Origin of the sequence: Burkholderia cenocepacia (assembly GCF_900446215.1) — a bacterium.
GTDB lineage: Bacteria > Pseudomonadota > Gammaproteobacteria > Burkholderiales > Burkholderiaceae > Burkholderia > Burkholderia cenocepacia.
Map to the genome: position 1 here is coordinate 226,508 of NZ_UAQZ01000013.1, position 114,667 is coordinate 341,174.

The window sequence follows — 114,667 nt, forward strand, 5'->3', positions numbered from 1 at the left end:
AATCTGCTGCTGCCGGCGATCAGCGCGGGTTTGACGGGCGCGCTGATCACCAAGTGAGTCCGCGTGTCGGCCTCGGGCAAGCCAGCGTGCGAGCCGGACCTACGCCACCCGGTGATGCACGCCGCTTCATTCATCCGGGCGGGAATACGCCGCGATCTCGCGTGAGCGACACGATGCGTGTCGCCATACGATGCACGATCAACGAGACGACTCCCCCTCCGGACTTTCAGCGCCCGAACGGCGTGACGTAAGCGGGAGGCCGCTACGTTGTCAATAGGCCGTCACGCCCTCGGATTGCTAACCACCACACCACTTGTTCAGCGTCGCGTCGAACGTAAAGGTCAGGACCTGCCCGCTCGCCATGACGACGTTTCCCCCCGTCGTCGTCTGGATGTTCGCGTTGTTCGCGATCGTGCAGTTGCCGTTGGTCGCGATGATCCTGACCGACTGGCCGTCGATCCCGCCGACCAGGTTGGTCAGCATCGTCGGCGACGCATAGTTCGCCGTCAGTTTGCTGATGCCGGTCACGCCGGGCGTCGAACTGGTGCCGACGAAGCCGTTGGACCAAACCGCCAGCGCATTGCCCGCGCTGTCGGCCGTCGGCACCCCGTAGCTGTAACGGACCAGCCCGGTCGCATTTTCGACGTGGAATTGCCACGGCCACATCTGCAGCAGGCGCCCGCTGGCCCACGCGCTGTTGACGGCGCGTCCGTAGCGGTCCTCGGGAATATATTTGTAGCGCCCGGAAACCCCGTTGCCTTGAGACGCATCGACACATATCTTCGAAAAGTATTCGCCGGCAGGAATGTACGCCGTACTGGATGAAGACGGCGTAAACGTATAGGTATCGGTTCCGGCCGTGACGCTTCCGGAACGCGCGATCGTGCCCGTGATGCCGAAAATGGTCGCCAGCGTCGTGTCGCCGGTCCCGTTGACTGCGTTGACCGGCATGAAGATCGACAGGTTCGGCGTCGTACCGAACGACCAGCCCGGAATCGCGACGGCGCCCGTCCCCGTCAACACCAGCGGCGAGGTGACCTGCTGAAACACGCTGTCGGTCTCGCAATCGATTCTCAGGTTGTACGGACTCTCGGTGGAAATGAATACCGCCTCGGCGCATCCGAAATATTCCTGAACCTGATCGTGTTGTAGCCGATGTTCCCGATCGTCACCCCCTTCACCGTCTTCGGAAATGCGAAGGTAAATTCATTGTCCGTGGGATAGACATTGAAATTCGGGTTCGGCAGAATCTCCGCCGCGTAGTCGTTACGTGCGCTCAACGGGAAGTTGATGTCGAACAGGCAGTTGGTGACTTGCCCGATGACGCTGAACATCCGCCCGCCGCTCAGCCCCATCGTGGTCATCCGGTCGTGCAGCACGATGTTTCTCGCTTGGATTCCGTACAGCGAAACACCGGAACTGGATGATCGAGGTGCGCGCCGAATGCCCGAACACGGCGATCGGCTTCGTGATCGGGGGAAGCGCGAGGCTGGAATAGTAGACCCCGGCAGGCAGGTCGCCTTTGACCGGCCAGATGGTCATCAGGTAGTTCAACCAGGCCGTCAGGGCCGGGCCGTCGTCATTGCCATAGACCACATTCGCCCCTGTCGCCGACGCATTGGCCGCTTTCGCGAGCGTGACCTGCGTTGCGCTGACGAACGCCGCGATCGTGGTGGAAACGACCAGCGTTGCAACGCCGCTGGCGTTCGTCGTCGCAATGTCGATACGCTTGCCGACGTCCGCCGCGGTGAACGCCGCCGAGGCCGACGAAAACGCGGTGGACCCCGATGTCGTGACGCCATCGTTGACGATCCTGGTGTTCCCCTTCGCACCAAAATATTTGGCGCTGACCGGCAGATTGGCCGGAAGCGCTGCCGGTAAATCCATCCATACCTGGGTGGTACCTGCGGCAAGATTGACGACCGCACCGCCATTGCTCGACGCCAGCACGGTGGTGCGCGACAGCGTGTTCGCGCTGGCGTTGTATGTGCCGATGCCGATCTCCCAGTTTCCGCTCGGGACACCGGTACCCGTTACGGCTTGCAGCCCGTAATAGAACGTATCGGCGTTGGCGCACACGGACGAAAATGTGCGGAATCCCGTCATTGCACCGGCAAGGGACAACGCCCCCGTGCCGGTGGACGTGGTCGTTTCCTGAACGCGATCCTTGAGCTGGAATGCCATATCGATCCTGAGAGTATGGTTGACAGACTCGTTTGATACCTGCTGGTGGCCTGAATGCCGGAACGGCGCCGTGCGTTACTGCCCCAGCCGCGGAATCATCGTGATAGCGGGCGCAACGCTATAGGTGACCGTCATCGCGTCGCCGGGCTTGAGATCGATCATCCCGTTCGTCAGTCCGCACGCATAGGCAGCCTGCCCGTTTCGGGACACGCCGATCGACGACACGGTGCCTCCGGCGACCGACAGGCTGACCGCGCTCGGGTAGGTGTTCGCGAACGTCCATGGCGAAGCCCCCACCGCCTGCACAACCGGCGTCAGTTGCACACCGAAGCCGACGAAACCGTTTTGCGCGATGTTGTCTTCGCTCCACGACGTGTAGGCCCATGAGCTCGACGAGATCAGCGCATCGATCGCGCGTGGATAGTTGACCGGCTGGGCCATGTAGTTTCCGCGCAACTTGAGCGATGCGCCGGCCGCGAGCGCGCCGACCGTGACGAGGCGGGCGAAGCCGTTGCAGCAGCCGATGTTTTCACCGGTATTGCCGCTGACTTCGGTGAACGACGTACAGGATCCGTCCACGTAGATTGCGTCCTTTGCGATGCCGGAGAATTGATTCTTCGAGACGATGCACCCTCGCGTGTTGTACAGCGCGATGCCGGAAACGGCGCTCAGTCCGCCAGTGCCGGTGAACGTGATCGATGTGCCGCTGGCGATTCCGCTGCCCGTGACATTGTTCGACAGCGTCACGGTCGGACCATTTCCGTTACCGGAAACCGACGTCACGTACGTGCCGACCGGGATATTCGTTGCGGTGACACCTTGTCCCACCGCGCAGCCGCGTGCCGACGGATACGGCGTGAACGTCAGCGTGTTGGTTCCCGCCGCGGCAGCAGCCGATGTCGTGATCGTTTGGGACGTCATGCAAACCATCGGGGTAAAGACGATCGAAGCACCGCTCGCCACGGTGCCGGTCGTCGCCTTGCTCAGCGTGACCACACTCCCCGTCACGCCGGTCACGAAGGTGCCGGCCGCGATGTTGGTCCCGCTGACGCCCTGTCCGATCGACACGCCTGTCGTTTCGTCTCCGGGCGCGCCGAAACCGTAGTTGTCGTTGTAGGGCACCCCCGTCGTCGTGGCAAACGTCAACGATGTCGCGCCGCTCGCGGCCGACGCGGTAGTCTTGATCGTCGCGCCGAACAACCCGACCCCGGCGAAGATCACGGTTCCGCCGCTCGGCACTGTCGCATTCTGCTCGAGCGTGACCGTCGACGCGCCCGCCGCCATGACGGTACCGATCGGCACGCTGGTCGACCCGTTGAAATACCAGGCCGCCATGCCGACCGCGACGCCCGGGGTATTGGCAAAGTTCAGCGTCGCGGCGCCCGACGTCGCGGCGATCGTCGTCAACGGGAATCCGTTCTTGTTGTTCGGATCCCATGCATTGGTGATCGTGTTCTGCGAGATGTTGACGTGGATGTTGCTTCCGCTCGGCTGCCACAGCCCGATCGGCGCCCCCGCGGCATTCTTGATCGTGTTGTTGACGATCGTGATGTTCGAATTGTTGAAGCCTGCCGTCGCGGTCACGACCAATGCGCCATAGCCGAGCGGTCCATTGGGCGCATTGACTATCGCGCCGATGTTGGATTGAACGCCGCACGTATCCAGGAGGTTGTTCGCGACCGTCACATTGTCGTTGCCGTACGACTGATACACGCTCGTCAGTTCCGACGCGACATAAATACCGGCCGCCATCGGGTTGTAGATCTGGTTGTCGGCCACGGTGATGTCCTGAGCCCCGACGATCGCGATGCCGCGTGCGTATTTGGTGCCTACCACCCGGTTATTGGCGATCGTGATCCGGCGAGGCCGGACGCCCTCATTGAAGTAACCGACCACCGCGAATGCGTCGTCGCCGCCGTTGATCACTTCATTGTTCGTAATCGTGATATCCGCGCTGGCCTTGGTTACATGAATGCCGTCATGCCAGATGTCGAGCAGCGTATTGCCGAACACCTTGCCGTTGACGCAACTGCGCATCAGCGCGCCGCCACCGGCCGCATTGTTGAACTTGCACCCCGAGATTTCGAACTGGCTGCAGTCCCGCAAGTTGATCGAGCCGGCGTTCTCGTCCGGGTAATACGCGGTCGCATTCGCTGAAAAGAATTGCAGATTGCGGATGTTGAAATGACTGGCGCCGCTCCAGTAAATCGCCGAATTCTGGCCTTGCGATGTCGTGCATTGCAGAATCGAGTCCCACCCTGCGCCGACGATCGACGCCGTTGCCTTCAGCGTATTGCTGTACAGGTAAGTCCCCGGCGGGAAATACAGCGGAATCCCCGCGTTGAGCGCCACCTGAAGCGCCACCGTGTCGTCGGTCACGCCGTCACCCTTGACGCCGAACCGCCTCACGCTCATCGGAAGATCGACCAGTTCCTGCAGAAGCGGGCGGGCCGTGAGGCCGGCCGAGGTACCCACAACGTATGTAGCCGGAAATTCTGCTGTCATTCAAACGCTCCATATCGTCGCAATTCAATCGCGATCCGAACAAGTCGGCAATCAACGGGAATGAGCGCGCACGGTCGTTCATACACGCCCGCGCCAGAATAAAAGCGGCGAATTCGACGCACAGTGCGTGAAATGACCCAAGTCTCCGTTCGATGCGCATGCAACGAATCGATCTGCGCCCCGCCGACTTACCCGCAAAACCGCTTTCCGCCCAGTACTTCTTACCCGATCACACACCCTCGATCGGGAACGATGACCGCCTCCCCACGCCACCTCGCGTGACTACGAAATAAAGATCGCACGTATCGGTAGAAACACCGATGCTGTAGTCAAACTACATTCATACCATTAGTCGCAGCAGAGAATCGCTACATCCGATTCGACAATGCCGGGCGGCCTGCGCGTCGCCGCCCGCATTGACCGGTCGAGCCCAACCGGCCGTAACGATTCCCCGCCTGGCCTGGCATGCCGACGCGCAACCACCCTGCATCGCCAGCCGAATGCGTCCGGTGCGAATCCACCGGACGTGCGCAGCTCCAGACATCATCCGAACAACCGGCAATACGATCATGGAGAGCAACATGCGGGACACCCTCTGGCCGGCCGTCGTGCTGGCAGCGACCCTCTGCACCACCGCCTACGCCGGCGACGCCGATTTCAATGCGCAGGGCGACGCCACCGACGCGTTCGCATCGGTGGCCGCGCAACGGCGCGCCGATCTGCTCGTGCGCAAGATGACGCTCGACGAGAAACTCCAGTTCATTCATTCGCAATACGAAATGTCTAAGGTGCCGGGCGGCGGCGCCGGGTACATCCAGGGCGTGCCGCGCCTCGGCATTCCCGATCTGAACATGGTCGATTCGGCCACCGGCTCCGGCAGCACGTCGCAGGCCAGCACGACGTTCCCCGCGACGATCGCGGTTGCCGCCAGCTGGGATCGGCGACTGTCGTACGACTTCGGCAAGCAGGTCGCGATCCAGTTGCGCGCGCAAGGATTCGGCATGGGGCTCGGCGGCGGCACCAATCTCGCGCGCGAGCCGCGCGGCGGCCGCCTGTTCGAGTATCTCGGCGAGGATCCGTTGCTCGCCGGCGATCTGCTCGCCGAACGCACGCTCGCCACGCAGCGGCAGAAAGTCATTGCGACGATCAAGCACTACGCGGGCAACGAGCAGGAGCACGGCCGGATGGGCGGCAATACGCAGATCGACGAACGCACGCTGCGCGAGCTGTACCTGCTGCCGTTCGAGATCGCCGCGAAGCGCGGCCGGCCCGGCAGCGTGATGTGCAGCTACAACCGCCTGAACGGCGCCTATGCGTGCGAGAACCCTCACCTGCTGAACGACGTGCTGAAGAACGAATGGGGCTTCCAGGGCCAGGTACAGTCCGACTGGGGCGCCACGCACAGCACCGCCGCCGCGATCAACGCCGGGCTCGACGAGGAAGAAGACGTCGGGCCGAGCGTGTACCTGACGCCGGCAGCCGTCAAGCAGGCGATCGCGAACGGCTCGGTGTCGACCGCGCGCCTCGACGACATGGTGCGCCGCAAGCTCGCGGTGATGATCCGCGTCGGCGTGATGGACGATCCGGCCAAAGGCGGCGGCACGATCGATTTCGCGGCCGGCAACCGGTTCGCGCAGGCGGCTTCCGAGCAGTCGATCGTGCTGCTGAAGAACGACGGCAACCAGTTGCCGCTCGTCGCGTCGGCGCTGTCGCGTATCGCCGTGATCGGCGGCCATGCGGATGCGGCCGTGCTGTCCGGCGGCGGCTCGGGCAACACGCGCGATCCCGTAACGGGTTCGTTCGCAGGCTGCGGCGGCCTGACGTTCGGGTCGTCGACCGGGTGCAGCTGGTGGCGCAATCCGTGGCTCAAGGTCGACGTGCCGATCGTCGCGGCGATCCGCGCGCTGGCGCCGGCCGCGCAGGTCACGTATGCGGGCAACAGCGACCAGCAGTCGCCGTTCCGCGCGTACACGCAGCAGGAGATCGACCAGGCCGCGGCGCTCGCCGGCCGCTCGGACGTCGCGATCGTCGTGGTCGCGCAGCCGGCTGGCGAGGATTTCGGCGACCTGCAAAGCCTGAGCCTCGCGAACCCGTCGAACCAGGATGCGCTCGTCGAAGCCGTCGCGCGTGCGAATCCGCATACGATCGTCGTCGTCCAGAGCGGCAATCCGGTACTGATGCCGTGGAAGGACAACGTGTCGGCCATCGTCGAGGCATGGTATCCGGGCGAAGCCGGCGGCAAGGCGATCGCGAACGTGCTGTTCGGCGCGGTCAACCCGTCCGGCAAGCTGCCCGTGACCTTCCCGGCGCGCGATCAGGATTCGCCGACGTGGGGGCAAAACGGCGCGTTCGAGACCGACCCGGTGTACGCGGAAAAGCTGAACATGGGCTACCGCTGGTATGACGCGCGCAACATCAAGCCGATGTTCGAGTTCGGCTACGGCCTGTCGTATACGCACTTCGCGTATTCGGGACTGTCGGTGTCGAAGCAATGGGATGGCTCGCTGAGCGTCGCGTTTACCGTGCGCAACGACGGGCGCGTGGCCGGCGCGGAAATACCGCAGGTCTATCTCGGCGTGCCGTACAAGGACGAGCCGCCCAAGCGGCTGGTCGGCTGGGAGAAGATCCGGCTGAATCCGGGCGAGGCACGGCGTGTGCACATAACCGTGTCGCCGCGGATGCAAAGCGTCTGGGATACGTCGCGCAACGGCTGGCGGGTCGTGTCGGGCGGAACCGTGTATGTCGGCGCGTCGTCGCGCGATATCCGCTTGCAAAGCCACTGAGCGAGCGACGAAGAAGCGGCCGGGGGCGCCGTGCATCGCATGCGCGGCGCCCCCGCATCAACCGTCTCTGCACTGCAACGCGTTACCTGAACAGCAGCGCCAGCACCGTCGCGAGCGCCGCGATCGCGACGATGCCCGCCACCACGCCCGCCAGATGCGCGGCAATCACCACCCCTGCCGGCAGTCGCGACGCGATGCCGGCCATCACGCGCCGCCCGCTTCCAGCGTGTCGAGCAACGGTCTCGCCAGATGCAGGACCTGGTACATCGTGCCCGCGCCGCCGTCGTCCGGTTCATGTTCGGTCACGAGCGCACGCGTCAGCCGCCAGCGCAGCGGATCGAGACTGACGGCCGCCGCGACCACGCCCGGCCGTGCCGCCGCTTCGCGATTGCGTGCGATCTCTCGCGCCAGGACCGCATCGAGATCGGCGTCCGCCGGAATCTCGATCGTCTCCAGACGCGCGAAACGTCCCGTCGACGCACTGCCCTTGCGCGCGTCGAGCGCAATCTGCGTGTCGATCGGCGCGCGGCCGAAGCTGTCCGTGACGACCCGATAGCGGCCGTCCGTCACGAACCGCGCGAACGCCTGCTCGTTGCGCCACAGGTAAAACGACGCGTAGCCGTTTTCCGTCGCGCCATGGCGGCCGGCCTCACGCAGCAGGAAGCCCTTGAACAGCAGGTCGGGCGTGTCGTCCCATAGCCGGCCGCGCTCGCGCACGCGATCGCGGATGATGTCGAGATCGTAGTCCGCCGGCAGGCGGTGCACGTAGTACGCGGTCAACATGATCGACTCCTGGCGAAAGAAACGGACGGCATTCCGGACGGCATGAACGCAGCGTAGAAGACCTTGAATCATTTGAAAAGGAGATGGCAGAATATTTCAATGATTCGATTCTGAAATGGACGAGGGTGTGATGAAAACGCTCGACATCGAAGCCGTGCAGGCATTCGTGCTGACCGCCGACCTCAAGAGCTTCACGCGGGCCGCGGAAGTGCTGGACACGACGCAGTCCGCGGTGAGCCTGAAGATCAAGCGGCTGGAAGACGGGCTCGGCCGCCGCCTGCTGGAACGCACGCCGCGGCAGGTTCGCCTGTCGGCCGACGGCACCGCGTTCCTGGAGCCGGCGCGCGAACTGGTGGCCGCTCACCACGGAGCAATCAGCGCGTTCGGCACGAGCCAGCGGCGGCTGGTGATCGGTGTCAGCCACCATGTCGTCGGCGCCGACCTGCCGATGCTGCTGCGGCGGATGAGCGAAGCGGAGCCGGCGCTCGTGCTGGAGATTCGCGTCGCCGCATCGCGCGACGTGCTCGACGCGTTCGACCGCGGCCAGCTCGACGCGGCCGTCGCGCTGCAACACGACAGCCGGCGGCTCGACGGCGAAACCATCCTGTCGGAGTCGTTCGGCTGGATGGCGGCGGCCGATTTCGAGTACCGTCCGCCGCAACCGCTGCGGCTCGCGACGCAGGCCGAACCGTGCAGCGTGCGCCGCATGGCGGTCGACGCGCTGGATCAGGCCGGGGTCGCGTGGACGGAGGTCTTTGTCGGCGGCGGCGTGGCGACGATCGGCGCGGCGGTGTCCGCGGGGCTGGCCGTCGCGGCGCTCGGGCATCGCGTGGCGCCCGCCGGCACCGTGGACGTGGGGATGCGTTACGGGCTGCCGCCGTTGCCGACGCGCGACGTGGTGCTCTACTCGAGCCTGACCGATGCGCGCGCCCGGCAGGCGCTACGCACGCTGGGCGCGGCGCTCCGGTCGTCGGTCGGCGTGCGCTGATGCGATGCCTGCCCTGCATGGTCTTCGGTGACGAATCCCGTACCGGCCAACGCGTCCATCGACGCCGCGTATGCCTGGCACGGTAAAATCGTGCCTTCGCCCTCCGTTCATGCAGACGATATCCATCCGTCCGCGGGCCAACGCCAAAAGCATCGACACATCATCATCGCCTTGATTTCCCACCATTTTCCGCGTCGCGACGCATGAGTTACTCGCTCGCCACCACCTACATCCGCGAACTCGAAATCCGCAAGAGCCGTTTCATCGCGTACGCGGTTCCCGTCGAGGATCGCGATGCCGCGATGCAGGTACTGCAACGCCTGCGCGACGAACATCCGGCGGCCACCCACGTGTGCTGGGCGCTGCTGGCGGGCGGCCAGTCGGGTATGTCGGACGACGGCGAGCCGTCGGGCACGGCGGGCCGGCCGATCCTCGAAGTGCTGCGCCATCACGACCTCGACGGCGTGCTCGGCGCGGTCGTGCGTTACTACGGCGGCGTGAAACTCGGCGCGGGCGGGCTGGTGCGTGCGTACACGGATGCGATCGCGTCGGCGCTGCTCGATGCCGAGCGCGTCGAGCGCATTCGGTACACGCGGCTCGCGATCGAGATCGGCTACCCGGAAGAGGCGCGCGTGCGCCGCTGGATCGAACAGGCGGGCTACGCGCTGGTGGACAGCGCGTACGGAATGACGGTGAAGCTCGTGATCAAGCTGCCCGAAACCGCCGAAGCCGCGGCAAGAGTCGAACTGTTCGACCTGACGCAGGGGCGCTCGGGCTTTCCGGAGATGTGAGCCGCTGCGGCGACAAGCCCGCGCGGCGCACGCTCCACTTTTTACAAGGTCTCTCAGGTTCCGGCTACCGCTTGGGACCCTCGGCGCGACTGGTTTTTCCTCAGTGCGCCGGAATCGCACCGTTTCAACGGTGTCGACGCATATCGACGCGAACATGACGGTACGCCTTCGCGACCGTCAATCCGACATCTTGAAAGACTGTCAAACCTGTCGCACCGCATCGCCCGCCATCGACCGGAACGCCTCAAAAAAACGCGCCGCATCATGCGGCGCGCTTCGTCACATCGCGTGTAGACCGGCTAGAACGGTCAATAAACGTCCGGCACGATCATGTTGTCCGGCACCGGCCGGCGAATGTAATCCTCGTGATGTTCGCGCTGCGGCAGATCGATCGTCGGACGCGGCACCTCGTGATACGGCACCTGGCCGAGCAGATGGTGAATGCAGTTCAGCCGCGCGCGCTTCTTGTCGACCGCCTGCACGACCCACCACGGCGCCTCGGGAATATGCGTGCGCTGCAGCATCTCTTCCTTCGCGGCCGTATAAGCCTCCCAGCGGCGGCGGCTTTCGAGATCCATCGGGCTCAGCTTCCACTGCTTCAGCGGATCCTCGATGCGGCTCTGGAAGCGCAGCTCCTGCTCGTGATCGGTGATCGAGAACCAGTACTTGACGATCTGGATCCCGCTGCGCACCAGCATCTTCTCGAACTCGGGCACCGACCGGAAAAATTCCTCGTACTCGTCGTCGGTGCAGAAATTCATCACGCGCTCGACGCCCGCGCGGTTGTACCAGCTGCGGTCGAACAGCACGATCTCGCCGCCGGCCGGCAGATGCGCGACATAGCGCTGGAAGTACCACTGCGTACGCTCGCGGTTGTTCGGCGCGGGCAGCGCGGCGACCCGGCACACGCGCGGGTTCAGGCGCTGCGTGATGCGCTTGATCGCACCGCCCTTGCCGGCCGCGTCGCGCCCTTCGAAAATGACGACGAGCCGATGCCCGGTGTGCACGACCCAGTCCTGCAGCTTCACGAGCTCGCCCTGCAAGCGGAACAGCTCGCGGAAATATTCCTTGCGCGCTTCGCGGCGCTCGGGCGAGAACAGCAGGTCCTCACCGTCGTCGAAGCGGCGGTCGTCGAGCTCCATCTCGAGCTCTTCATCGTAGGCGTCGACGAGATCCTCCTCGAAACGGCGCTGGCGCGCTTCCATCGAGCTCGTATCGGTGCGGTTGTCGGTCTCGGTGCGGGTATCGTTGTCGCCCATGGGGCCTCCTTCCATCATTGACGCAGCCAAACCCCACCATTATCCCAGCGTCGCGCGTCAAATTCATGAAAATGGGCGGCCATGCCCGTCAGAAGCGGAAGTTCAGCAGCACGGTGGCCAGCACCGGATTCGCCGAAATATCGAACGTATTCGACGCAAGCGTGCGATTCGGCTGGCTGATGTCGAGCGTGATCCTGGTGCGCAGCGGGATGTAGGTCACCATCCCGGTGATCCAGAACCGGCGCGTGATCTGGTAGCTGGCGCCGACGGTGAACACCGGCTCCCACACGCTCTTCACCTTCGCCGATACGTTGGTCCGCCCCGACAGCAGCAGGTCGCCGCCGGCATCCCAGATCCGCTGGAACAACGCCGGATCGAGCAGCAGCGACTGCAGGCTGCCGATGTCCGCGCCCGCCGCGAGCAGGCCGCCGAGCGACGCCAGCTTGCGCTGGAACACCGGGTTCAGGTTGGTGTTCGTGAAGCGCGTGTAGCTGATGCCGAGGCCCGCGAACGGGCGGAACCGATCGTCGCGCTCGCCGAGGTAGTACTTGAACACGACCGAGCCGAGCCAGGCCCGCGTGGTCGCGAGCGGGTTGCTTTGCGTGTTCGCGAGATCGATCAGCGGAAAGCGGCCGTGCACGCCGGCAAAGATGCGGTCGAGCGGCAGCGCGATGCTGCCGTGCCCGCGCAGCGTCAGCACCGGCGGAATGCCGGCGCCGAGTTCGGCCGCCCAGTGCTCGGAGACGAAATGCGTGAACGTGAACGCCAGCGTGTTCGTATTGCTGAGCGACAGGCTCGAACCCGCGTTCTGGAAACTGTTCAGCCCGAGCGCGTCGGTGTGCGTCGTCACGGGCGTCGAGCGGCCGGTCGTCCCGACGAAATGCCAGCCGAGACCGACCATGTTGCGGTCGTCGCCCATCAGTTGCTCGAGCAAGGGCGGCGCCTGCGCGGCCGGCAGATCGGGCAGCCGCGATGGATCGACCGGATGCAGTTCGTACGGCATCCGGTCGGCATGGACGACGCCGCGCGCCGCTGCATCGTCGGCCGGCGCATCGTGCGTGGCGGCCGGATCGCAGCCGCCGCCGGCACCGGTGTCGTCGAAACCGATGCCGTCCGCGCCGTCGTCGCCCGCGGCCGCGCAGGCGCGCGCGGCTGCGCCGGTTCGCTGCCCGAGCGTGATCTTGCGGGCGGTCAGCGGGACGGTATCGGGTTGCCGTCCGTCGCTCGACGATGGGTTGCGTGCGCCGCGCGCCGGCTCCGCATCGGTCGTCCATGCGTGCGCATCGAAGCCGTCCGCATCGCCGCCCGGCCAGAAGCCGATCCCGTCGGCGCCGGCCTGCCAGCGCGATGCAGTGTCGCCGTCGGGCTGCGGTGCGGCGTGCGCGGCGGTCGCGCACGCGACCAGCGTCGCACCGAGCCAGCGCGACAGCGGACGCACGGTGCCCGGCCGCGCGCGGCGGCGGCGTGTGTCGCGATTCCCCATCGGCTCAGGCCGGCACGCCGAACAGGCGCTGGCGAATCCGGTACAGCGGCTCGAACAGCCATTCGAGCAGGCTGCGCCGCTCCAGCACGATGTCCGCCTTCAGCATCATCCCGGCCCGCAACGACAGCGGCCGCCCGTCGAACGACGGCGTGCGCTCGGCGAGTTCGACCCAGGTCTTGAAGTAGGTCTGCGGCGCGGCCGCATCGCCCGGCAGGTTCAGCTCCTTCGCCGAGAACGCGACGGGCGAGATCGACAGCACCTTGCCGCGATACGTACCGAACTTCTCGACCGGATAGCTTGCGTACGCAACCTTCACCGCCTGCCCCTTCTTCACGAAGCCGGCCTTCGACGACGGAATGTAGACCTCGGCGATCAGCCCGTCGGCCTTTGCCGGCAGGATCTCGACGACGCGCGTGCCGGGCGGGTCGATCACGCCGCCCTGCACGACGTCGAGCCGCACGATCTGCCCGTCGGCCGGCGCGTACAGCACCTGGTTCACGTTCTCGTCGATGTTGTATTCCTTCGCGTTCAGCTCCTCCTGCTTGATCTTCAGCTCCGCGTTCGCGCCGTCGTACTTGCTCTGCATCGTGTCGAGGTCGCCGCGCAGCTTCATCGCGTTCTTCGCGAGTTCGGCGCGGCGCAGCAGCAGGTCCTGGTACGCCTGCCCGGCCTGCAGGTATTGCGTGTTGACCTGGTTGTACTGTTCGAGCGTCACCACCTGTTCGTCGAGCAGCTGCTTCACGCGTGCGCGCCGTTCGCCGTATTCGTCGACGATGCGCTTCTGGTCCTGGATCTGCCGGTCGACCAGCCCGCGGCTCTCGCCCTGCGCGGCGATCTGCTGGTTGATCTGCTGCACCGACGACCGGTATTCGAGCCGCGCCGCGTCGATCTGCTGCGTCACCTCGATGCGCTGCCGGTCGAGCGCCGCGCGCATCCCCTGCACGTTGTTCGCCTGGCTGACGAAGCTCGTGTCGCGCGTCACCGCGAGCAGCCGCTGGCCGGCCTTCACGTGCTGATCCTTGCCGACGTAGACCTCGCGTACCGCCCAGCCCGGCGGCGCACCGACGCCGATCAGCCCGGAGCGCGGCGTCAGCATCCCCGACACGCTCTCGGTGTTCGCGTAGCTCAACTCGACCAGCGCGGTCACGAACATCGCGAACATCGCCAGCGACAGGTAGCAGAAGAACCGCATCGACACCGGCACGTCGACGACGCCGTGAATCACGGTGCCGAAGGTCGTGCCGCGCGCGAGCTTGCGCGACGGCTTCTGTTCTCGGAGGGCGGAATTCCAGGTCGGCATGGGGCGGGCTCGTCAGGAGCGACGCCGCGCGGCCGCATCGAGTAGCGGCGCCGGCATCAGGTAAGGCGTGAAGTGTTCCCAGAAATGCCATTGCTCGGGCTGGCGCACGAGCGCCTGCTCGAGACGGTCGACGATGCGCTGGTGCGTCGCGCGCACCGGTGACGCGTCGTCGTCGGTGCCGAGCATCGGCGCGAGCGGGCTGGCCGCGAGCGCGGTGAAATGCACCGCGCAGCGATCGCGGAACGGCACGCCGGTCGCATACGCGACCAGCAGCGGAATGCCCTGCTCGACCGCGAGCTTCACGCCGCCGCCGGCCATCCGCACCCAACGCCCGCCGAGCCGGCAGCGATTGGTCTTGCCGAATTTGCCGTGCAGGTCGGAGAACAGCAGGAACACCGGCGCCTCGCGTCGCAGGCTCGTGATCAGCCGCCGCAGGTGTACGCGCTCCTCGATGTCGATGAATTCGACTTCGCCGGCGCCGTACTCGGCGACGAGCCGCAGCGCATCGTCGAAGAACGCGCCCGGCGCATCGCGGTGCAGGATCACCATCAGCTTGCGATCGTCGGGAATCATGAAGCGCAGCTTCGTGACGAACAGCATCAGGTTGCCGAAGTGCAGCCCCGCGAGCATCAGCGGGCCGCCGCGTGCGAGTGCGGCGCGCAACTGGTCGTCGCCCTCGCACGCCATGCCGTCGATCATCGTCTTCATCGATGCGAGGCTGTGCGTGCGCAGCTTGAGCCCCGCGAACTCGGCCTCGAACAGCTCGCGCACGATCGCGGCCGACACTTCCCGCACGCGCCGCGGATCGTCGTTCAGGTGCGCGCCCAGCATGTAAGCGACCGCGCGCTCGATCGACTCGCGAATGCACGGAAAGCAGCGCAGGCACGCGCCCGAGCACCAGCGCATCAGCCGCAGCCCGCGCGCGGGCGACGTGCGCAGCGCGACCGCGCGCACCGCGCGGCGCACCAGGAACGCATAGGAGAACGGATTGAGCAGGAACAGTCTCCCGAGCATCACCGCGCCTCCTCGTTCGCACGCCACGCGTCGGTCGCGTCGGTCAGCACGCCGTCGTGCATCCGGTAGATCCGGTCGACCATCGACAGGATCGACGCATCGTGCGTGACGAGCACGATCGTGCACGGCAGCGTCAGCACGTTGCGGCAGATTTCGTGCGTGGTCGTCTGGTCGAGATTCGACGAAAACTCGTCGAGGATCAGCAGGCGCGGCTCGCAATACAGCGCCCGCGCGATCAGCAGCCGCTGCATCTGGCCGGCCGACAGGAATTTCTGCGTATCGCCGAGCGGCGTGTCGTAGCGGTGGTCGAGCCGCTCGATCTCGTCGTGGATGCATGCGAGCTTCGCCGCGTCGAACATCGCGCCGATTCGCGGCGCGGGCGCGAAATTCGTGATGTTGTCGCGGATCGTCCCGCGAAACAGCTGGTCGGACTGCGTGACGGCCGCGAGATGCTTGCGGTATTGCCGCAGGTTCACTTCCGCGAGATCGACGCCGCCGATGAACAGCGTACCGGGCGCGGGCCGCACGAGCCCGCAGATCAGGTTCAGCAGCGTCGTCTTGCCGCTGCCGGTGCGCCCGACGATCGCGATCTTGCTGCCGGCCGGCACGTCGAGCGTCACGTCGCTCAGGATCGGCCGCTGGCCGCCCTTCGGCGTGTACGACAGCGCGCGGATCGACAGCGCGCCGTCGAACCCGTCGACCGGCCGCACGACCGCGTCCGGCGCCGGCTCCTCGGTCTCGGTCTGCAGCACGTCCGCGACGCGATCCATGTGCACCTGCAGCACCTTGCGCCGCACGTAGAGCTGGATCGAATCGATGAACTTGTCCGCGAACAGGTTCTTGTACTGGATGAACGCGTAGATCACGCCGATCGTGCTCTGGCCGTGCATCACGAGCCACGCGCCGTATGTGACGATCACCAGTTGCTCGACGTGCACGATCCCCTTCGAGATCGCATCGAACAGCAATTGCAACCGCTCCTGCTGGCGCATCGCCTGCAGCTTCTGCGTGAACGCATTGACCCACAGGCTGCTGCGCGCGGTTTCGGCCGACAGCAGCTTGATCGAATGCGCGGACCGGATGTTCTCGATCAGCAGCGCGTCGGCCTCGGCGCCGCGGGTGAGGATCTGCGACATCGCGTCCTGCAGCTGCGGCTGGATCGCGAGCCGGCTCAATGCGAACAGCACCATCCCGGCGAGGCTGATGCCGGCCAGCACGGGGCTGTAGTACAGCATCAGCACGAGCGTCAGCGTGCAGGTGACGATGTTCAGCAGCCCGCCGACCAGCCCGTCGACGAGAAACCGCCCGACCTCCGACACCGACGACACGCGCGAGATCGAATCGCCGGTGTTGTGAAACAGGAAATAGCCGATCGGCAGCCGCGCGAGATGGCCGACCAGGTTCGCCGACAATTGCTGCGACACGATGTTGCGCAGATAGCTCTTGATGTTGCCGACCAGGTTCGCGTAGAGCGTGTCGAACAGGAACACGATCGCGAACAGGATCGTCAGCAGGTACAGGATGTCGACGTCGGTCTTCTTCAGCGCCTCGTCGATCGTCAGTTGCACGTACGACGGGCCGAGCAGCAGCAGGAGCTGCGCGGCGACGCCGCCCGCGATGCCGATCGCGAGGCTCTTGCGGATGCCGGTCAGCCCTTCGAGGTAGTCGCGCAGCCGGATCCGGTCGGCCTGCCCGGCCCGCGTGAACCCGATGTCCGGATTCAGTTCGAGCGCATAGCCGGTGATGTGCGTGAGCGCCTGCGCGAGCGGCAGCTTCGTCTCGCCGAGCGCGGGGTCGACGATATGCACGCTGCCGTAGCCGACCTTCGTCAGCACGACATAGTGGTTCATCCCCCAGTGCAGGATGCACGGCGTCTTCAGCGCGTCGAGCTCGCCCGCGTCGAACTGCAGCCCGCGGGCGCGCAGGCCGAGATCGTTGGCGATCTCCATCAGGTCGAAGAACGACAGGCCGGAGTCGATCCGCACCGGATAGCGGTTGCGCAGCGTGCGCAACGTCGTTTCGCGCCCGTGCCACGACGCGATCATCGCGAGGCAGGCCAGGCCGCACTCCGTCACTTCGTCCTGCAGGACCGGACGGACTTTACGCGTATTGAAGAGCATGGTCGGGCACCCGGGGCGCGACGACGCGCCGCCCGGGCCAGCCAGTGCGGGCCCGTGGCGGGTCGTGCGCGATACGCATGAGGCGCAGCCGGCGCTACCGGCCGCGACGGAAGATCGGCGTTACCGGCCGCTCGGCGGGCCGCTCAGCGCGACGAGCCGAGCGACATCCGGAACTGTTCGACGGCGTGGGCCTGGTACTGGGTCATCAGTCCTTGCAGCGTGGTCCCGATCGACTGATTGACGAGATCGACCGTATAGGCGGCCGAGTTGGAGTAAAGCGACGCGCCGCCCCGAATCTGGCGGGCCTGTTCTTCCGTGATGTCTCGCATTTGTTGTGGCCTTTATATTGTCGGAATGCCAACAGCCGTCGGCCAATTGCAAGCTCAATGGCCGTTCACTTTATTACGGCGATAATCCGGCACTCCCGCCTCCTGACAATCGCCCGATTTCGAAATAATGCATTTCGAAGTCACTTTATATCCACTGCGGCGATCGATTCTTTTCCTTCTGTTTCGCAGCATCTGACGCGGGGGGCGCCTCCCCGCGCACGGCGGTTACTTGCCGGTGTTATTGAACGTCTTCGGGTTCTGCAGGTAATTGCCGAGGCTCGGCAGGAATTGGCCGAGCGCGGTCACCACCGGCGCGGCGTCAACGGCGAGGCTACCCAGCGAGCTGATCGCACCGCCGCCATGCACATTCCTGACCTGTTCCGTCGTCATGACCTTCATCATTCTCTCCTCGTAAAAAATAAAGATGATGCAAAGAACCTTCATTGAAAGACCAACGGCTTTTAATCCCGAGCGACTTGTTAATCTAATAATCACTGCGATTACCAGCCGAAATCAGGCTATCATGCGGGCGCGTCGGAATTCAATGGAGGACACACTCTTACAGCCGTATTTTCCGATGCACGGCGAGTAGCAGGCATTCACGCTGTTTGTATTTCAATTTCAAAACGTTTAAATCCCGCCGCAATGCATTGCGGCACGGACAGGAGACGGAGACGGCCATGTTTGAAACGAGGCGCACGAATCGCGGGTCGGCGACACCGGATGCGGGTATTTCCCTATCAAGATTTTCGACTAGGTGGAATCCCCGACTTGCAACCATGACATTGTTCGCTGTAACGATAGTCGGCGTGCCGGCACACGCTCGTGCGTTCTGCCTCGATACCGCCTACCAGTACGCGTCCGTGCACGATCCGCGCTACCTGCAAGCCCGCAGCGAATACGACGCGGCCCGCCAGAAATTCCCCGAGGCGCGCGCGCAGATGCTGCCGCAGGCTGCCGCGCAGCTCGAATGGGGGCGCTACGGCACGCACGCGAACCTGTTCGGCATCGACGTCAGCGGATCGAGCAACGCGGCATACGGTTCCGCGCAGGTGACGCAAGCGCTGTTCAACGTGCCCTACCTGTACGACATGCGGCGCGCGACCGAGTACGAGGAATCGGCGAAGCAGAAACTGGAAGTCGCGAAGCAGGACCTGATCCTGCGAGTCGCGAATGCGTGCTTCGATCTGCTGAGCGCGCGCGAGAAACTGCAATCGGCCGACGACGAAGTCAGCGCGCTCACGCGGCTCGAAAGCGACACGCGGCGCATGGCGCAGCTCGGGATGAAGACGATCGGCGACACCGCCGAGATCGAGGCGCGCCGCAGCCTCGCGCAATCCGACGAAGCGCTCGCGCAGACCGACGTCGACGCGCGGCGCGCGCGTTACGAGACGTTGCTCGGCTCGACGATCGATTTCGCGCGCTGGCCGCGGCTCGCGATGCGCGGGTCGTCGCCGCGCATTCCGTCCGGCGACTACGCGCCGCAGGACAACCCCGCGTACCGGCAGGCCTATCGCGACGTCCAGGTCGCGCGCCTTGCCGCGAAGCGCGTCAGCGCCGAGCACTTGCCGACCGTCGACCTGTTCGCGTCGTATTCGCGCGGACTCAACCCGAACCTGCGCGGGCTCACCGATCGCTCGGACTTCCATCAAAGCGCGGTCGGCGTGCAGGTGACGATCCCGATCTTCTCCGGCGGTAGCGTGTACTACCGGCAGGTCGAGGCCGAGCACGTGACCGAGCAGTATCGCAACCGGCTGCGCGAGGTCGAGGAGCAACTGAGCACCGATCATCGCGAGGCGTTGTCCGCGCTCGAATCGGTCGGCAAGCGCATTCGCGCGCTGCAGCAGTCGCTGCAGGCCGCGCGGCTCGCGTACGATTCGTCGATGAAGGCGCACCAGGTCGGCTACAGCACGACGTACGAAACGCTGAACCTGCGGCGCGACATCTCGGGCATCCGGCAGAAGCTGTTCGACAGCTATCTCGATGCGCTGAAGTTGCAGTTGAAGCTGAAAAGCGTGCTCGGCACGCTCGACGAACAATCGCTGATCGCGGTGGACACTTTCCTCGAAAGCAACGCGGCGAACGATCGGAGCTGAACGCGTCTCGGCGTATATCGCGGGGATCGAATAAAGTTGCGTACACAACTTTATAGCGGTGCGCCGATGCACCGGCCGATTGCTTCGGCGACACCGTTGCATCGCGATTGCCGCGCGTCGCTCCCGGCAAACTTGCGTCCGACCCCGCACGAGCGCGCCACGCAATGCGCGGTCCCGGCCGCACGTCGGGCCGCTCGCCCCGCCTTCACGACGTGCAGGGGTATACGCGATGTTGCGTCCGAAAAAAACTTTGCATAGAGTGCATCCCATCGATCCGGCGGACAAAGACGTCCCACGATCGTGCGCAGCGCGAGCCCGATAGCCCGCGCTTCGCCGGCCGCGCATCCGGCCACTCATCCGCATTCCCGTTATCCGACAGCGTTGTCGGATGAACGGACCGGCAAAGAAGCCCTTGCCTCGCTCGTCGAGGCAAGGGCTTTTTTTTGCCTTTCGAAAACGCACGTCTTCACCCGAACCAGGAGCACACCATGCGTCATGGCGATATTTCCAGCAGCAACGACGCCGTCGGCGTCGCCGTCGTCCAGTACAAGATGCCGCGCCTGCACACCCGCGCCGAGGTGATCGCGAACGCCCGCGAAATCGCGGAGCGCGTGGTCGGCATCAAGCGCGGCCTGCCCGGCATGGATCTCATCGTGTTTCCCGAGTATTCGACCCACGGGATCATGTACGACGCGAAGGAGATGTACGACACGGCATCGACGATCCCCGGCGAGGAAACCGACATCTTCGCGGCCGCGTGCCGCAAGGCCAACGTGTGGGGCGTGTTCTCGCTGACCGGCGAACGCCACGAGGAGCACCCGAACAAGGCGCCGTACAACACGCTCGTGCTGATCGACAACCGGGGCGAGATCGTGCAGAAGTACCGCAAGATCATGCCGTGGGTGCCCGTCGAAGGCTGGTATCCGGGCAACTGCACGTACGTCGCCGACGGGCCGAAGGGGCTCAAGATCAGCCTGATCATCTGCGACGACGGCAACTATCCGGAGATCTGGCGCGATTGCGCGATGCGCGGCGCCGAGCTGGTCGTGCGCTGCCAGGGCTACATGTACCCGGCAAAGGATCAGCAGGTGCTCGTGTCGAAGGCGATGGCGTTCATGAACAACTGCTATGTCGCGGTCGCGAACGCATCCGGGTTCGACGGCGTGTATTCGTATTTCGGGCACTCGGCGATCGTCGGCTTCGACGGCCGCACGCTCGGCGAATGCGGCGAGGAAGAAAACGGCGTGCAGTATGCGGAACTGTCGGTGAGCCTGATCCGCGACGCGCGCCGCAACATGCAGTCGCAGAACCACCTGTACAAGCTGCTGCACCGCGGCTACACCGGCAAGATCGGCTCCGGCGAATCGCCGAACGGCGTCGCGCAATGCCCGTTCGAGTTCTACGCGAACTGGGTGAACGATCCGGACGGCACGCGCCAGGCCGTCGAGCGCCTGACGCGCGCGACACCCGGCACGCCCGAATGCCCGATCGAAGGCATTCCGTCCGAAGCGCCCGCGCACCGCTGAGCCCGCGCATTGCCCGGCCGTTCGCGCCGCCCGCGCGAACGGCTCCGCCCCACTCTGGAGCCTTCATCATGCTCGGTGTCGCTCTCTTCTTCATCGGCGCGGTGCTGGTCGTCAACGGCGTCGCGCTCACCGGCCGCATCGAACCGCGCGACGCGGCCGGCCTGAACCTGCTCGTCGGCTTGCTCGCGCTGCTGATCAACCTCGCCGGACTCGTGCAGGCATCGACGCCCCCGCAGTATTTCTCGAGCGCGGGCGGCCTGCTGTTCGCGTTCACGTACCTGTATCTGGCGGCCGTCCAGTGGCGCGGGCTGCAAGGCGCGGGGCTCGGCTGGTACTGCCTGTTCGTCGCGATCAGCGCGCTCGTCTATGCGGGCACGTCGCACGACGTGCGCTTCGGTGCGATGTGGCTGCTGTGGTCGAGCCTGTGGTTCCTGTTCTTCGTCGCGCTCGGGCTGAAGCGGCGCGTACGCTTCCTGCCCGGCTACACGATCGCGATCGGTGTCGGCACCTGCTGGTTGCCCGGCATGCTGATGATGACGGGGAGGTGGTGATGAGCGCACGCGATACGCCGCTGGCCGCCGATCCGCTCGCCGGACACCGCATCGTCGACGCGCCGTTCTACCAGCCGGCCGGCGCCGAAGCCGACTGGTTCGAGACGGCCTGCCGCCAGCGCCTGCCGGTCCTGCTGAAAGGGCCGACCGGTTGCGGCAAGACGCGTTTCGTCGAGTACATGGCGTGGCGCATGGGCCTGCCGCTGATCCAGGTCGCGTGCAACGACGATACGTCCGCGGCCGACCTGACGGGCCGGCACCTGCTCGACGCCGACGGCACCTACTGGGCCGACGGGCCGCTCACGCTCGCCGCGCGGCATGGCGCGATCTGCTATCTCGACGAGATCGTCGAGGCGCGCCCCGACGCGACGGTCGTGATCCACCCGCTGACCGACTCGCGGCGCGTGCTGCCGCTCGACCGGCTCGGCGAAGTCGTGCATGCGCATCCGGATTTCCATCTGGTGATCTCGTACAACCCCGGCTATCACGGCGAACACCGGCGACTGAAGCCGTCGACGCGGCAACGCTTCGTCGCGATCGACTTCGGCTATCCGGACGCCGCGCACGAGGCCGAGGTCGTCGTGCGCGAAAGCGGCGTCGATCGCGACACCGCGCGCCGGCTCGTCGATCTCGCGCAGCGCACGCGTGCGCTGGCCGGCGACGGGCTCGACGAAGGCGCCTCGACGCGCCTGCTCGTGCACGCGGCCCGGCTGATCGTCGCGGGGCTCGCGCCGCTCGACGCGTGCCGGATCGCGATCAGCGACGCGGCGACCGACGACGCCGACACGCGGGCCGCGCTGCAGACGATGGCCGCCGCGCACTTCGCGACATGAGCGCGCTGCACCTCGCCCGCTTCCTGCACGGGATGACCGCGCACGAGACCGACGTGCGGCTCGACGATGCGGCGCTGCGTGCGACGCTCGGCCATGCGGCGCTGCGCGTGCCGGGTACGCTGCCGCCCGCCGCGCGCATCGCGGCGGCCGCGCACGCGCTCGCGCACTGGCTGCATTCGCCGGCGGGCGAACCGGCCGACACACTGACGCCGATCGGTATCGCGGTCGCCGGGTTGATCGAGGATGCGCGTGTGGAGGCGCTGCTCGTCCGCACGTGGCCGGGGCTGGCGACGTTCTGGGCGCCGGCTTTCGCACCGATCGACCGCGAAGGGCTCACGTTCGGCCGCCTGTGCGCCCGGCTCGCGAAGGCGCTGTTCGATCCGTCGTATCGCGACGGCAACCCGTGGGTCGACAAGGGCGCGCAGTGGTTCGCGGAACGGCGCGACCGGCTCGACGACTACCGCGCATTCCGCACGATCGCGTCGCGGCTCGCGAACGATCTCGGCCAGATGCGCGTGCGCTTCGAGCCCGACGACGGCGCGTGGCTGCCGTATCGCGACGACAACGCGTGGCTGTGGGCGCAACCCGCCACCGCGGCCGAACAGGCGGGCCACGCAGGCATCGAGATGTCGGCGGCGACCGGCGGCCAAAGCGACGAACCCGACGACGAGCCTCGATCGGCACCCGATGCGCCGCGCTATCCCGAATGGAATTGCCACACGCAGCGCGAGCGCCGCGACTGGACGACCATCGTCGAGCGCGCGCCCGTCACGTCGGCTCCGCCGCGCTCGCTGGCCGCGCTGATCGAGGCCGACCGGCGCACGGCGAAGCGGCTACCGTCGCCGCGTGCGTCGGAACCGATGCGGCGCGTCGGCCGCCAGCTCGATGGCGACGCGCTCGACGTCGACGCGGCGATTGCCGCCCGCATCGCGCGCCGCGCCAGGCAAGCGCCCGATCCGCGCGTGTTCCGTCGCCGCGTGCCCCACGACGCGCGCGGGCCCGTGCTGATCCTGCTCGACCTGTCCGCATCGACGGCCGCACAGGTCGCCGCGCTCGAAAAACGCGCCGCGTTCGTGCTCGGCGACCTGTTCGACCGGCAGCGACGGCGCTGGGCCGTGCACGGCTACACGTCCGACGGCCGGCATCGCGTGTACTACGCGCGCTTCAAGGATTTCGGCGACGCGTTCGACACCGGCCGTCGCGCGGCGCTGCTCGCGGCCGACGCCGGGATGAGCACGCGCACCGGCGCGGCACTGCGTCATGCGCTTGCGCTGCTGCGTCGCGAAGCGGCAAGCGCGCGCGCCGCCGTGCTGATGATCGGCGACGGCGAAGCCGCCGACATCGACGTGTTCGACCCGCGCTATCTCGTCGAGGATGCGCGCCACGCGGTGCGCCAGGCCCGGCAGCGCGGCGTCGCGATCGCGGGTTTGTCGTTCGGCGCGCCGCCGGGGTTGTCTACAATACTCGGCGTCGGCCCCGGCTGCGTGCATGCGGCGACCGGCGACGCCCTGCCCGCCGTCGTCGCGCACGCGGCCGGGCGGTTGAGCGCATGACGGCCCTCCCCGGAACAGACAGGACAGACCGAATGAACAGTGTGAAGGTTGGCGTATTGTTCTCGCAGAGCGGATGCACGTCGCACCTCGGCCAGAGCCAGTTGCGCGGCACGCTGCAGGCGATCGCCGAGATCAACGAAGCGGGCGGCGCGAACGGCTGCGAGATCGTGCCCGTCGTGCGCGATGCGTGCTCGGACCCGGCCGTCTACGCACGGCTCGCCGACGAGCTGATCGCCACCGAACGCGTGAACGTGCTGTTCGGCGGCTACATGTCGAGCAGCCGCAAGGCGCTGATTCCGATCGTCGAGAAGTGGGACAAGCTGCTGTTCTACCCGACGCTCTACGAAGGCTTCGAGTTCTCGCCGAACGTGATCTACACCGGCGCCGCGCCGAACCAGAACAGCGTGCAGCTCGCCGCGTTCATGACCGCGCAGTTCGGCGCGCGCGTGTACCTGGTCGGCTCCGACTACATCTATCCGTACGAGTCGAACCGCATCATGATCGACCTCGTCACGCAGCATCCGGAAGGTCAGATCCTCGGCGAGGTATACATGCCGCTCGTCGCGTCCGAGCAGGATTTCGCGGCGGTGGTCGAGGACATTCGCGCGAAGGCGCCCGACTTCGTGTTCAGCACGCTGGTCGGCGACAGCACGGCCGCGTTCTACCGCGCGTATGCGCAAGCCGGCCTCGACGCACGCAAGATGCCGATCGCGAGCCTGACGACGTCCGAAATCGAGCTCGGCCAGATGGGCGCGGCCGCGGCCGGCCACTACACGTCGTCACCCTATTTCCAGACCATCGATTCCGACGTGAACCGGCGCTGCATCGCGCAACTCAAGGCGCGCTTCGGCGACGACGCGAGCGCGTCCGCGCCGTGGGAAGCCGCGTATTTTCAGGTCCATCTGTTCGCCAATGCGCTCGCACGCGCCGGCACCGACCAGCGCGACCGGCTCGTCGAGCATCTCGCGGATGCGGAATTCGATGCGCCGCAGGGCCGCGTGAAGATCGACCGGCTCACGCAGCACACGTGCCTGTACCCGCGCATCGGCTGCGCGACGGCCGACGGCAATTTCACGATCGTGCGCGAAGCGACGCGCCGCGTGCATCCCGACCCGTACCTCGTCACGCACTCGCTCGGCGACCGCGTGCACGCGCCCGACGAACTGAAGGCGTAACCGACGATGCGCGCCCGCACCCCGATCCGCTCGACGCCCCGCCTGCTCGCCGAACTGCGTTCGCTGCGCGTGATGGTGTACTACCCGGACGACGACAACGGCCTGCTGCTCGTCGAGCAACTGTCGCGCATCGGCTGCCCGAGCGAGCAGCGCTGGCCGCCGCCCGCGACGCTGCCGGAAAGCGTCGATCTCGTGATTCTCGCGGTACGGCCCGACCTGCTGCACCTGTCGATCCCGTGGCTCGAGGACGACGCACGGCCGCCGCTCATCGCCGTCACGACCTACGAGAGCCCGACCATCCTCGAACTGATGCTGCGCATCGATGCGCAGAGCGCGGTCACGACGCCGGTGCGCTCGTTCGGCCTGTTGAGCGCGATGGCGCTCGCGTGTCATCAAAGCCGCCGGCACGACGAATACCGGCGCCGTATCGCGCAACTCGAACAGCGCGCGATGTCCGTGCGCACGCTGCAGGAAGCGAAGGCGCTGCTGATGCAGCACAACGCGATCAGCGAGGAAGAGGCGTATCAACAGATCCGCACGCAGGCGATGGAGCGGCGCATCTCGATCAATCAGCTCGCCGAGCAGATCGTGCAGGCGCATGCGTTGCTGAAGCGGTGATGCATTCGGCAAATGCTCCTACACGATTGAATTTCAAACATACACACCCTGCCAATAATTCAGGCAATAAAAAAGCCGCCTGATATTCCGGCGGCTTCTGCTCCAGTCGGCACGATCACTGCAACGGATCGTACACGAGTCAACGAATGATCCGCGTCACGCCCCGTCCGCGCGGATCGGCCATCGCCTCCGGCGTCTTGCCGTCGATCTTGATGACCTGGATGTCGCCGCTGAAATCCTGCCCCTTCAGCGTATAGCCGCGTGCCTCGATCTGCTTCGCGAGTTCGCCTTCGATCGGATGGTACGGCTCCCAGAAGATCGTGTTCGGCGGCAGCAGCTGGTGATGGAACCGCATCGCGCCGACCGCTTCCTTCAACGGCATCTTGAAGTCGTAGATGTTGTTGATCACCTGGAAGATCGACGTGAAGATGCGCGAGCCGCCCGGCGTGCCGATCACCAGCGACACCTTGCCGTCCTTCGTCATGATCGTCGGCGACATCGACGACAGCGGGCGCTTCTTCGGTTCGATCGCGTTCGCGTCGCTGCCGACCACGCCGAACATGTTCGCGACGCCCGGCTTCGCGGAGAAGTCGTCCATCTCGTCGTTCAGCACGATGCCCGTGCCGTCGGCGATCACGCCCGAGCCGAAATAGCCGTTGATCGTGTACGTGTTCGACACCGCGTTGCCCCACTTGTCGACCACCGAGAAGTGCGTCGTTTCGGCCTTCTCCGGCATCGTCGTGCCGAGGCCCGGCTGCACGCTCTTCGTGTCCGACGGCTCCTTCGGGTTGACCTCGGCCGCGCGCTTCGCGATGTACGCGTCGTCGGTCAGCTGCGCGATCGGCACCTTGTAGAAGTCGGGGTCGCCGAGATACTGCGCGCGATCGGCGAACACGCGCTTCTCGATTTCCGCGACGAGGTGGATGTACTGCGGCGAGTTGAGCTTCACGCCCTCGAAGTCCTGCTTCAGGTCGGCCTTCATCTTCAGCAACTGCACGAGACCGATGCCGCCCGAGCTCGGCGGCGGCGCGGTGATCACGTCATAGCCGTTCCACTTTGCCTGCACCGGCTGGCGCCACACCGCGCGGTACTGCGCGAGATCCTCGGTCGTGATCAGCCCGTTGCCGTCGCCCGTCTTCATCGATGCGGCGATCAGTTCGGCCGTCTTGCCCTTGTAGAAACCTTCGGCGCCGCCGTCCGCGATGCGCGTCAGCACGTCGGCGAGATCGGGCTGCTTGAAGTTCGCGCCGGCCTTCAGCCCGGAAAAGTACTTGTCGAAGTTGGTCTTGCCGCCGAACTCCTTCGACGCGTCGACGCCGCGCTGCGCCAGTTGCTCGTCGACGACGAAGCCGTCGCGCGCATAGTGGATCGCCGGCGCGAGCACCTGCTTCCACTTCAGCTTGCCGAAGCGCTTCTGCGCTTCCCACATGCCCGCCACCGTGCCCGGCACGCCAACCGCGCGCGGGCCGTACAGGCTCATGCCCTTGACGACGTTGCCGTCCTTGTCGAGGTACATGTCCTTCGTCGCGGCGAGCGGCGCGCGCTCGCGGTAATCGATGAAGTACGGCTTGCCGTCCTTGTAGATCGTCATGAAGCCGCCGCCGCCGATGTTGCCGGCTTCCGGGTACGTGACGGCGAGCGTGAACGCGATCGCGACGGCCGCGTCGATCGCATTGCCGCCCTCCTTGAAGATCCGCTCCGCGGCATCCGCGCTGTACTTGTCGGCCACCGCCACCGCGGAACTCGTCAGGACCGCGGGCTGCGGCCCCTTCGCGTAAGCGGGCGCGTTCGGCAGGAAGCCGATGCCGGCCACCGTCGCCAGCACGGCAGCGGATGATTTGAAGCGATTCAGCGTAGTCATTGCATGTCCCCCATGTGGATCTCCTTCAGGCACGACGAGCACCTGATCCGTGGATGGCCGCTGGCGCGCCGACGACCATCTGCCGGCTTCGTAGTATAGGGGGACAAAAAGGGTCGAACACGCGACGGGCGACGAAAGCGTGGCGATTGTGTGCGCCCGGTCACGTTGCGGCGCCGCGACACGCACGCGGCTCGTTCGGTATCGCCCGCGGCGCGCGCCTTCGCGCACCGCACAAAAACCGAAAGTTGCGAACCGCGCGACGCGCCTCGCCGCCCGTGCAAAAAAATCTGCGAACGCCTCGCCCGCGGCATGGCCCGATCTGCGAAGATAGCGCCCCGCTTGCGCGCCGCATCATCGTTTCGTGCACGCGCCGCTTCACGTTTCTTCGTCTCGCTCCGTATGGCATCACACAACGCGCATCACGCATCCGGCTTCGCCGCCGGCGTCGCCGCCGCCGTCCTCGTCGCGCAAACCGGCGCCACCGGCCCGTGGCACTCGGGCATGCTCGCCGCGTTCGCGGCGGGCATCGCGGGCGGCACCGCGCCCGACTGGCTCGAAGTCGCATGGTGGAGCCGCAAGCGCCGCCTGTGGATCACGCATCGCACCATCACGCACTGGGGCGTCGGCTGGGTCGCGCTGCTCGCGCTCGGGTGGCACGGGCTCACTCATCATCCGCATCCGCTGTGGGCCGCGCCGCTGTTCGGCTTCGCCTGCGGCGGCGTGATGCACCTGCTCGCCGACTGGCCGAATCCGCTCGGCGTACCGTGGATCTGGCGGCGCCACTCGCTGAACCTGTGGAACAGCGGGCATTGCGACCTGATCGTCGTGGCCGCCGCCTGGGGCGGCACGCTGTGGCTCGCGCAATCGCTGTGGTCGCGTGCGCCGCTGATCGAACAGTGGCTCGGCTGGCTGCATCGCGTCTAGTTGCAATTCGACGCAATTCCGTGCGCGATCGGCGTGCCGACGCGCACGCAACTTTCGGTCCATTGAAAGCGCGCGGCGAGCCCCCACCTGAGCGTAAATCGTCGGCACGCATGCCCGGCACGCACCCGCGACGTCTGGCACACTGACGATTCGATTCGCGTGCGATGCGTCCGCGCGCTCGCATCCCGCTCGCACCCTATTTCAACGCTCCGATGGACGTCACAGCTACCCGCCCTGCCGCCCGTGCGCTCGACGTGTTCCACCCGGCCGTCGCCGCGTGGTTCACGCGCACGTTTGCCGCGCCGACCGGCGCGCAGGCACTCGCGTGGCCGCACATCAAGGCCGGCCGCTCGACGCTCGTCGCCGCGCCGACCGGCTCCGGCAAGACGCTCACCGCGTTCCTGTGCGCGCTCGACGATCTGGTGCGCGATGCGCTCGCGCACGACGGCACGCTGCCCGACGCGACGCTGGTCGTCTACGTGTCGCCGCTGAAGGCGCTGTCGAACGACATCCACGTGAACCTCGACGCGCCGCTCGCCGGCATCGCCGAATCGCTCGCGCAACTCGGCCTGCCGGTGCCGGCGATCCGCACCGCGGTGCGCACCGGCGACACGACGCAGGCCGAACGCGCCGCGCTGCGCAAGCGCGCGCCGCATATCCTCGTCACGACTCCCGAATCGCTGTACGTGCTGCTGTCGTCCACGTCGGGTCGCCAGATGCTGTCGAACGTGCGCTCGGTCATCGTCGACGAAATCCATGCGCTGGCGTCGTCCAAGCGCGGCAGCCATCTCGCGCTGTCGCTCGAACGCCTCGACGCATTGACCGGGCGCGCGCTGCCGCGCATCGGGCTGTCCGCCACGCAAAAGCCGATCGACGCGGTCGCGCGCTTCCTGGTCGGCGGGCCGGCCGACGCGCCGCGCGACTGCGCGATCGTCGACACCGGCCACACACGCGAGCGCGACCTCGCGCTGGAGCTGCCGAACGTGCCGCTCGAACCGGTGATGGCGACCGATGTGTGGGAACAGGTGTACGACCGCATCGCCGGGCTCGCGGCCGCGCATCGCACGACGCTGGTGTTCGTCAACACGCGCCGCACCGCCGAGCGCATGGCGCGCCATCTCGCCGACCGGCTCGGCAAGGACGCGATCGCCGCGCATCACGGCAGCCTGGCGAAGGAGCACCGCTTCGACGCCGAGCAGCGCCTGAAGCGCGGCGAACTGAAGCTGCTCGTCGCGACCGCGTCGCTCGAACTCGGCATCGACATCGGCGACGTCGATCTCGTCTGCCAGGTCGGCTCGCCGCGCGGCATCGCGCCGTTCCTGCAGCGCGTCGGCCGCTCGGGGCACCACGTCGGCGGCGTGCCGAAGGGGCGACTGTTTCCGCTGTCGCGCGACGAGCTGGTCGAATGCGCGGCGCTGCTCGATTGCGTGCAGCGTGGCGAACTCGATGCGCTGCGGATTCCCGAAGCGCCGCTCGACGTGCTCGCGCAGCAGATCGTCGCCGAAGTCGCGTGCACGGAATGGCAGGAGGACGCGCTGTATGCAAGCTTCACGCGGGCCGCGCCGTACGCCCGGCTGACGCGCGAGCGCTTCGACGAAGTGATGAAGATGCTCGCCGAGGGGTTCACGAGCCGTCGCGGCGTGCGCGGCGCGTACCTGCACCGCGACGTGGTCGGCGGCACGGTGCGCGGCCGCCGCAACGCGATGATGACCGCCACCACGTCCGGCGGCACGATCCCCGACATGGCCGACTACGCGGTGCTGCTCGAACCGCAGGGTATCCAGGTCGGCACCGTCAACGAGGATTTCGCGATCGAGAGCCTGGCCGGCGACGTGTTCCAGCTCGGCAACCAGTCGTACCGGATCATTCGTGTCGAAACGGGCCGCGTGCGGGTCGAGGATGCGCAGGGGCAATCGCCGAGCATTCCGTTCTGGCTCGGCGAGGGGCTCGGGCGCAGCGACGAGCTGTCGGCGGCGGTCGGCCGGCTGCGCGCGCGGCTCGACGCGCTGTTCGCGGAAGGCGACCGGCAGGTCGACAGCGGCGGGCGCAAGCGTGGCGGCGGCAACGCGGTAAGCAATGCGGCAACGGAAGCCGACGCACCAGCCGCAACGGGTACCGCGCTCGCCCCCGCCGACAGCCGCCTCGCGCCCGCGTTGCGCTGGCTCGTCGACGATCTCCACCTGTCGCCCGACGCCGCGCGCCAGATCGCCGACTACCTCGCGCGCACCCGCGCTGCGCTCGGCGCGTTGCCGACGCAGGACACGCTCGTGATGGAGCGTTTCTTCGACGAATCGGGCGGCACGCAGCTCGTGATCCATTCGCCGTTCGGCAGCCGGATCAATCGCGCATGGGGGCTCGCGCTGCGCAAGCGCTTCTGTCGCAACTTCAACTTCGAACTGCAGGCCGCCGCGACCGACGACGCGATCATCCTGTCGCTGTCGCTCGCGCACAGCTTCGCGCTCGACGAAGTGTGGCGCTACCTGCGTTCGGCCAGCGCCGAGCACGTGCTGATCCAGGCGCTGCTCGACGCGCCGATGTTCGGCGTGCGCTGGCGCTGGAACGCGACCACCGCGCTCGCGCTGCCGCGTTTCACCGGCGGCCGGCGCACCGCGCCGCAACTGCAGCGGATGAAAAGCGACGATCTGCTCGCGACGGTGTTCCCCGATCAGGTCGCGTGCCTCGAGAACATCGTCGGCGAACGCGAGATTCCGCATCATCCGCTCGTCGACCAGACGCTCGACGATTGCCTGCACGACGCGATGGACACCGACGGCTGGCTCGCGCTGCTGCGCCGGATCGAAAGCGGCGCGATCGAGCTCATCGCGCGCGACTTGCCCGCGCCGTCGCCGCTCGCGGCCGAGATCCTCAACGCGAAGCCCTACGCGTTCCTCGACGACGCGCCGCTCGAGGAGCGCCGCACGCAGGCCGTGCAGTCGCGCCGCTGGAGCGATCCCGAATCGGCCGACGATCTCGGCGCGCTCGACGTCGACGCGATCGACGCGGTGCGCGACGAAGCGTGGCCGCTCGTGCGCGACGCCGACGAAATGCACGATGCGCTGCTCACCCTCGCCTGCGTCGCCGACAGCGAGACGCATGCGCACGCAGGCTGGCCCGAGCGACTCGCGGAACTCGCGGAACGCCGCCGCGCGACGAAACTCGCGACGCCGGGCGGCGCCGCGCTGTGGGTACCGGTCGAACGGCTCGTCTGCCTGCGCGCGCTGCATCCCGACGCCCGCATGACACCCGCGCTCAAGGTGCCGGCCGCATGCGCGCAGCCGTGGGAAGCCGATGCCGCACTCGTCGACGTGATCCGCGCGCGGCTCACCGGCTTCGGGCCGCTCACGCTCGATGCGATCGCCGCGCCGCTCGGCCTGCCGCCCGCGTCGATCGCGACGGCGCTCGCGGCGCTGGAGCGCGAAGGCTACGTGATGCGCGGTCGCTTCACGCCGGGCGCGGCCACGGACGAATGGTGCGAACGCCACCTGCTCGCACGCATTCATCGCTATACGGTGAAGCGGCTGCGCCGCGAGATCGAGCCGGTCGAACGCGCCGATTTCATGCGCTTCCTGTTCCACTGGCAGCACCTGACACCCGACACGCGCGGCACCGGCCGCGACGCGCTGGCCGCCGTGGTCGAACAGCTCGAAGGCTACGAGGCGGCGGCAAGCGCATGGGAAGACGCGCTGCTGCCCGCACGGCTCACCGACTACACGGCGGGTGGCCTCGACGAGCTGTGCCGCTCGGGCAAGCTGGTGTGGACCCGCATCGGCGCACCGGCCCGCGCGGCCGGCACGCCCGTGAAGACGACGCCGATCGTGCTGCTGCCGCGCCGCCATCTTTCCGCGTGGCACGCGCTGCGCGACCCCGATGCGCAACCGGCGCTGTCCGCACGCGCCACGCAAGTGCGCGACGCGCTCGCCGCGCACGGCGCGATGTTCTTCGATGCCCTGCTCGACGAGCTACACATGCTGCCCGTCGAGCTCGAACAGGCGCTCGGCGAACTCGTGTCGGCCGGCCTCGTGAATGCGGACAGCTACGCGGGCCTGCGCGCGCTGCTGAAGCCGGCCGTCAAGCGCAGCGCGACCTATGCGCCCCGCACGCGACGCGGCGGCGCGCTGATCGGCGGGATGGACGATGCCGGCCGCTGGGCGCTCGTGCAGCGTCAGGCACCGTCGGACGACGACGCGCCCGCGCCGAAACGCGGCCTCGCCACGACCGATTCCGACGCGCTCGAACATATCGTGTGGACGCTGCTGCGCCGCTACGGCGTCGTGTTCTGGCGGTTGCTCGAACGCGAAGCCGACTGGCTGCCGAGCTGGCGCGAACTCGTGCGCGTGCTGCAGCGCCTCGAAGCACGCGGCGAGATTCGCGGCGGCCGCTTCGTCGCCGGGCTCGCGGGCGAGCAGTTCGCGCTGCCCGAGGCCATTCCGATCCTGCGTGAACTGCGACGGCAACCGGGCGATGGACAATACGTGTGCGTGACGGGCGCCGACCCGCTGAATCTCGCCGGCACGCTGCTGCCCGGCGACAAGGTGCCGGCGCTGGCCGGCAATCGCGTGCTGTTTCGCGATGGCGTGCCCGTCGCGTCGCTGGTATCGGGTACGTTCCACTACGCAGCCGACCTGTCGCCCGCCGCGCGCGAGGACGCACGGCTGCGGCTCGCGCGTTCCTGCTGACATCGGCTGACAGCCACGCGGCACCAGACTACTGAACGCGGGGCCGCGCGGTCGTCATCGTTCGGGTAGCATCGAACGATCGACCGCGCGGGCTTGCGCGCGTCGTCCATACAGAACAAGTTTTCCGGAGACTGCCGCTCATGCCTTCGCATGCCGATTCGCCCGCTGCTCACCACGCGGGTTCGCTGACCATTTTCCAGGGCGCCGCGCTTTATATCGGCGCGGTGCTCGGCACCGGCGTGATCGCGTTGCCCGCGCTCGCTGCCGAAGTCGCGGGGCCGGCGTCGCTGCTCGCGTGGGCGGCGCTCGTCGTGCTGTCCGGGCCGCTCGCGGCCACCTTCGCCGCACTCGGCGCCCGCTATCCCGATGCGGGCGGTGTGTCGACCTACGCGCGGCGCGCATTCGGCCCGAAGGCCGCGGCCATCGTCGGCTGGTGCTTCTATTTCGCGGTGCCGGCCGGCGCGCCGGCTGCCGCGATGTTCGGCGGCGCATACGTCGCGGCCGTCACGGGCGGCGGACACACGACGATCATTGTCACGGCCGCCGCGCTGATCGCGACCGTGTCGGCCGCGAATGCATTCGGCGTCACTGTGTCGGGCCGCATGCAGCTCGTGTTGTCGGTGCTGCTCGTCGCGCTGCTGCTCGCCGCGGTGCTTGCGTCGGCCCCGCATGCGCGCACCGCGAACCTGCATCCGTTCGCCCCGCACGGCTGGCTCGCGGTCGGCCAGGCCGCCGCGCTGCTCGTGTGGAGCTTCGCCGGCTGGGAAGCGATCACACATCTCGCCGCCGAATTCCGCCGGCCCGCACACGACATGCCGCGTTCGGCCGGCATCGCGGTCGTGGTCGTCGGGTTCCTGTATCTGTCGGTCGCCGCCGCGAGCGTGACGGTGCTCGGGCCTTCCGCGGGCGCATCGGGCGCGCCGCTCGCCGAACTGATCGCGGGCGGCATCGGCGGCCATGCGCAGGTGTTGGCGGCGGCTGCCGCGCTGCTGCTCACGCTCGGCACGATGAACGCGTATTTCGCGGGCGCGGCCAAACTCGGCGCGGCGCTTGGCCGCGATGGCGCGTTGCCTGCGTGGCTCGCGCAAGGCAGCCAGGTGGGCGGCGTGCCGCGCCGCAGCCTCGGCGTGATCGCCGTGCTCGCGGCCGTCGCGCTGGCCGCCACGGCGCTGTCGGACGTCGGGCCGAAGCCGCTCGTGCTCGTCACGTCCGGCTGTTTCGTGATGGTGTACGGGCTGGGCGCGGCGGCCGCGCTGAAGCTGCTGCCGCGCGGCGGCATCGCGTACCGCTGCGCATGGATTTCGCTCATTGCGGTGGCCGGGCTGTTCGTGACGACCGGCTGGTATTTCCTGTGCCCGCTGCTGCTCGCGGGCGGCGCGTTGCTTTACCTGCAGGTCACCGGCGCGCGTCGATGACCCGGCATGCGCACGCGGGCCGGCACCGGCCCGCTCGCCGCCCCGCCGCGTGAACAATCACGTCGCTCCGTCCGCGCGCCATTCGTTCGCGCCGGTCAGGCCGGCACCAGCTCGAAACTGAGCCGCTTGCCGAGCGCGGCGGCCGCGCTCGCGAGCGTCGCCAGCGTGAGGCTCGTGTCGGTTTCGTCGAGCAGACGGTTGAGCGCGGCGCGGCTGGTTTTCATCCGCGCGGCCATCGCCGTTTTCGTGATCTGCTGCGCCTTCATTTCCTGCCCGATCTGCCACGCGATCACGCGCTTGATCGCGGTGGCGGTGGCTGCTTCGAGATTGCCGTCCGCTTCGAGGAAGGCGTCGAAATCGCTGCCGATATACGGATTGTTCGTGGTCGTCATGTCGTACTCCAGGTGCATGGCGTTGCCGGCTGCCCGACCGTCGAAGACGGTATGCTCCAGCGTAACCGGGGAATTCAGATGGCGCGCGTCAGCGTTTTCAGGCGCGCGACGGTGACGTCGAGATCGTCCGACGGCGTGGCCCGCGACTGCTTGAAGAAGCCGTGCAGCAGCACCATCGTGTCGCCGACGACCGTGAACAGCACGCGTGCGCTTCGCCCCGGCACCGTCACGCGGATCTCCCACAGATCCTTCGCCATCTTCCGGACCAGCGGCATGCCGAGCGGCCAGCCGAGTTGAACGGTCTTGATCTCTTCGCCGATCGCCCTTCGCTCCACTCGCCCGAGCGCGTTGAGCCATTCGCGCACCGGCTCGTGGCCGCGGGCCGTCCGGAAGAACCGCACGCCGAGCGTGACCTGAATCTGCTGTCTCGCCATCGTCTTGTCGCCAATCGTATCAAAAACGGTACGATATGCCAAGCACCCGATGACGGCTACTGACCGGATGGCCAGTCCCGCAGCAAGAAAGAGAAACGAGATCGGGTCCGGCGCATCGCCAGGCCCGATGGATCAACGCTTGCCGCGAGCAGGCTTGCGCGCCGTGCGTGGTGCCCGGTGCGGGCGCGCATCGCCGAACCGCGACCGGGCGATGTCGCGCACCGCGTCGATCAGCGTCCGCGCGACCGGCGACGGCTGCGCATCGGTACGCAGCACGAGCCCGACCGGCTCGTCGGTGCCCGCCGACGGCAGCGGCAGGCGCGCCAGCGCACCGGCCGACAGATCGTATTCGGCGGCATAGAGCGGCACGAACCAGACCGCATCGTTCTCGAGCGCCAGCGCGCGCGCAACCGATACCGACAGCACCTCGATGAACGAATCCAGCGGCGGCGCGCCGCATGCGCCGAGCAGTTGCTCGGCCGACTGGCGGATCAACGTGCCGAACGGCGGCAGCACGACCGGATAGCGCGCCAGCTCGGCGGCCGGCGCCACGCTCGCGAGCAGCGGATGCCCGGCGCGCACGACCGCGACGAGCGGCTCGTTGTACAACTGCTCGAACGCGAGCCCGATCATTCGCTCCGGCTCCGACAGCCGGCCGATCGCGCATTCGATCGCGCCGGATTTCAGACGCTCGAGCAACTCGGCGTTCGCGGCCGTCGCGATCCGCACGACGATACGCGGCCAGCGCGCGGTCAACGCCTTCATCAAGGCCGGCGCAAGCGAGGCCGCGACGGTCGGCAGTATGCCGATTTCCAGCGTCGCGGCGGCGGCCCCGCCCTCGCGCGCCAGCAGCCCGACGCCCTGACGCAGCGCCAGCACGCACGCATTCGCGTGCGGCATGAACAGTTGCGCTTCGCGGGTCGGCTGCGCGCCGTGCCGGCCGCGCTCGAACAGCTTCACGCCGAGGATCGCCTCCAGCTCGGCGATCGTCTTCGACACGGCCGGTTGCGTGATCGACAGGCTTTCGGCCGCCTTCTGCACGCCGCCCAGCTGCGCGACCGCGAGAAAACACTGCAGGTGCCGAAATTTGACACGGCCGTCGGCGATACGGTTATTCATAACGGGTGGTTATGTTAATGACGATGAATCGCCATTTTGCATAACTTTCCGGAAAGGCCCAAGCGTTCGGGACGACGTCACCCGTGGCGCCGCAGCGCGTGGAATCCGGTCGGCTCCCAGATCCGTTTCGCGATCAGCAGGGCCGTGCCGTGCTTCTGCCCGAGCGGCGCGGACGACGACTCGGCATGCAGCGCCGCGGCCTTGCTGGCGAGCCGCCGCAGTTCCTGTTCGAGCTCGGCGGCGGCCGCGTCGGTCAGCATTCCCTGCAGGAACGTCATCGTCTCGCCCGGGCCGTCGAAGCGGCTGCCGAGAAAGTCGTCGAGCACGTGCGCATGGAAGTAGCGGCGAATCGGGCCACCCGGCAGCCAGTCGAAATCGCGCGCGACGCGCACGCGAATCCGGTCGCCGGGCAACAGCGCGATCACGTTCATCCGGTCGAGCATCAGCAGATATTTCACGCACTCGGCCTGCGTGAGCCGATAGGCCGACACGATGTCCTGCACGGTCCAGTAGTTGATCGCGCAGACGGCGACGAGCAGCAGTTTCTCGTCCGACACGAGCAACGCCTCCTGCGCCTCGGTCAGCACGCGCAGGCGCGGCGCGGACGCCGACGCCTCCTGCACGAGCTCGGCGAGCGTATAGCCGAGCAGTTGCGCGATCTCCGCGACGCGCTCCAGCGTGAAGCGGCCGCTCGCGAACAGCCGCTTCACGCTCGTCTCGGAGACGTCGAGCGCACGCGCGACGTCCCGGTAAGTCATTCCCTGCGCCTTCAGCTGGCGCTTCAGCGTTTCGATGAGTTGGGCAGTCTCGGTCATGTTGGTATCGAAAAATGATGCTCGTGGTCGGATATTAGGCTACTCGCGTATCCGCATCAGCACTTTTGGATACTTGTCTGCATAATCCGCTCCGTCCTGTCATGCAACGACGGAGCCGAAATGACCGCCCGAATCGACACAGCCGCCTGCGAATCGCACCACGCCGCCCCGCGCGGTGCACGCGCCACCGATCGCACGATGCCGCTCGCCACCGTACGCACGCTGGCGGCCGGCGCCCACGTCGGCGATCTCGTGTTCATCCGCGAGCGAGCCGGTGCACCGGATGCCGCGACGGGCGTGGCCGGCGCGTGGGCCAACCGCTTCGGCATCGTCGTCGATACGTCGGGCGACGAACCGGCGATCGCGGAGTCGACGGCGTTCGGATGGACGACGCTCACGCCGCTGTCGCGTTTCGTCGCCCGGACCGGCGGCGGACGCATCGCCCTGGCGCGCCGCGTCGCGGCGGCATCGGCCGACGCGCAACGCCACGTCCACGCGCTGGCCGAACGGCGAATCGATGCGCTGCTCGGCAGTCGCTTCAACCTGCGCGCGCGGCGCGGTTTCTGCGCGCAGTACGTGGCCGAGGTGCTCGGCGCCGGCCACGCGGCGACACCGTCGGCCCTGCTGCGCAGCGGCACGCTGGCGCTCGAATTCGACGGGATCGTGTTCGACGCCCGTCAGCCATGACGACGGGCACGCTCGGGGAGACCGGATAACAACGAGAACAAAAGAAAAAACAGCGACGGGCTGGCTGGAGGGCCGTGCACGGGGTCGTCACCGACGACGCGAAGCCCGATCGTTTTTTCCGCCGGACAGGCTTCCTGTCCGGCGGAATTTTCATTGCCGGGACGAACATAACGAATGGTTATGCGATTCGCGAAAAAAGGTCATTTTGCATAACTTTCCGGATTGGCTAAAGTCGTGGCCATCCACTTCGCGAAATACCTATCAGGAGACGCCCGATGGATTCCCCCACGATCCTCACGCCGCGCGACTGGCCGTCGCATCCGGCCTATGTCCATCCCGAGTACCGTTCGTCCGTGAAACGCGGCCCGACCCGCCCGCTGATCCCGCTGAAGGAGAAGTTGCGCGACCAGTACGCGCCCGTCTACGGCGCGGAAGATCTCGGCGCGCTCGACCACGATCTGACGAAGAACGCCGTGAAGAACGGCGAGCCGCTCGGCGAGCGGATGGTCGTCACCGGCCGCGTGCTCGACGAAGGCGGCAAGCCTGTGCGCAACACGCTCGTCGAGGTGTGGCAGGCCAATGCGGCCGGCCGCTACGTGCACAAGGTCGACCAGCACGACGCGCCGCTCGACCCGAATTTCCTCGGCGCCGGCCGTTGCCTGACCGACGACGAAGGCCGCTACCGCTTCCTGACGATCAAGCCCGGCGCGTATCCGTGGGGCAACCATCCGAACGCGTGGCGCCCGAATCACATCCATTTCTCGCTGTTCGGCGATTACTTCGGCTCGCGTCTCGTCACGCAGATGTATTTCCCCGGCGATCCGCTGCTCGCGTACGACCCGATCTTCCAGGGCACGCCGGAAGCCGCGCGCGATCGGCTGATCTCGCGCTTCTCGATGGACATCACCGAAGAAGGCTATGCGCTCGGCTACGAATTCGACATCGTGCTGCGCGGCCGCGACGCCACCCCGATGGAGCGCTGAACCATGACGACGCTGAAGCAAACCCCTTCGCAGACGGTCGGCCCGTACTTCGCGTACGGCCTGTGCCCGCAGCAATACGACTACGACCTGAAAAGCCTGTTCACGCCGACGATCGCCGCGGCGCACGCCGAAGGCGAGCATGTGCTGCTGGTCGGGCAGGTGTTCGACGGCGACAACAACGTGGTCGGTGACGCGGTGCTCGAATTCACGCAGGTGGACGGCGCGGGCCGCTACCCCGCGTCGCGCGACGACATCGCGACATCCGGCTTCACGGGCTTCGCGCGGGTCGGCACGGGCACCGACCCGCAGCAGCGCTTCGTTGTCCAGACGGTGAAGCCGGGCCGCGTCGCCGCCGACGAGGCGCCGCACATCAACGTGACCGTGATGATGCGCGGCATCCTCACCCATGCGTTCACCCGCGTGTACTTCGACGACGAAGCCGCCGCGAACGCGGTCGACCCCGTGCTCAACGCGGTGCCGGCCGAGCGCCGCGCGACGCTCGTCGCGAAACGCGATGCGCAGCCGGGCCGCCCGGTCGTCTACCGCTTCGACATCCGCATGCAGGGGCCGGAAGAAACCGTGTTCTTCGACGTTTGACGCACGCGCCGGCGCTTGCCGGCCCTGTGCGCCGGGTACAACCGCATCGCCGTGTGGCGCGATCCCGACAGGCATCGCGCCACACGGCGTTTTTGATGCGCCGTCGCGATCATTCGATGGTGCGCCGCATCGTGACCGACGGGGCTGCGGATGATTGCCCCATCGGCTTTCCGCCCCGATATCGAACGCGCGATCGAAACACATGCTGCGACAGCACATCAATCGTGGGGCCGACACGATATCGTTTGCGCGTTATGCGGCGTATGCTTCGTTATCCGCAAAGCACCGGCAGGATTGAATCGGAAGAAGCAACAATGACAGGCATCATGCGCGACGCTGCCCAGCCGGCGGCCCGCGCATTTTTTTCAGACAGAGTGCCTTTAAACGCGTCTGGCCGAAGGTGGCGGACGCGTATTTTTTTGGCGCGGCGGCCCGCGTACCAGCAGAGCCTGCGCCGGGTCGCGGCGCCTAGCGACGCATCTCCAGATAGCGGCTCGGCGTATCGCCCAGGATGCGGCGAAACGCCGACGTGAACGCACTCGCACTCGCGTAGCCAAGATCGAGCGCGACGCGCGTCACCGGCTGCCCGTCGGTCAGGCGGGCAATCGCCGCGAGCATGCACACCTGCTGGCGCCATGCGGCGAAACTCACGCCCGTCTGCGCGCGGAACTGCCGCGTGAACGTGCGGCGGCTCACGCCCGCGTCGGCCGCGACCCGGTCGAGATCGGCGTCGATCGACGGCGCCGCGAACAGGTGGCGGCACACCTTCGCCAGCCGTGCGTCGGCCGGCAGCGGCGCATGCAGCGAGAGGCGCGGCATCGTCGCGATTTCCGCGACCAGCAGATCCATCAGCTTGCCTGCGCGGCCGTCGACGTCGTACATCGCCGGCAGGTCGACCGCATCGTCGAGCAGTTGCCGCAGCAGCGGCGACACGCCATATACGCCGCACTGGGCCGGCAGGCCGGCCGCCTGCGCGGCATCGATGGACACGAACGCGTTGAGCATCGTGACCGGCCCGGCCATCGTCATTTCGTGCCGCACGCCGGCCGGCACCCAGCACGCGCGCTGCGGCGGCACCAGCCAGCGCCCGTGCGGCGTCGACACGCTGATCGTGCCGCGCGACGCGAACGCGAATTGCCCGCGCACGTGCGCGTGATCCGGAAACGTCGTGCCCGCCGCGAAGTCGTTGGCGAGCACGACCACGCTCCGGGGAATGTGTTCGTAGGGATCTAGCAGCGTATTTCTCACGGCTCGAATTCCATCATCAATGATCCGATATCAAAGGCCGGTCGCCTTCGAATGATCCACGATCCGCTCCACGTCCGGTCAACGCAACCCCGCTCGCGCTGGCCGCGACGATGGAAGCATTCCCGCTCGCCGCGACGGCCCGCCCGACCGCGTCGCGCTCGGCCGCGCGCCGGCGCACATCGTCACGGCACGCGTCAACGCAGCATGAACGACATCGCCGACAGGCTGTTCAGCGTGCGCACCACATGCTCGACCGACGGCCCGTCGAAACGCAGCGTCACCGCATCGACGCGCTCGAGCGACGGCAGCACGCAGAACAGGTCGGCGAGCGCGGCCGTCTGCACGCGCAGCGTGCACGCCGCCGGCGCCGGTCGATGCGCGCCGGCGCGCACGCCGGCCGACAGCGCCCGCGCGACCGTTTCGCGCGCGGCGGTCGCGATCCGCGCACACGAGGCGGCGGGCGTCAGCGTCTCGCCGCTCGACGCGCCGCCGGCCGTCTTGACCGTCTCGAAACGCGCGTCCGGAAACAGCGGCTGCGTTTCGTCGGCGAATACGTCGTCGCCGGTCGCGAGCGCGACATGCGCGCCGTATTCGCGCGCCAGCGCGCCGTACAGGCCGGCCTCGCCGAGCTCGACGCCATTCAGCCACACCTGTGTGAACGCAAAGCTGTTGATCGTGTGCGCGAGCACGCCACGCGTCTGCGATTTCGCGTGATAGCCGATCATGAACACGAGATCGGGCTGCTGTTCGAGGCCCGCCATCATCCCGAGCAGGCGCGGCTTGCCGAGCACGACGCGTGCGCGCGCATCGAGTCCGTCGGGCAGCAGGTTGCGAAAGCCGCCATGCGAATCGTTGACCCAGACGGCCTGCGCACCGCCCGCGAACGCGCCTTCGATCGCCGCGTTCGCCTCGGCGGTCATCCAGCGGCGCGCGCGTTCGTATTCCGGATTGCCGGCGCGCGTCTGCTCGACGGCGAATACGCCGGCGACACCCTCGATGTCGGTCGAGATCAGGATCTTCATGACTGGGTCGAACGTCCTTCGTTGTCTTCGTTGAACAGCCGGTCGAGATCGGGCACCGCGTCGCGCAGCGCTTGCCGCACGTGGCCGTCGCGCCCGGCGACCGTCACCGCCTGCAGCAAGGCGTCGGCGATCGCGTGTTCGACGCTTTCGGCCGCGGCCATGAACAGCGGATCGAGCGCCGCATCCGCGACGAGGGCCGGCAGCGCGATCGTCGACGCATCGTGCGCGATCGTGTAGGCGGTCGAGAACGCGAGCGCGATGTCGCCGCTGCCATGCCCGTAGACGGAGCCCGTACGGGCCAGCCCCGCCCCCGCGCGACGCGCGAGCCGCGACAGCTGCCGCGCGTCGAGCGGCGCATCGGTGGCCAGCAGCAGGATGATCGAGCCCTGCTCGGGCGGCGCAGCGTGCGCCGCTTCGGCCGCGCGCCGTTGCGCGACGATGCGCCCGAGCGGCACGCCGCCGAGCGTCAGCATCGGCAGCCGGCCGAAATTCGCGAGCACGAGCGCGCCGACCGTATAGGGGCGGCCGGCCGCGACGGCCACGCGCGACGCCGAACCGATCCCGCCTTTCAGGTCGAAGCACGACATCCCGCGCCCGGCGCCCACCGCGCCGCGGGCGACGTCGCGCGACGCCGCGCGGCACGCGTCGTCGTAATGCGCGGCGGTGACCGCGAACGCCTGGATGTCGTTGAGGTAACCGTCGTTGCACTCGAACACGAGCGGATTGACGGTCGACCAGTCGCGGCCGATCCGCGGATTCGCCGCGATCGCCGCGCGGATCTGCGCCTGGGCGACCGCGCCGACGCCGAACGTGTTGGTCAGCGCGATCGGCGTGTCGAGCGTGCCGAGTTCGTCGACCTGCACGAGCCCGACGCTCTTGCCGAAACCGTTGATCACGGCGGCCCCCGCCGGCACCTTGCTGCGGTACACGTCGCCCGGATGCGGCTTCACGACGGTCACGCCCGTCTGCACGTTGCCGGCATCCAGCGTGCAATGGCCGACCGTCACCCCCGGCACGTCGGCGATCGTGCCGCGCGGCCCGGCCGGCAGCGTCGCCGTCCACATCGGTGCAGCCCGCATCAACGGCGCTCCAGCTTCGGGTCGAGCGCGTCGCGCAGCCCGTCGCCGAGCAGGTTGAACGCGAGCACGGTCAGGAAGATCGCCAGGCTCGGGAACACCGCGATGTGCGGCGCCGTCACCATGTCCGCGCGCGCCTCGTTGAGCATCGCGCCCCACTCCGGCGTCGGCGGCTGCGCGCCGAGCCCGAGGAACGACAGGCTCGCGGCGGTGATGATCGACGTGCCGATCCGCATCGTGAAGTAGACGACGACCGACGACACGGTGCCCGGCAGGATGTGCCGCATGATGATCGTCCAGTCGGACGCGCCGATGCTGCGCGCGGCCTCGACGTAGGTCATGTGCTTGAGCATCAGCGTGTTGCCGCGCACGAGCCGCGCGAACGCCGGGATGCTGAAGATCGCGACCGCGCAGATCACGTTGACCATCCCGTTGCCGAGGATCGCGACCACGCCGATTGCGAGCAGGATGCCCGGGAACGCGAACAGCACGTCGGCGATGCGCATCGTGATGCGGTCCCACCAGCCTTCGTAGTAGCCGGCGAGCAGCCCGAAGAACGTGCCGATCACCGCGCCGAGCGCCACCGAGAAGAAGCCGGCCGCGAGCGAGATGCGCGTGCCCGCGACGATCCGGCTGAAGATGTCGCGGCCGAGCGAATCGACGCCGAACCAGTGCACGGCCGACGGCCCCGCGTTCAGCGCGTCGTAGTCGAAATAGTTCTCCGGATCGAACGGCACGATGTGCGGGCCGACGAACGCCAGCACGACGAGCGCCAGCACGAAGCCGCCCGCGACGAGCGCGACGGTCTGCTTGCGGAACTTGCGCCAGAATTCGCGCCACGGCGTGCGGATCGCGGTCGGTGCGGCCGGCGCCGCGGTCTGGACAGTCGCGTTCATGCGCGCCTCACTTGAACCGGATGGTCGGGTTGATGACCGCGTACAGCACGTCGACGGTCAGGTTGATCAGGATGAATTCCAGCGAGAACAGCAGCACGATCGCCTGGATCACCGGGTAGTCGCGCATCGTCACCGCGTCGACGAGCAGACGGCCGAGCCCCGGCCAGTTGAACACGACCTCGACGACGATCGAGCCGCCGAGCAGGAAGCCGAACTGCAGCCCCATCATCGTGACGACCGGGATCATCGCGTTGCGCAGGCAGTGCTTGAGCACGACCATCGGCTCGTGCACGCCCTTCGCGCGTGCGGTGCGCACGAAGTCCTCGTTCAGCACCTCGACGAACGATGCGCGCGTGAAACGCGCCATCACGGCCGCGACCGCCGCGCCGAGCGTCAGCGACGGCAGCACGTAGCTCTTCCACGAGCCGTCCGGCACGACCGGCAGCCAGCCGAGCTTCACCGAGAACACTTCCATCAGCAGCATGCCGAGCGCGAACGCGGGAAACGAGATGCCCGACACCGCGATCGTCATCCCGAGGCGATCGGGCCAGCGATTGCGCCAGACCGCCGACGCGATCCCGATCGCCATGCCGAGCAGCGTCGACCACACCATGCTGACGAGCGTCAGCATCAGCGTCGGCATGAAGCGTTCGCCGATCTCGGTCGAGACCGGCCGCTTGCTGCGCGTCGACATGCCGAAATCGCCGTGCGCGATCTTCGTGAAGAAATTCGCGAACTGCGCGGGCAGCGGCCGGTCGAGCCCGAGATCGGCGCGCACCAGCGCGACCGTCGCGTCGTCGGCTTCGGGGCCGGCCGCGAGCCGCGCCGGGTCGCCCGGCAGCAGGTGCACGAACAGGAACACCAGCACCGCGACGATCGCGAGCGTGGGCAGCAGGCCGAACAGGCGTTTGACGAGGAAATTCAGCATGGGACACCGATCGAATCAGCGCACCGGCGGCTCGCGCCGCCGGCACTGCGTGGCGGGCAAACCGCCGTCATTTCAGCGAGATCTCGTCGAAGTTGAACGAGCCGTCCGGCATCACGTACGCGCCCTGCAACCGCTTGCTGCGCGCATACACGATCTTCTCCTGCACGAGGAATATCCACGGCGCATCGGCCCAGATCTGCTTCTGCGCGTCGGCGTAGAGCTCGGCTTTCTTCGTGCGGTCGACCGTCTCGAGCGCCTTCGTCAGGTCGCCGTCGACCGTGTCGTTCTTGTAGTACGCGGTGTTGACGAGCTTCGGCGGCGCCGACGCGCCGGCCAGCAGCGGCGTGATCGCCCAGTTCGCCTCGCCCGTCGACGACGACCAGCCGATGTAGTACATCCGCACCGGCGCCTTCGCCGGATCCGGAGCGCTCTCGACCTTCGCGACGCGCTCGCCGGCTTCCAGCGCCTGCACCTGCACCTTCACGCCGACCTGCGCGAGCTGCTGCTGCACGAACTGGATCGCCTTCTGCGACGTCGAGTTGTTATAGGCGGACCACAGCGTCGTCTCGAAACCGTTCGGATAGCCGGCTTCCTTCAGCAGCGCACGCGCCTTCGCCGGATCGTACGGCCAGGGGCCGAGCTTCGTCGCGTAATCGACGCCCTGCGGCACCACGCCGGTCGATGGCGTCGCGAAGCCGGAGAACGCGACCTTCGCGAGCGCTTCCTTGTTCACCGCGTAGTTCAGCGCCTGGCGCACCTTCGGGTTGTCGAACGGCTTCTGCAGCATGTTCAGCGAGACGTAGCGCTGCACGATCGACGGCCGCTCGACGACGTCGACCTTCGCGTTGCCCTTCAGGTCGGCCGCCTGCTCGAACGGAATGCGAAACGCGAAATCGGCTTCGCCCGTCTTCATCAGCGCCGCGCGCGTGTTGTTGTCGACCACCGGCTTCCAGTCGATCGCGTCGATCTTCGGATAGCCCTTCTTCCAGTAGCCGGCGAACTTCTTCACCTTCAGGTCGTCGGTCTGCTTCCATTCGACGAACTCGAACGGCCCGGTGCCGACCGGATGCAGCGCGATGTCGCGGCCCCACTTCTTCAGCGCGGCCGGCGAGATCATCACGGCCGACGGGTGCGCGAGCGTGTTGATGAACGCCGAGAACGGCTCGCGCAACGTGACCTTCACCGTGGTCGGATCGACGACCTCGGTCTTCTCGATCACGCGGAACATGTTGTAGCGCTTCAGGTGGTTCGCGGGATCGGTCACGCGGTCGAAGTTGGCCTTCACGGCCGCCGCGTTGAAATCGGTGCCGTCGTGGAACTTCACGCCCGGGCGCAGCTTGATCGTGTACGTCTTCGCGTCGGGGCTGGCCTCGTAGCCGGTCGCGAGCACGTTGACGAGCTTCATGTCCTTGTCGAAGCCGAACAGCCCCTGGTAGAACGACTTGACGACGGCCTGCGACACGGTGTCGTTCGCGTCGTACGGGTCCATCGTCGTGAAGGTCGAATCCACCGCCATCACCGCGGTCTGCTGCGCGAACGCGGGCAGCGCGGCCGACAGCGCGAACGCGCCGGCGAGCGCGACGAAGCAGGCGCGCGGACGAAACATCGGAAACGGATGCTGCTGGGTCATTTTGCTGGGCTCCTATCGGTGAATCGGTGACGCCTCACGGGCGTTTCGGTTTCGACTGCCTGCTGACTCGCGCGCCGTCATCGCGGCGCACGACTCCACCACTCAATACGCGCCGCCGACGCGATGCGTCGCGACGTAATGATCGGGACCGACCGCGACGAGCGGCGCGACGACCGGCTCGTCGCCGACCGCGCGGATCGGGCTCGGAATCTCGTCCGCCGCGAGCTGGCGCGGCGCATGCCGGCGCGCGGGATCGGCGACCGGCACCGCGCTCATCAGCTTCTTCGTGTACGGATGCTGCGGCGCCTCGAACACCGCGCGACGCGGGCCGATCTCGACGATCTGGCCCAGATACATCACCGCGACGCGATGGCTGACGCGCTCGACCACCGCCATGTCGTGCGAGATGAACAGGTACGCGACGCCGAGCTCGCGCTGCAGGTCGAGCATCAGGTTGACGATCTGCGCCTGCACCGACACGTCGAGCGCCGACACCGACTCGTCGGCGATCACGACCTTCGGGTTCAGCGCGAGCGCACGCGCGATCGCGATCCGCTGGCGCTGGCCGCCCGAGAATTCGTGCGGATAGCGGCGCGCGGCTTCCGGCGGCAGGCCGACCTTGTCGAGCAGCCAGTCGACGCGCGCCTGCGCCTCGGCGCCGCTCGCGACGCCGTGCACGAGCAGCGGCTCCATGATCGAGAAGCCGACGGTCAGGCGCGGGTTCAGCGAGGCGAACGGGTCCTGGAAGATGAACTGGATGTTGCGGCGCAGCGCCTGCAGGTCCGGGCCCTTCAGCGCGCTGATGTCGCGGCCGTCGAATTCGATCGAGCCGCTTTGCGATTCGACGAGGCGCAACAGCGAACGACCGGTGGTCGACTTGCCGCAGCCCGATTCGCCGACGAGCGCGAGCGTCTCGCCCGCGCGCAACTCGAAGCTCACGCGCTCGACCGCATGCACGTATTGCGACACGCGGCCGAACACGCCGCTCTTCACCGGAAAGCGCGTGACGAGATCGCGCACGCGCAGGATCGGCGGCGCGGCATGATCGACGGGCGGCTGCGTGTCGTTCGCGGCGGACGCCGTGGTCGGGGCCGGCGCCGTCGCGCTGGTGCCGTCCACCTTCAGCAGCGGGAATTTCTCGGGGGCGTCGGTGCCCTCCATCGAGCCGAGCCGCGGCACGGCCGCGAGCAGCGCGCGCGTGTAGCGATGCGCGGGCGTCGCGAAGATGCGGTCCGACTCGCCCTCCTCGACCTTCTCGCCGCGGTACATCACGAGCACGCGGTCGGCGACTTCGGCCACCACGCCCATGTCGTGCGTGATGAAGATCACGCCCATGTTCATTTCGTCCTGCAGCCCGCGCACCAGTTGCAGGATCTGCGCCTGGATCGTCACGTCGAGCGCGGTCGTCGGCTCGTCGGCGATCAGCAGCGCGGGCCGGCACGACAGCGCCATCGCGATCATCACGCGCTGCCGCATCCCGCCCGACAACTGGTGCGGATAGCGCGCGAACACGCGGCGCGCTTCCGGGATGCGCACCAGATCGAGCAGCCGCAGCGCTTCCGCGCGCGCTTCGGCCGTGCCCTTCGACTGGTGCAGCGCGATCGCCTCGCTGATCTGGTCGCCGACGGTGAACACCGGGTTCAGCGACGTCATCGGCTCCTGGAAGATCATCGCGATGTCCGCGCCGCGGATGCCGCGCATCGTCGCGGCACTCGCCTGCGCGAGATCGACCAGCGCGCCGCCACGGCGCCGGAACGCGATCCGTCCGCTCGTGATCTCGCCGCCGCCGTGCTCGACGAGGCGCATCAGCGCGAGCGACGTGACCGACTTGCCCGAGCCCGATTCGCCGACGATCGCGAGCGTCTCGCCGCGATCGACGTGAAACGACACGTTGCGCACCGCGTCGAACGTCGCGCCTTCGCGGCGGAACGTGACCGACAGGTCGTCGACGGCCACCACGCGCTGCTCGGGCAGCGCCAGCGGCGACGGGTTACGGCTCGAAGTCATGCGTGTCTCCTCGTGCGATCCGGAATCAGGCCGCGTCGTCGCGGTAGATGCCGACGACCGGCGCTTCACCGACGCGCGCGTAGCCGCGGTACATCCCTTCGGTGTTGAACGGCATCGCGACGTTGCCCTGTGCGTCGACCGCGATGATCCCGCCGCGGCCCGCGAGACGCGGCAGCTTGTTCATCACGACGTCGTGCGCGGCGTCGGCGAGCGACGCGCCGCGATACGCGATCTGCGCGGCGACGTCGTAGGCCGTCGCGAGCCGCATGAACATCTCGCCGGTGCCCGTCGACGAGACCGCGCAGGTCGCGTCGTCCGCGTAGCAGCCGGCGCCGATGATCGGCGAATCGCCGACGCGCCCCGGCTGCTTGTTCGTGATGCCGCCCGTCGACGTCGCCGCCGCGATGTGGCCGTTCAGGTCGCACGCGACCGCGCCGACCGTGCCGTGCTTGCGGTCCGGATCGAGCGGCTCGGCCGGTTGCGGCTGTTGCTGCGACTGGCCGAACACGAACGTCGCCGCATCGTGATCGAGCATCGCGCCGGCCGCCGCGCGCGCCTTCACCCACTGCGCATGCCGCGATTCGGTGTCGAAGTAGCCGGGTTCCGCGAGTTCGAGCCCCTGCGCGGCGGCGAACGCATCGGCGCCCGCGCCGGCGAACAGCACGTGCTCGCTCGCCTCCATCACGCGCCGCGCGGCGAGCACCGGGTTGCGCACGCGGGTCGCGCAGCAGATCGCACCGGCGCCGAGCGTCGCGCCGTCCATGACCGCCGCGTCGAGTTCGTGCTTGCCTTCGGCCGTATACACGGCGCCGCGCCCGGCGTTGAACAGCGGGCAGTCCTCGAGCATCCGCACCGCGACGGTGACGGCGTCGAGCGCGCTGCCGCCATCGGCCAGCACGCGCTGCGCGGCCTGCAGGATTGCGGTGAGTTCGGCGCGGTACCGACGTTCGGTGTCGGTATCCATCGCTTCGCGCAGGATCGTGCCTGCGCCGCCGTGAATCGCGACGATCGCGGGTGAAGTCATGATTTTTTCGGACGTGGGGAAGAAGGGTTGGTGGCCGGCAGCGCCGCTTGCGGCTGCACGAGCCACGGCAGCAGGAATTCGGTCATCTCGGCGGCGGATTTCGCGGACCGGTGCGTGCGCAGCGCGACCGCATCGATCAGCGCCTCGATCATCGTCAGCACGGCGGCTTCCGACGTGGCCGCGAAACGCCGTTCGGCCTTGACGTACAGGTTCAGCGACGCGATCGGCGCGAGCGGCGATTGCGGGCCGTCGGAGATGCCGAGCACGCGCGCCCCGCGCGCCGCCGCGCGACGGGCCAGCTCGATCGTGTCCTTCACGTAGCGCGGAAACGCGAGCGCGATCACGAGATCGCGCGAATCGGCCGTGTACAGGCGCCGCGCCGCGTGCGACGGGCCGCCGAGCAGCGCGAGCGACTGCACGCTGTCATGGCAGACGGACAGTCCGTGCTCCATCAGGCCGGTGAGAAACGCGCTCGACCCGGCGCCGAGAATCAGCACGCGCCGCGCGCCGACGATCGCCTCGACCGCCGCCTCGACATCGGCCGCGTCCAGTTGCGCACGCGTGTTCTCGATGTTGGCGGCAGCCTGGTCGAATACCGCGTCGATCCACGCGGCGCCGCGCACGCCGGACTCCTGCTCCTGCGCGGAACGCAGCCGTTCGACCGGTCCGAGCGTGGCCTCGAAGCCGCGCACGAGCGCCGCGCGCATCGCCGGATAGCCGTCGAAACCGAGCGCCTTCGCGAAGCGGTTCGCGGTCGCGATCGATGCATTCACGGCCTGCGCGAGCTCATCGATCCGCATCGTCGCCGCGCGAAACGGGTTCGCGAGCACGAACTCGCCCATGCGCCGGTGAATCGGCGTCATCAACGGCATCGCCGACGCGATCCGCTCGGCGATCGCGGGTTCGTCGTGACTGACATCGTGCGGAACGAGAGGCGTCATGCGAAGGGTCGTTGCAAGGTGGATGAAAATCAATTTACACAATCTATCTCGAAAAAAGAAATAAATTTTCATCAGGGTTGTCACGCCCCGCCGGGTGTCCATCGACCGTCCGGAAGATCGCCCGGCCCCGCCGCACCGGCCTCTGGCGGCCGAGCGCCGGGTGTCGCCGCTCATCGGCTTGCCGTCCGCCATCGGGAAAACCCCGAGCAGGTTCGTTCGAATGCAGATTCACGTTGACCGGATTCGCATTCGAACATAGGATGTTCGAAAATGATCAGTCGTCAGATAACATTGCAGTTTGATGACGGCGGAATGTTCGCTCGAACACCGTGATTTCGATATAAACCGGGTAAAACCGGCGCGCATCAAGATCGGACATCGTACGAATAAACGAAACGAGCCATCTCGAATGGATGGCCCTCACGGACCGGGCAGGCGCCGCGCGCCCGCCCTGCCTGACAGGAGACAGCAGTGAAGACAGTCAAGGCGTTGCGCTGGTGGATCATCGTGCTCGTGTGTCTCGGCACGATCCTCAACTACCTCGCACGGAATTCCCTCGCGGTGCTCGCGCCCGAACTCAAGCAGGTGTTCGCGATCTCGACGCAGCAGTACTCGTACATCGTCGGCGCGTTCCAGATCGGCTACACGATCATGCAGCCGGTATGCGGGTTCATCGTCGATCTGATCGGGCTGCGGCTCGGGTTCGCGCTGTTCGCGATGCTGTGGTCGGTGGTCGGCGTCGCGCACGGCTTCGCGTCGGGCTGGCTGTCGCTCGGCATCCTGCGCGGCTTGCTGGGCCTGTTCGAGGCCGCCGCGATTCCATCGGGGATGAAGGCCGTCGCCGAGTGGTTTCCCGATCGCGAGAAATCCGTCGCGGTCGGCTACTTCAACGCGGGCACGTCGCTCGGCGCCGCGATCGCGCCGCCGCTCGTCGTGTTCCTGTCGATGCGGTTCGGCTGGCAGGCCGCGTTCATGGCCACCGGCGCGCTCGGGTTCGTGTGGGCCGCGCTGTGGTACACGCAGTACCGTTCGCCGGCCGCTCATCCGCGCATCACGCCGCAGGAACGCACGCTGATCCGCGACGGCCAGGCCACGATGCCGCCCGTGTCGACGCGCCGCATCCGCGACGTCGTCACCGCCCGGCGCTTCTGGGCCATCGCGCTGCCGCGCTTCTTCGCGGAACCCGCGTGGCAAACTTTCAGCTTCTGGATTCCGCTGTACCTCGCGACCGAGCGCCACATGCCACTCACGCAGATCGCGGTGTTCGCGTGGATGCCGTTTCTCGCGGCCGACCTGGGCGGCATCGCGGGCGGCTACCTGTCGCCCTACCTCGCGAATCGCTTCAAGCTGCCGCTCGTGTGGTCGCGCGTCGCGGGCGTCGCGCTCGGCGCGCTGCTGATGCTCGGGCCGGCGATGATCGGGCTCGCGTCGTCGCCGTACACCGCGATCGCACTCTTCTGCGTCGGCGGCTTCGCGCACCAGATGATCTCCGCGCTCGTCAACACGCTGTCGGCCGACGTGTTCGACCCCGAGGAAGTCGGCACCGCGAGCGGCTTCGCCGGGATGGCCGCGTGGATCGGCGGCCTCGGCTTCTCGCTGCTGGTCGGCGCGCTCGCCGACAAGATCGGCTATGCGCCGCTGTTCGCGTGCCTCGGCCTGTTCGACATCATCGGCGTCACGCTGCTCGCGGTGCTGATCCGCGGCCAGTCGAAGCAGGAACGCCTGCTCGCGCAGCACGCCTGATCTCCGCCTTTACCAGGAATCGCATTCATGACTTCGCTTCTTCATCCGCCCGTGTTCCGCGTCGACAGCCACCACGCGAACCGTGTGCTGCTCGCGTCCGATACGGGCGCCACCGTCGAAATCTTCGTGCTCGAGGACGACATCGTGCGGGTGCGCGTGCTGCCCGACGCGACCGCGCGCAACCCGCGCACGTGGACCATCGCGCCCGGTCTCGACGACGTGCCGCTCGACGGCCGCGACCGCCTCGACCTGAGCGACTTCACGCTGCCCGGGTACGAACTGACCGAGGACGACGACGGCGTGCGCATCGAAACCGCGCGGATCCGGCTCGCGGTGCGCCGTCAAGGCGGCCATTGCACGTGGTCGATGCGCGGCGCGGATGGCGCATGGCGCGTCGCACTCGCCGACCGCGCGACGCAGGCGTACAACTTCGGCTGGTGGGACGACCGCGTGTATCACTACGTCGCCCGCGAGCGCGGCGACCAGGTCTTCGGCCTCGGCGAACGCGCGGGCGAACTCGACCGCACGGGCACACGCTTCGAGATGCGCAACATCGACGCGATGGGCTACAGCGCGAAACACACGGATCCGCTGTACAAGCACATCCCGTTCTACATCACGTGGTCGCCCGATGCATGCCAGGGCTTCGGGCTGTTCTACGACACGCTGTCGGACTGCTCGTTCGACATGGGCCGCGAACTCGACAACTATCACGGCCCGTACCGCTATTTCGTCGCCGAGCACGGCGATCTCGACTACTACTTCATCGCGTCGCCCGATACGCCGCTCGCGGCCACGCGGCGCTTCACGTGGCTGACCGGGCGCCCCGCGCGCACGCCGAAATGGGGGCTCGGCTATTCGGGCTCGACGATGAGCTACACCGATGCGCCGGACGCGCAGCAGCAGATGAACCAGTTCGTCGAGCAGTGCGACGCGCACGACATCCTGTGCGATTCGTTCCACCTGTCGTCGGGCTATACGTCGATCGGCGCGAAGCGCTACGTGTTCAACTGGAACCGCGACAAGTTTCCCGATGCGAAAGGTTTCGTGCAGCACTATCGCGACCATGGCATCCGCCTGTGCGCGAACATCAAGCCGTGCCTGCTGCGCGACCATCCGGCCTTCGACGACGCCGCGCAGCGCGGGCTGCTGATCCGCTCGGCGTCCGGCGAGCCCGCGTGGGTGCAGTTCTGGGACGAAGTCGGCGCGTACCTCGACTTCACGCAGCCGGACGCATACCGCTGGTGGCGCGAGCAGGTCACGTCGGCGCTGCTGGAATACGGGATCGAATCGACCTGGAACGACAACAACGAATACGAGATCTGGTCGCCCGACGCGATCGCGCACGGCTTCGGCCAGCCGTTCCCGGCGCGCGAGGCGAAGGTGCTGCAGACGATGCTGATGATGCGTGCGTCGCGCGACGCGCAGCGCGCGCATGCGCCGGCGCGGCGGCCGTTCCTCGTGTCGCGCTCCGGCGGCGCCGGCATGCAGCGCTACGTACAGACGTGGTCCGGCGACAACTACACGTCGTGGGAAACGCTGCGCTACAACCTGAAGATGGGCCTCGGGCTCGCGCTGTCGGGCGTGTCGAACATCGGCCACGACATCGGCGGCTTCTCCGGCCCCGCGCCGTCGCCCGAATTGCTGCTGCGCTGGGTGCAGTTCGGCATCTTCATGCCGCGTTTCAGCATCCATTCGTGGAACGACGACGGCACCGTCAACGAACCGTGGATGTACCCGGAGATCACCGCGCAGATCGCGTCGCTGATCAAGCAGCGCTACCGGCTGCTGCCCTACCTCTATCACCTGCTGTGGCTGTCGACGACGCGCTACGAGCCCGTGCTGCGGCCGACGCTCGCCGATTTCCCCGGCGATGCGCGCTGCTACGACGCGTGCGACGACATGATGCTCGGCGACGCGCTGCTGGTCGCGCCGGTCGTCGATCCCGGCCAGACCGAGCGCACGGTGTATCTGCCGTCGGGCGCACGCTGGACTTGCTGCGCGAGTGCGCAGTCGTTCGACGGCGGCGCGAGCGTGACGCTGCCCGCACCGCTCGACACGCCGGTGATGCTGCTGCGCGAAGGCCGCGTGCTGCCGCTGAACGTCGCGGAACAGCATTTCGGGGCACGCGCCGACACGCGCGGCTTCCTCGTCGCACCACGGATCGAGGATGGCGTCGCGTATGGCGAATGCGTCGAGGACGACGGCGAGACGGAAGCATGGCGCGACGGCGAATACGGACTGTGGCGCATCGAGACCGGCCGCGAGGCGTCCGGCGTGCTCGGCGTGTCGGTCCGCTGGGACGGCCGCCCGGCGCGCCCGGCCGAGCGCGTCGAAATCCTGCTGCCCGCGTCGCTGCAAGGCCCGATGGCCGTACGCGGCGCACGTGTCGAGCAGGATGCGCGGGACGGCGCATGGCGCCGCCTCGTCGTCGCGTTCGACCACTGAACCACTGAATCGCAAGCAGCCCCGATCAGGTGGGCCGTTCGCGCGGTCCGCCGCCTGCCACAGAGGAGGCATTCAACCTCCCCTTGAAAAGATGAAGCACCCCGGAGATCGACAATGAAAGCACCCGTCAACCGTTATGCAATCCTCATTTTATCGGCCGCGTCGCTCGGTACGACCGCCGCTCACGCGCAGAGCAGCGTGACGCTGTACGGCGTCGTCGACGATTCGCTCGCGTACGTGAACAACCAGCAGGGACATTCGAACGTCTACATGCGCGACGGCAACCTGTACGCGTCGAAGTTCGGGCTGCGCGGCGACGAGGATCTCGGCGGCGGCACGCACGCGATCTTCGACCTGCAGGCCGGCTTCAACCTGAATACGGGCGCGCAGGCCGCCGCCGGCACGATCTTCAATCGCCAGGCCTTCGTCGGCCTGCGCAACGCCAGCTATGGCACGGTCACGGCCGGCCGCCAGTACACCCCCTACTTCCTGTTGGTCGGCCCGTACGCGTCGAGCAGCTGGCTGACCGGCGCCACCGGGGCCCATCCGGGCGACATCGACGGCCTCGACACGACGATCCGCGTCAACAATTCGGTTACCTATACGTCCCCGACCTTCGCCGGGCTGACCGCGAGCGCGATGTACGCGTTCGGCGGCATTGCCGGCGCGACCGGCAAGGGCAACACGTTCAGCGCCGCGCTGCGCTACGCGAACGGGCCGGTCGGCATCGCGGCCGGCTACCTGCGGATCAACAGCTCGGGCTCGTCCGCCGGCTTCCTGAACCCGGCCACCGCGTCGTCGGGCAGCTTCGCCGTGTCCGTGCTGAACCAGGGCTACCTGACCGCGAAGGCCGTCGAGCAGGTCGCGGCGGCCGGCAACTACACGCTCGGCGACCTGACGCTGGGGCTCAACTATTCGAACGTGAAGTACCTGCCCGGCAACGGCTCGGCGTTCACCGACACGGCCGTGTTCAACACCTACGGCGCGCTTGCCGCATACCGCTTCACGCCGACGTTCTCGGTGGCCGGCGCATTCGCGTACACGCTCGCATCGAAGGCAAACGGTGTCGCGAGCGCGGCCCGTTATCAACAATATTCGCTGAAGGAGTCGTACAGCCTGTCGAAACGCACGACGCTCTACGCGCTGCAGGCGTACACGCATTCGAGCGGGCAGACGCTCGGCGCGCAAGGCGCCGGCCACATCGTCGACGCGGCGCCGATCGTCGGCGATTCGCAGCAGCTCACGCCGTCGACCACGCACGGCCAGTTCGTCGGCATGGCCGGGATCGCCGTCACGTTCTGAAACCCGCCCGGCGGCGCCTTCGGCGCGCCGCCTGTGCCCGGACGATACGCATGCCGTGCGTGCCCGTCCGGGCGCCCGATCCGCGTTCGCCGCTGCCTTCGCGCCGCTGTTTTCCCCGCCCCGTCGGCCCGCCACGCACACCGCGCGGGTTTTCTCGATCGCCGCGATACCTTACAATTCGTCAGGTTTACCCCTTCTGCATGCCCCCTTCTTGCAGTCCTGACACCGCGGTACACTCGACGCACGCCGTATCAGGGTCCGACGCGCCACAGGCGCGCCGGGCGGCGTCGCGCCTCGTTGCGCCCACAACTGGATGCCCGCCATGCCGGATTCCCGTCCCATGCCCCGCACGACATTCAAGCCGCAGGTCGTCCTGCTGGCGCTCGCCGTCATCGGCGCACTACTCGTCGTATGCGCACTGCACCCGAGCGAAGCCGGTGCGCTGTTCTCCGCCGGCCAGCAATGGGTCATCGCACGTTTCGACTGGTTCTACGTGCTCGCCGTCACCGGCTTCCTCGTGTTTCTCGTGCTGATCGCCGCCAGCGACTTCGGCAATATCCGGCTCGGCCCCGACGATGCCGAACCCGAATTCAGCTTCGTGTCGTGGACGGCCATGCTGTTCGCGGCCGGCATGGGCATCGGCCTGATGTACTTCGGCGTCGGCGAGCCGATGCAGCACTTCCTGAAGCCGCCGACGGTCGACCCCGGCACGCCTGCCGCCGCGCGCGAGGCGATGCTGATGACCTTCTTCCACTGGGGCTTCCATGCGTGGGCGATCTACGGGCTGATGGGGCTCGTGCTCGCGTACTTCGGCTTCCGCTACAACCTGCCGCTGACGCTGCGCTCGGGGCTGTATCCGGTGCTGCGCGAGCGCATCAACGGCTGGATCGGCCACACCGTCGATGCGTTCGCGCTGGTCGGCACGGTCGCCGGGATCGCGACGACGCTCGGCTACGGCGTGATGCAGCTGAGCGCGGGCCTGCATACGGTCGCCGGGTGGGACACGGGCAGCAACCTGTTCCGCATCGGGCTCGTCGCGGTGGTCGTGATCCTCGCGGGCGTGTCGGCCGCGACCGGCCTCGACAAGGGCGTGCGCCGGCTGTCCGAGCTGAACCTGCTGCTCGCGTTCCTGCTGCTCGCCTTCGTGGTCGTCGCGGGCCCGACGGCCTTCCTGCTGCGCGCGCTCGGCGACAACATCGGCCAGTACCTGTCGAGCCTCGTCGACCTGTCGTTCCGCACCTATGCGTATGCGCCGCCGCGCGAGGAAGGCTGGTTCGGCGGCTGGACGATCCTCTACTGGGCATGGTGGGTGTCGTGGTCGCCGTTCGTCGGCATGTTCATCGCGCGCATCTCGCGCGGCCGCACGATCCGCCAGTTCGTGATCGGCGTGCTGCTCGTGCCGACCGCGTTCAACCTCGTGTGGATGACCGTGTTCGGCAACAGCGCGATCTGGCTCGATACGCACGGCGCGGCCGGCGCGCTCGCGCAGACGGCCACCAACGTCGATGCGCTGCTGTTCCGCTTCTTCGATTTCCTGCCGTTGCCGCAACTGCTGTCGATCGTCGCGATCGTGCTGATCGCGGTGTTCTTCGTCACGTCCGCCGATTCGGGCGCGTTCGTGATCGACCAGATCGCGACGCGCGGCAGCGCGCAGTCGCCGGTCTGGCAGCGGCTGTTCTGGGCCGCGCTGCTCGGCGTGACGGCCGCGGTCCTGCTCGTCGCGGGCGGGCTCGGCGCGCTGCAGGCGATGACGCTGATCGCCGCGCTGCCGGTGGCCATCATCATGCTCGCGCTCTGCTACGGGCTGTGGCGCGGGCTCGCGGCCGATCGCGCGCACTATTCGCAGGACGTCGCGCCTGCAACGAGCTTCTGGACCGGCCAGCACTGGCGCCATCGCCTGACGCACATCCTGCGGCAGACGACCGAGGCCGAGGCGCGCCAGTTCGTCGCGGAAACGGTCGAACCCGCGCTGCGCAAGGTCGCCGCCGAGTTGCGCGCGAGCGGGGTCGATGCGCACGTGCAGCGCGACGGCGACGATGCGGTGCGGCTCACCGTGCCGACCGCCGAACACCGCGATTTCGTGTACGGCGTGCGCGTCACCGCGAAATCCGCGGCCGCGTTCCTGGTGCGCGAGGCGGCCGAACCCGACGAAGCGCGTGCGCACGTGTATGGCATCGTCACGTTCTTCGAGGACGGCCGGCTCGGCTACGACGTCGAATACCTGCGCGGCGACGAAGTGATCGCCGACGTGCTGCGCCAATATGAACGCTACGTGTCGCTGGCCGCGGACAAGCGCACGCACCTGCTCAGCCGGGCTCCGGGACACGCGACGGAGGCCGAATGAGCGGGCTGCTGCACAGCCGCGCGGCCGACGTCATCGCGCTCGGCACCCTCGCCGTGCTGTACCTCGGCGGCGCGGGCCTCGCGCTGTGGCGAATCCGCGCCGCGGCGCCGCTCGGCAAGGTCTACTGGAGCGTCTGCGCGGCGCTGCTCGCCGGCGGCGCCGTCGCGATGGGCGGCAACCTGTCGCCGGTGCCGAACAGCGGCGAAATGCCGCCCGGTTTCGCGCTCGGCGCCGAGGCCGTGCTGCTCGGCCTCGCGCTGGTGGCCGGTGGTTGCGCGTGGCTGATGCTGCGCGCGCGCAAACGCTGATACCCGCAGGCCCCGCTTCGTCACGCGCACACCGCAGCATGTGGGGCGAACGGGCCGTCGCCCCTTCCCTGATCCGCTGCTTTCACGCGACGCGTCATGCGGACGGCGCACGCGCCGTCACGAGCCAACACGCCGCATCGAAGCGCACCTCGGCGCCGTGCACGTACGGCTCGAACGCCGCGCGCATCGTATCGATCACGCGCCGCCGCGTCGCTTCGTCCGTCTCCAGCAACGCCAGGCCGACCGGGCCCAGCCGCGCAATGTAGTCGTCCAGCGCGGATTCCGGCAGCACACATGACCGCTCGACCGGCTCGATCGCAACGTCGGCCCAGCCGCTGTCCGCCAGCACCGACGCGATCCGCTGGCGGTCGCCGAACGCGAACTGCCCCGGCGCGCCGGGCTGCCGCGCGGGCAGGTTCGGCAGCAGCGGCGCGGCCGCCCGCTCGGCCGTCGTCATGAACGGGTTGTCGGCCGCGCCGCGCCACGCGACGAACCGCATCTGCGCGGCGGGCCGCGCCGCCTGCCGCAGGTTCGCGAACGCCCGCACCGGATCGTCGAAGAACATCACGCCGAGACGCGACACGATCAGGTCGACGCTCGCCGGCTCGAATGCATGCGTCTGCACGTCCGCGCACACGAACCGGGCAGGCAGGCCGCTGCGGTCGGCACGCGCCCGCGCGGCGTCGATCATCCGCGCCGAAATGTCGATGCCCGTGCACTGCGTGCTCGCACCGAGCCGCCTCGCGATCGCGAGCGTAACGGCGCCGGTGCCGCAACCGACATCGAGCACGCGCGTGGCGGACGACGCAGCCGCAGCCGCCGCCAGCAGCGTTTCGAACGGCTCGAACATCCGGTCCAGCAGCGCCTGCGCATCGACCCACGCGCGCCCCGACGGACCATTCCAGAGCGCGGCTTGCGCTTCGTTGGGCCGGTTGGTTTCCATCGTCGATCCCCTTCCGATTCATTGATGACGAACCGGACTGTGCTGCTTCAAGCCGGCTTGAAGTCAAGGCCGGCCCGTGCGCGCCTGCGTCGCGCCCCGTTTTTCACATTTCTTACATTCGCGCTGCGTATCGTTGACGACTTTCCTACGGTGCCTCCCCTCCCATGCGACGATTCCTCACGCGCGCGCTGCTCGTACGTTGCGCCCCTCTGGTTGCCCTCGCCACGCTGTCCGCGTGCTCGAATCACATCGATACGCCGGACGATCCGGCCAGCGTGTCGGCCAACGTCCAGGCCGCATGGGTCGAGATCGGCGATGCGAACCAGGCGATCGCGCGCGTCATCACGAACTACACGCCCGCGTCGGCCAGCGATCCGCTGTGCCCGCAGTTGACCGTCGACGGCAAGCTGTCGCGCATGACGCTGCGCGCAGCCGCGGCGACCGTCGCCCAGCGGACGACCGCCAGCGACCCGGCCGATTCGAAACCATCGAGCTTCCCGGTGTCCGTCTGCGAGGCGACGCTGCCGGCCGGCGCGCAGGCGGCGAGCGTCGCGGGCCGCACGCTGCCGCTGCCGAAAGCGCAGCCGCAGCGCATCGCGATCATCGCCGACACGGGTTGCCGGATGAAGAAGGCCGACAACGCCTGGCAGGCGTGCAACGATGCCGCGGTCTGGCCGCTCGACACCATCGCGGCCAGCGTCGCGAAGCTGTCGCCGGATCTCGTGCTGCACGTCGGCGACTACCACTATCGCGAAAACGCATGCCCGCCGGACATCGCCGGCTGCAAGGACAGCCCGTGGGGCTACGGCTGGGATACGTGGCAGGCCGACCTGTTCCGCCCGGCCGCGCCGTTGCTCGCGAAGGCGCCGTGGGTCGTCGTGCGCGGCAATCACGAGGAATGCGCGCGGGCCGGCCAGGGCTGGTTCCGCTTCCTCGACCCGCGCCCGTATTCGGCCGCACGCTCGTGCGACGATCCGGCCAACGACAACAACGCGAACTATTCGGAACCCTATGCGGTGTCGCTCGGCGGCGGCTCGCAGGTGATCGTGTTCGATACCGCGAAGGTCGGCCGCACGCCGCTCAAGACGACCGACGCACAGTTCGGCATCTACCAGAAACAATTCCAGACGGTCGCATCGCTCGCGTCGAAGGCCGGCATGACGACGACGATCTTCACGAACCATCATCCGATCCTCGCGTTCGCGCCGATCGCCGGCAGCACGCCCGCGCCGGGCAACCTCGCGCTGCAATCGGTGATGTCGAGCCTCAACGCGCAGGCGTACTACCCGCCGGGCGTGCACGTCGCGCTGCATGGCCACGTGCATGATTTCCAGGCGATCAACTTCTCGTCCGGGCACCCGGCGACGATCGTGTCCGGCAACGGCGGCGACAACCTCGACGTCGCGCTGCCCGACCCGTTCCCGGCCGGCCTGACGCCCGCGCCGGGCGCCGTGATCGAGCGGCTGTCGCACAACAACAGCTTCGGTTTCCTGATCATGGAGCGCAACGCGGCACCGGCGACGGGCTGGGTGTTCCATGCGTATTCGGCGGCCGGCAAGCTACTCGCGTCGTGCAACCAGTCGGGCACGACGCTCGCCTGCGACAAGACGGGATTCATCGCGCCGTGAGTAAAGCAGTTCGATGTGAAGGCCACGGCGTACGCGGCCGGCGGACGCTGCACGCGCTTGCCGCCACCCTGTTCGCCGGCCTGACGCTCACGGCCCACGCCGCGCCTGCGGAAACGGTCCTGCTTCCGGGCGCACCGCCGTCGCGCGTCGTCGACACGATCGGCAACGGCACGCCGCAGGTGACCGGCAAGATCGACGCGGCCACCGCGCGCTTCGCGCCGGACCCGATGCTCGTCGCGCTCGGCCGCCGAATCTTCTTCGACCCGCGGCTGTCCGAGCCGCGCGGTATGTCCTGCGCGGGTTGCCACGATCCGGGCCGCGCGTTCGCGCCGACGCTGTCGGCCGCATCGCTCGCGGGGCCCGGCGTGCCGGAAGGCAGCCGGCCCGGGCGCTTCAGCCAGCGCAATGCGCCGTCGCTGCTGTATGTGCGCTACGTGCCGCGCCGCCACTTCTACCAGGACGACGATGCGCCCGCGCCGTCGCCGTTCGGCGGCCTGTTCAGCGACGGCCGCGCGGATACGCTCGCCGAGCAGATCCGCGGGCCGCTGTTCGATCCGAACGAGATGAACAACCGGTCGCCGGCCGCGCTGCTGCGCAAGGTCAACGCGACCGAACTCGCGCCCGATCTCGCCGCACGCTTCGGCGCGCCGGTGCGGCGCGATCCCGAACAATTGGTGCGTGCGCTGGGCTCGGCCGTCGAAGCCTACCTGCAGAGCGACGAGATGGCGCCGTTCACGTCGCGCTTCGATGCGTTCCTGCGCACGCGCAAGCCGCTCGCGCCGGCCGAGATGCGCGGCCTCGCGCTGTTCAGGAATCCGGACAAGGGCAATTGCATGACCTGCCACACGCTGTCGGACACGTCGAGCCGCCCGGAACGCTCGCTGTTCACCGATTTCGGCTACGACGCGATCGCGGTGCCGCGCAACCGCGCGCTGCCGGCGAACCGCGACCCGCGCCATTTCGACAACGGGCTATGCGACACCGCGCGGCGGCTGCGCTGGCCCGAACCGACGCAATGGTGCGGCTACCTGCGCACGCCCGGGCTGCGCAACGTCGCGGTCAAGCAGACGTTCATGCACAACGGCGTGTTCACGACGCTGCGCGACGCGGTCGCGTTCTACAACACGCGCTCGACCGATCCCGGCTTCTGGTATCACGGCGCCAAGACGTTCGACGACGTGCCGGCCGCCTATCGCGGCAACATCAACGTCAACTCGACGCCGATGAACCGCCGGCCCGGCACGCCACCCGCGCTGACCGACGCGGAAATCGACGACATCGTCGCGTTCCTCGGCACGCTGACCGACGCGCGCTATACGGGCCGCGCCGCCCCGACCGCCCCCGCCGCCCGGATCACGCGCGCCGCCGCGCCGGTGCGCTGACCCTGGCCGAACGGCCAGCCGACGCGCGCCCGCTTGCGGTTACCGCAAACACTGGTTATATTTACAGTACTGTATTTATGAACAGTGAGGTGCGCGATGGAACATCTGGTCCGTATCGTCAACGACACCGATCGCCAAGTGCTGGCGTGGCTGCGTGCCCAGGTCGGCGATGCCCGCGTCGAGCGCGCGGCACGTCAGCTCGGGCATACGCGCAAGCCCTTTCCGTCGGCCGTGTGCCGATATCTGGGCATGAGCGCGCCGGCAACGCTGCGGCCTGCCGCCGCCCGGCCGCGCGCGGCACGCGATTTCTCGGTGGGCGATCGCTACCTGTCGCTGATTCGCCAGCACCTCGCCACGCACACGGTCGGCCGATGAAATGGCGGCGGCTCGCCGCTTCGGTCCCGCGTCCGGCCGGCGCACTCGCGTATTCGCAAGTCCGGCCGGCCGCCGCCGTCGCGCTTACGCGGCCGCCATGGCTTCCCGTACGAGGCGGCCGAGCGTGTCGAACGCTGCCTCGTGCACCGCATCGAATACGCGCGTGCAGGCGAGCCGGATATAGCCGTCGAAACGGTCCGAATTCGAGAAGATCGAACCGGGCGCGATCTTGACGCCATGTGCCAGCGCGGCGTCGAACAACGCATCGGAGCGCACGCCTTCCGGCAGCGCGATCCACAGCAGCATCCCGCCCGGCGGCTGGTTCATCCGCGTGCCGGCCGGGAAATGCCGCGCAATCGCGTCGATCGTCACGTCGCGCTGCACGCGCAGCTGTTCGCGGAACCGGTGCAGGTGCCGATCGAACGCGCCCGAGCCCACGAATTCGGCCGCCACCGCCTGCAGCAGCGCGGCGTTGTGCCGGCTGTGCGCGAATTTCAGCATCCTCACGCGCGCATGCCAGCGGCCCGCACTCATCCAGCCGAGCCGCATCCCGGGCGCCAGCACCTTGTTGAACGACGGGCAATAGATCACCGTGCCGTCGCAATCCCATGCCTTGACCGGCCTGACCGCGTGCGGCGCCTCGACGAGCTCGCGATAAGGCTCGTCCTCGATCACGGCCACACCGTGGCGCGAGCACAGCGCGACGAGCGCGGCCTTGCGCTCGTCGGGCATCACGCAGCCGAGCGGGTTTTGCAGGTTCGGCACGACGACCACGGCCCGGATGTCCGGATAGGCTGCCAGCGCCACGTCGAGCGCCTCGATCGACAGGCCCGTCGTCGGGCTTGCCGGGATTTCGAGTGCCCGCAGGCCGAGGCTTTCGAGCAGCTGGATCAGCCCGAAGAAGGCCGGCGATTCGATCGCGATCGTGTCGCCGGGCCGCGCGACCGCACGCAGCGCGAGATTCACCGCGTCGACGCCGCCGCTCGTCGACATCACGTCGTCCGGCGTCAGCGTCACACCGTAGGACAACGCGCGTTTGGCCATCGTCTGCCGGAATTCGGGCGAACCGCCGACGGGCCCCGCATCGGTCAGCAACGTGGGTTTGCGCCGCAGCAGCCGGATCGCCAGCGCCTGCAGGCGCTCGGTCGGATACAGCGCGGCATGCGCGGAGGCGCCGCCGAGATTCAGCGCATCGGTCGCCGCGTTCGCACGGTCGATCACGCGCGAGACGCGTTCGTGCAGCCCCGCGAACGGCGGCTCGACACTCAGCGGCGGCCCGTCGCTTTCCGGCAGCGTGTCGAGCATGGCCGCCGCGCGGCGGCGCACGAAGTAACCCGAACGCGGTTTCGCATCGCACCAGCCCGTATCCTCGAGCCGCCGGAACGCCTGGATCGCGGTCGACAGGCTCACGCCGTGCTGCGCCATGCACGCACGGACCGACGGCATCCGGTCGCCGGGCGACAGCGTGCCGGCCGCGATGATGCGGCGGTAATGTTCGGCGAGCCGTTCGTAAAGCGGCTCGCCGTCCATCGGCAAAGGCGTACGGGAAGCGTCGGCGAAAGGCGTCATGCGGACCATCGTGCCCGTGCCCCATCGCGCACGCCAGATACAGATTCGAGGGAAACCCACCGATACAGCAGCGCGAAACCGCCGCCTGCACCGCAACAGATTCCCGTCCCCTGAATCTGTCGTGCGCGCGTCCGTTTCCCTAACCTGATTGCACGCTGTCGCCTCGTCGTCGCGAGGCCGCGCAACCGGAGCAACCGGGAAAAGGAATCGCCATGCGGACGCAACACCTCCGGCTCGACGCCGGGCAAAGCCACTTTGCGTGGTTCGACAAGGGCAGTCAGCTGATCGTGCTGGATGGCGCGCTGGCGGTCACGCTGCGCCACGGCGGGCTCGACTGGCTACCCGATGCACCGCAATACATTCGCCGCGAACTCGACGAGGGCGAATGCCTGACGCTCGAAACCGCCGGTCACGTCGCGCTGTCGGCTGGCGGCCGCGGCGTGGTCAGCACGGCGATCGTGGCCCCCTCGGGCCGAAGCAGCATGCTCGCGGTGTGGCGCGACATCCTGCGCCGACTGGCCGGGCGACTGCACGGCGGCCGGCACGTGAACGAGCATGTCTGACATCGCGGCTTGCCCGCCGTGAGCCACGCCGGAAAGTCACCGCATCATCGCGGTGACCGATGCACCCGTGATGTTCCGTGCAATCGTGCCAAGCGAACGTCCCGCGCGTCACCGCCCGTTCCGCCAGCGCTCGATCCACTCGAACAACGCCATCCCGGCCAGCATCGCGACGACGAACCCGATCCCCTTGGCCGACCCGAAGCCGATCGACACGATCGCGGGCCCCGGGCAGAACCCGGCAATTCCCCAGCCGATGCCGAACGCCGCACTTCCCGCGACCAGGCGCACGGTAATCGTCCGCACCGCCGGCAGTTGCATCGGCAGGCCGAGCCAAGAGCGGGTCCGGCGCTTCGCCCACGCGAACGCGAACACCGCAACACCGGTCGCGCCCGCCATCACGAACGCGAGCGACGGATCCCAGCGGCCCGCCAGGTCGAGAAAACCGAGCACCTTCTGCGGATCGGCCATGCCCGACACGATCAGGCCGACGCCGAACAGCAACCCCGCCAGAAACGCGAATCCTGCCTGCATGTCAGCCTCCCGCCACGTGCAGCCGCACGAAGACGGTCGCGAAGCCCGCGACCATGAAGGTCGCCGTCGCGACCACCGAACGCAGCGCCCCGCGCGACATCCCGCATACGCCGTGACCGCTCGTGCAGCCGCCCGCGTACCGCGTGCCGATCCCGACCAGCAGCCCGGCCGCGAGCAGTTCAGGCCAACCGGCGTCGATCCGGGGCGTCAGGCTGCTCCCGGCGACGTGCATCGCAACGGGCGCAACGATCATCCCGGCGATGAACGCGACGCGCCAGCCGCGCTCCGCGCCGCCCGCGGCGAGCAAACCGCCGACGATCCCGCTGATGCCGGCGATCCGGCCGTTGAGCGCGACGAGCCACGCGGCCGCGAGCCCGATCAGCACGCCACCGGCCAGCGACAGCCACGGCGTGAAATGAAGCGCATCAACCTGCATCGCGCGCCTCCTTCGCGGTCGCCCCGCAGAACTGCTCGTACAGCACGCCCATCACCGCGACCACGGCCGGACTGTCGAGCGAATAGCGGATGGTCTTGCCTTCCCGGCGGGTACGAACCAGCGCGTTGTCGCGCAACACGCCGAGCTGCTGCGACAGCGTCGGTTGATGGATGTCCAGTCGCGCCTCGAGATCGCTCACGCAGCACTCGCCCTGCGACAGTTCGCACAGCAGCAGCAGCCGGTCGGGATTCGACATGACCTTGAGGAGCGCGCAGGCCGATTCGGCGGCGGCGCGCATCTGGTCGGGCGCGGGCAGCCCGGCGGGGAGATCGTCGTTCATCGGAGCGGGAATACGATTAAGGAATGGACATTATATCCATTTATATAATGTTGTATCCCGCTGCTTGCCGGACCGGCAATCCGGCCGCCCCTCCTTCGATCAGGCCTGCCTGCCCGCCATCCCGTCGGCGGCCGCCGCGCGTACCACACCCGCGCGCACCACGCCGAGCGCCAGCACCGCGAGCGCCGCGATCACGCATGGCGCGGCAACGACGGCGAACGCGGTCGACAGCGGCACGCCCATCGCCAGCATCGCGCCGCCCGCCATCGAGCCGACCACCGAGCCGCCGCGACCGATCCCGTTCGCCCAGCTCACGCCGGTCGTCCGGCACTCGGTCGGATAGAACGCGGCCGATAGCGCGTTCGCCCCCACCTGCGAGCCGGATACGCAGAAGCCGGCGGCGAACACCGCGAGCGCGGCACCCCACGGCGACGCGGCGAACACGCCGATCGCCGCGACGCACGCACCGGCCGCCGCATAGCTGCAGGCCAGCACGCGATGCGGATCGAAGCGGTCCATCAGCCAGCCGAGAATGATCGCGCCGAGCGTGCCGCCGACCTGGAACATCGCGGTCACGCGCGCGGCCGTCTGCAGCGTCGCGCCAGTCGTGCGCAGCAGCGTCGGCAGCCAGCTCGACAGCAGGTAAATGACCAGCAGGCTCATGAAGAACGTGAGCCACAGCAGCAGCGTGCCGCGCAGCAGGTCGGCGGCGAACAGCCGGCCGAGCGGCGACCCGACCGGCTTTCCGGCGGGCGCGATGAACGACGCATGCGCGAGATGCGGATCCGGTGCGATACGGCCGAGCATCGTCGCGATCCGCGCTGACGGCGCGCCCTGGTTGACGAGATAGCGCACCGACTCCGGCAGTCGCCACGCGAGCAGCGGCAGGAGCAGCAGCGGCGCCGCGCCGCCGACGACCAGCACCGCGCGCCAGCCGTGGTGCTCGATCAGCGACGCGGCCGCGAGCCCGCCGAGCGCGGAACCGATCGTGAAGCCGCAGAACATCGTCGTCACGAGCAGCGAGCGACGGCGCGCCGGGCAGTATTCGGACGTCAGCGTGATCGCATTCGGCATCGCGCCGCCGAGCCCGAGCCCGGTCACGAAGCGCCACACGATCAGCTCGGTCAGGCTACCCGCGCTCGCCGACGCGGCACTCGCGATGCCGAAGCACGCGACGCACGCGAGCAGCAGGCGCTTGCGGCCGAACCGGTCGCCGAACGGCCCGAACACGAGCGCGCCGGCCATCAGCCCGGCCAACCCCGCGCCGAATACCGGCGCGAGCCGCGCGGGCGACAAGCCCCATTCCGCGCGGATGACGGGTGCGATGAACCCGATCGACGCGGTATCGAATCCGTCGATCGCGACGATCAGAAAGCACAGGACGACGATCGCGGCCTGAAACGGCGCAATGCGATGCCGGTCGATCCATTCGCTGACGTCGATGGACAGCGTATCGGCCATGATGGTGTCTCCTCCAGGAAGGCGGCGCGCGTCGTCTGTCGTTGAAATGCGCGCCGCCGGAATCGGGCTGAACGGGTGCGCTATGCGGCCGTCTTCAGGCAATCCTCCGCACGCCAGCCGTGCAGCCAGTCGAGCGCGTCGTAGAACTGCGCGTCGGTGCGCCCGACCCACAGCCCGTTGCGCACCTGCCGCTCGACGCCCTTCGCGTGGTAGATCCGCCCCATCTCGCGCGCCGAATACAGCACGCGTGCGGTGCGTGGAATCCGCACGCGTTCGTACAGCGCGAACGCGGCCTCGAAATCGCCGTCGGTCTGCGCAACGGCCGCGCCGAGCGTCACCGCGTCCTCGAGCGCCTGGCACGCGCCCTGCGCGATGTATTGCGTCATCGGATGCGCGGCGTCGCCGAGCACCGTCGCGCGGCCCGCGCTCCAGCGCTCGACCGGATCGCGATCGGCGGTCGCCCAGCGCTTCCATGACGTCGGCCGGTCGAGCATCTGTTTCGGCAGCGGATGGATGCCGTCGAAGTACGACAGCACTTCTTCCTTGCTGCCGTCGCGCACGCCCCAGGTCTCCTGCTCGCGGCTGTGGAACGTGACGACCAGGTTGTACTGGCGCCCGCCGCGCAGCGGATAGTGAACCAGATGGCAATGCGGGCCGGCCCATACGACCGGCGCATTGATCTGCAAATCCTTCGGCATGTTGTCGACCTCGACCACCGCGCGATACACGACATGGCCCGTCACGCGATGCGCATCGCCGATCAGCGCCTGACGGATCGCGGATTTCACGCCGTCGCAGCCGATCACCGCGTCGGCACGATAGCGTTCGCCGTGCTGGTCGATCACGGTCACGCCGTTGCCGTCCTGCTCGAACCCGCACACCTGCGTGCTCGTCCGGAATTCGATCAGCGGGTGATCCTTGACCGCCTCGTAGATCGACAGGTGAATGTCCGCGCGATGAATCACCGCATACGGATTGCCGAAACGGTCGCGATACGCGGCGCCCGTATCGATGCGCGCGACCTCGCGTGCATCGATCGCATCCATCAGTTGCAGCCAGTCGGTCAACACCGCGCGACCGCGCGCTGCCTCGCCGACACCCAGCGCATCGAGCGCGTTGAACGCGTTCGCGGCGAGCTGGATGCCCGCACCGATCTCGCCGATCCGTTCTGCCTGTTCGAGCAGCTTCACGCGAATGCCCTGACGCGCGAGCGCCAGCGCCGTCGCGAGCCCGCCGATACCGCCGCCGATCACGAGTACGCGCCGGCCGTCGTTGATTGTCTCGCCCATGTTCGTCTCCTGCGTCTATGACGCGATTCGTGTTACGCGACGTAGTCCGGTTGCCGCTGCGGTTGCGCGGCCTCGAACGCCGGTTCGTGCCGCGCGTGCTCGACCACCGCGAGGCAGCGCGGATACGCGCTCAGGTCGCAATCCATCCGCAACGCGTTCGCGACCTGCGGCACCAGGCACACGTCGGCCAGCGTCGGCGCATCGCCGAAACACCACGGGCCCGCGTTCGCGCGGGCCAGCAGCCGCTCGACGCCGGCCATCCCTTCCGCGACCCAGTGCCGGTACCACGCACTCTTCTGTTGCGGCGTGACCTTCAGCTCGCTGTCGAGATAGCGCAGCACGCGCAGGTTGTTGACCGGATGGATGTCGCACGCGATCAGCGCGGCGAGTTCCAGCACGCGCGCCCGGCGCCGCGGTTCGAGCGGAATCAGCCGAGGCGTCGGCTGGATCTGGTCGAGGTAATCGAGGATCGCGAGCGACTGGCCGAGACGGAAATCGTCGTCGGTCAGCGCCGGCACCGCGGCCGACGGGTTCACCTGCGCGATGTAATCGGCGTCGCGATGCTCGCCGGTGCGGATGTTCACCGGCAGCGTGTCGTACGGCAGCCCTTTCAGCGCGAGCGCGATGCGCACCCGGTAGGAAGTCGAACTGTTGAAGAAGCTATGCAGTTGCACGATGTGACCTTTCGAGGAAAGCGACGAACGGGCGTCAGACCACACGCACGGTCAGCTCGCCGAGACGCTCGACGCCGACCTTCATCACGTCGCCCGCGACCACCGGCCCGACCCCTTCGGGCGTGCCGGTAAAGATCACGTCGCCCGGTTCGAGGCGGAAGAACTTCGACAGGTCGGCCACCGTTTCCGCGACCGACCAGATCAGGTGCGACACGTCGCTCTTCTGCCTGGTCGCGCCGTTGACGGTCAGCCACAGGCCGCCCTGCTCGACGTGTCCGACGTCGCTCGCCCGATGCACGGGCCCGAGCGGCGCCGAACGGTCGAACGCCTTGCCGATTTCCCACGGCCGCCCCATCTCGCGCATCTTCATCTGCAGGTCGCGGCGCGTCATGTCGAGGCCCACCGCATAGCCCCACACGTGGTCGAGCGCGCGTTCGAGCGGAATGTCCGAACCGCCCTTGCCGATCACCGCGACGAGTTCGGCTTCGTAGTGATAGTTCTGCGTCTGCGACGGATACGCGAGATCGAGCGTCTCGCCGTACGCCACCGGCACGATCGAATCGGCGGGCTTGCAGAAGAAGAACGGCGGCTCGCGATCGGGATCGAAGCCCATCTCGCGCGCATGGGCCGCGTAGTTGCGGCCGACGCAATAGACGCGGCGAACCGCAAATCGGGCATCGCTGCCGGCAACGGGCAGCGCTACCGGCGCTTCGGGCGGGAATACGAAAGTCATGAACGGCTCCAGCGTAGACATGAATGAAGGGGCGCGCGCCGCGACTTCGGCGGCGCGCGGAAAACGGATCGTGGACGGCCGTCGGCGTCAGTCGCGCGCTTCGCGCAGCAGGTTCAGCGCGGACAGCACGGGCCGGTCGGAATAGCTGAACAGCACGCTGTCGGACGACGCCGACAGCCGCACCGGCGCCCACGACGGCGCGACGAAGATGTCGTGCGGCGCGAACGCGAACGCCTGGTCGCCGATCAGCGCGGCGCCGCGGCCTTCGACGACGCAATAGATCGTCGCGTCGGTGCTGCGATACGTGCGGCCGTCGAAGCCCGCGGGCAGGAACTGCATGAAGGTGGCGATGGTCGGCATCGGCCAGCCGCCCGTCGCGGGGTTCACGTAGCGCAGCTTCACGCCGTCCCACGCATCGAGTTCGCCGTTCCGGTACAGCGCGTCGAGCGCCTCGCGGCTGCGCGCATACGGATAGCTGAACACCGGCGACGTCGGATCGCTCACGCGATGCCGCACCGGCACCATGTTGTGACCGAAGCGCGCGAAGCTGTCGCCTTCCGGACGATTCACCGGCTGCACGGCTTCCGGGAAGTTCTCCGCGAAACCGGCGTCGAGGTGCGCGAGCAGCGGGATGTCGAGCCCGTCGAGCCACACGACCGGCTCGCCGCCGTCTTCCACCGACGGATTGCCGTGGTCGTGCCACGCCCACGACGGCGTGATGATGAAGTCGCCGGGATGCATCGTCGTGCGCTCGCCGTTCACGGCCGTCCACGCGCCGCGCCCTTCGACGATGAAACGCAGCGCCGACTGCGTATGACGGTGGCTCGGCGCGATCTCGCCCGGCAGGATCAGCTGCAGCCCCGCGTACAGGCTCGGCGTCATGCTCGACTTGCCCGGCAGCCCAGGGTTCTCGAGCACCAGCACGCGACGCACCGCTTCTTCGGCGCTGATCACGCTGCCGGCCTGCATCACGAGGTCGCGTATCTGTGCGTACTTCCAGATCGCGGCCTGCGCGGCCGGCTGCGGCGAGGTCGGCACGAGGTTGTGCAGCGATTCCCACAGCGGCGCCAGGCGCTGCTCGGCGATTCGTGCGTAGTAAGCGGCGCGTGTCGCGTCCGGATGGGTCGTCATGATGTCTCCTGCGGGTCGGCCGATCGGGTCGGCGCTATGTCGGGGCGGGGACCGTACTGCAGTCCGTCAGCAGATTTATATTCGACGCAGACATACCCGGTAAAATGGTCAAATCATCTGATCCATATATTTCTGGATATACCTACCTGCAACGAGGCATGCAATGGACTGGACCCACCGGCTGCGGCTGCGGCATCTGCAGGTACTGTTGAGCCTGGCCGGCACCGGCAATCTGAGCCAGTCGGCGGTCGCGCTCGCGACCACGCAGCCGGCGCTGTCGAAATGGCTGAAGGAGCTGGAAGAGGATGTCGGGCTGCCGCTGTTCGAGCGGCATGCGCGCGGGCTGCGGCCGACGCCTTACGGCGAAGCGCTGATCGAGCACGCGCGCCGCGTCGAAGCGCAGCTCGACATCGCGCGCGACGACATGGCCGCGTTGCGCGAAGGCGGCAGCGGCCTCGTGACGATCGGCACGTCGGGCGTCGCGGCGGCCGACACGGTGCCGTTCGCGGTGTCGCAGCTGCTGAAACGCATGCCGCGCGCGCAGGTGCGGCTCACCGAAAGCACGATGAACCAGCTGATGCCGCAGCTCGCGCGCAGCGAACTCGATATCGTCGTCGGCCGTTCGGGTTCGACGTCCGTCGATCCGCTGCTGCATGCCGAAGCGTTGTACGTCGATCCGGTCGTGTTCGTCGCGCGGCCCGACCACGCACTGGCCGGCGCGACGTCGCTCGGCTGGGACGACGTGCTCGCCTATCCGTGGATCGTGTGGCCGGCGGGCACGCCCGTCCACAATGCGCTGGAAGCCGCGCTGCACGCCGCCGGCCGCGCGCAGCCGCCGCACTGCGTCGAATCGAATTCTTCGATCCTGAACCTCACGCTGCTGAACAACACCGATCTGCTCGGCGTCGCGTCGCACCGCGCCGCGCGGCGCTTCGCGCAACTGAACGCGATCCGCATCCTGCCGATGGAACTCGAGGGTCAGGGCGCGGTATCGATGTACTGGCACCCCGACAGCGCGAACCGCGCGGCCGTGGCCGCGACGATCGAGTGTCTGCGCGCCTGTGCGGCGCCGCAGGTTGGCGGATGGGAGAAAGTGAAGGTGGAATGAAAGGCGCGGCCCGGCGCGAACCGGACCGCTTCACCGCGACGCCGCACGCATCATGCGCCGTCGCAGGGCCCCGTACCGTCGAGCATAAGCGTGCCGACCCGCGCGGGCACGAGCGGCGTGCGCGGCGCCGGCGGCGTCCAGCCGAACAGCGCCTGCGCGGCCGCGCCGCACACGCGGCCCTGGCATGCGCCCATCCCGCAACGCGACTGCAGTTTGGCGACCGTCCAGCCCGGTTCCCGCGCGACCGCATCGAACCGCACGTCTTCGCAACGACACAGCAGCGTGTCGGCTCGCGCGAGCCGGCGGATCGGCTCGCGGATCGCGAAGCGCTCGCGCACGGCATCCGCGAATGCCTGCCAGCGCGCGCGGCGTGCGACCAGCGCGGCCAGTCGGTCGGTCTGCCCGGTCGCCGCATAGCCGGCGATTTCGCCTTCGACCATCGCCAGCTCGCTGCCGCCGACACCCGTGCACTCGCCCGCCGCGAAATACCCGTCGCGACTCGTGCGCTGGTGTGCGTCGACCGCCACCGCGCCGTGCTCGATCCGGCAGCCGAGATGACGCGGCAGCACGGTATTCGGCACGAGGCCGAAGCCGCACGCGAGCCGGTCGCAGTCGACGTCGAATTCGCGATCGCCCTGGCGAATCCGCACGCGTTCGAGCCGCTGGTCGCCGAATGCCTCGACGACGTACGCAGCCGGCCGATAGGCAGCCGTGACGAGCTTCGCGGCCTGCGCGAGCTTCGACGGCCAGCGCCACAGCCCCGCGCCGAAGCCAGCGACGTCGCCCCATGCGGCCTGTTCGAGCACGTGCGACACGCGTGCGCCGGCGTGCCGGGCCGTCGCCGCGCTCGCCAGCAGCAGCGGCCCGCTGCCCGCGATCACCGTGCGCTGCCCGCGCACGTCCAACCCGTACTTGATCAGCGCCTGCAAGCCGCCGGCGCCGGTCACGCCCGGCAGCGTCCAGCCCGGAAACGGCAGCAGCAGCTCGCGCGCGCCGCAGCAGAGAATCAGCGTCCGGAAATCGAGCAGCAGCCCGCGTTCGTCGTCCTCGAGCAGCAGCGTGCCCGGCTGCGTTTCGGCGACGATGCGCGTCGCCGCGAGATGCGTGACGTTCGGCTGCCGCAGCACGGCAAGGCGTTCGGCGGCGGCCGGCGTCGGTGCGGACGCTGCCGGCTGCCGCCAGATCTGCCCGCCCGCGCGCGGGTTGTCGTCGACGATCGCAACCGTCGCGCCGCTGCGCGCGGCGGCTCGTGCGGCCGACAGCCCGGCCGGGCCCGCGCCGACGATCGCGACGTCGACGCTCAATCGTTCCTGATTCATCGCGTGCGCTCCACCTGCATGCCGTCGCGGCACAGCGTCTGGCACGCCAGCCGGCGCCGGCCGTCGATCGTCATCCGGCATTCCTGGCAGATGCCCATTCCGCAAAACGGCGCACGCGCCGCACCCGTGCACGACACGCGCGTCATGTCGTCGCCGCTCGCCGCGACGGCGGCCGCGACGGTCGCGCCGTCGGCCACCGTCAGCGCGCGGCCGTCCAGATGAATGATCATGTCAGCCTCCGCCGGGCCGCCCCAAGGAGGCTGACCGCCCCCGCGGGGGGCAGCGAACAAAGTGAGCGTGGGGGTCGTTTCATCTCAGCCTCCGCCGGGCCGCCGCAAGGGCGTAGCAGGGAATTCGCAGCGCATCGCTCTGCGCCTGCGTAGCCGGCCGGCTTTGCAAAGCCGGCCGTGGGCGGCTGACGGCCCCCGCCGGAGGCACCTTGCATGGGACCGGCGTAAGCGCTGAAGCGCCAACGCCAGTCGACGACGAACGAAGTAAGCGTGCGGGTGGTTTCATGTCAGCGCTCCAGCTACGGGGGACGCGGTCAGGAAGCGTCCCGGCAAATACGGTTCGATCTCGATGGGCGGCCGCTCGCCGGCCATCAGCGCGGCGACGAGCCGCGCGCTGCCCGGCGCGGTCGTCACGCCGAGCCCTTCGTGCCCGACCGCGAGCCACACGCCCGGCCGCGCCGGGTGCTCGCCGAGCAGCGGCAGGCCGTCGGGACTCGCGGAGCGAAAGCCGGTCCAGGCACGGATGCCGTTCAGGTCGGCCAGCGCAGGCAGATAGCCGACCGCGCGGCGCAGCATGCGCGCGAGCACGGGCGGCTCGACCTGCGCGTCCTCGGTGTCGAACTGGCGCGACGAGCCGATCAGCAACTGACCGGTCGGCCGCGGCTGCACGTTGAACGCGACCGACGTGCCGTCGCTCGCGTGCGCGCTCGCCGCATAGCCCAGCTCGACGAGCTGGTGCGACACATGGCCCGGATAGCGGTCGGTAATCAGCAGATGCCCTTTTTTCGGGCGCAGCGGCAATTCGGGCAGCAGCGTACGCGCCGCGACGCCGTTCGCGACCACCACGCGCTCCGCGCGCAGCACGTCGCCGCTTGCGAGCGTCACGCTCGGGCCATCGACCGCGACGGCCCGCTCGCGGCGCACCGTGACGCGCGGCGCGCGCTGCAGCAGCCAGTTCGCGGTGACGGGTGCGTAGAGAATCGCGTCGCCCGGAATCTTCAGCGCGCCGCCGAGGCCCGCGCGCAGCATCGGCTCCAGTTGCGCGAGCGCCGCCGCGTCGATCAGCTCGCCGGCCACGCCGTGCGCGGCGAGCGTCGCCTGCTTCGCGCGCGCCAGATCCATCTCGTGCGCATCGGCCGCGAGCCACAGCGTGCCGCAGTTGCGGTATGCGCAGCCGTCGGGCATCTCGCCGCTCAACGCGCGCCACAATTCGATCGAGTAATGGCTCAGCGCGAGCTCCGCCGCGTTGTCGTCCATCGCGACGAGGTGCCCCATGCCCGCGCCGGTCGCGCCGCCGCTCGCGTCGTCGACGACGAGCACGCGCAGCCCGCGCTGCGCGAGTTCGTGCGCGCACGCCGCGCCGACGATGCCGGCGCCGATCACGACGACGTCGGTCTTCGTTTCGCTCACGACCCGATGCCCCAGCCGAACGGATCGTCTTCCTCGATCAGTAGCGTCGCTTCCGCGCTCAGGTGCGCGCTGCCGCGAATCGTCGGCACGATGCCGCCGTCGGCCCGCTCGTAGCTCGCGTGAAACACGCTGCCGATCACGCTCGCCTGCCGCCACACGGCGCCCGGCGCGAGCTTGCCGTCGGCCGCGAGGCACGCGAGCTTCGCGCTCGTGCCGGTGCCGCACGGCGAACGGTCGTACGCGAGGCCCGGGCACAGCACGAAGCTGCGGCTGTCGTGCTCGGGATCGTCGGCGAACAGCTCGATGTGATCGATCTCGCCGCCGTTCGCGCCGGTGATGCCCGCGCGTTCCAGCCCTTCGCGCACGGCCGACGCATACGCGGTGAGCGCCGCGACGTTGTCGCCGGCGACGCGCTGCCCGTGGTCGCTGATCAGGAAGAACCAGTTGCCGCCCCACGCGATGTCGCCCTTCACGGGGCCGTATCCCGGCACGTCGAGCGCGACGCCCTGCGCGTGGCGATACGCGGGCACGTTGCGCACGCTGACCGACAGGTCGTCGTGCAGCGTCGCCTCGACGGTGCCGACCGGCGTCTCGATCCTGTGCACGCCCGGCGCGATGCGTCCCATGTGATGCAGCGTGCGCACGACGCCGATCGTGCCGTGCCCGCACATCCCGAGATAGCCGCTATTGTTGAAGAAGATCACGCCGGCTGCCGCGTCGGGCGCTACCGGGTCGCACAGCAGCGCGCCGACCAGCACGTCGCTGCCGCGCGGCTCGAGGATGCACGCGGTGCGGTAACGATCGTGCTCGCGCGCGAGCACGTCGCGCCGCTCGGCCATCGTGCCGTCGCCGAGCGACGGAAAGCCGGACACGACGAGCCGAGTGGGTTCGCCGCCCGTGTGCGAATCGATGATCTGGATGCGCTTCATCATGAGCCGTCCGAAGTGGGGAAAGGAGCATAGCTTCCTCCGTCGCGCGTCCGTCCGCTTGTGGCTTTTCGATGAGGACGACGACGAAATCGGCATAGTGCGATGCGCCCCTCCCGCCCCTGCCGGCCGCTGTGCCGATTTCGTCATTTTGCTCCGCGATACGACTCAAGCGTGATGGGCGTTTGCGCGGCGATACTGGTTGCCACACCGACACACCCGTCGGCCGACCGATACGAACGTAGGAGATTTCAGTGAGCCGAAACGCCATTCAGTGGACCGGGGTTTTCCCGGCCGTCAGCACCCAGTTCAAGCCGGACTTTTCCCTCGACATCGACGCCACGCACCGCGTGGTCAAGAACCTGGTGAACGACGGCGTGTCGGGCCTCGTGGTCTGCGGCACGGTCGGCGAAAACACGTCGCTGTCGACGAGCGAGAAGCTGCAGGTCATCGAGGCCGCACGCGACGCGGCCGGCGGCAAGATTCCGGTGATCGCCGGCATCGCCGAATTCACGACCGAATTCGCGCGCAACACGGTGCGCGAAGCGCAGCGCGTCGGCGTCGACGGCGTGATGGTGATGCCCGCGCTCGTCTACTCGGCGAAGCCGCACGAAACCGCCGCACACTTCCGCGCGGTCGCGACGAGCACCGACCTGCCGGTGATGGTCTACAACAACCCGCCGATCTACAAGAACGACGTGACGCCCGACGTGCTGATCGCGCTGCAGGATTGCGAGAACATCGTCTGCTTCAAGGATTCGTCGGGCGATACGCGCCGCTTCATCGACCTGCGCAATGCGGTCGGCGATCGCTTCGTGCTGTTCGCGGGCCTCGACGACGTCGTGGTCGAGAGCATCGCGGTCGGCGCGGAAGGCTGGGTGTCGGGCATGTCGAACGCGTTCCCGAAGGAAGGCGAGACGCTGTTCCGCCTCGCGAAGCAGAAGCGCTTCGACGAAGCGCTCGCGCTGTATCGCTGGTTCATGCCGCTGCTGCACCTCGACGCACGCCCCGACCTCGTGCAGTGCATCAAGCTGTGCGAAGAGCTGGTCGGCCGCGGCAGCGCGATCACGCGCCCGCCGCGCCTCGCGCTGCAAGGCGACACGCTCGCGGAAGTGAAGGCCATCGTCGCGAAGGCGCTCGAAACGCGTCCGGCGCTGCCCGACGTCGGTCTCTGATCGACGCCCCTGCGGCGGCGCGCGGGCTTGCCCCTGTTCGTCGCCGTCCGCGGTCCGGCATGGCCTGCGGGCCCGCTCGCCCCGGCGCCAGCCCGCGCCGCCGGTGAACGGGCCGCGGCCCGCCCCGGTCGTTCGAACCGGGCGACGCCGGCCGGCAGGCGTGCGCGCTGCTCCGTCGGAGCGCGCCACGCGCGCCTGCACCGACATTCCCCAGGAGACAAGCCCATGCCAGGCCAAGGCAACGCACACCCGTCTGTCCCGCTTTCCCGTTCCGCGCACCCCGGCGCGGGTCACGGCAAGTTCAAGAAACAGCTGTCGCTGACCGATCTCACGTTCATCGGTCTCGGCGCCATTTTCGGTTCGGGGTGGCTGTTCGCCGCGAGTCACGTGTCGACGATCGCGGGCCCGGCCGGCATCTTCTCGTGGCTGCTCGGCGGCTTCGCGGTGCTGCTGCTCGGCATCGTCTACTGCGAACTCGGCGCCGCGCTGCCGCGCGCGGGCGGCGTGGTGCGCTACCCGGTGTTCTCGCACGGCCCGCTGCTCGGCTACCTGATGGGCTTCATCACGCTGATCGCGTTCTCGAGCCTGATCGCGATCGAAGTCGTCGCCGCGCGCCAGTACGCGGCCGCATGGTTTCCGGGGCTGACGGTCGAGGGATCGAGCGACCCCACCACGCTCGGCTGGCTCGTGCAGGCCGCGCTGCTCTGCTTCTTCTTTTACCTGAACTATTCGAGCGTGAAGACGTTCGCGAAGGCGAACAACATCATCAGCATCTTCAAGTTCATCGTGCCGCTGTCGGTGATCGCGGTGCTGTTCACGTTCTTCAAGCCCGCGAACCTGACCGTGCACGGCTTCGCGCCGTTCGGCATGCCGGGCATCGAGATGGCCGTGTCCGCCGGCGGCATCATCTTCGCGTATCTCGGGCTCACGCCGATCGTGTCGGTCGCGAGCGAGGTGCGCAATCCGCAGCGCACGATCCCGATCGCGCTGATCCTGTCGATCCTGCTGTCGACGCTGATCTACGTGCTGCTGCAACTCGCGTTCATCGGCAGCATCCCGACGGCCATGCTCGCCGCCGGCTGGCACGACGTGAGCAAGGCGTTCTCGCTGCCGTACCGCGACATCGCCCTCGCGCTCGGCGTCGGCTGGCTCGCGGTGATGGTCGTCGCCGACGCGATGATCTCGCCGAGCGGCTGCGGCAACATCTACATGAACGCGACGCCGCGCGTGGTCTACGGCTGGGCGAAGACGGGCACCTTCTTCAAGGTGTTCACGCGCGTCGACGAAGCGTCGGGCATCCCGCGCGCGGGCCTGTGGCTCACGTTCGGCCTCGCGATCTTCTGGACGCTGCCGTTCCCGTCGTGGGAAGCGCTGATCAACATCGTGTCGGCGGCGCTGGTACTCAGCTATGCGGTCGCCCCGGTGTCGGTCGCCGCGCTGCGCCGCACCGCGCCCGACCTGCCGCGGCCGTTCCGCGCCAGCGCGTTCGGCCTCACCGGCCCCGCGTCGTTCGTGATCGCCGCGTTGATCGTCTACTGGTCGGGCTGGAGCACGGTGTCCTGGCTGCTCGGCCTGCAGATCGTGATGTTCGCGATCTATCTCGCGTGCCGCCGCTGGGTGCCGACCGCGCACCTGAGCCTCGCCGAGCAGGTGCGTTCGTCCGCGTGGCTGATCGCGTTCTATGCGGCGATGATCGTGCTGTCGTATCTCGGCGGCTTCGGCGGCACGGGCCGGCTCGCGCATCCGTACGACACGGTCGTCGTCGCGGCCGTCGCGCTCGTCATCTACTACTGGGGCGCAAACACCGGCGTGCGCACCGACAAGCTGCAACTCGACGACGACGAGGATTGACGCGCGCGCCCTTCTCCCTTCCAGCGGCCGGGCGCAGCACGCCCGGCCCGGCTTTTTTCCGAGGAAAACCATGCAACTCACAGGTCAGCTCCTGATCGGCCAGTCGGCCGTCGCCGGACAGAACGGCACTCTCCATGCGATCGCCGCCGCCACCGGCGCACCGCTCGAACCGGCGTTCGGCGGCGCGAGCCTGCACGATCTGGAAACGGCGTGCGCACTCGCCGACGACGCGTTCGACACCTATCGCGAAACGTCGCTCGACGCACGCGCCGCGTTCCTCGACGCGATCGGCCGCCGCATCATGGCGCTCGGCGACGACCTGATCGAGCGCTGCGTCGTCGAAACGGGGCTGCCGCGCGCGCGCATCGAAGGCGAACGCGGCCGCACGGTCGGCCAGCTCGCGCTGTTCGCGTCGCTCGTGCGGGACGGCGGTTTTCTCGACGCCCGCATCGACCCGGCGCGCCCCGAACGCAAGCCGCTGCCGCGCGTCGACCTGCGCCTGCGCAACGTCGCGGTCGGGCCGGTGGCCGTGTTCGGCGCGTCGAACTTCCCGCTCGCGTTCTCGGTGGCCGGCGGCGACACGGCGTCGGCGCTCGCGGCCGGCTGCCCGGTGATCGTCAAGGCGCATTCCGCGCATCCGGGCACGTCGGAACTCGTCGGTCGCGCGATCCAGCAGGCCGCGCGCGAATGCGGGATGCCGGCCGGTGTGTTCTCGCTGCTGTTCGACGCGTCGCGCGAGATCGGCCAGGCGCTCGTCGCCGATCCGCGCATCAAGGCGGTCGGCTTCACCGGGTCGCGTCGCGGCGGCGTCGCGCTGATGCATATCGCGGCTGCGCGCCCCGAGCCGATCCCCGTCTATGCGGAAATGAGCTCGATCAACCCGGTGCTGCTGTGTCCCGCCGCGCTCGACGCACGTCACGATGCGATCGCGCCGCAGTTCGTCGCGTCGCTCACGCTCGGCGCCGGCCAGTTCTGCACGAACCCGGGCCTCGTGCTGGCGGTCGACGGCCCCGCGCTGCGCGCGTTCGAATCCGCAGCGGCCGACGCCGTACGCGCCGTCGCCGCCCAGACGATGCTGACACCGCCCATCCATGCGAGCTACGCGCAAGGCGTCGCAGCGCTGCGCGATCACTCGGCCGTCGCGCTGCTGGCCGAAGGCGTCGAAGGCGGCCGCCATCAGGCGCGCGCGGCGCTGCTCGCAGCCTCTGCGGACGCATTCATCGCCCACCCCGAGTTGCGCGACGAAGTGTTCGGTCCCGCGTCGCTGATCGTGCGCTGCCCGGACACCGACACGCTGCATCGCGTGCTGAAATCGCTCGAAGGCCAGTTGACGATCGCCGCACACATCGCCGACGGCGACGCGGCGCTGTTCGCCGCGCTGCGTCCGACGCTCGAACGCAAGGCCGGCCGCATTCTGGTCAACGGCTTCGGCACGGGCGTCGAGGTCGGCCATGCGATGGTGCACGGCGGCCCGTTCCCGGCGACGTCCGATACGCGCACGACGTCCGTCGGCGCGCGCGCGATCGAGCGCTTCCTGCGGCCCGTGTCGTACCAGGACGTGCCGGACGCGCTGCTGCCGGACGCGATCCGCAGCAGCAATCCGCTGCACGTGCCGCAACGCATCGACGGCGTGCCCGCCCCGCGCGAGGTGAACCATGGCTGACCACACCACCGAAGTCGTCCTGTCGCTCGATGAAGTCCACGCGCTCGCGTTGCGCGTGCTGACGCACCACGGGATGTCCGACGCGCATGCGCGCGCCATCGCGAACGTGATCACGCAGGGCCAGCGCGACGAATGCCATTCGCACGGCGTGTACCGGCTGCTCGTCTGCGTGCGGTCGCTGAAGAAAGGCAAGGTCGATCCGCAAGCCGTGCCGACGCTGCGCCGGCTGTCGTCATCGATCGTCGCGGTCGATGCGCATCGCGGCTTCTCGCTGCTGAGCTTCGAGACCGGGCTGCCCGTGCTGGTCGAGATGGCGAAGCAGCACGGCATCGCCGCGATGGCGATCAACCACTGCTATCACTTCTCCGCGCTGTGGCCCGAGGTCGAGGCGATCGCGGCCGAAGGGCTGGTCGGCATCGCGATGAACCCGAGCCACAGCTGGGTCGCGCCGGAAGGCGGCCGCGAACCGGTGTTCGGCACCAACCCGATCGCGTTCGCGTGGCCGCGCCCGGGCGCCGAGCCGTTCGTGTTCGATTTCGCGACGAGCGCGATCGCGCGCGGCGACATCGAGCTGCACGCGAAGCAAGGCAAGGCGATTCCGTCGCACTGGGCGATCGACGCGGACGGTCAGCCGACCACCGACCCGAAGGCCGCGCTGCAAGGCGCGATGCGCACGTTCGGCGGCCACAAGGGTTCGGCGCTCGCGGCGATGGTCGAGCTGCTCGGCGGCGCGCTGATCGGCGACATGACGAGCCGGGAATCGATGGACTTCGACGAGGGCGTCGGCGCGACGCCGTGCCACGGCGAACTCGTGATCGCGTTCGATCCGAAGGTATTTCTCGGCGACGAGCTCGACACGGGGCTCGCGCGCGGCGAGCGGATGTTCGAATCGATCGTCGCGCAGGGCGCGCGGCTGCCGTCGCAACGACGCTTCGACGCCCGCGCGCGCAGCATCGCGAACGGCGTGCGGATTCCGAAGCCGCTGTACGACGAGATCCTGACGCTGCTCGACTGACGCACGCTCGAGCGGCACGGCGCGGCTTCATCGTCGGCAGGACGGGCGAGGAAGCCGCCGTCCGGCTGCGCTGAAGATGGCCTGCGTCCCGTTTCGGGCCCGGCGCGCTTGGCGCACGCGGCCGCTGCCCGGCTCACGCCCCCGCCGCCCGCCCGCTTCCGCCGGCGCCGCAGGCCCGTCGGCTGTGGGATAATCGCGGAGTTTGCCCAGGGCGCAGCTCAAGAGGTTGTTCGCACGGGCGCGAGAGAGGCCTTTATTCCCGTGCCTCCACCCTTTTCCCGCGATATTTCTTCAGCCATCACCATGCCCACTTACCGCTCCAAAACCTCTACCGCCGGCCGCAACATGGCAGGTGCGCGCTCGCTGTGGCGCGCCACCGGCATGAAAGACGACGATTTCTCGAAGCCGATCATCGCGGTCGTCAACTCGTTCACGCAATTCGTGCCCGGGCACGTGCACCTGAAGGATCTTGGCCAGCTCGTCGCGCGCGAGATCGAGGCCGCCGGCGGCGTCGCGAAGGAATTCAACACGATCGCGGTCGACGACGGCATCGCGATGGGCCACGACGGCATGCTGTACTCGCTGCCGAGCCGCGACATCATCGCCGACTCGGTCGAATACATGGTGAACGCGCACTGCGCGGACGCGATGGTGTGCATCTCGAACTGCGACAAGATTACGCCGGGGATGCTGATGGCCGCGATGCGCCTCAACATTCCGGTGATCTTCGTGTCGGGCGGCCCGATGGAAGCCGGCAAGACGCGCCTCGCGAACCCGGTCACCAAGACCGTCGAACTGAAGAAGCTCGACCTCGTCGACGCGATGGTGATCGCGGCCGACCAGTCGTATTCGGACGCCGACGTCGCCGAAGTCGAACGCTCGGCCTGCCCGACCTGCGGCTCGTGCTCGGGCATGTTCACCGCGAACTCGATGAACTGCCTGACCGAAGCGCTCGGCCTGTCGCTGCCCGGCAACGGCACGGTGGTCGCCACGCACGCCGATCGCGAACAACTGTTCAAGCGCGCCGGCCGCCGCATCGTCGAACTGACGCGCCAGCACTACGAGCAGGACGACGAACGCGTGCTGCCGCGCTCGGTCGGCTTCAAGGCGTTCGAGAACGCGATGACGCTCGACATCGCGATGGGCGGCTCGACCAACACGATCCTGCACCTGCTCGCGATCGCGCAGGAAGCCGGCATCGACTTCACGATGAAGGACATCGACCGCCTGTCGCGCACCGTACCGCAGCTGTGCAAGGTCGCGCCGAACACGAACAAGTACCACATCGAGGACGTCCACCGCGCAGGCGGCATCATGGCGATCCTCGGCGAGCTCGAGCGCGCCGGCAAGCTGCACACCGACGTGCCGACCGTCCACGCGCCGACGCTGAAGGATGCGCTCGACCAATGGGACATCGTCCTCACGCAGGACGACGCGGTCCGCACGTTCTACCTGGCCGGCCCGGCCGGCATCCCGACGCAGGTCGCGTTCAGCCAGAACACGCGCTGGCCGAGCCTCGATCTCGACCGCGCCGAAGGCTGCATCCGCTCGTACGAGCATGCGTTCTCGAAGGAAGGCGGCCTCGCGGTGCTGACGGGCAACATCGCGCTCGACGGCTGCGTCGTGAAGACGGCCGGCGTCGACGAGAGCATCCTCGTGTTCGAAGGCTCCGCTCATGTGACCGAATCGCAGGACGAAGCGGTCGAGAACATCCTGAACGACAAGGTCAAGGCCGGCGACGTGGTGATCGTGCGCTACGAAGGCCCGAAGGGCGGCCCGGGCATGCAGGAAATGCTCTACCCGACCAGCTACATCAAGTCGAAGGGGCTCGGCAAGGCGTGCGCGCTGCTGACGGACGGCCGGTTCTCGGGCGGTACGTCGGGCCTGTCGATCGGCCACTGCTCGCCGGAAGCGGCAGCGGGCGGCGCGATCGGCCTCGTGCGCGACGGCGACCGGATCCGCATCGACATTCCGAACCGCACGATCGACGTGCTGGTGTCGGACGAGGAACTGGCGCGCCGCCGCGAAGAGCAGAACGCGAAGGGCTGGAAGCCGGCGCAGCCGCGTCCGCGCAAGGTGTCCGCCGCGCTGAAGGCATACGCGAAGCTGGTCATGTCGGCCGACAAGGGCGCCGTGCGCGATCTGTCGCTGCTCGACGACTGACGACGCATGCGACGGGCGACCGGTGGCGTCTTGCCCCGCCGCGCTTGCCCAGTCAAAAAGCCGCTCTCCGGAGCGGCTTTTTTTCGTCTGGCGCCGGAAAATCCGCGGCACCGACGCCATCAGTGACGGAGTTCGTCGGGACCGCCACCTCCACCGCCGCCGTGGTTGCCCCCGCCGTTTCCGCCGCCTTGCGGCCGCGCATAACCGCCGCCACCCCAGCCGCCCTGGCGCGCGGGCTGAGGCATCGTGCGGCCCTCGCCGCCCGGTGCGGGCGACGAGTGCAGCACGGCCGGCGGCGGATTGGCCGGACGCGCATTGCCCGCTCCGCCCGGCATCGGCGTCGGCGCTGCCGGGCTGGCCGGGCGCGCATTACCCATCCCGCCCGGCATCGGTGTGGGCGCCGGCGTCGGCGCAGCCGGCGGCGGCACGCGGTTCGCGCCATTCCAGCCGCCACGCGTGGCCGACGGCCGCGTGTCATGCACGGGCGGCGGGCCGCCCGGCGCGACCTGCAGCGGCGCGCCCGGTTGCGGACGCCCTTGCGCCGGCGGCATGCCGCCGGGGCCGAGCCTCGGCTCCGCACGATGCGCCCAACGATCGCGGTCGGGATACCACGGGCGATGCCGGTAATAGCGATCCCAGTACGCGCCGATCGCAAACCCGGTCACCGGCACGCCGATGATCGCGCCGTATTCGAGCAGCGGCACGTAGCTGCCCTGGTACGGATAGTCGAGCAACTGCGCATCGATCCAGCCGCGCACGCCCGGCAGGGCGACGTCGCACCACGTGTAGTCGCTCAGGCAACCGAAGACGTCGAGCGCGGTGCCGGGCGGAATCTGCGCGACCACCGGATAATCGGGCGCCGGCCCGGCAAACAGCTCGGCCGGCGAATTCGTGTAAGCGCTGCTCTGCGCATCGGCGACGCCCGGCGCGGCCGCGAGGCCGGCCAGGACGACGCACAGACTTCGGACAATCGTGTTCCTCATGATGCTCTCCCGCGCAACGTCGCCGCGCGCCGGTCAGTGCCGATGGCCGCCGCCCCAGTGGCCGCCACCCCAATGTCCACCGCCCCAATGCCCGCCGCCCCACGGCCGATGCCAGTACCCGCCGCGGCCGCCCCAGTAGCCGCCACCCCAGCGGCCCCAGAAGCCGATCGTCACGGGCGGCCCGTACCAGCCGGAGTAGTACGCCGGGTAAGCGTACGGATACGGCGCGTACGGATACGGCGGCGGCACGTAGGCCGGCGCGACATACACGGGCACTGCCGGGCCGACGTCGACCTCTGCCTGGGGCACGGTCGACGCGGCCGGGCCGGGCGCGGTCGGTGCGGCCGGAATCTCGCGCTGCGTCACCGTGGCGGGCACCGGCGCGTAATAAGGTGCATAACCGTACGGGCTCGTGTAGTAGCAGCCGCCAAGCGCCAGGGCGGCCAGCGCGACGACGGCGGGCCTCGCGGCGGAAATCGGGTTCATCTCGTACTCCGGCAGAATCCGCGCGTCGCCGCCGGGCGCGCGCCTGACTCTAGCTTACGTCCCCTGCAGATTTCCGCGCGTATGATCCGTTACTTTTTGTTTCCTGCCCTGCATGGCGGAGCGGGCACGCCGCGTGCTGGCCCGTCCGCGGCGCCGGCGTTGAAGTTGGCGCAAATGCCCTCAACTTGAACGATGTCGGCTGACCGGCGCGGACGGGCGTCCGCGACCCACCGGCAACCGCAAACCGGCGAGCTTCGGCCCGCCCCAGACAGGAACGCGGCTCGCGCCGCCATCGACATGACTACGCCACGCCCCACTCCCCGGGCGGACACACCGCTCGATCCGATCATCCAGCTGCTGGCGCTCGCCGGCGAGCAGGGTTATCTGACGCACGCCGACCTCGTCGACGCGCTGCCGCCCGAAAGCGACAGCCCCGACGCGCTCGATGTCGTGCGCGCCGCGCTGGCCGACATCGGCATCGCGGTACTCGACGAGCCGGCCGTGCCCGCGCCGTTCGCCGGCGCGGCGCCGGTCGAGGTCGACCGCGACGCGCTCGACGAAGGCCGGGCCATGCTCGGCGACCTCGCGCGCGGCACGAGCGCGTCGACCGATCCGCTCGCGCTCTACATGCGGCGCATGCACGCGGTGCCGCTGCTCACGCGCGAAGGCGAAATCGTGCTCGCCCGCGAGATCGAGACGGGCCGCCATCAGGTGCTGCACGCGATCGCCGGCTATCCGCCCGCGGTCGACGCGCTGCTCGAGCGTCATCGCGCGACGGGCACGACCGGCTCGCCCGATGACGACGACGCCGACGCGCCCGTGCCCGCCCGCTACGACACGCTGCAGGCAGCGGCGTCGGCGCTGCGCGAGGCAGTGCATGCGCATGGCACCCGTTCGGCCGAATACCGCGACGCACGCAACCACGTGGCCGCGCTGCTCGGTTCGCTCGCGTGGGTCGCGCCGGCCGTCGACGACGCGAGCCGTGTCGTGCGCGCGCTCGCGGCCGCCCCGCATGATCCGTCGGCAGGCGACGCGGCGTGCTTCGACGCGGTTGCACGGCGCGCGCTTGCTGCCGCGCTGAGCGACGGCCAGCAGAAGGTGCGCGACGCGACGCGGGCGATGCTCGAGGCGAACCTGCGGCTCGTGCTGTCGATCGCGCGCAAGTACCTGAACCGCGGCGTCGACCTGTCCGACCTCGTGCAGGACGGCTGCCTCGGCCTGATGCGCGCGATCGAGAAATTCGAATACCGGCGCGGGTTCAAGTTCTCGACCTATGCGACCTGGTGGATTCGCCAGGCGATCGCGCGCGCGGTCGCGGATCGCTCGCGTACGATCCGCGTGCCGGTGCACGTCGGCGACCAGTACCAGCGCGTGCAGCGGCATGCGCTGCGCTTTCGGCAGCGCACGGGCCGCCGCGCCACGCCGGCCGAGCTCGCGGCCGAAACCGGCCTCGCCGAAGACAAGCTGCGCGCGGTGCTCGCGCTGCCCGCCGAGCCGGTCTCGCTCGACACGCCGCTGCCGGACGCGGACACTGGCCTCGTGGAACTGATCGAGGACCAGGCATCGGCCAGCCCGTTCGAGCAACTGGCCGACACGCGCATGCGCGACTGCGTGCGGTCGCTGCTGCGGTCGGTCACGCCGACCGAGGCCGACGTGCTGCGCCGGCGGTTCGGCCTCGGCGGCGCCGAGCCCGACACCTACGACGCGATCGCGCAGGATGCGGGGATGTCGCGCGAGCGCGTGCGACAGATCGAGAAACGGGCGCTCGCCGCGCTGCGCACGGCCGCCGAGGCCGAGAACGCGCAGTCGTTTCTCGACGCGTAACCGCATCGCGTGCGGTGCACGGTCATGCCGCGTTCCGGCACGACCGTGCGCTGCGTGCCTGTGTTACGTTTGCCATTGACGCGCATCAAGTTTTCTTCATCGCGCGTCGCGACAATGATTGACAGCCGACCGGCGCATCGCTCGCCGCGTCCATTCCGTTTGTGCTTTCCGGGTCCCTTGCCATGCAGTCGACCGTCAGCCAGACGTACGAGGAAAACCGGCTTGTCGCGGCCTGCCTGCGCGAGGCCGCGCAATGGCTCGTCGACCAGGGTGCGAACCCGTACCGGGTCGCCGCTTACCGCGCCGCGGCCGATACGGCCGACGCGCTCGACCGCGACATCCGCAGCGTATTCGACGCCGGCGGCGTCGAGGCGCTCGGCGCGCTGCCCGACATCGGCACGGGCGTCGCGCAGGCGATCGCCGAGCTGCTGGTCACGGGACGCTGGCGCCAGCTCGACCGCTTGCGCGGCGACGCCGAACGCGTGTCCGCATTCGAAGCGGTGCCGGGCATCGGCCACGCGCTCGCGCTGCGCATTCATGACGCGCTGCACATCGACACGCTGGAGGAGCTCGAACGCGCGGCCCGCAACGGCCAGCTCGAAACGATCGCGGGCGTCGGCCCGCGGCGCGCGGTCGGCATCCGCGCCGCGCTCGACGACGTGCTGAGCCGGCGCCGCCGCTGGCAAGGCCACATGCAAAGCGCCGGCCCCGGCACGGAACCGCCCGTCGAACTGCTGCTTTACATCGATCGCCAGTACCGCAACAAGGCGGCCGCCGGCGTACTGCCGACGCTCGCGCACCGGCGCCTGAACGCGGACGGTTACGTGCCGCCGCCGGTGATGCACATGACGAAAGGCGGCTGGCATTTCACGGTGCTGAGCCAGCATGCCGCAATGCGTACGCCGGAAGCCGGCCGCCCGACCGACTGGGTCTCGCTCTATTTCTACGACGCGGTGCAATGCGAGCACCAGCGCACCGTGTTCACCGAAACGTACGGCGCGCTCGTCGGCAAGCGGATCGTGCGCGGGCGCGAGATGGAATGCCGCGTGTATTACGCGGGATGAGTCGGGCGTCGGCGGCGCTTCGCTGACGTCGAAGGCGGCACGGACCGGCAGCGCCGTCTCGCGATTCGGCACGTACGTCGAACCCGCCACGTCACCACGTCACCGCCCTTCCGTCGCATGGCTACCGAACCGCCCGCCTCGCGCAGGCTCGCCGCTACGCGGCGCCTTCCGCCTTCGCACGGCGCGCCGGATGACGATGCGCGGCAATGCGCAACAGCTTCTGGAACGACGGGCATTCGAGATGGTTCGCCGCCGGGCACACGGCCGCATGCCGCAGCGCATCGCGCACCGCACCGAGACGGCGGATCGTGCGGTCGAGCTCGTCCGCCTTGCCGTCGAGCTTCGCGCGGTCGATCGCGGGCCGCCCCTGCGCGCCGACCATCGCGAGGATGTCGTCGAGGGAAAAACCGGCCTCCCGACCGAGCGCGATCAGCGCCAGGCGCTCCAGCACCGATTCGTCGTATTGCCGCCGCAGCCCGTGCCGGCCGATCGGAACGATCAGCCCTTTTTCCTCGTAGTAGCGCAGCGTCGATGCGGGCAATCCCGTGCGCCGCGCGACGTCCGCAATGTCCAGTCGGCCCATGCTTGACCTCAAGTTCACTTGAAGTTGCAAGATAGTCGCTCGACTCCATAAAGACAAGCCGGACCGCCATGAAACCGTTGAACCCGCGTCGCATTCCGCCGTGCCGCATCGCCGTCATCGCTCGCTGCGGAGGTGCGCGATGAGCCCGTCCGACGTCCTGCTCAAGCTGCTGTTGATCGGCGCGGGCGCCACGCTCCTGATGGACCTGTGGACGCTGTTCCGACGGCGTGCGTTCGGCATTCCGTCGCTCGACTACGCGCTGGTCGGCCGCTGGCTCGGCCACATGACGCACGGCCGGTTCCGCCATGCGTCGATCAGCACCGCTGCCCCAGTGGCCGGCGAACGCGCGCTCGGCTGGATCGCGCATTACGCGATCGGCATCGCGTTCGCGGCACTGCCCGTGCTGATCGCCGGCCCGACGTGGATCGATGCGCCGACGCCGCTCCCCGCACTCGTCGCCGGACTCGCAAGCGTGGTCGCCCCGTTCTTCGTGATGCAGCCGGCGTTCGGCTTCGGCATCGCGGCGTCACGCACGCCGCAACCGGGCGTCGCGCGCCGGCGCAGCCTCGTCACGCATCTGTCGTACGGGGTGGGGCTGTATCTCGCGGCGTACCTGCTCGCGGCGCTGACCCGTTGAGCTGCGCGCCGGCGTATCCCCAGCCGCGCCTGTCCGTCTCCAGCAAACCGACGAGATCAGCCGCCGTCGCCGCGCTGCGCCGTGTCCTCGTAGCGATCGAGCGCGTCGAGCAGGTTGCCCGGCCGGCTCATCTCGGCCCTTAGCCGGGCGGCCTTCTCGATATCGGCCGGCGCGGTGAGCTTCGCGCCCTGATCGAGGTACGCCTGAGCGCGCGTCTCGCCGGCGGCGGCAGCCAGGCCCAGCAGCGCGTTCGCGGCGATCGGATCGTGCCCGGCACCGCCACCCGAGTAGTACTGCACGCCCAGCCGGAACAGCGAGGTCGCGACACCCTGGGCCGCGGCCAGCCGATACCATTTCACCGCTTCGACGTCGTCCTGGCGCACGCCCTGCCCGCTCTCGTACATCAGCCCGAGATTGTTCTGCGCGTTCGCGTAGCCCTGCTCCGCGGCGAGTCGATACCAGTTGAATGCGTCGATGTCGCTCTGCTTCACACCGCGCCCGCTGTCGTACAGGTAGCCGAGGGCGTTCTGCGCCTGCGGATCGCCCTGGTCCGCCGCGCGTCGATACCATTTGGCGGCTTCCGCGGCATCCTGCGGCACGCCGGTCCCGGCGTCGTACATCAACCCCAGATACAGTTGCCCCCTGGGCAGGCCCTGTTCGGCCGCACGCCGGTAAAGCCGCACCGCTTCCGCACTATCCTGCGGCGCGCCTTCGCCGTGCTCGTATGCGCGACCGAGATTGCACAACGCATTGCCGTGGCCCTGTGCGGCCGCACGCCGATACCAGTTCACGGCCTCCGCCCGGCTTTGCTCGACGCCGACGCCGGTTTCGTACAGCGTACCGAGGTTGTTCTGCGAGGCCGCATCGCCCTGGTCGGCGGCCCGCCGATACCATTTCGCGGCTTCGGCGGGATTCTGCTCGACGCCGTCGCCGTGCTCGTACATCAGCGCGACGTCGAATTCGCCGTCCAGGTCGCCGCGCTTCGCCTTCTCCATCGCCGCGTCGAAGGCCGCGGGCGCATCGTCGTGCCCGAGCCAGACGATGCCGATCCCGAGGATCAGTGCGACTGCGAGCGCGCTCAGGATCGCAATACCGGTCTTCCGGCCGATTCGTCGGGCCTGGATCATCTCTCGGTGTTCTCTTTTTTGTGGTTGCAAGCGGTGCGCCCCGACCGGGCGCCCGCGTCATTCGCCGCCGCAGTCGATCAGGTTGCGCCGCACGCGCCCGAGCAGCCGCACCAGCGTCTCGCGCTCGTCGGGCGTGAAGCCGCGCAGGCCGTCGTCGGCGACGGTATCGCCCACTTCCAGCATCTGCGGAAAGATCTCGCGCGACTTGTCGGTCAACCGGATCACGAACGCACGGCGGTCGTCGTCGTTCGCCATGCGTTCGATCCAGCCATAGCTTTCCATCCGGTCGAGCAGCCGCGTGAGCGAGATCGGCGTGATCTCGAGCCATTCGGCGAGCCGCGCCTGGTTCATCTCGCCCTTCCACGTCAGGTACGCGAGCACGCGGCTTTGCGCCCGCGTCAGCCCGATGCGCTTCGCGCGCCGGTCGAACAGACGCCCGTTCAGGCGCGCCACGTCGGCGATCAGGTAACCGATCCGGTTCTCATAGGTCTTGTCCATGCGGCGATTATAGGGTCAAGCCGGAACCGGCCCGCGGCTCCCGACCTGGCGATAAGCGGCTATATAATAAGTATGCTTATAATTTGCGCCATACCGGATCGCCGCCCACGGCGACCGCTCCACGGAGACACCCGCTTGAACCCCGCCGCCGACGCCCCCGCCTCGCCCGCCCTGAACCGGCCGATGCTGACCCTGTCGATCATGCTCGCCACGCTGATCCAGACCCTCGACAGCACGATCGCGAACGTCGCGCTGCCGCACATGCAGGGCACGCTGTCCGCGTCGCAGGACGAAATCACGTGGGTGCTGACCTCCTACATCGTCGCCGCGGCGATCGCGACGCCGCTCACCGGCTGGCTGTCCGACCGGCTGAGTAACCGTCTTCCGAGTCAAGCCCGATGAAGTGAATCGTCCCAAGGCGTGTTGGTTTTGACCATGGCATTGAGCATGGTTAGGAGCTTGCGCATGCAGGCAACAAGCGCGACCTTGGACAGTTTGCCGGCGGCCTTCAGGCGTTGATAGAAGGCTCTGATGGCGGGGTTGTAGCGTGTGGCAGTCAATGTAGCCATGTACAGCACGCGACGGATCGCGAAGCGGCCACCTTGAACCCGTCGTCGCCCATTACGTAAGCCGGAATCGCAAGCAATGGGAGCGACGCCAACGAGGGCTGCAATCTGACGGCGATTGAGCCGGCCCAATTCGGGCAGTTCTGCGATCAGGCAGGCGCTGGATACCGGGCCAATTCCATGTGTGGACTGCAACAGGCGGTCGAGTTCACCGAAGTGCTGGCGTACATGAGCGACCATCTGAGCGTCAATGTCATCGAGTTGTGCCTGGATGGCGGCAATGATAGCCAGCAGACTTGAATGCAGACCAACCGGCGTGATCTGGAGCCGCTGTCGCTCCGAAAGGAGCATGGTGAGTAGTTGGCGCCGTCGGGTCACCAGTGCAGCCAGCCACTGCTGCCGCTCGTCGGGAACGGGACGTAGCAAGCGGGACAGATCGTCCCGACGCAGTAGCACGGAAGCCAGTTCGGCAAGCATACGTGCGTCGATGGCATCGGTTTTCGCCAGACGTCCCATCGAGCGGGCAAAATCGCGTGCTTGCCGAGGGTTGACGACAGCGACCGGCAAACCCGCACCTTGCAAGGCGCACGCCAGCTCGGTCTCGTAGCCACCGGTCGCCTCCATCACGACCAACTGCACGTTCAGCGGCTGAAGGGCAACAGCCAGGGCCGAGTGGCCCTCGGCATCGTTGTTGAATCGACGGATGTCCAGATTGGCACCCAGTACGGAAACATCGACGTGAGCTTTTGCGACGTCAATGCCGACCGTTACGGCAGAAGGAGCAGACATGATCTTCGGATCCCATGCTTGTACATGCGCACTCGATGTAAATGGCGCGCGTAACCGTTCGGGCTTCAGGAAGACCAGCACGGCAACCGTGCGTTTTGTACTCAGTCACGGGCTCCAACACCCAAGCGCGGGGCAAACTGCACGGTCTCGTCTGGCTACCACCAGACTTTACCGTACTGGTCAGTACTGAACATACAAGCGTGAAGCGGCTGCTGATCGTGTCGATCGCGGGCTTCACGGTGGCGTCGGCGCTGTGCGGGCTGTCGGAGACGCTCGTGCAGATCGTCGGCGCGCGGCTGCTGCAGGGCGTGTTCGGCGCGGCGCTGGTGCCGCTGTCGCAATCGATCCTGCTCGACATCAACCCGCGCGAGAAACAGGGCCAGGCGATGGCGATCTGGGGAATGGGCGTGATGGTCGGCCCGATCCTCGGCCCGACGCTCGGCGGCTGGCTCACCGACAGCTACAACTGGCGCTGGGTGTTCTTCATCAACGTGCCGATCGGCGCGTTCGCGCTCGCCGGCGTGATGACCTTCCTGCCGGCGCGCGCGCCGCGTCCGCACGTGAAATTCGACGCATTCGGCTTCGCGACGCTCGCGCTCGCGATCGGTGCGTTCCAGGCGATGCTCGACCGCGGCGAACAGCTCGACTGGTTCGGTTCGTACGAGATCCGCATCGAGGCGCTCGTCGCGGCGCTCGGCTTCGCGTTCTTCCTCGCGCATACGGCGACCGTCGGCAAGGCGTCGTTCTTCAAGTCGGAACTGCTGCGCGACCCGAATTTCGCGACGGGCACGCTGTTCATCTTCGTGGTCGGCGCGGTGCTGTACGCGACGCGCGCGCTGCTGCCGCCGATGCTGCAGAACCTGATGGGCTACCCGGTCGCGACGACGGGCCTCGTCACCGCGCCGAGCGGCGCCGGCACGATGATCGCGATGCTGTTCGTCGGCCGGCTGCTGAAATACGTGGATGCGCGGATGCTGCTGCTCGCGGGGCTGTCGATTTCCGCGCTCGCGCTGTGGCAGATGATGCAGTACACGGTCGTGCTGTCCGAAGCGGACATCGTGTGGCCCGGCGTGATCCAGGGCTTCGGCCTCGGGCTCGTGTTCGTGCCGCTGAGCGCGCTGTCGTTCTCGACGCTGCCGCCCGAGCTGCGCGCGGACGGCACGGCCACCTACAGCCTGATGCGCAACATCGGCAGCAGTATCGGCATCTCGATCGTGCAGACGCTGATGACGCGCAACACGCAGGTCGCGCATGCCGACCTCGCGACGCACATCACGCCGTTCAACCCGGCCGTGCAGGCGATCGCCGGCAGCCGCGTCGATCTCGCGCTGCTCGACCGCACGATCAACCAGCAGGCGACGATGATCGCGTACCTGAACGACTTCAAGCTGATGTTCGTCGCGACGCTGCTGATGATTCCGCTGTTGCTGCTGATCCGCCCGCCGCAGAAAACGGCGAGCGTCGACGTCGCGCACGCGGCGATGGACTGACGGGCGCGCATGCGCCCGTCCGCAGCCGCGTCAGGCCTTCATCGTCCCGGTGCGCACGTAGCGCTCGTGCCACGACAGCGCCTCGGCGAGCAGATGCGGCGTGTGCTTGCCGAAGCTGTCGCGCGACGCGCGCTCGAAGTAGTCCTCGAGCATCGGACGGTAGTCGGGGTGCGCGCAGGTCGCGATGATCTTGCGCGCGCGCTGCTTCGGCGACAGGCCGCGCAGGTCGGCCAGCCCCTGCTCGGTGACGACGACCGCGACGTCGTGCTCGGTATGGTCGACGTGGCTCGCCATCGGCACGATCCGCGAGATCGCCCCGCCCTTCGCGGTACTCGCCGACATGAAGCACGACAGGTAGCCGTTGCGCGCGAAGTCGCCCGAGCCGCCGATGCCGTTCTGGATCTTCGTGCCCATCACGTGCGTCGAGTTCACGTTGCCGTAGATGTCGGCTTCGATCATCCCGTTCATCGCGATGCAGCCGAGGCGGCGCACGAGCTCCGGATGGTTGCTGATCTCCTGCGGACGCAGCACGATCTTCTCGCGGAACGTCGCGATCTCGTCGGCGAAACGCTGCACGGCGGCCGGGCTCAGCGACAGCGCGGTGGCCGACGCGAAGCTCAGCGTGCCGTCGTCGAGCAGGTCGAGCATGCCGTCCTGGATCACCTCGGTGTAGGCCGTCAGGTTCGAGAAACCGGCCGAGCTGAGTTCCGCGAGCACCGCGTTCGTGATGTTGCCGACGCCCGACTGCAGCGGCAGCAGGTTTTCCGGCAGGCGGCCGCGCTTCACTTCGTGACGCAGGAAGTCGATCAGTTGCAGCGCGATCTGCTTGGACGTCGCATCCGGCGCGGTGAATGCATTGCTGCGATCGGGCGCGTCGGTCTCGACGATCGCGACGATCTTGTCGGCCGGGCAGCGCAGGTACGGCTCGCCGATCCGGTCGTCGCTCTTCGTCAGCGGAATCGGCTTGCGATGCGGCGGCAGCGCGGTGCCGTAATAAATGTCGTGCATCCCGTCGAGGCCGAGCGGCTGGCGCGCGTTCACTTCGAGGATCACGTGCTTCGCGCGCTCGAGCCAGGTCTTGTTGTTGCCGATCGACGCGGACGGGATCAGCAGGCCGTCCTCGCGGATGCCCGCGACTTCGACGATCGCGACGTCGAGATCGCCGTACAGCCCGAACCATGCATATTGCGCGACGTGGCTCAGGTGGACGTCCTGGTAATCGACTTCGCCGCCGTTGATCTTGTCGCGCAACGTCGGGTCGGACTGGTACGGCAGCCGCATCGAGATGCCGTCGGTGCGGGCGAGCGCGCCGTCGAGTTCCGGGGCGGTCGACGCGCCCGTCAGCACGTTGATCCGGAAGTTCTCGCCGCGCGCGTGCGCCGCATCGATGTGGGCGGCGAGCGCGGCCGGCACGGCCTTCGGATAGCCCGACCCGGTGAAGCCGCTCATGGCGACGGTCATGCCGGGACGGATCAGCGCGGCGGCTTCGTCGGCGGTGCGGACGAGCGAACGCAGGGCGGGAGCGAGGATGCGTGATGAAGACATGGCTGGTTTCTGACGCTTTGATCTGTTGACGTCGCGGGGGGTGTCTCCTGAGCGACATGAAGCCCTTGGGGCCGCCAGGGGCGGCCGGCACCACAGGCACGGTCGGAGTATCGCAGAGGCCATCGCCGCGAAATGTCCGCTGGATGCAAAAGATCCTTGCCGGATTTGCCGGGTATCGAACGACCGTTCTGTGACAGGCGATTCGCCCGCGCCGCATGCACGCGAAAGGTGCGCGAAAGCATCGACGCGAATCGCGGGCTCCCGATCACCGCGCCGCGCGCTTCAATCGACGGATTTCCGTCGACATTGACGACCTGTGGCTCGGTAATGGCCGATACCTGCCCGGCGCGGCCGATTGTCGCCCGATGCGGCTTTTCCGGGCCTGACCGAGATCAAGGTCGCATGCGTTGCGCGCCGCCCGCCGACCGACGCGAAAAACACCGCCTCGCCGGCCTGCGAGGCCCGTCCGGCCTTGACAGTCGCGCGATGCGGACCACACTGGAAGACGAGTCCGGCCACCCCGTCGGCCGCCCCGTTCGCACGTGCGTTTTTGAACCGGCCGATGCGCGCAAGACGCCGTAACACTCCCGCATGTCAGGACATTGATCGAATAAAAAGCAACAAATTACAATTCCGTATATATTTCGCCGATGGACCAAAGAAAAACCGCCACACGCCCCGAGCCACCGCTGCCACGCACCTGGGATGCGCGGCTCGCGCGCTCGCTCGTCCGACCGCTCGTCGATACGCCGGTCACCCCGAATCACCTCACCACCCTTCGTCTGCTGATCGGCCTCGCCGGCGCCTGGTGCCTCGCGCAAGGCGGCTTCGGCTGGAGCAATGCAGGCGCGTTCCTGATCGTGTTGTCGAACTTCGTCGACCACACCGATGGCGAGCTCGCGCGCATCAGCGGCAAATCCAGCAAGATCGGTCATTTTTACGACCTGGCGGCCGATGCGCTCGTCACGGTCGCGCTGTTCGTCAGCATGGGGGTCGGCATCGTCGCCCAGGGCGGCCAGATGGCCGCGTCGCCGGTGCTGCTCGGCGCGGTGGCCGGCGCGGCCGTCGCGCTGATTTTCTTCCTGCGCATGCGGATCGAATCGATCGCCGGCAAGGCCGGTACCAAGCAGGCGTTCGCCGGCGGCTTCGAGACCGAAGACGTGCTGTACCTGCTGCCGATCGTGACGCTCGTCGACGGCGTCGAGCCGTTCCTGCTCGCCGCATCGATCGGCGCCCCGCTGTTCGCCGCATGGGTCGTGATCGACTGGTGGCGCATCGTGCGCCGCGGCAGCACTGTTCCGCAGAACCCCTCTGAAATCCAGGCTTCCAAATGACTTCTAGCACGCGCGACGAATCCGTGCTGAGCCCGGCACGCCCCGCGCCCGTGCGCGCGGCCGCGGCCGATCCCGATCGCACCGTGGCCGACTGCATCGGCCAGCTCGACCTCGACCGCCTGCGCGGCGACTACACGCGCCAGGGCTCGTTCCTCTACCTCGACGCCTTCCTGCCGCCCGACGCGCACGCGAAGCTGGCGGACGCCGCCCGCGCGATGCAGGCCGGCCTGAACCGCAATTACCTGCCCGGCCACAAGCAGGGCGGCAGCGTGAGCCGCCATACGATCGACGAGCAGGCGCCGTACATCGCGGAACTGTATCGCTCGAAGGCGCTGATCGGCTTCCTCGAGAAAATCACGGGCGACAAGCTGATGCTGTCGCCGGACGACGATCCGCACGCGTACGCGCTGTATTACTACACGAAGCCCGGCGACCACATCGGCTGGCACTACGACACGTCGTACTACGACGGCCGGCGCTACACGCTGCTGATCGGCGTGATCGACGAATCGTCGTGCCGGCTCGACTACGAGCTGCATACGCGCAACCCGGACGTCGCCGACGAACCGGGCTCCGTGCAGATCGCCGACGGCGGCATCGTGCTGTTCGACGGCGACAAGCTGCGCCACCGCATCACGCCGCTCGGCCAGAACGAAATGCGCGTGTCGCTCACGTTCGAATATGTGACGAACCCGGGCATGCGGCCGTGGAAGCGCTTCATCTCGAACATGAAGGATGCGATCGCGTATTTCGGTTTCCGCCAGGTGTTCAAGCAACTGGCGACGCGACGCACGACCGGGTCATGACACGCGCCGGCCTCATCCTGCTGTCCCTCGGGACCGCACTCTTCATCGCACTCCTGGCCTGGCAGGGCGTCGGCGCGGTCGCGTCCACGTTCCTCGCGGCCGGCTGGGGCCTCGCGCTCGTCGCGGCGTTCCACGTCGTACCGCTCGTGATCGATGCGTTCGCGATCTCCGTGATGTTCCGCCGCGGGCAGCCGGGCGCCGAACTCGGCAACGCGCTGCGCGCGCGCTGGGTCGGCGAATCGGTGAACAGCCTGCTGCCCGCCGGGCAGATCGGCGGCCCCGTGCTGATGGTGCGCCACCTCGCGCAGCGCGGCACGCGGATGGCCGACGCGGCCGCCGCCGTGACCGTCGGCACGACGATGCAGGCGCTCGCGCAGATGGCGTTCGCGCTGATCGGGATCGCCGCGTTCAGCCTGTATGCGACGCACGAATCGGTCGCGCACTTGCGTACGCCCGCGCTGATCGCCACCGGCGTGCTCGGCGCGCTCGCGGTGATGTTCTATCTGGCGCAGCGGCGCGGGCTGTTCGGCCGCGGCCTGCGCCTCGCGTCGAAACTGCTCGGCCCGCGCGACTGGTCGTCGCTCGCCACGCGGGCCGACGCGATCGACGACGCGGTCGGCGCGCTGTACCGCGATCGCGCGAAAGTCGCGAAGACCTTCGCATTGAGTCTCGTCGGCTGGATCGTCGGCACCGCGGAAGTGTGGCTCGCGCTGCACTTCCTCGGGCATCCGGTGAGCTGGCTCGACGCGCTGCTGCTGGAAAGCGTCGGCCAGGCGATCCGCGGCGCGGCCTTCGCGATCCCGGGCTCGCTCGGTGCGCAGGAAGGCGGCTACCTGCTGCTCGCGCCGCTGGTCGGCTTGCCGCCCGACGCGGCGCTTGCGCTGTCGCTCGCGAAGCGCGCGCGCGAACTCGCGCTCGGCCTGCCCGGCCTGCTCTATCTGCATTTCAGTGAAAGAAACTGGCAGCGGCGCCGTGCGCCGCAGCCGCTCGCCGACTGATCGTTCAGATCGCCGGCTTTTTGGTTGGAGAACCCATGCGAGCCATCATTCTTGCGGCAGGCCTCGGCTTGCGCCTGCAACAACCGCCCGAAGCGCAGTTCCCGAAGTGCCTGCTGCGCTTCGACGACGTGTCGCTGCTCGAGCGCCATCTGCGCGTGCTCGACGCCGCGGGCGTCGACGAGATCGTGCTCGGGCTCGGCTTTCAGCACGAGAAGGTCGAGCAGGAACTGAAGCGTCTCGGCCGCCAGGCCGAAATCGTGATCAACGAACGCTACGACCTCGGCAGCGTGCTGACCGTGCATACCGTCGCCGACGCGATGACGCGCGGCGGCGACGTGCTGCTGATGGACGCGGACGTGCTGTACGACGAGAACATCCTGCACGCGCTGGTGGCCGATGCCGACCAGGCGGTCGACCGCCTGCTGATCGACCGCGACTTCGAGGCCGGCGACGAGCCCGTCAAGCTGTGCCTGAAGAACGGCGTGCCGGTCGAGCTGCGCAAGCAGCTCGCGGTCGATCTCGACTACGACACGATCGGCGAATCGGTCGGCTTCTTCCGCTTCACCGAAGGCACCGCGCGCCGCCTCGCGACGATCGTCGCGGGCTACGTCGACAGCGGCCGCGCGAACATGCCGCACGAGGAAGCCGTACGCGACCTGCTGCTCGAAGGCGGCCATTCGTTCGACGTCGCCGACGTCACCGGTTCGCCGTGGATCGAGATCGACTTCCCGAACGACGTCGCCCGCGCGACGCAAGACATCCTTCCCCTGATTCAACGCACCACCGCAGGAGCCGCACGATGAACGCACGCGAACCCAACTTCACCGAATCGCGCAGCGCGCGCCTGCGCCGCATGCTCGTCAGCAGCGACCTCGAATTCCTGATGGAAGCGCACAACGGCCTGTCCGCGCGGATCGTCCGCGAGGCCGGCTTCAAGGGGATCTGGGCGTCGGGCCTCGCGATCTCCGCGCAATTCGGCGTGCGCGACAACAACGAAGCGAGCTGGACCCAGGTCGTCGACGTGCTCGAGTTCATGGCCGACGCGAGCGACCTGCCGATCCTGCTCGACGGCGACACCGGCTACGGCAACTTCAACAACGTGCGCCGCCTCGTGAAGAAGCTCGAACAGCGCGGCATCGCCGGCGTCTGCATCGAGGACAAGCAGTTCCCGAAGACGAACAGCTTCATCGGCGGCGAGCGCCAGCCGCTCGCGGAAATCGACGAATTCTGCGGCAAGATCAAGGCCGGCAAGGATTCGCAGACCGATCCCGACTTCTCGATCGTCGCGCGTGTCGAAGCGCTGATCGCCGGCTGGGGGATGGACGAGGCGCTGCGCCGCGCGAACGCGTACGCGGAAGCCGGCGCCGATGCGATCCTGATCCACAGCAAGCTGTCGCGCCCCGACGAGATCCTGCAGTTCGCGCGCGAATGGAGCGGCAAGGCGCCGCTCGTGATCGTGCCGACCAAGTACTACAGCACGCCGACCGACGTGTTCCGCCAGGCCGGCATCAGCACCGTGATCTGGGCGAACCACCTGATCCGCGCGTCGGCCTCCGCAATGCAGGCGACCGCGCGCGAGATCCACGAGAGCGAAACGCTGATCAACGTCGAAGACCGCGTCGCATCGGTCAACGAGATCTTCCGCCTGCAGGACGCCGACGAATACTCGGCGGCCGAGCGCATCTACCTGTCGTCGTCCTCGCGCGCGTCGAACGCGGCGATCGTGCTCGCCGCGAGCCGCGGCAAGGGCCTGGAGGCCGTGACCGAAGACAAGCCGAAGGTCATGCTGCCGGTCGCCGGCAAGCCGCTCTTGCGCTGGCTCGTCGACGGCTTCAAGACGCATGGCGTGAACGACATCACCGTGGTCGGCGGCTATCGCGCCGACGCGATCGACACGTCGGGCATCAAGCTCGTCGTCAACGAGCGCCATGCGCAGACGGGCGAGCTCGCGTCGCTCGCGTGCGCGGCCGAACGCCTGACCGGCGACACCGTGATCTCGTACGGCGACCTGCTGTTCCGCAGCTACATCGTGCGCGACCTCGCGGAAAGCGAAGCCGAATTCAGCGTCGTGGTCGATTCGTCGCTCACCGAGTCGACGAACCAGAGCGTGCGCGACTTCGCCCTCTGCTCGGCGGCCGACGATCGCGGCCTGTTCGGCCAGAAGACCTACCTGCAACGCGTATCGAGCGACGTCGCCGCGGGCACCCCGCACGGCCGCTGGATCGGCCTGCTGAACGTGCGCGGCGCCGGCGTCGACCGGCTGAAGGCGATGCTCGCGACGCTGCAGGCGCGCCCTGATTTCGACACGCTCGACATCCCGTCGCTGCTCAACGAGCTGGTCGCCGCGGGCGAGAAGATCGAGGTGCAGTACGTGCACGGCCACTGGCGCGGCGTCAACGATCTGGAAGACTTCCGCCGCGCGGGCGACTTCGCGCACGGCCAGACGCCGCTGTCCGAGCCGGGCGCCGGCAACGGGGGCGCGCAATGATCGAAGCGGCCCAGTTCGTCGAGGCCGCGCGCGAACGCGGCTTCGACTGGTACGCGGGCGTACCCTGCTCGTACCTGACGCCGTTCATCAATTACGTGTTGCAGGACCCGACGCTGCACTACGTATCGGCCGCCAACGAAGGCGACGCGGTCGCGCTGATCGCGGGCGCAACGCTCGGCGGCAAGCGCGGAATCGCGATGATGCAGAACTCCGGGCTCGGCAACGCGGTGAGCCCGCTCACGTCGCTGACCTGGACGTTCCGCCTGCCGCAACTGCTGATCGTCACGTGGCGCGGCCAGCCGGGCGTGGCCGACGAGCCGCAGCACGCGCTGATGGGCCCGATCACGCCCGCGATGCTCGACACGATGGAGATCCCGTGGGAGACGTTCCCGACCGACCCCGAACAGGTCGGCCCGGCACTCGACCGCGCGATCGCGCACATGGACGCGACGGGCCGCCCGTACGCGCTCGTGATGCAGAAAGGCAGCGTCGCGCCGTATGAACTGAAGGCGAACCCGGCCGCGAAGCCGCGTGCGCACGTCGCCGCGCAATCGGCGTCGCGCGCCGCATCGACCGACGCATGGCCGACCCGTCACGACGCGCTGCAGCGCGTGATCGCGCATACGCCGGTCGATTCGACCGTCGTGCTCGCGTCGACCGGTTTCTGCGGTCGCGAGCTCTATGCGCTCGACGATCGCCCGAACCAGCTGTACATGGTCGGCTCGATGGGCTGCGTGACGCCGCTCGCGCTCGGCCTCGCGCTCGCGCGCCCCGACCTGCGCGTGGTGGCCGTCGACGGCGACGGCGCCGCGCTGATGCGGATGGGCGTGTTCGCGACGCTCGGCACCTACGGCCCGGCCAACCTCACGCACGTGCTGCTCGACAACGGCGCGCACGAATCGACGGGCGGCCAGGCGACGGTGTCGCAACATGTGTCGTTCGCCGGCGTCGCGGCCGCCTGCGGCTACGCGTCGGCGGTCGAAGGCGATACGCTCGACGTGCTCGATGCGACGCTCGCCGCAACGAGTGACGGTGCGCAATTCGTCCGCGTGGCGATCCGCACTGGCGTGCCCGACGGCCTGCCCCGCCCGACCGTCACGCCGGTCGAGGTCAAGACCCGTCTGATGCGGCACATCGGCGCCGCGCAGACCGAAGCCCACGTTGAAGGAGCCCATTGATGCTGCTGCTGAACCCCGGCCCGGTCACGCTCACCGAACGCGTGCGCCGCAGCCTGCTGCAACCCGATCTGTGCCATCGTGAAAGCGAATTCTTCGACCTGCAGGATGAAGCGCGCACGCGCCTCGTCGCCGCGTACGAACTCGATCCGGCCGAATGGGCGGCCGTACTGATGACGGGCTCGGGCACGGCCGCCGTCGAGAGCATGATCGCGGCGCTCGTGCCGCAGGACGGCAAGCTGCTCGTGATCGAGAACGGCGTGTACGGCGAGCGAATCACGCAGATCGCGACGCAGTACGGCATCGCGCATGACGTGTTGAAGCATGAGTGGATGCAGGCGCCCGATCTCGCGCGGATCGGGGCGAAGCTCGATGCGGGCGGGTATTCGCACGTCGCGGTGATCCATCATGAAACGACGACGGGCCGGCTGAACGATCTCGGCGCGATTGCAGAAGTGTGCCGTGCGCGCGGCGTGAAGATGCTCGTGGACGGCGTCAGCAGCTTCGGCGCGGAAGCGATCGACTTCGCCGGCGGCGTCATCGATGCGGTTGCCGCGACCGCGAACAAATGCCTGCACGGCGTGCCGGGTGCGGCGTTCGTGATCGTGCGCCGCAGTGCGCTCACGAAGGCCGCAAGCCGGACTTACTACCTCGATCTCGGTCGGCTCGCGAAGCTGCAGGATCAGCGGAATACGCCGTTTACGCCTTCCGTGCATGCGTATTACGCGCTCGTCGAGGCGTTGCGCGAGTTTGACGAGGCTGGCGGCTGGCGTGCCCGGCATGCGCATTACAAGGCGCTTGCCGATCAGGCGCAGGCAGGGCTTGCTGCGCGCGGGATGCCGCTGGTGCTGCCGGAAGGTGCGTCGTCGGTCGTGCTGCGTGCGTATCGGTTGCCGCAGGGTGTCACGTACGAGACGCTGCACGACGGGTTGAAGGCGCGTGGCTTCGTGATTTATGCCGGGCAAGGCGGGCTCTCGAAGGAGCTGTTCCGGATCTCGACGATGGGCGCGATTCAGGCGGCCGATGTCGAGCGGTTGCTGGAAGGGTTTACGGCGCTGACGCGGTGAGCGTTGTCCGCACCTTCGTCTATGAAAAGGCCCGCAAGGGCCTTTTTTATTGTTATTTGCAAATTTGGGGAAACATGGGACACGTTGTCGGCATTCGCGCATTTCAGTCACTCGACATGGCCGCGTCATTCCCAGACAATCGGTTTTTCCAAATCTGATCGCGCCTCTTTAAAGCAAGTCGACGATACGCGCTTCAGACGACGCTGTCGAACGCGATCGACGCCGGGAATCCATCGATCGCCATATCAAGGAGAAAACAAAAATGGGAGCAAAAATTCCTGTCCACGTATCGGGTTCCCGCTTCCGTCGCGCAATGCTCGGCGTCTCCATGGTGCTGACATTTTCTGGAGTCGCCGCTGCACAAGCGCAGAGTTGCGCACCTGACAGCGTGGCGCCGGAGTGTTTGCTGCAGCGTAGTCAGGATGAGTTGCAGCAAGCCGACGACGAATTGAACCGCACTTACCGAAAGGTTTTGAAATCGCTGTCTCGGCCACGTGACGAGTACGTCAACTATCCGGCACTCAAGGCGAAATTCATCGAGGCTCAGCGGCAATGGCTCCGTTTTATCGACAACGAGTGTTCTGCTTGGTATCTGATAAACGAGGCAGGCGCGGATCGTAATCTTGATCTACTGACTTGCGAAATCGAAAGAACGCGTGATCGTACGCGTCAATTAAACACGTGGCTTAAGCAGGTTAGCTAGGATGAGCTCGGTGCTGGATAAAAGCAGCATGATAAGGACATAGAGAACGTTGACGCTCAGCGAGTCAAATAACGGCTTGCGAACGTTCGCTAACGGGATTGCTGAAGGTCTCCGCACGGTCAGAGGCGACGCCCACGAACACCCATGAAGAAACATTTCCGAGGACAACAATGAGCATCCTGCGCTTCGCCCCGCTGCTGGCACTCGCCGCCGCCCCCATCGTTCACGCCGCCGACAGCCAGCCTTGCAGCGACGAAACCGTGACAGCCATCGCCCGCTGGGCCGGCATCGCGAGCGCCCGCATCGCCACGCGCGACGCGGACCGGCTCGTCGTCGCGTCGTCGTGCAAGGTCATGCCGAACGCACCGGAAACGACGATCGCGGCCGTCGCGTTCGATTCGCTGCCGAAGAGCAAGAACCCGGACGAAAGCAAAAAGCTGCAGGTCGTCGCGCTCGTCGAAGGCGGCAAGGTCGTGGCGGCCGATCGATCGGTGGTCGAAGAGGACGTGGTGACGGAGATCGACGAGAACAGCTACCGCATCGATACGGCGCCCTATCGGTTATCGCCCGACGTGCGTGCGTTCGGCGTCGTGTTTACCAGCAGCGCGCGTGGGCCGAGTTGCCCGGATGCCAACGCAAGCGAAGAGTTGACGCTCTGGGTGCATGAAGGCGGCCGTATCCGCCCCGTGTTCGGCACGAATCTGTACGGCTGGGTCAGCGTCGAAGGCGACGCCTGCGGGCCGGGTGCGGGCGATGCGCGCAGCGAAGCGGCCCGCATGACGATCGCCGTCGAGAAAACGTCGAGCCACGGCTTCGCCGACCTGTCGATCACGGCACACATCACGAAGACGCAGCGCAAGAACGGTGATTACTCGGATACGGGCAAGCGCACGGCGCGCACGATCGTCCACTACGACGGCAAGTCCTATGGAATCGACATGTTCCGGAACTTCTGGTATTCGCCGACCGCGATGAAACGCTTCAAGTAATGGCGCGGGCGCGACGCCGCCCCGCCCGCCTACTCCACCACCTTCGGCCCGATCGCCTCGGTCGGCGCCGGCATCCGCAACGCGTCGTCCCGCACGCGTCGCCCCTCGCGCGCCGTACAGCGATCCTTCAGCCTCAGGAACGGCTTTTCGACGAGGAAATAGCTGGCGGTCGCGGCAATCAGCGCCCATACGATGCCCAGCGGAAACCCATGCGGCACCGGCAGATCCGGATTCGCAAAAGGCTGCTGCCACAGATAAAGACTGAACGAGATCGTGCCGACGAACACCACCGGCCTGGCGCGCAGCCAGCGCGCGCACCAGAACCCGCTGCGGAAATTCAGCACGACGATCACGATCGCGATCAGCGCGGCTTCGATCGTCACGCCGTACGTCGCATTCCAGAAGCCGCCGAGCCGGTGTTCGGCGAGCGGCATGCCGAGCAGCACGACGAACACGAGCGCCGTCACGATGCGCGCCTCGCCGCGCCACGAACCGATCCACGCTTCGAGCCGTTCGCGGTTGAGCGACGCATAGCAGCCGATCAGGATCGGGTCGACACCCGTGTGCAGCATCATCCCGAGTTGCCCGCGCAGCGCGGGCGCGACGAAATACGTAATGGCACGCACGAGCGGCACGATGAGGATCAACGTGGCCAGCCAGCGCGTGCCGGTGCGGCGCATGCCGAACGCGAACAGCAGCGGCCAGAACCAGTAGAACTGCTCCTCGAGCGCGAGCGACCAGAAATGGCCGAGGTACCACGCGCCGTCCGGATGCAGCGCGTTGTCGCCGGTCAGCCCGAACCACGCCGAGTAATTCCACAGGTGCAGCGCCGCATAGAGCCACTGCCGGCGATCGACGTCGAACCCGCCGACGAACGCCACGATCGCGACGGCCGCGAGATACACGTAGCAGGCCGGCCAGATGCGCAACGCACGGCGCACGTAGAACGACGTCAGTGCGATGCCACCCGTACGCGCGAATTCGGCGCGCAGCACGTTGGTGATCAGGAAGCCGCTCAGCACGAAGAAGATCAGCACACCGAGCCGGCCGTCGGCGATCAGCCGCAACGGCGCATACCAGCCCGTATAGCCGCCGGGCAGCACATGCTCGGCATGACCGACGACGACCATCGCGATCGCGACGGCGCGCAACCCGGTCAACTGCGTGACGCGATGGTTCATCGGCTGGTTTCCGTTGGCACGGTGGAAGAGCGGGAATGGGCCGGCGCCCGCTTGGCACGCCGACCTGCCGCCGGGATTTTGTATGAAAAATATCGGAATGAAATTGCTTCAAAAATCCGCGCGGCAAACATCGCCGGCGACACGCGCCACAGCGGGCCAACGTCCGGCGCGGCGAATGGGCATAATGACAAGCCTTGTCCGGCGGCGGCCGGTCCGATGCCCACGCAACGAATTTTGCGGCGCAGCAATCCAGGCCGTACCGTCCGCACGCGGGTCCGCGCCTCGTCCGCCTCGTGTCCACCCTCACCCGGAGCCTGCCTGTGTACCCACCGATCGAACCCTACGCCCACGGCCACCTCGACACCGGCGACGGCCACCGCATCTACTGGGAGCGCTGCGGCAACCCGGCCGGCAAGCCCGCCGTGTTCCTGCACGGCGGCCCCGGCGCCGGCTGCGGACCCGACCATCGCCGCCTGTTCGATCCCGAGCGCTACGACATCCTGCTGTTCGACCAGCGCGGCTGCGGGCGCTCGACGCCGCATGCGAGCCTCGAGAACAACACGACGTGGGACCTGGTCGCCGATATCGAACGCCTGCGCGAGATGGTCGGCGCCGAGCAATGGCTGGTGTTCGGTGGCTCGTGGGGCAGCGCGCTGGCGATCGCGTACGCGGAAACCCACCCGGAACGCGTGAGCGCGCTGATCGTGCGCGGCATCTTCACGATGCGTCGCGCGGAACTGCTGTGGTACTACCAGGAAGGCGCGTCGTGGCTGTTCCCCGATCACTGGGAAGACTTCCTCGCACCGATTCCGGAAGCCGAGCGCGGCGACCTGATGGCCGCCTACCATCGCCGGCTGACTGGCGACGACGAAGCCGCGAAGCTCGAAGCCGCGCGCGCGTGGAGCATCTGGGAAGGCCGCACGATCACGCTGCTGCCCGATCCCGCGCTCGCCGCGCACTTCGCGGACGGCCACTACGCACTCGCGTTCGCGCGGATCGAAAATCACTACTTCGTGAACAAGGGCTTCGTCGAGGAAGGCCAGCTGCTGCGCGACGCGCATCGGCTCGCCGGCATTCCGGGCGTGATCGTGCAGGGCCGCTACGACATCGCGACACCCGCACGCACGGCGTGGGAGTTGTCGAAAGCCTGGCCGGACGCGACGTTCGAGATCGTGCCGGGCGCCGGGCATGCGTACAACGAGCCGGGGATTCTGGAGGCGCTGGTCGCGGCGACGGATCGGTTCGCCGCCTGAGCATCATAACAACGCGACACGACGCGGCGCGTGCTGCCATGCCTACCGGCATGCCCACGCGCCGCCGATCACAGCGCCGCTTCGACGATCGTCCGGCCGCTGATCGCCCGCTCGACGAGCTGTTCGTCACCGACCTTGCGGATCGCATCGTCGAGCAACCCTTCCGGCTCCTCGGTCGCCACCTTCAGCAGGCCCGACAGCCCGCGTGCGTCGAGCACCACGAGCGTCTCCATCGAATCCGCGCGGCTCACGAGCACGCGGCGGAATGCCGGGCCCGCGCCGAAGCTCGCACAAAGCGCGATCGTCTCGTTGCCGAGCGTGTAGTCGAAGTGCTTGATCATGGTCTGCCGCCGTTGCATGGAAATGGCGACGCGCGACGGCGCGGCGCCGTGACGTCGACGCACCCGCGCGTGCCGCCGGCGCGTCGGACCGGAGTCCGAATCGCTGCCGGCATCACCATGCTAGGCGTGCAGAATTAACGAAGACTTAAAGCGGCTGAGCCCGCCTGGCGGCACCCTCAAGCCGCATCGAGCGGCTCAACCGTCACCCCGACCTTCAGCTCCTGATCCGCCCCGCCGCCGCGGATCACACCGCGCAGCGGCGTCACGTCCGCGTAGTCGCGCCCGATCGACAGCATCACGTAGTCGTCGCCCGGCGCACGATCGTTGGTCGGATCGAGCTGTAGCCAGCCGCCATCCTCGGGCCACGCCGGATCGTACACGTCGACCCACGCATGCGACGCGTCCGCACCGATCAGCCGCGGCTGGCCCGGCGGCGGCTGCGTGAGCAGGTAGCCGCTGACGTAGCGCGCGGCCAGCCCGAGCGAACGCAGCGCACCGATCATCACGTGCGCGAAATCCTGGCACACGCCCTTGCGCAACCGCAGCGCGTCGAGCGCCGACGTCGTGATGTCGGTGCTGTTCGGCGTGTACGCGAAATCGGCATGCACGCGCCGCATCAGGTCCCATGCCGCCTGCACGAGCGGCCGTTGCGGCGTGAAGCTCGCGGCCGCGTACGCGGCAAGCTCGGCGTCGCACGCGACGTGCGGCGACGCGAACACGAACTCGCTCGCCGGGTCGTAAGGCTGCCCCGCGCGGAACCGCAAGCGCTCGCGCACGGCCTCCCATGCGGTGGCATGCGCGGCGTCCGGGTTCGCGATCGCAGGCGGCGGCTCGCCGCGCGCGCCGAGCGACCACACGGGCGGCGTCACGCGCACGGTACTGCGGCTGCGCACCAGCAGCGTGTCGTGCGGCAGGTTCAGCGCGAACGACGCGCGCGCATTGCCGAACGCGTCGAGTTCGGTGCCGACCGATTCCGGTGCGGGCTCGATGTCGAGCGAGAACGACAGCACCTGCTGGCGCGGCGTCGCCAGCGGTTGCAGGCGTGCCTGGTGCTGCGCGGATTCGACGCGCGCCGCGTAACGGTATTCGGTGTCGTGCGTGACGCGCAGCAACCGGCCCGGCGCGACGGCGGCCCGTGCGTCGCTTGCGGCCGCCGTCGGTGCGGCTGCCTGCCGTGCGTTACCGGAGCCGGAACCGGACGGCGTTTTCGGCACGCCTTTCGTCGTCACCATAGCGTCCTGCCCGCTTCGCGCACGTGGCTGAAATAGCGCTCGCCAATCCGGTTCGACAGTTCCCACACCGCCTTCGCCGTCGTGTCGAGCGCCGCGAGCAGTTTGTCGTGCCGGCCGCCTTCGGTGGTCTCGCACAGCTCGTGCAGCGACCATGCAGGCACATCCGGAATCGTCTCGGCCAGCTCCGACAGCGCATAGCCTTCGCTGCGCTCGACCTTCGTCAGCCGGCCACGCAGCGCCTGCACGACCCAGCCGAGCGAGCGCGGGTTGTCGGTATCGAGCACGACGAGCGACAACAGCGGCGCGACGTCGAAGCCGCGCTGGAACCGCGAACGAAACGTGATCGTGCTGTCGAACAGTTCCAGCACGAGTTCGAAACCGTCCTGCCGGTGCACGGCCCCTTCGTCGAACGCGAACTTCAGCACGCTGCACAGGAAATCGAGCCGGTCGATCTGCCGGCCGATCGACAGCAAGCGCCAGCCGTCGTCGCGCGTCATGTTGTCGGTCTGCGCACCGGTGATCGCGCCGAGCAGCAGGCCGAGGCGTTCCAGCAGCTGCAGCGCGTCGTTGCCGATCTGCTCCTCCGCTTCCGGTTGTCCTGCGCTATCCGCGAACAGTTGCGTCGCGTCGTCGATCAACCGCCATTGATCGCTCGACAGCCGTTCGCGGATCGCGGCAGCCGCGCCGCGCATGCCGAACAGGCACGACGCGATCCCCGACGTGCGATCGGCGCCGCGCGTCAGCGATGTCGCCAGCGCGTGCTGGAACGCGCGCGGCGCATCGACGGCGTGCGGCGCGTCGGCCGCGATCAGCCCGGTGTCGCGGCACAGCGTGTCGATCAGTTCGAGGTGCGCGGGGCTGTCGACGTCGTCTTCGCCGCGCAGCCGTTCGAGCGCGGCACGCGCCAGGCGCATCAGGTTGGTCGCGCGCTCGGTATAACGGCCGAGCCAGAACAGGTTTTCCGCCGCGCGACTCGCGATCGCACGCGGCCGCTCGACGAGATCGTCGGGGCCGAGGTGCGTCTGCAACAGCGTCGTCGAATCGACGATGCCCTCGGTCATCACCCACGTATCGACGGTGCTGCCGCCACGCGGCATCGGCGCGTTGAACAGCGTGTCGCGCGTGCCGACCCGTGACAGTCCGCCCGGCAGGAGCCGCCAGCGCTGCGCGCCGTCGGCGAGCGCGAACACGCGCAGCAAGAGCGGTTTCGGCACGATCCGCGCGCTGCCGTTGCCGTCGGGTGCGTCGGGCCGCGGCCAGGTCGGCGCCTGCGACAGCGGCAGATCGGCCTGCACCGTGTAGTGTTCGGGCCGCGCGAGAATCCGCGCGCGCCATTCCGCCAGTTGCGCCGGCGTGAGCCGCGCGCCGATCACCGGCTCGAATGCACCGCCTGCCTGCACGTCGGGTGGATAGGATGCCTTGACGATGCCACGCGCGAGTTGCGGCAGCGCGTCGTCGCACGCGGCCGCCTCGCCGCACCACCACGAATGCACGGCTGGCAGCGTCAGCGTTTCGCCGAGCAGGCCTTCCGCGAGACGCGGCATGAAACCGAGCATCGCCGGCGATTCAAGGAAGCCCGAGCCCGGCGCGTTCGCGAGCAGCACGTTGCCCGCGCGCACGGCCTGCAGCAGCCCCGGCACGCCGAGCATCGAATCGGGCCGCAGTTCGAGCGGATCGAGCCACGCGTCGTCGACGCGCCGCAGGATGCCGTGCACCGGTTCGAGCCCGCTCAGCGTCTTCAGGAAGACGTGATTGTCGCGCGCGGTCAGGTCGCCGCCTTCGACGAGCGTGAGGCCGAGATAGCGCGCGAGATAGGCATGCTCGAAATAGGTCGCGCTGTGCGGTCCCGGGGTCAGCAGCACGATCCGCGAGTTCTTCGCGGCGGGGCTGAGCGACTGCATGCTCTGCAACAGCGCACGGTAGGCGGACGCCAGCCGCTGCACGCGCAGCCCGCGAAACCCGCGCGGAAAGAGCCGCGACACGATCAGCCGGTTTTCGAGCAGGTATCCGAGCCCGGCCGCGCCCTGCGTGTGCTGCGCAACGATCCGCCACTGCCCGTCCGGGCCGCGCGCGAGATCGAACGCGACGACGTGCAGCCACGTATCGCCCGGCACGCGTGCGCCGCGCATCGCGCGCAGGTAGCCGGGATGACCAGTGACGAGCGCGGGCGGCAGCAGCCCGCGCTGCAGGATCGTCTGCGGCCCGTACAAATCGGCCAGCGTCGCGTTGAGCAGCCGCACGCGCTGCAGCACGCCGCGCTCGATCACGACCCAGTCTTCGGGCGTGACGATCAGCGGCAGCAGGTCGAGCGACCACGGCCCGGCCGCGCCGTCGCCGGCACGTTGCTCGTGCAACTGGTAGAACAGGCCGTTCTCGCGCATGCGCCGGTGCAGCGCGTCGGCGCGGCGGTCGAGGTCGGCCACGCCGTCGCTGCCGATCGACGTGAAGAAGCTGCGCCACGCGGGCGCCAGCGCGGGCGCGTTCAGGCCGGCCGCGCTGCCGCGCAGTTCGTCGTAGCGGCCGGCGGCGGCCGGCGCCGCGAGCGCGGCGGCCAGTTCGGCGGCGTCCGGCTGCGCGCCGGTATCGAAAAGCGTGGGCATCGCGTCGAGGGCGGCGAGATGATCGAGGTCAATGGGCGGCACGATGTCGTTCCGTCGTCAGGATGCGGCCGCGCACGCGCGCCGCCGCACCGGCGGCAAGCTGCCGCGGCGCGCGGCCGCAGTCTGCCCGCATCCTAGCACTCCGGCGAGGCCGCCGGGAGGTTGCGCGCCGCGCATCGTCGTCCGCCCCGTCATCGATCGATCAAGGCCGCCGCAAGTCCAGCGTGAACGGAAATTCGCGGCTCGGCGCGGCGGCCGCGACCTCCATCCGGCCCGGCGTGTGCCCCATCTCGACGAAGCGCGCGAGCCGGCGGCTCTCGGCTTCGTACGCGTTGACCGGGAACGTCGCGTAATTGCGCCCGCCCGGATGCGCGACGTGATACCGGCAGCCGCCGAGCGAGCGCTGCAACCACGTATCGACGATGTCGAACGTGAGCGGCGCGTGCACGCCGATGGTCGGATGCAGCGCCGACGGCGGCGCCCACGCCTTGTAGCGCACGCCCGCGACGTACTCGCCGACGGTGCCGGTCGGCTGCAGCGGCAGCGCGCGGCCGTTGACGGTCACGACGTGCCGGTTGTCGTTCAGCCCCGTCACGCGCACTTCGAGCCGTTCGACCGACGAATCGACGTAGCGCACCGTGCCGCCGATCGCCCCCTCCTCGCCCATCACGTGCCACGGTTCCAGCGCGCCGCGCAGCGACAGTTGCATGCCGTTCACCGCGATCTGCCCGAACAGCGGAAAACGGAATTCGAAGTGCGGCGCGAACCACGCCGGATCGAACGCGAAACCGGCGTCGCGCAACTCGGCCAGCACGTCGTCGAAATCCATCTGGAGAAATTCCGGCAGCATGAAGCGGTCGTGCAGCGCGGTGCCCCAGCGCGTGAGCGGCGTCGTGTACGGCGTGGCCCAGAAACGCGCGACCAGCGCACGCAGCAGCAGTTGCTGCACGATGCTCATCCGCGCATGCGGCGGCATCTCGAAAGCACGCAGTTCGAGCAGGCCGAGCCGGCCGGTGGACGAATCGGGCGAATACAGCTTGTCGATGCAGAACTCGCTGCGGTGCGTATTGCCCGTCACGTCGATCAGCAGGTTGCGCAGCACGCGGTCGACGAGCCACGGCGGCATGTCCTGCCCGAACAGCAGCTTGTTGCGCTGGATCTCCGCGAATGCGATGTCGAGCTCGTAAAGCTGGTCGTTGCGTGCCTCGTCGACCCGCGGCGCCTGGCTCGTCGGCCCGATGAACAGCCCCGAAAACAAATACGACAGCGACGGATGGTTGTGCCAGTAGGCGATCAGGCTCGCGAGCAGATCGGGGCGGCGCAGGAACGGGCTGTCGGCCGGCGTCGCGCCGCCGAGCACGAAGTGGTTGCCGCCGCCCGTGCCGACGTGCCGCCCGTCGACCATGAACTTCTCGCTGCACAGCCGCGATTGCCACGCGGCGTCGTACAGGAATTCGGTGTGGTCGACGAGCTCGTCGAAGCTCGCGGCCGGATGGATGTTCACCTCGATCACGCCGGGATCGGGCGTCACCTGCAGCAGTTTCAGCCGTGCGTCGCGCGGCGGCGGATAGCCTTCGAGCACGAGCTTCACGCCGAGCGTGTGCGCGGTCAGCTCGATCGCGCCGAGCAGGTCGAGATAATCCTCGAGCGCGGCGAGCGGCGGCATGAACAGGTACAGGATGCCGTTGCGCACTTCGACGCACAGCGCGGTGCGCGTGATCCACGCGGCCGATTCGAAGCGCTCGGGGCGGCGATGCGGATCCCCGGCGCCCGGTCGGCCGCTCGCGGCCGCGCCGTCGTCGCGCCACTGCATCACGGTCTGCGCGGACGCTTCGCGATGCACGCCGGCCAGGTAGCGCGGCGCGTCGGCCGGGCCGGCGTAGCGGGCGCGTATGGCAGCGGCATCCGGCAATGCGTCGCGCGGCGCGAACGGATCGCGCTCGACCAGGTACGGATAATCGGCGCTGGCGGTCCACGGCAGCGAATCGAGCGGCAGCCGGTAGCCCATCGGCGAATCGCCCGGCACGAGGTACATCCGCTCGTCGCGGAAGAACCACGGGCCCGTCTGCCAGCGCGGCCCGTCGAGGCCGGGCATGTCGTCCACACGCTTCACCGGCAGCACGTAGCCGACCACGCTGTCGAGCTGCTGCTCGAACACCTTGCGCAGCCGCGCGCGTTCGAGCTCGTCGTCGAGGCGCGCGTCGAACGGATCGACGTTGACGGGCAGCCGGCGCTCGCGCCACAGGTAGTACCACACGTCCTCGTAGCCGGGCCGGATGAAT

97 protein-coding genes and 2 pseudogenes (2 of these 99 cut by a window edge) are annotated in these 114,667 nt (G+C 68.2%); 47 read left to right on the forward strand and 52 right to left on the reverse strand.

The window, feature by feature from the left end; genetic code table 11:
- Window positions 1-57, forward strand: partial view of a polysaccharide biosynthesis/export family protein gene (locus DTA15_RS23575; protein ID WP_012493286.1) — the 3' end only. 1,125 nt of this gene lie to the left of the window's left edge; the window shows 57 of its 1,182 coding nt (coding positions 1,126-1,182); its start codon lies beyond the left edge, outside the window; the stop codon is at window positions 55-57.
- A 240-nt stretch (window positions 58-297) separates the two neighbouring features.
- Here DTA15_RS23575 and DTA15_RS23585 read toward each other — a convergent pair whose 3' ends face one another.
- From DTA15_RS23585 to DTA15_RS23600, 3 genes are all read right to left on the reverse strand, one after another.
- Window positions 298-1,050, reverse strand: coding sequence for a hypothetical protein (locus DTA15_RS23585; RefSeq protein WP_006490768.1), 753 nt, complete (start codon window positions 1,048-1,050; stop codon window positions 298-300).
- Window positions 1,051-1,266: 216 nt separating this feature from the next.
- The gene (locus DTA15_RS23595) at window positions 1,267-2,184 is read right to left on the reverse strand and encodes a hypothetical protein (protein WP_006490752.1); all 918 of its coding nucleotides are present in this window, start codon (window positions 2,182-2,184) and stop codon (window positions 1,267-1,269) included.
- Window positions 2,185-2,259: 75 nt separating this feature from the next.
- Window positions 2,260-4,689 (reverse strand): right-handed parallel beta-helix repeat-containing protein, encoded by a 2,430-nt coding sequence (locus DTA15_RS23600; protein ID WP_006490754.1) that lies wholly within the window; start codon window positions 4,687-4,689, stop codon window positions 2,260-2,262.
- Window positions 4,690-5,270: 581 nt separating this feature from the next.
- Here DTA15_RS23600 and DTA15_RS23605 point away from each other — a divergent pair.
- Window positions 5,271-7,472, forward strand: a complete 2,202-nt coding sequence (locus DTA15_RS23605; RefSeq protein ID WP_006492957.1) for a glycoside hydrolase family 3 C-terminal domain-containing protein — start codon at window positions 5,271-5,273, stop codon at window positions 7,470-7,472.
- Between the two features lie 82 nt (window positions 7,473-7,554).
- Here the strand turns inward: DTA15_RS23605 and DTA15_RS39170 are convergent, their stop codons facing one another.
- On the reverse strand, window positions 7,555-7,677 hold the full coding sequence (locus DTA15_RS39170; protein ID WP_012493285.1) for a hypothetical protein: 123 nt from the start codon (window positions 7,675-7,677) through the stop codon (window positions 7,555-7,557).
- Window positions 7,677-8,255: a DUF4865 family protein gene (locus tag DTA15_RS23610; protein ID WP_006490749.1), complete on the reverse strand. Its 579-nt coding sequence runs from the start codon at window positions 8,253-8,255 to the stop codon at window positions 7,677-7,679. Before DTA15_RS23610 ends, DTA15_RS39170 begins: the two co-directional genes overlap by 1 nt.
- A 130-nt stretch (window positions 8,256-8,385) precedes the next feature.
- Between DTA15_RS23610 and DTA15_RS23615 the strand changes: the two genes are divergently transcribed.
- Both DTA15_RS23615 and DTA15_RS23620 read left to right on the forward strand, forming a co-directional pair.
- On the forward strand, window positions 8,386-9,243 hold the full coding sequence (locus tag DTA15_RS23615; protein ID WP_012493284.1) for a LysR family transcriptional regulator: 858 nt from the start codon (window positions 8,386-8,388) through the stop codon (window positions 9,241-9,243).
- Window positions 9,244-9,446: 203 nt separating this feature from the next.
- Window positions 9,447-10,034, forward strand: a complete 588-nt coding sequence (locus DTA15_RS23620; RefSeq protein WP_006490745.1) for an IMPACT family protein — start codon at window positions 9,447-9,449, stop codon at window positions 10,032-10,034.
- 308 nt (window positions 10,035-10,342) lie between these two features.
- Here the strand turns inward: DTA15_RS23620 and ppk2 are convergent, their stop codons facing one another.
- The 7 genes from ppk2 to DTA15_RS38660 form a co-directional block, all read right to left on the reverse strand.
- Window positions 10,343-11,293, reverse strand: coding sequence for a polyphosphate kinase 2 (gene ppk2, locus DTA15_RS23625; RefSeq protein ID WP_006490762.1), 951 nt, complete (start codon window positions 11,291-11,293; stop codon window positions 10,343-10,345).
- 88 nt (window positions 11,294-11,381) lie between these two features.
- Window positions 11,382-12,776 carry an OmpW/AlkL family protein gene (locus tag DTA15_RS23630; RefSeq protein ID WP_006492955.1) on the reverse strand — a complete coding sequence of 465 codons (1,395 nt, stop codon included), beginning with the start codon at window positions 12,774-12,776 and terminating at the stop codon, window positions 11,382-11,384.
- 4 nt (window positions 12,777-12,780) lie between these two features.
- The gene (locus tag DTA15_RS23635) at window positions 12,781-14,076 is read right to left on the reverse strand and encodes a beta-barrel domain-containing protein (RefSeq protein WP_006481690.1); all 1,296 of its coding nucleotides are present in this window, start codon (window positions 14,074-14,076) and stop codon (window positions 12,781-12,783) included.
- Between the two features lie 12 nt (window positions 14,077-14,088).
- Complete coding sequence (locus DTA15_RS23640) at window positions 14,089-15,093, reverse strand: lysophospholipid acyltransferase family protein (RefSeq protein WP_006481683.1); 1,005 nt, start codon at window positions 15,091-15,093, stop codon at window positions 14,089-14,091.
- Window positions 15,090-17,210, reverse strand: coding sequence for a peptidase domain-containing ABC transporter (locus DTA15_RS23645; protein ID WP_006481694.1), 2,121 nt, complete (start codon window positions 17,208-17,210; stop codon window positions 15,090-15,092). The genes DTA15_RS23640 and DTA15_RS23645 overlap by 4 nt, the downstream gene beginning before the upstream one ends.
- Before the next feature lie 143 nt (window positions 17,211-17,353).
- Window positions 17,354-17,539: a hypothetical protein gene (locus tag DTA15_RS23650; protein WP_006479215.1), complete on the reverse strand. Its 186-nt coding sequence runs from the start codon at window positions 17,537-17,539 to the stop codon at window positions 17,354-17,356.
- A 225-nt stretch (window positions 17,540-17,764) separates the two neighbouring features.
- Window positions 17,765-17,938, reverse strand: a complete 174-nt coding sequence (locus tag DTA15_RS38660; RefSeq protein WP_006495012.1) for a hypothetical protein — start codon at window positions 17,936-17,938, stop codon at window positions 17,765-17,767.
- A gap of 281 nt (window positions 17,939-18,219) precedes the next feature.
- On the opposite strand from DTA15_RS38660, the gene DTA15_RS23655 reads away from it, so the two are divergent.
- From DTA15_RS23655 to DTA15_RS23690, 7 genes are all read left to right on the forward strand, one after another.
- On the forward strand, window positions 18,220-19,635 hold the full coding sequence (locus tag DTA15_RS23655) for a TolC family protein (protein ID WP_012493282.1): 1,416 nt from the start codon (window positions 18,220-18,222) through the stop codon (window positions 19,633-19,635).
- A gap of 488 nt (window positions 19,636-20,123) precedes the next feature.
- On the forward strand, window positions 20,124-21,161 hold the full coding sequence (locus DTA15_RS23665) for an aliphatic amidase (protein ID WP_006481691.1): 1,038 nt from the start codon (window positions 20,124-20,126) through the stop codon (window positions 21,159-21,161).
- Between the two features lie 68 nt (window positions 21,162-21,229).
- Window positions 21,230-21,712: an AmiS/UreI family transporter gene (locus DTA15_RS23670; protein ID WP_006481687.1), complete on the forward strand. Its 483-nt coding sequence runs from the start codon at window positions 21,230-21,232 to the stop codon at window positions 21,710-21,712.
- Window positions 21,712-22,545 (forward strand): CbbQ/NirQ/NorQ/GpvN family protein, encoded by an 834-nt coding sequence (locus tag DTA15_RS23675; RefSeq protein ID WP_006495014.1) that lies wholly within the window; start codon window positions 21,712-21,714, stop codon window positions 22,543-22,545. Before DTA15_RS23670 ends, DTA15_RS23675 begins: the two co-directional genes overlap by 1 nt.
- Window positions 22,542-24,098 (forward strand): nitric oxide reductase activation protein, encoded by a 1,557-nt coding sequence (locus tag DTA15_RS23680; protein WP_006481686.1) that lies wholly within the window; start codon window positions 22,542-22,544, stop codon window positions 24,096-24,098. Before DTA15_RS23675 ends, DTA15_RS23680 begins: the two co-directional genes overlap by 4 nt.
- A gap of 32 nt (window positions 24,099-24,130) precedes the next feature.
- Window positions 24,131-25,273, forward strand: a complete 1,143-nt coding sequence (locus DTA15_RS23685) for a transporter substrate-binding domain-containing protein (RefSeq protein WP_006495016.1) — start codon at window positions 24,131-24,133, stop codon at window positions 25,271-25,273.
- A 6-nt stretch (window positions 25,274-25,279) separates the two neighbouring features.
- Window positions 25,280-25,891, forward strand: a complete 612-nt coding sequence (locus tag DTA15_RS23690) for an ANTAR domain-containing response regulator (protein WP_006481676.1) — start codon at window positions 25,280-25,282, stop codon at window positions 25,889-25,891.
- A 139-nt stretch (window positions 25,892-26,030) separates the two neighbouring features.
- Here the strand turns inward: DTA15_RS23690 and ggt are convergent, their stop codons facing one another.
- Window positions 26,031-27,752: a gamma-glutamyltransferase gene (gene ggt, locus DTA15_RS23695; protein WP_011547886.1), complete on the reverse strand. Its 1,722-nt coding sequence runs from the start codon at window positions 27,750-27,752 to the stop codon at window positions 26,031-26,033.
- Between the two features lie 399 nt (window positions 27,753-28,151).
- Between ggt and DTA15_RS23700 the strand changes: the two genes are divergently transcribed.
- The 3 genes from DTA15_RS23700 to DTA15_RS23710 all read left to right on the forward strand — a co-directional run bounded on the left by DTA15_RS23700 (window position 28,152) and on the right by DTA15_RS23710 (window position 34,767).
- Window positions 28,152-28,676: a metal-dependent hydrolase gene (locus tag DTA15_RS23700; protein WP_006481682.1), complete on the forward strand. Its 525-nt coding sequence runs from the start codon at window positions 28,152-28,154 to the stop codon at window positions 28,674-28,676.
- Window positions 28,677-28,888: 212 nt separating this feature from the next.
- Window positions 28,889-33,352, forward strand: coding sequence for a DEAD/DEAH box helicase (locus DTA15_RS23705; RefSeq protein ID WP_006481681.1), 4,464 nt, complete (start codon window positions 28,889-28,891; stop codon window positions 33,350-33,352).
- Window positions 33,353-33,492: 140 nt separating this feature from the next.
- Window positions 33,493-34,767: an APC family permease gene (locus DTA15_RS23710; protein WP_006481679.1), complete on the forward strand. Its 1,275-nt coding sequence runs from the start codon at window positions 33,493-33,495 to the stop codon at window positions 34,765-34,767.
- A gap of 95 nt (window positions 34,768-34,862) precedes the next feature.
- On the opposite strand, the gene DTA15_RS23715 is transcribed toward DTA15_RS23710, so the two are convergent.
- The 4 genes from DTA15_RS23715 to DTA15_RS23730 form a co-directional block, all read right to left on the reverse strand.
- Window positions 34,863-35,159: an XRE family transcriptional regulator gene (locus DTA15_RS23715; protein WP_012493280.1), complete on the reverse strand. Its 297-nt coding sequence runs from the start codon at window positions 35,157-35,159 to the stop codon at window positions 34,863-34,865.
- A gap of 74 nt (window positions 35,160-35,233) precedes the next feature.
- On the reverse strand, window positions 35,234-35,593 hold the full coding sequence (locus tag DTA15_RS23720) for a type II toxin-antitoxin system RelE/ParE family toxin (protein ID WP_012493279.1): 360 nt from the start codon (window positions 35,591-35,593) through the stop codon (window positions 35,234-35,236).
- Window positions 35,594-35,725: 132 nt separating this feature from the next.
- Window positions 35,726-36,712: a pca operon transcription factor PcaQ gene (gene pcaQ, locus DTA15_RS23725; protein ID WP_012493278.1), complete on the reverse strand. Its 987-nt coding sequence runs from the start codon at window positions 36,710-36,712 to the stop codon at window positions 35,726-35,728.
- 77 nt (window positions 36,713-36,789) lie between these two features.
- Window positions 36,790-37,527 carry a helix-turn-helix domain-containing protein gene (locus DTA15_RS23730; RefSeq protein WP_006481688.1) on the reverse strand — a complete coding sequence of 246 codons (738 nt, stop codon included), beginning with the start codon at window positions 37,525-37,527 and terminating at the stop codon, window positions 36,790-36,792.
- Between the two features lie 120 nt (window positions 37,528-37,647).
- Between DTA15_RS23730 and DTA15_RS23735 the strand changes: the two genes are divergently transcribed.
- The 3 genes from DTA15_RS23735 (at window position 37,648) to pcaG (ending at window position 39,794) form a co-directional block, all read left to right on the forward strand.
- Window positions 37,648-38,214, forward strand: a complete 567-nt coding sequence (locus DTA15_RS23735; RefSeq protein ID WP_006492956.1) for a YiiX/YebB-like N1pC/P60 family cysteine hydrolase — start codon at window positions 37,648-37,650, stop codon at window positions 38,212-38,214.
- Window positions 38,215-38,489: 275 nt separating this feature from the next.
- Window positions 38,490-39,197, forward strand: coding sequence for a protocatechuate 3,4-dioxygenase subunit beta (pcaH, locus tag DTA15_RS23740; protein WP_006489685.1), 708 nt, complete (start codon window positions 38,490-38,492; stop codon window positions 39,195-39,197).
- A gap of 3 nt (window positions 39,198-39,200) precedes the next feature.
- Window positions 39,201-39,794: a protocatechuate 3,4-dioxygenase subunit alpha gene (gene pcaG / locus DTA15_RS23745; protein ID WP_006489689.1), complete on the forward strand. Its 594-nt coding sequence runs from the start codon at window positions 39,201-39,203 to the stop codon at window positions 39,792-39,794.
- 468 nt (window positions 39,795-40,262) lie between these two features.
- Here the strand turns inward: pcaG and DTA15_RS23750 are convergent, their stop codons facing one another.
- The 9 genes from DTA15_RS23750 to DTA15_RS23790 all read right to left on the reverse strand — a co-directional run bounded on the left by DTA15_RS23750 (window position 40,263) and on the right by DTA15_RS23790 (window position 50,566).
- Window positions 40,263-41,042 (reverse strand): AraC family transcriptional regulator, encoded by a 780-nt coding sequence (locus DTA15_RS23750; RefSeq protein ID WP_006489688.1) that lies wholly within the window; start codon window positions 41,040-41,042, stop codon window positions 40,263-40,265.
- A gap of 194 nt (window positions 41,043-41,236) precedes the next feature.
- Complete coding sequence (locus DTA15_RS23755) at window positions 41,237-42,064, reverse strand: M55 family metallopeptidase (protein WP_012493277.1); 828 nt, start codon at window positions 42,062-42,064, stop codon at window positions 41,237-41,239.
- Window positions 42,061-43,143 (reverse strand): DmpA family aminopeptidase, encoded by a 1,083-nt coding sequence (locus DTA15_RS23760; protein WP_006493176.1) that lies wholly within the window; start codon window positions 43,141-43,143, stop codon window positions 42,061-42,063. Before DTA15_RS23760 ends, DTA15_RS23755 begins: the two co-directional genes overlap by 4 nt.
- Entirely contained in the window at window positions 43,143-44,036 is an 894-nt protein-coding gene (gsiD, locus tag DTA15_RS23765) for a glutathione ABC transporter permease GsiD (RefSeq protein ID WP_006482629.1), read from the reverse strand. Before gsiD ends, DTA15_RS23760 begins: the two co-directional genes overlap by 1 nt.
- Before the next feature lie 7 nt (window positions 44,037-44,043).
- On the reverse strand, window positions 44,044-44,964 hold the full coding sequence (gsiC, locus tag DTA15_RS23770; RefSeq protein ID WP_006482634.1) for a glutathione ABC transporter permease GsiC: 921 nt from the start codon (window positions 44,962-44,964) through the stop codon (window positions 44,044-44,046).
- 67 nt (window positions 44,965-45,031) lie between these two features.
- Window positions 45,032-46,594 carry a glutathione ABC transporter substrate-binding protein GsiB gene (gsiB, locus tag DTA15_RS23775; RefSeq protein ID WP_006482639.1) on the reverse strand — a complete coding sequence of 521 codons (1,563 nt, stop codon included), beginning with the start codon at window positions 46,592-46,594 and terminating at the stop codon, window positions 45,032-45,034.
- Window positions 46,595-46,696: 102 nt separating this feature from the next.
- A complete protein-coding gene (locus DTA15_RS23780) occupies window positions 46,697-48,601 on the reverse strand; it encodes a dipeptide ABC transporter ATP-binding protein (protein WP_006482637.1) in 1,905 nt (634 codons plus the stop codon).
- A 25-nt stretch (window positions 48,602-48,626) separates the two neighbouring features.
- The gene (locus DTA15_RS23785; RefSeq protein ID WP_006482631.1) at window positions 48,627-49,625 is read right to left on the reverse strand and encodes an isoaspartyl peptidase/L-asparaginase family protein; all 999 of its coding nucleotides are present in this window, start codon (window positions 49,623-49,625) and stop codon (window positions 48,627-48,629) included.
- On the reverse strand, window positions 49,622-50,566 hold the full coding sequence (locus DTA15_RS23790) for a MurR/RpiR family transcriptional regulator (RefSeq protein ID WP_006482638.1): 945 nt from the start codon (window positions 50,564-50,566) through the stop codon (window positions 49,622-49,624). Before DTA15_RS23790 ends, DTA15_RS23785 begins: the two co-directional genes overlap by 4 nt.
- A 471-nt stretch (window positions 50,567-51,037) precedes the next feature.
- Between DTA15_RS23790 and DTA15_RS23795 the strand changes: the two genes are divergently transcribed.
- From DTA15_RS23795 to DTA15_RS23815, 5 genes are all read left to right on the forward strand, one after another.
- Entirely contained in the window at window positions 51,038-52,309 is a 1,272-nt protein-coding gene (locus DTA15_RS23795; protein ID WP_006482633.1) for an MFS transporter, read from the forward strand.
- Window positions 52,310-52,336: 27 nt separating this feature from the next.
- Window positions 52,337-54,757, forward strand: coding sequence for a glycoside hydrolase family 31 protein (locus DTA15_RS23800; RefSeq protein ID WP_006482636.1), 2,421 nt, complete (start codon window positions 52,337-52,339; stop codon window positions 54,755-54,757).
- A gap of 114 nt (window positions 54,758-54,871) precedes the next feature.
- On the forward strand, window positions 54,872-56,059 hold the full coding sequence (locus tag DTA15_RS23805; protein ID WP_006482632.1) for a porin: 1,188 nt from the start codon (window positions 54,872-54,874) through the stop codon (window positions 56,057-56,059).
- Between the two features lie 322 nt (window positions 56,060-56,381).
- The gene (locus DTA15_RS23810) at window positions 56,382-58,403 is read left to right on the forward strand and encodes a BCCT family transporter (protein WP_012493275.1); all 2,022 of its coding nucleotides are present in this window, start codon (window positions 56,382-56,384) and stop codon (window positions 58,401-58,403) included.
- The gene (locus tag DTA15_RS23815; protein ID WP_006482630.1) at window positions 58,400-58,711 is read left to right on the forward strand and encodes a hypothetical protein; all 312 of its coding nucleotides are present in this window, start codon (window positions 58,400-58,402) and stop codon (window positions 58,709-58,711) included. The genes DTA15_RS23810 and DTA15_RS23815 overlap by 4 nt, the downstream gene beginning before the upstream one ends.
- A 94-nt stretch (window positions 58,712-58,805) precedes the next feature.
- Here DTA15_RS23815 and DTA15_RS23820 read toward each other — a convergent pair whose 3' ends face one another.
- Window positions 58,806-59,654 carry a class I SAM-dependent methyltransferase gene (locus DTA15_RS23820; protein WP_012493274.1) on the reverse strand — a complete coding sequence of 283 codons (849 nt, stop codon included), beginning with the start codon at window positions 59,652-59,654 and terminating at the stop codon, window positions 58,806-58,808.
- A gap of 164 nt (window positions 59,655-59,818) precedes the next feature.
- Here DTA15_RS23820 and DTA15_RS23825 point away from each other — a divergent pair, with 164 nt between their 5' ends.
- From DTA15_RS23825 to DTA15_RS23835, 3 genes are all read left to right on the forward strand, one after another.
- On the forward strand, window positions 59,819-61,282 hold the full coding sequence (locus DTA15_RS23825) for a metallophosphoesterase family protein (RefSeq protein WP_006488720.1): 1,464 nt from the start codon (window positions 59,819-59,821) through the stop codon (window positions 61,280-61,282).
- Between the two features lie 68 nt (window positions 61,283-61,350).
- Window positions 61,351-62,664 carry a cytochrome-c peroxidase gene (locus DTA15_RS23830; RefSeq protein ID WP_370448168.1) on the forward strand — a complete coding sequence of 438 codons (1,314 nt, stop codon included), beginning with the start codon at window positions 61,351-61,353 and terminating at the stop codon, window positions 62,662-62,664.
- A 96-nt stretch (window positions 62,665-62,760) separates the two neighbouring features.
- Complete coding sequence (locus DTA15_RS23835; protein WP_006488718.1) at window positions 62,761-63,039, forward strand: CppA family protein; 279 nt, start codon at window positions 62,761-62,763, stop codon at window positions 63,037-63,039.
- A gap of 84 nt (window positions 63,040-63,123) precedes the next feature.
- On the opposite strand, the gene DTA15_RS23840 is transcribed toward DTA15_RS23835, so the two are convergent.
- A complete protein-coding gene (locus DTA15_RS23840; protein WP_006488713.1) occupies window positions 63,124-64,608 on the reverse strand; it encodes an aminotransferase-like domain-containing protein in 1,485 nt (494 codons plus the stop codon).
- 212 nt (window positions 64,609-64,820) lie between these two features.
- On the opposite strand from DTA15_RS23840, the gene DTA15_RS23845 reads away from it, so the two are divergent.
- A complete protein-coding gene (locus DTA15_RS23845; RefSeq protein WP_006488712.1) occupies window positions 64,821-65,171 on the forward strand; it encodes a hypothetical protein in 351 nt (116 codons plus the stop codon).
- 108 nt (window positions 65,172-65,279) lie between these two features.
- Here the strand turns inward: DTA15_RS23845 and DTA15_RS23850 are convergent, their stop codons facing one another.
- From DTA15_RS23850 to gtdA, 8 genes are all read right to left on the reverse strand, one after another.
- Window positions 65,280-65,702 carry a DUF6691 family protein gene (locus tag DTA15_RS23850; RefSeq protein ID WP_006488715.1) on the reverse strand — a complete coding sequence of 141 codons (423 nt, stop codon included), beginning with the start codon at window positions 65,700-65,702 and terminating at the stop codon, window positions 65,280-65,282.
- Window position 65,703: 1 nt separating this feature from the next.
- The gene (locus tag DTA15_RS23855) at window positions 65,704-66,138 is read right to left on the reverse strand and encodes a YeeE/YedE family protein (protein WP_006488726.1); all 435 of its coding nucleotides are present in this window, start codon (window positions 66,136-66,138) and stop codon (window positions 65,704-65,706) included.
- Window positions 66,128-66,478: an ArsR/SmtB family transcription factor gene (locus tag DTA15_RS23860; RefSeq protein ID WP_006488725.1), complete on the reverse strand. Its 351-nt coding sequence runs from the start codon at window positions 66,476-66,478 to the stop codon at window positions 66,128-66,130. The genes DTA15_RS23855 and DTA15_RS23860 overlap by 11 nt, the downstream gene beginning before the upstream one ends.
- Before the next feature lie 99 nt (window positions 66,479-66,577).
- Window positions 66,578-67,939 carry an MFS transporter gene (locus DTA15_RS23865; protein WP_006488717.1) on the reverse strand — a complete coding sequence of 454 codons (1,362 nt, stop codon included), beginning with the start codon at window positions 67,937-67,939 and terminating at the stop codon, window positions 66,578-66,580.
- 80 nt (window positions 67,940-68,019) lie between these two features.
- On the reverse strand, window positions 68,020-69,228 hold the full coding sequence (locus DTA15_RS23870) for a 3-hydroxybenzoate 6-monooxygenase (RefSeq protein ID WP_006488721.1): 1,209 nt from the start codon (window positions 69,226-69,228) through the stop codon (window positions 68,020-68,022).
- Between the two features lie 32 nt (window positions 69,229-69,260).
- On the reverse strand, window positions 69,261-69,902 hold the full coding sequence (maiA, locus tag DTA15_RS23875) for a maleylacetoacetate isomerase (RefSeq protein ID WP_006488711.1): 642 nt from the start codon (window positions 69,900-69,902) through the stop codon (window positions 69,261-69,263).
- A gap of 34 nt (window positions 69,903-69,936) precedes the next feature.
- Window positions 69,937-70,635: a fumarylacetoacetate hydrolase family protein gene (locus DTA15_RS23880; RefSeq protein WP_006488722.1), complete on the reverse strand. Its 699-nt coding sequence runs from the start codon at window positions 70,633-70,635 to the stop codon at window positions 69,937-69,939.
- 87 nt (window positions 70,636-70,722) lie between these two features.
- On the reverse strand, window positions 70,723-71,766 hold the full coding sequence (gtdA, locus tag DTA15_RS23885; protein WP_006488719.1) for a gentisate 1,2-dioxygenase: 1,044 nt from the start codon (window positions 71,764-71,766) through the stop codon (window positions 70,723-70,725).
- Window positions 71,767-71,929: 163 nt separating this feature from the next.
- On the opposite strand from gtdA, the gene DTA15_RS23890 reads away from it, so the two are divergent.
- Window positions 71,930-72,874 carry a LysR substrate-binding domain-containing protein gene (locus DTA15_RS23890; protein WP_006488716.1) on the forward strand — a complete coding sequence of 315 codons (945 nt, stop codon included), beginning with the start codon at window positions 71,930-71,932 and terminating at the stop codon, window positions 72,872-72,874.
- 50 nt (window positions 72,875-72,924) lie between these two features.
- Here DTA15_RS23890 and DTA15_RS23895 read toward each other — a convergent pair whose 3' ends face one another.
- The 4 genes from DTA15_RS23895 to DTA15_RS23910 all read right to left on the reverse strand — a co-directional run bounded on the left by DTA15_RS23895 (window position 72,925) and on the right by DTA15_RS23910 (window position 76,762).
- Window positions 72,925-74,193: an NAD(P)/FAD-dependent oxidoreductase gene (locus tag DTA15_RS23895; RefSeq protein ID WP_012493272.1), complete on the reverse strand. Its 1,269-nt coding sequence runs from the start codon at window positions 74,191-74,193 to the stop codon at window positions 72,925-72,927.
- Window positions 74,190-74,423: a 2Fe-2S iron-sulfur cluster-binding protein gene (locus DTA15_RS23900; RefSeq protein WP_006491351.1), complete on the reverse strand. Its 234-nt coding sequence runs from the start codon at window positions 74,421-74,423 to the stop codon at window positions 74,190-74,192. Before DTA15_RS23900 ends, DTA15_RS23895 begins: the two co-directional genes overlap by 4 nt.
- Before the next feature lie 282 nt (window positions 74,424-74,705).
- A complete protein-coding gene (locus tag DTA15_RS23905; RefSeq protein ID WP_006495056.1) occupies window positions 74,706-75,833 on the reverse strand; it encodes an NAD(P)/FAD-dependent oxidoreductase in 1,128 nt (375 codons plus the stop codon).
- Complete coding sequence (locus DTA15_RS23910) at window positions 75,830-76,762, reverse strand: 4-hydroxyproline epimerase (RefSeq protein ID WP_006484864.1); 933 nt, start codon at window positions 76,760-76,762, stop codon at window positions 75,830-75,832. The genes DTA15_RS23905 and DTA15_RS23910 overlap by 4 nt, the downstream gene beginning before the upstream one ends.
- A 251-nt stretch (window positions 76,763-77,013) precedes the next feature.
- Here DTA15_RS23910 and DTA15_RS23915 point away from each other — a divergent pair, with 251 nt between their 5' ends.
- The 5 genes from DTA15_RS23915 to ilvD all read left to right on the forward strand — a co-directional run bounded on the left by DTA15_RS23915 (window position 77,014) and on the right by ilvD (window position 84,626).
- A complete protein-coding gene (locus DTA15_RS23915) occupies window positions 77,014-77,934 on the forward strand; it encodes a dihydrodipicolinate synthase family protein (protein ID WP_006484863.1) in 921 nt (306 codons plus the stop codon).
- Between the two features lie 225 nt (window positions 77,935-78,159).
- On the forward strand, window positions 78,160-79,785 hold the full coding sequence (locus tag DTA15_RS23920; protein ID WP_006491049.1) for an APC family permease: 1,626 nt from the start codon (window positions 78,160-78,162) through the stop codon (window positions 79,783-79,785).
- Between the two features lie 70 nt (window positions 79,786-79,855).
- Entirely contained in the window at window positions 79,856-81,448 is a 1,593-nt protein-coding gene (locus DTA15_RS23925) for an aldehyde dehydrogenase (NADP(+)) (RefSeq protein WP_006491048.1), read from the forward strand.
- Entirely contained in the window at window positions 81,441-82,463 is a 1,023-nt protein-coding gene (locus tag DTA15_RS23930; RefSeq protein WP_006491047.1) for an Ldh family oxidoreductase, read from the forward strand. Before DTA15_RS23925 ends, DTA15_RS23930 begins: the two co-directional genes overlap by 8 nt.
- 303 nt (window positions 82,464-82,766) lie before the next feature.
- Window positions 82,767-84,626, forward strand: a complete 1,860-nt coding sequence (ilvD, locus tag DTA15_RS23935) for a dihydroxy-acid dehydratase (protein ID WP_012493271.1) — start codon at window positions 82,767-82,769, stop codon at window positions 84,624-84,626.
- Window positions 84,627-84,745: 119 nt separating this feature from the next.
- On the opposite strand, the gene DTA15_RS23940 is transcribed toward ilvD, so the two are convergent.
- Both DTA15_RS23940 and DTA15_RS23945 read right to left on the reverse strand, forming a co-directional pair.
- A complete protein-coding gene (locus DTA15_RS23940) occupies window positions 84,746-85,609 on the reverse strand; it encodes an SH3 domain-containing protein (protein WP_012493270.1) in 864 nt (287 codons plus the stop codon).
- A gap of 33 nt (window positions 85,610-85,642) precedes the next feature.
- A complete protein-coding gene (locus tag DTA15_RS23945; RefSeq protein WP_006484690.1) occupies window positions 85,643-86,095 on the reverse strand; it encodes a hypothetical protein in 453 nt (150 codons plus the stop codon).
- Between the two features lie 297 nt (window positions 86,096-86,392).
- Here DTA15_RS23945 and DTA15_RS23950 point away from each other — a divergent pair, with 297 nt between their 5' ends.
- Together DTA15_RS23950 and DTA15_RS23955 are read left to right on the forward strand one after the other, a co-directional pair.
- A complete protein-coding gene (locus DTA15_RS23950; protein WP_006484701.1) occupies window positions 86,393-87,919 on the forward strand; it encodes a sigma-70 family RNA polymerase sigma factor in 1,527 nt (508 codons plus the stop codon).
- A gap of 182 nt (window positions 87,920-88,101) precedes the next feature.
- Window positions 88,102-88,983: a helix-hairpin-helix domain-containing protein gene (locus DTA15_RS23955; RefSeq protein ID WP_006484679.1), complete on the forward strand. Its 882-nt coding sequence runs from the start codon at window positions 88,102-88,104 to the stop codon at window positions 88,981-88,983.
- 154 nt (window positions 88,984-89,137) lie between these two features.
- On the opposite strand, the gene DTA15_RS23960 is transcribed toward DTA15_RS23955, so the two are convergent.
- Window positions 89,138-89,566 (reverse strand): helix-turn-helix domain-containing protein, encoded by a 429-nt coding sequence (locus DTA15_RS23960; protein WP_006484694.1) that lies wholly within the window; start codon window positions 89,564-89,566, stop codon window positions 89,138-89,140.
- A 139-nt stretch (window positions 89,567-89,705) separates the two neighbouring features.
- Between DTA15_RS23960 and DTA15_RS23965 the strand changes: the two genes are divergently transcribed.
- Complete coding sequence (locus DTA15_RS23965; protein ID WP_006484703.1) at window positions 89,706-90,203, forward strand: DUF2938 domain-containing protein; 498 nt, start codon at window positions 89,706-89,708, stop codon at window positions 90,201-90,203.
- Window positions 90,204-90,259: 56 nt separating this feature from the next.
- On the opposite strand, the gene DTA15_RS39390 is transcribed toward DTA15_RS23965, so the two are convergent.
- Together DTA15_RS39390 and DTA15_RS23975 are read right to left on the reverse strand one after the other, a co-directional pair.
- Window positions 90,260-91,330: a tetratricopeptide repeat protein gene (locus DTA15_RS39390; RefSeq protein WP_006484699.1), complete on the reverse strand. Its 1,071-nt coding sequence runs from the start codon at window positions 91,328-91,330 to the stop codon at window positions 90,260-90,262.
- 57 nt (window positions 91,331-91,387) lie between these two features.
- Window positions 91,388-91,828, reverse strand: a complete 441-nt coding sequence (locus DTA15_RS23975; protein ID WP_006484698.1) for a MarR family winged helix-turn-helix transcriptional regulator — start codon at window positions 91,826-91,828, stop codon at window positions 91,388-91,390.
- A gap of 135 nt (window positions 91,829-91,963) precedes the next feature.
- Between DTA15_RS23975 and DTA15_RS23980 the strand changes: the two are divergent.
- Window positions 91,964-92,203: pseudogene (locus DTA15_RS23980) on the forward strand (MFS transporter); the annotation flags it as partial.
- Window positions 92,204-92,217: 14 nt separating this feature from the next.
- Here the strand turns inward: DTA15_RS23980 and DTA15_RS23985 are convergent.
- Window positions 92,218-93,183, reverse strand: coding sequence for an IS110-like element ISBcen8 family transposase (locus DTA15_RS23985; RefSeq protein WP_006476181.1), 966 nt, complete (start codon window positions 93,181-93,183; stop codon window positions 92,218-92,220).
- 185 nt (window positions 93,184-93,368) lie between these two features.
- Here DTA15_RS23985 and DTA15_RS23990 point away from each other — a divergent pair.
- Window positions 93,369-94,673: pseudogene (locus tag DTA15_RS23990) on the forward strand (DHA2 family efflux MFS transporter permease subunit); the annotation flags it as partial.
- Window positions 94,674-94,703: 30 nt separating this feature from the next.
- Here the strand turns inward: DTA15_RS23990 and scpC are convergent.
- Window positions 94,704-96,218, reverse strand: a complete 1,515-nt coding sequence (gene scpC, locus DTA15_RS23995; RefSeq protein ID WP_006484688.1) for a succinyl-CoA:acetate CoA-transferase ScpC — start codon at window positions 96,216-96,218, stop codon at window positions 94,704-94,706.
- A gap of 650 nt (window positions 96,219-96,868) precedes the next feature.
- Here scpC and DTA15_RS24005 point away from each other — a divergent pair.
- The 9 genes from DTA15_RS24005 (at window position 96,869) to DTA15_RS24045 (ending at window position 105,778) form a co-directional block, all read left to right on the forward strand.
- Window positions 96,869-97,552 (forward strand): CDP-alcohol phosphatidyltransferase family protein, encoded by a 684-nt coding sequence (locus DTA15_RS24005; RefSeq protein WP_006484692.1) that lies wholly within the window; start codon window positions 96,869-96,871, stop codon window positions 97,550-97,552.
- Window positions 97,549-98,358 carry a HalD/BesD family halogenase gene (locus tag DTA15_RS24010; RefSeq protein ID WP_012493269.1) on the forward strand — a complete coding sequence of 270 codons (810 nt, stop codon included), beginning with the start codon at window positions 97,549-97,551 and terminating at the stop codon, window positions 98,356-98,358. The genes DTA15_RS24005 and DTA15_RS24010 overlap by 4 nt, the downstream gene beginning before the upstream one ends.
- Complete coding sequence (locus DTA15_RS24015; RefSeq protein WP_006484682.1) at window positions 98,355-99,356, forward strand: HpnL family protein; 1,002 nt, start codon at window positions 98,355-98,357, stop codon at window positions 99,354-99,356. Before DTA15_RS24010 ends, DTA15_RS24015 begins: the two co-directional genes overlap by 4 nt.
- 35 nt (window positions 99,357-99,391) lie before the next feature.
- A complete protein-coding gene (locus DTA15_RS24020; protein ID WP_006492690.1) occupies window positions 99,392-100,159 on the forward strand; it encodes a phosphocholine cytidylyltransferase family protein in 768 nt (255 codons plus the stop codon).
- Entirely contained in the window at window positions 100,156-101,844 is a 1,689-nt protein-coding gene (aepX, locus tag DTA15_RS24025) for a phosphoenolpyruvate mutase (protein ID WP_006484687.1), read from the forward strand. Before DTA15_RS24020 ends, aepX begins: the two co-directional genes overlap by 4 nt.
- Entirely contained in the window at window positions 101,841-103,022 is a 1,182-nt protein-coding gene (gene aepY, locus DTA15_RS24030; protein WP_006484696.1) for a phosphonopyruvate decarboxylase, read from the forward strand. Before aepX ends, aepY begins: the two co-directional genes overlap by 4 nt.
- Complete coding sequence (locus DTA15_RS24035) at window positions 103,022-104,086, forward strand: 2-aminoethylphosphonate aminotransferase (protein WP_006484691.1); 1,065 nt, start codon at window positions 103,022-103,024, stop codon at window positions 104,084-104,086. The genes aepY and DTA15_RS24035 overlap by 1 nt, the downstream gene beginning before the upstream one ends.
- Window positions 104,087-104,348: 262 nt before the next feature.
- A complete protein-coding gene (locus DTA15_RS24040) occupies window positions 104,349-104,789 on the forward strand; it encodes a lysozyme inhibitor LprI family protein (protein ID WP_006484677.1) in 441 nt (146 codons plus the stop codon).
- Between the two features lie 170 nt (window positions 104,790-104,959).
- Window positions 104,960-105,778: a PA3715 family protein gene (locus DTA15_RS24045; protein WP_006484684.1), complete on the forward strand. Its 819-nt coding sequence runs from the start codon at window positions 104,960-104,962 to the stop codon at window positions 105,776-105,778.
- A gap of 29 nt (window positions 105,779-105,807) precedes the next feature.
- Here DTA15_RS24045 and DTA15_RS24050 read toward each other — a convergent pair whose 3' ends face one another.
- On the reverse strand, window positions 105,808-106,959 hold the full coding sequence (locus DTA15_RS24050; protein WP_006484700.1) for an acyltransferase family protein: 1,152 nt from the start codon (window positions 106,957-106,959) through the stop codon (window positions 105,808-105,810).
- A gap of 320 nt (window positions 106,960-107,279) precedes the next feature.
- On the opposite strand from DTA15_RS24050, the gene pip reads away from it, so the two are divergent.
- Window positions 107,280-108,212, forward strand: coding sequence for a prolyl aminopeptidase (gene pip, locus DTA15_RS24055; RefSeq protein WP_006484702.1), 933 nt, complete (start codon window positions 107,280-107,282; stop codon window positions 108,210-108,212).
- A 68-nt stretch (window positions 108,213-108,280) separates the two neighbouring features.
- Here pip and DTA15_RS24060 read toward each other — a convergent pair whose 3' ends face one another.
- The 4 genes from DTA15_RS24060 to DTA15_RS24075 form a co-directional block, all read right to left on the reverse strand.
- Complete coding sequence (locus DTA15_RS24060; RefSeq protein ID WP_006492692.1) at window positions 108,281-108,553, reverse strand: hypothetical protein; 273 nt, start codon at window positions 108,551-108,553, stop codon at window positions 108,281-108,283.
- A gap of 176 nt (window positions 108,554-108,729) precedes the next feature.
- The gene (locus DTA15_RS24065; protein ID WP_006484678.1) at window positions 108,730-109,785 is read right to left on the reverse strand and encodes a transglutaminase family protein; all 1,056 of its coding nucleotides are present in this window, start codon (window positions 109,783-109,785) and stop codon (window positions 108,730-108,732) included.
- Entirely contained in the window at window positions 109,779-112,385 is a 2,607-nt protein-coding gene (locus DTA15_RS24070) for a circularly permuted type 2 ATP-grasp protein (RefSeq protein ID WP_041494541.1), read from the reverse strand. Before DTA15_RS24070 ends, DTA15_RS24065 begins: the two co-directional genes overlap by 7 nt.
- Before the next feature lie 202 nt (window positions 112,386-112,587).
- On the reverse strand, window positions 112,588-114,667 hold the 3' portion of the coding sequence (locus tag DTA15_RS24075; protein ID WP_006481637.1) for a transglutaminase family protein. Its footprint extends 1,334 nt past the window's final position; 2,080 of the gene's 3,414 nt are visible here — the last part of the coding sequence; its start codon lies beyond the right edge, outside the window — the gene reads right to left on this strand; it ends in the stop codon at window positions 112,588-112,590.

Excerpts from the sequence above, each read along its gene's own strand:
- DTA15_RS23595 (WP_006490752.1), bottom strand. The coding sequence starts at position 2,184 with ATGGCATTCCAGCTCAAGGATCGCGTTCAGGAAACGACCACGTCCACC.
- DTA15_RS23600 (WP_006490754.1), bottom strand. The coding sequence starts at position 4,689 with ATGACAGCAGAATTTCCGGCTACATACGTTGTGGGTACCTCGGCCGGC.
- DTA15_RS23605 (WP_006492957.1), top strand. The coding sequence starts at position 5,271 with ATGCGGGACACCCTCTGGCCGGCCGTCGTGCTGGCAGCGACCCTCTGC.
- DTA15_RS39170 (WP_012493285.1), bottom strand. The coding sequence starts at position 7,677 with ATGGCCGGCATCGCGTCGCGACTGCCGGCAGGGGTGGTGATTGCCGCG.
- DTA15_RS23610 (WP_006490749.1), bottom strand. The coding sequence starts at position 8,255 with ATGTTGACCGCGTACTACGTGCACCGCCTGCCGGCGGACTACGATCTC.
- DTA15_RS23615 (WP_012493284.1), top strand. The coding sequence starts at position 8,386 with ATGAAAACGCTCGACATCGAAGCCGTGCAGGCATTCGTGCTGACCGCC.
- DTA15_RS23620 (WP_006490745.1), top strand. The coding sequence starts at position 9,447 with ATGAGTTACTCGCTCGCCACCACCTACATCCGCGAACTCGAAATCCGC.
- ppk2 (WP_006490762.1), bottom strand. The coding sequence starts at position 11,293 with ATGGGCGACAACGATACCCGCACCGAGACCGACAACCGCACCGATACG.
- DTA15_RS23630 (WP_006492955.1), bottom strand. The coding sequence starts at position 12,776 with ATGGGGAATCGCGACACACGCCGCCGCCGCGCGCGGCCGGGCACCGTG.
- DTA15_RS23635 (WP_006481690.1), bottom strand. The coding sequence starts at position 14,076 with ATGCCGACCTGGAATTCCGCCCTCCGAGAACAGAAGCCGTCGCGCAAG.
- DTA15_RS23645 (WP_006481694.1), bottom strand. The coding sequence starts at position 17,210 with ATGCTCTTCAATACGCGTAAAGTCCGTCCGGTCCTGCAGGACGAAGTG.
- DTA15_RS23650 (WP_006479215.1), bottom strand. The coding sequence starts at position 17,539 with ATGCGAGACATCACGGAAGAACAGGCCCGCCAGATTCGGGGCGGCGCG.
- DTA15_RS38660 (WP_006495012.1), bottom strand. The coding sequence starts at position 17,938 with ATGAAGGTCATGACGACGGAACAGGTCAGGAATGTGCATGGCGGCGGT.
- DTA15_RS23655 (WP_012493282.1), top strand. The coding sequence starts at position 18,220 with ATGTTTGAAACGAGGCGCACGAATCGCGGGTCGGCGACACCGGATGCG.
- DTA15_RS23665 (WP_006481691.1), top strand. The coding sequence starts at position 20,124 with ATGCGTCATGGCGATATTTCCAGCAGCAACGACGCCGTCGGCGTCGCC.
- DTA15_RS23670 (WP_006481687.1), top strand. The coding sequence starts at position 21,230 with ATGCTCGGTGTCGCTCTCTTCTTCATCGGCGCGGTGCTGGTCGTCAAC.
- DTA15_RS23675 (WP_006495014.1), top strand. The coding sequence starts at position 21,712 with ATGAGCGCACGCGATACGCCGCTGGCCGCCGATCCGCTCGCCGGACAC.
- DTA15_RS23680 (WP_006481686.1), top strand. The coding sequence starts at position 22,542 with ATGAGCGCGCTGCACCTCGCCCGCTTCCTGCACGGGATGACCGCGCAC.
- DTA15_RS23685 (WP_006495016.1), top strand. The coding sequence starts at position 24,131 with ATGAACAGTGTGAAGGTTGGCGTATTGTTCTCGCAGAGCGGATGCACG.
- DTA15_RS23690 (WP_006481676.1), top strand. The coding sequence starts at position 25,280 with ATGCGCGCCCGCACCCCGATCCGCTCGACGCCCCGCCTGCTCGCCGAA.
- ggt (WP_011547886.1), bottom strand. The coding sequence starts at position 27,752 with ATGACTACGCTGAATCGCTTCAAATCATCCGCTGCCGTGCTGGCGACG.
- DTA15_RS23700 (WP_006481682.1), top strand. The coding sequence starts at position 28,152 with ATGGCATCACACAACGCGCATCACGCATCCGGCTTCGCCGCCGGCGTC.
- DTA15_RS23705 (WP_006481681.1), top strand. The coding sequence starts at position 28,889 with ATGGACGTCACAGCTACCCGCCCTGCCGCCCGTGCGCTCGACGTGTTC.
- DTA15_RS23710 (WP_006481679.1), top strand. The coding sequence starts at position 33,493 with ATGCCTTCGCATGCCGATTCGCCCGCTGCTCACCACGCGGGTTCGCTG.
- DTA15_RS23715 (WP_012493280.1), bottom strand. The coding sequence starts at position 35,159 with ATGACGACCACGAACAATCCGTATATCGGCAGCGATTTCGACGCCTTC.
- DTA15_RS23720 (WP_012493279.1), bottom strand. The coding sequence starts at position 35,593 with ATGGCGAGACAGCAGATTCAGGTCACGCTCGGCGTGCGGTTCTTCCGG.
- pcaQ (WP_012493278.1), bottom strand. The coding sequence starts at position 36,712 with ATGAATAACCGTATCGCCGACGGCCGTGTCAAATTTCGGCACCTGCAG.
- DTA15_RS23730 (WP_006481688.1), bottom strand. The coding sequence starts at position 37,527 with ATGACCGAGACTGCCCAACTCATCGAAACGCTGAAGCGCCAGCTGAAG.
- DTA15_RS23735 (WP_006492956.1), top strand. The coding sequence starts at position 37,648 with ATGACCGCCCGAATCGACACAGCCGCCTGCGAATCGCACCACGCCGCC.
- pcaH (WP_006489685.1), top strand. The coding sequence starts at position 38,490 with ATGGATTCCCCCACGATCCTCACGCCGCGCGACTGGCCGTCGCATCCG.
- pcaG (WP_006489689.1), top strand. The coding sequence starts at position 39,201 with ATGACGACGCTGAAGCAAACCCCTTCGCAGACGGTCGGCCCGTACTTC.
- DTA15_RS23755 (WP_012493277.1), bottom strand. The coding sequence starts at position 42,064 with ATGAAGATCCTGATCTCGACCGACATCGAGGGTGTCGCCGGCGTATTC.
- DTA15_RS23760 (WP_006493176.1), bottom strand. The coding sequence starts at position 43,143 with ATGCGGGCTGCACCGATGTGGACGGCGACGCTGCCGGCCGGGCCGCGC.
- gsiD (WP_006482629.1), bottom strand. The coding sequence starts at position 44,036 with ATGAACGCGACTGTCCAGACCGCGGCGCCGGCCGCACCGACCGCGATC.
- gsiC (WP_006482634.1), bottom strand. The coding sequence starts at position 44,964 with ATGCTGAATTTCCTCGTCAAACGCCTGTTCGGCCTGCTGCCCACGCTC.
- gsiB (WP_006482639.1), bottom strand. The coding sequence starts at position 46,594 with ATGACCCAGCAGCATCCGTTTCCGATGTTTCGTCCGCGCGCCTGCTTC.
- DTA15_RS23780 (WP_006482637.1), bottom strand. The coding sequence starts at position 48,601 with ATGACTTCGAGCCGTAACCCGTCGCCGCTGGCGCTGCCCGAGCAGCGC.
- DTA15_RS23785 (WP_006482631.1), bottom strand. The coding sequence starts at position 49,625 with ATGACTTCACCCGCGATCGTCGCGATTCACGGCGGCGCAGGCACGATC.
- DTA15_RS23790 (WP_006482638.1), bottom strand. The coding sequence starts at position 50,566 with ATGACGCCTCTCGTTCCGCACGATGTCAGTCACGACGAACCCGCGATC.
- DTA15_RS23800 (WP_006482636.1), top strand. The coding sequence starts at position 52,337 with ATGACTTCGCTTCTTCATCCGCCCGTGTTCCGCGTCGACAGCCACCAC.
- DTA15_RS23805 (WP_006482632.1), top strand. The coding sequence starts at position 54,872 with ATGAAAGCACCCGTCAACCGTTATGCAATCCTCATTTTATCGGCCGCG.
- DTA15_RS23810 (WP_012493275.1), top strand. The coding sequence starts at position 56,382 with ATGCCGGATTCCCGTCCCATGCCCCGCACGACATTCAAGCCGCAGGTC.
- DTA15_RS23815 (WP_006482630.1), top strand. The coding sequence starts at position 58,400 with ATGAGCGGGCTGCTGCACAGCCGCGCGGCCGACGTCATCGCGCTCGGC.
- DTA15_RS23820 (WP_012493274.1), bottom strand. The coding sequence starts at position 59,654 with ATGGAAACCAACCGGCCCAACGAAGCGCAAGCCGCGCTCTGGAATGGT.
- DTA15_RS23825 (WP_006488720.1), top strand. The coding sequence starts at position 59,819 with ATGCGACGATTCCTCACGCGCGCGCTGCTCGTACGTTGCGCCCCTCTG.
- DTA15_RS23835 (WP_006488718.1), top strand. The coding sequence starts at position 62,761 with ATGGAACATCTGGTCCGTATCGTCAACGACACCGATCGCCAAGTGCTG.
- DTA15_RS23840 (WP_006488713.1), bottom strand. The coding sequence starts at position 64,608 with ATGACGCCTTTCGCCGACGCTTCCCGTACGCCTTTGCCGATGGACGGC.
- DTA15_RS23845 (WP_006488712.1), top strand. The coding sequence starts at position 64,821 with ATGCGGACGCAACACCTCCGGCTCGACGCCGGGCAAAGCCACTTTGCG.
- DTA15_RS23850 (WP_006488715.1), bottom strand. The coding sequence starts at position 65,702 with ATGCAGGCAGGATTCGCGTTTCTGGCGGGGTTGCTGTTCGGCGTCGGC.
- DTA15_RS23855 (WP_006488726.1), bottom strand. The coding sequence starts at position 66,138 with ATGCAGGTTGATGCGCTTCATTTCACGCCGTGGCTGTCGCTGGCCGGT.
- DTA15_RS23860 (WP_006488725.1), bottom strand. The coding sequence starts at position 66,478 with ATGAACGACGATCTCCCCGCCGGGCTGCCCGCGCCCGACCAGATGCGC.
- DTA15_RS23865 (WP_006488717.1), bottom strand. The coding sequence starts at position 67,939 with ATGGCCGATACGCTGTCCATCGACGTCAGCGAATGGATCGACCGGCAT.
- DTA15_RS23870 (WP_006488721.1), bottom strand. The coding sequence starts at position 69,228 with ATGGGCGAGACAATCAACGACGGCCGGCGCGTACTCGTGATCGGCGGC.
- DTA15_RS23880 (WP_006488722.1), bottom strand. The coding sequence starts at position 70,635 with ATGACTTTCGTATTCCCGCCCGAAGCGCCGGTAGCGCTGCCCGTTGCC.
- gtdA (WP_006488719.1), bottom strand. The coding sequence starts at position 71,766 with ATGACGACCCATCCGGACGCGACACGCGCCGCTTACTACGCACGAATC.
- DTA15_RS23890 (WP_006488716.1), top strand. The coding sequence starts at position 71,930 with ATGGACTGGACCCACCGGCTGCGGCTGCGGCATCTGCAGGTACTGTTG.
- DTA15_RS23895 (WP_012493272.1), bottom strand. The coding sequence starts at position 74,193 with ATGAATCAGGAACGATTGAGCGTCGACGTCGCGATCGTCGGCGCGGGC.
- DTA15_RS23900 (WP_006491351.1), bottom strand. The coding sequence starts at position 74,423 with ATGATCATTCATCTGGACGGCCGCGCGCTGACGGTGGCCGACGGCGCG.
- DTA15_RS23910 (WP_006484864.1), bottom strand. The coding sequence starts at position 76,762 with ATGAAGCGCATCCAGATCATCGATTCGCACACGGGCGGCGAACCCACT.
- DTA15_RS23920 (WP_006491049.1), top strand. The coding sequence starts at position 78,160 with ATGCCAGGCCAAGGCAACGCACACCCGTCTGTCCCGCTTTCCCGTTCC.
- DTA15_RS23925 (WP_006491048.1), top strand. The coding sequence starts at position 79,856 with ATGCAACTCACAGGTCAGCTCCTGATCGGCCAGTCGGCCGTCGCCGGA.
- DTA15_RS23930 (WP_006491047.1), top strand. The coding sequence starts at position 81,441 with ATGGCTGACCACACCACCGAAGTCGTCCTGTCGCTCGATGAAGTCCAC.
- ilvD (WP_012493271.1), top strand. The coding sequence starts at position 82,767 with ATGCCCACTTACCGCTCCAAAACCTCTACCGCCGGCCGCAACATGGCA.
- DTA15_RS23940 (WP_012493270.1), bottom strand. The coding sequence starts at position 85,609 with ATGAGGAACACGATTGTCCGAAGTCTGTGCGTCGTCCTGGCCGGCCTC.
- DTA15_RS23945 (WP_006484690.1), bottom strand. The coding sequence starts at position 86,095 with ATGAACCCGATTTCCGCCGCGAGGCCCGCCGTCGTCGCGCTGGCCGCC.
- DTA15_RS23950 (WP_006484701.1), top strand. The coding sequence starts at position 86,393 with ATGACTACGCCACGCCCCACTCCCCGGGCGGACACACCGCTCGATCCG.
- DTA15_RS23955 (WP_006484679.1), top strand. The coding sequence starts at position 88,102 with ATGCAGTCGACCGTCAGCCAGACGTACGAGGAAAACCGGCTTGTCGCG.
- DTA15_RS23960 (WP_006484694.1), bottom strand. The coding sequence starts at position 89,566 with ATGGGCCGACTGGACATTGCGGACGTCGCGCGGCGCACGGGATTGCCC.
- DTA15_RS23965 (WP_006484703.1), top strand. The coding sequence starts at position 89,706 with ATGAGCCCGTCCGACGTCCTGCTCAAGCTGCTGTTGATCGGCGCGGGC.
- DTA15_RS39390 (WP_006484699.1), bottom strand. The coding sequence starts at position 91,330 with ATGATCCAGGCCCGACGAATCGGCCGGAAGACCGGTATTGCGATCCTG.
- DTA15_RS23975 (WP_006484698.1), bottom strand. The coding sequence starts at position 91,828 with ATGGACAAGACCTATGAGAACCGGATCGGTTACCTGATCGCCGACGTG.
- DTA15_RS23985 (WP_006476181.1), bottom strand. The coding sequence starts at position 93,183 with ATGTCTGCTCCTTCTGCCGTAACGGTCGGCATTGACGTCGCAAAAGCT.
- scpC (WP_006484688.1), bottom strand. The coding sequence starts at position 96,218 with ATGTCTTCATCACGCATCCTCGCTCCCGCCCTGCGTTCGCTCGTCCGC.
- DTA15_RS24005 (WP_006484692.1), top strand. The coding sequence starts at position 96,869 with ATGGACCAAAGAAAAACCGCCACACGCCCCGAGCCACCGCTGCCACGC.
- DTA15_RS24010 (WP_012493269.1), top strand. The coding sequence starts at position 97,549 with ATGACTTCTAGCACGCGCGACGAATCCGTGCTGAGCCCGGCACGCCCC.
- DTA15_RS24015 (WP_006484682.1), top strand. The coding sequence starts at position 98,355 with ATGACACGCGCCGGCCTCATCCTGCTGTCCCTCGGGACCGCACTCTTC.
- DTA15_RS24020 (WP_006492690.1), top strand. The coding sequence starts at position 99,392 with ATGCGAGCCATCATTCTTGCGGCAGGCCTCGGCTTGCGCCTGCAACAA.
- aepX (WP_006484687.1), top strand. The coding sequence starts at position 100,156 with ATGAACGCACGCGAACCCAACTTCACCGAATCGCGCAGCGCGCGCCTG.
- aepY (WP_006484696.1), top strand. The coding sequence starts at position 101,841 with ATGATCGAAGCGGCCCAGTTCGTCGAGGCCGCGCGCGAACGCGGCTTC.
- DTA15_RS24035 (WP_006484691.1), top strand. The coding sequence starts at position 103,022 with ATGCTGCTGCTGAACCCCGGCCCGGTCACGCTCACCGAACGCGTGCGC.
- DTA15_RS24040 (WP_006484677.1), top strand. The coding sequence starts at position 104,349 with ATGGGAGCAAAAATTCCTGTCCACGTATCGGGTTCCCGCTTCCGTCGC.
- DTA15_RS24045 (WP_006484684.1), top strand. The coding sequence starts at position 104,960 with ATGAGCATCCTGCGCTTCGCCCCGCTGCTGGCACTCGCCGCCGCCCCC.
- DTA15_RS24050 (WP_006484700.1), bottom strand. The coding sequence starts at position 106,959 with ATGAACCATCGCGTCACGCAGTTGACCGGGTTGCGCGCCGTCGCGATC.
- DTA15_RS24060 (WP_006492692.1), bottom strand. The coding sequence starts at position 108,553 with ATGATCAAGCACTTCGACTACACGCTCGGCAACGAGACGATCGCGCTT.
- DTA15_RS24065 (WP_006484678.1), bottom strand. The coding sequence starts at position 109,785 with ATGGTGACGACGAAAGGCGTGCCGAAAACGCCGTCCGGTTCCGGCTCC.
- DTA15_RS24070 (WP_041494541.1), bottom strand. The coding sequence starts at position 112,385 with ATGCCCACGCTTTTCGATACCGGCGCGCAGCCGGACGCCGCCGAACTG.